We start from the raw sequence: 88842 nt of genomic DNA, 5'->3' as shown, positions 1-88842 counted from the left end.
AGGCCTCAGCCGAAAGCCAATGTATCGAGAAGTGTCACTTCGATTCTTGAGCGCCCTAGCGTGAAAGGATTGTATCGAGAAGCCCGGGTAGCGGAAAATATCCTAATTAAAAAGACTTCTCAATAATTGGATCTATAATACTGAAGATCAAAGATTAGTGCTGTCAATTTGATGCGATGAGCAGATCAATACGTATTATTGGTGCATCACATCAAAATGCATTAGTATGATTAGATATTTTTAATAGACCCAATAGGGTATAAATTATTATTTTAATGCAAAAATACACCCGAAAAGGTATAACCTTTAAAAATATTATTAAATTGCACCCGAAAAGGTATAATGATGAAAGATTGGAATAGACATGCCCCTATAGCAAATTTTGTTCGTAATAGACGTAAAAAATCAGATCTTACACAAATAGAATTGGCAGATATGACAGGTGTAGGAGTTCGTTTTGTACGCGAGTTAGAACAAGGAAAACCCAACTTAATGACAGATAAAATCAACCAAATACTATTGTTTTTTGGGCATACCTTAACGCCAACACCTATAAGTGATGAGACAAGGAGAAATTTGGGTAGCTAATCAATTAGCAGGAGTCTTAACTGAAGATGAAAATGGGTATCACTTTAAGTACCAGCAAGAGTATTTAGAGAAGGAAAATGTTTTACCAGTGTCCTTAACCATACCATTACAAAAAGATCCATTTTATTCAGAAAATTTATTTCCCTTTTTTGATGGTTTAATTCCGGAAGGTTGGTTGTTAGACATAACACATAAAAATTGGAAAATAAATCCTAGAGATCGTATGGGGTTGTTACTTGCAACCTGTCGCGATTGTATAGGTAATATAAGTGTAAGAAGCAAATGAAGTACTGTTTGGCCTGTAATAAAGAGTTAGAGGGTAATTTAAAGTACCATGAAAGTTGCTTAAAGGCATTTTGGCAAGAAGATACAGCTGTTCTGCAGCTGGACTACGAGCTTTCTAAAATAGAAGAATTGGCCAAAGAAAATCTGGCACAAAGGGTTATAGTGACTGGAGTTCAACCAAAATTATCATTAGGATTTACTGAAGGGGATGAGCAAAATAGATTAACCATTGTGGGAGCATTAAATGGTAGATATATTTTAAAACCACCATTTGATTTATACCCTCAAATGCCAGAGATAGAAGCCATCTCAATGTTGCTAACACAGGCATGTGGTATTGATACAGTACCCTTTTTATTGATTCAAATGAAAAGTGGAGAGTTGGCCTATTTAACAAGACGCATAGACCGTACCGCTAAAGGCGGAAAACACCCAATGGAAGATGCCTGTCAATTTACGGAGCGCTTAACAGAGTATAAATACCGAGGCTCATATGAGCAGATAGCAAAGGGAATACTAACCTATGCGCAAAATCCGCTGTTAGAAGTAGTAAAGTTTTACCAACAGGTAATTGTTTCCTTTTTAATAGGGAATAATGATATGCATTTAAAAAACTTTTCATTAATAGCATTTAAGGATAACCAGTATCAATTGGCTTCAGCCTATGATATGGTAGCGTTAAAACTATTAATACCTGAAGACCAGGAAGAATTGGCCTTACATCTGAATGGTAAAAAAAGAAAGCTAAAACAAAAAGATTTTAATGAAGCGATGGCCAAAGCACAGATCCCCGAAAAAGCCATAGAAAACCTTTGGAACAGAATAGAAAAGGGTATGCAAAATTGGCCTCAATTAATAAACAATAGCTTCTTAATTGATGAGTTAAAAGTAAAGATGTTAGAGTTTATCAATACAAGAGCAAAACAACTAAATTTAAATTTTCAGAAACAATAATAAGTAGGTAGAATTACAATTGATTTTAGCAATTCACTACCTATCAATGAGAAATTTAGAGTTTATCAAACCTAAGATTCCAAAGTTAACTAAACACCGCTGCACTGAAAATGCTTAGGTGTATTAATACTTGGGGCTGAAAGTCCCCCCTTCACTATTCCAATATAAAATTGAAATTATCACTCGAATCTCGACGGTAATGTTCCAAATATTCATTGATACCCAGTTCCCGCGCGATTGCATCGCGTACCGCTTCTTCTAAGCCCAAATACTAAATAAATAAATAAGCAAACAAATCCTCAACATCCAACCCACAATAGGCAACAAACTCATACACCGTTACAAACGGATACGGCTCTTTTCTGAGAAACACCTTGATATCCGCCAGCAGCTTTTAAAAATTACGCAAACCGGAAAACAGCGTGTCTACAAAAAAACGAATATTCTTCTTTCCGGCTCTCCTGCCCCGGCTAGTCTGAGACTAGATCCCTACCAAATCAAACGCATCAAAGCTTAAAAAGTAAGTCCACCCATTGACGAATCAAACGTTTTTTAGAATACAAAAAAACTGCCTACTCACCCCTGCCACTGCATACGGGTTCTGTTGTGTTATGCCGTTTAGGGGCACCGCCAAAAAATTTAATACCCCGTTCCGATAGCTCTAGGGATGCCTCGAAATAGAAAAATTGTTTTTAACGAATGCCTCAGGATCCTTGTTTTTTATAGCCAAACGAGCTTGCTCCGAGGTAATTTAATCCGGATTGCACGCTTAAAATTGTGTAAGAAGGAGGAACAGTCGGCAAAATCGGCAAAATCGGCACCGATGTACCGAGCTGCTGGTTTTCAAGGCTTAAGCCCGCTTTCTTTGTGGCTTAATCAAAAACTTTTTTAGTATGGCTAAACAAGCTGGAATTATCAAGTTGAAAGGCACTATCGGAGATATTGCCTTTTACAAAAGTGGAGACGGACATATTGCCCGTTTCAAAGGTGGGGTCAATCGAAAGCGTATCGCTACCAATCCTGCGTTTAAGCGCACCCGGGAAAACGGCGCCGAATTCGGGCGTGCTGCAAAAGGGGGTAAATTACTGCGCAACGCGATGCAGGTCATGCTGCAGCAGGCTAAAGATCCTAAAATCGTGAGCCGCTTGACGACCGTTTTGCTGGCGATCATCAAAACCGATACGGTCTCGCCTCGCGGAAGTCGTACCCTGACCCTGGGCAACCTGGGCTTTCTAAACGGCTTTGATTTTAACGGCAACTCGCCGTTTAAAACCACCTTTCCCGTCCCGTTTGTAGGGAGTTACGACCGCGCTGCAGGAACTGTAGGTCTCGCATTAGAAGCTTTTAACCCGGAAGTACAGATCGCGGCGCCTGCAGGTGCCACGCACTATAAACTCAGTGCCGGGGTTAGTGAGCTGGACTTTGATCAGGAAGCCTCGCTGTTCAAAGCTGTCGATTCGGGTATTCTGCCCTATGAAAATGCCCCGGTAGCGGCTATGAATCTCGACCTTGAGATTACCGCTAACAGCACCCTCGCTGTGGTGCAGGTCTTGAGTATCGAATTTTTTCAGGAGGTAAACGGGACCATGTATGCGTTGCAAAACGGCACCTATAACGCGATGACTGTGGTGCAAACCGATCAACCGGCGTAATATGGAGTGGGTCCTGCAACGCAGTTATTTCAAAACCGGAACGCATGGGGCACTCCTTATAAATGGGAAATTCAGTTGCTTTACAATCGAGCTGCCCTGGCGTGAGAATCGCAGGAAGGTATCCTGCATTCCCGAAGGGCGTTATGAAGTAAAGCCGCGTATTTCTAAGAAGTTTGGAAACCACCTCATCTTGGTTGATGTGCCCCAACGCAGTTTGATCTTACTGCATCCTGCTAATGATGCCTTAGGGGAATTGCAGGGGTGTATTGCGCCGGTCTCTGAGCTTAGTGGTATTGCACGCGGTTTACATTCCCGCAGGGCTTTAGAACGATTACTGGTCGTACACCGCGATGCGGTGGAACGCCAGGAGGCTGTTTATTTAACTGTAACCTATAATGCTCATGAATATCTTAGAACGTTATCAAAAACCCACCCCGCGGTTTTTCCGCATACTGCGGGCGGTGGGGATTAGCCTGGCCAGCGGTGGGGCAGCTGTACTCGCTGCGCCCGTGGCGCTTCCTGCGGTGCTGCTGAGTCTTGCCGGCTATGCGGTGGTTGCCGGGAGTGTGGTTACTGCGGTGAGTCAGGCGGTGGTTGCCGATGCAGCTTCGGAACCGGAGCAGCAGAAAGCTGATGAGCAATAGCGCTACATCTTTAAAACTGGGCACACTGGGGGGAACGCTTGCCGCAGCTTTTCCCAGCCTACAACGCGATACGCTGCTTGAAGCGGTAGTATTGGCAGGAATTGGTGCCTGTGTGAGTTTTGTGGTTTCTTTGTTTTTAAAAGTACTGTTTAAGTGTTTTAAAAAGTGGTTTTTGAAACGAAGTGATCCTAATTAGGAATTGCGTTACTGTGATTTCTTGATGTATTAAACCCTTCTTTCGGATTTAGGTCTGGAAGAAGGGTTTTTTATGATTTCAAAGTTCAAGGTTTAAAATTCAAGGTTCGGTTTCAGAGTGCGGTAATCAAAAATTATTAAGCAGTTTTAGAGTTCAGGTTGACATCCACCCCCAGCCCTTCCTTAGAAGGAAGGGAGTCTGTTTTTCTCAAATGAAAGCCTCCCTCCCGAATTATAGGGAGAAGGGATGTTGTGAATGGATTCAAAAACCAAGAATTGTGTAAACGCCTGTCACTTCGAGTGGATGAAGACCAGCCTTAGCAAAGTGGTTTTTGAAACGAAGTGATCCTAACTAGAAATTGCATTAGTGTGATTTCTTGATGTATTAAACCCTTCTTTCGGATTTAGGTCTGGAAGAAGGGTTTTTTATGATTTCAAAGTTCAAGGTTTAAAATTCAAGGTTCGGTTTCAGAGTGCGGTAATCAAAAATTATTAAGCAGTTTTAGAGTTCAGGTTGACATCCACCCCCAGCCCTTCCTTAGAAGGAAGGGAGTCTGTTTTTCTCAAATGAAAGCCTCCCTCCCGAATTATAGGGAGAAGGGAGGTTTGGAGGGATGTTGTGAATGGATTCAAAAACCAAGAATTGTGTAAACGCCTGTCACTTCGAGTGGATGAAGACCAGCCTTAGCTGGGGTTCATGTGTATCGAGAAGTCTTTTAAGTTAGGAAGTTTATTGTTAACCAGGCTTCTCGATACTATTTTATCGAACTCCTGCTCTCAAAAATCGAAGTGACGTGTTCGCTTTAAATGATCATTTAAACTGTTAAATTTTATCGGTACTCCGAAAGGCATACCGAAAGATTGTGAATTATTCTTAGGAGGTTTGGGGTTCGATTACAGTTTGAACCCATTATGAAAAACCAACGCTTGTGTATTTTTCCCAAAGACGTGCAGTGCATCACCGGGCGAAGTGAGCGTTACGGAAGAAAGCTTTTGGCTGATATTAAATCTTATTTAGGCAAACAACCGCATCAGTTTATAACAGTACGTGAATTTGCTTCCTATTGCGGGTTGGATGTTGAAGAGCTTGCCGCGTATCTCGAAGATTAGCCTATGGGCTTCCTTTTAGTTTTACGCCTAAACTGAAAGGTGGTAAATTATAATAGGTATGCAATGTTGAAGTTCCTAATTTCTTAGGATGTGATAGCATGCTAACGCAAATAAAAAGCTAATTCCATTAGTCTCATTTTTTTACTTAACTATTCACCGCTGTAGGTACCTCTTGAGAACGGGCTATGGAGAAGGACATAATCAATTACTGGAGCTATAAACCAAAAAAAGGATGCTCGTAAAGCATCCTTTTTTTGTCTAGTATCTAAAATCTTTTGTCTCTAGTCTAGTTACGTCTAAAAACTACTTTTAAACCGTTTCCATAAATTAGGTTGATCCTGTCCATACGCATACCCATATTTATTGCCATACCCAAAATTAGCAGTTTTCACATCATTGATTACAAAACTGATGTCATGCAACTTCCCATCGTTTTGAGCATCTACTGCAAAGTTGATCAGCTTTTTCTCGGTATACCCGGCACGGGTAACATACAGGATCAGATCAGCATATTTACTGATCAGGAAGGTATCGGCCACCAGCATCGCCGGTGCCGTATCCACAATCACATAATCGTATTGTTCCCGCAATTCTGCTATCATGCGACCGAACTTCGACTGTCGCAACAATTCAGACGGATTGGGAGGAATACTTCCCGATAAAAACAACTTCAATTTAGGGTGAAATTTGGAATCATGAATCAAGGACTCCAGTTTATGATCATCATTCACCAAATAATCACTCACCCCCAGCATACTTTTAGAATCGCTATCGTAACGCTGCAATTGGGGGTTCCGCAAATCCGCCCCGATCAGCACCACCTTTTTTCCGGTATTCGCCAAAGTCATCGCCAGGTTAATACTGGTAAAGGTTTTCCCCTCCCCTTTAACGGTAGAGGTCGTATACAAGCAATAGCCTTTATCCTCATGCTTCGCATTAACGAGTAGATACTGCAGATTGGTCGTTAAGATTCTAAAAGACTCTGCGAGTACCGAACGATCGTTCTCCTCAACCAGATCAGAATCACCTTTAGCAACCCGTGGTAGCTCTCCTACAATCGGGATCTCTTTGGTTATTTTCTCCAGATCTTCCCGGCGTTCGATTTTATTATTCAGTAAACGACGGATATAAATGATTAAGAATGGAATTCCTAATCCTAAAAGTAAGGCTGCTGCCAATACAATTTTAGGCTTAGGATATAAAGGTATTGACAAACTATATGCTGAATCCACAATTTTGGCCTTGGGGGAAGTAGCAGCCAGTGATAAGGAGTTCTCTTCCCGCTTTTGCAATAAGAAGATATACAAGGCCTCTTTAATTTCTTGCTGCCTGGAAATGTCTCTAAACTGTCTTTCTTTGGTAGGCACTTGTGCGATTTGCGATCCAATTACACGACTTTGCTGCTTCAAGTCACGTAATCCTATTTTTAAACTCGAAACAGTGCGTTCCAGACCTCCTAAAATGGTCTGGCGCAACTGCCCAATCTGAGCATTCAAACGGGTCACCGTTGGGTTTTTCTCTGTTGCTCCGCTTAAAATCCGATTCCGTTGTAATACAAGCCCATTATAACTGGCGATCTGGACATTTACGGATTCGCCTTCCAGACCAATATCTGCAGGTAATAAACTTGTCTTTCCATCCTCCTGTAAATAACCAATAACAGACTGGGCTATTGTAAGTTGGGTTTGAAGTTCCTGTTCGCGTTTGCGATAATCACTGGCACTTTGAATAAAAAGACTTGACTCTGCTTCAATATTGGTCAGGCTATTAGTCTCCTTAAATTCTTCTAGACCAACTTCTACCGTATCTAATTCCCCACTGATAATATCCAAACGCTCGTTGATAAAACGAGCGGTATTTACTGCAACTTCGTTCTTATCTTCAATAGCCTCTTTATTGTATTCAAAGATCAGCTGATCCAAAATATCTTGGGCTTTTTGTTTTACCGGGCTACCTAAACGCAATTCCAAAAGGGTAGCATTATCTTCTAAAACATTAATTTCTACCTTTTCTCGATATTTATCAGCTACATTTTCGATAGGGTTTATTGTAACCAGTACCGGGTATTTAGAATTTGAATCAAGATTCTTTTTTATAAGTATGGTTGCAAAAGGTAATTCAATCAATTCATCTGTATTCACCTCTAAAGTTTCTCCTGTCCCTATAAAGCTTAGTCGAAGTGATTCATTGCCATTCGGTTTTAACGTAAATTGATTTGTTTCGGCTTCATATGCCTCTACCCAGCTTTGTGTATTCAATTGGATAACTTCCACAAAATAGGGAGTCTGCAAATAGATTTCATCAGTTTTTAGTCCATCCAAATCATAATAACTCACATTCAAATTTAGTGCTCTTACAGTATTGATCATCATTCGACGCGATTTTAACAAGCCGATCTCATTTTCAATAGAGTTGGTACTCATACCGCCTAATAGCCCAAGATCAGCAAAATCCGCTGCTCCGGCTCCCAGTCCGCCTCCTTTAGCTTCCTGATTCTTAATAATAATACTGGCAACCGTATCATACACAGGTACGCTAATACGCAAGTAAAGAAATGCTATAATTATAAAACTAAAAATCCCTATCAAGAACCAAGGCCAATACCGGAGGTATTTATCCAGTTCTTCTCTAAGGTTGATTTCGTCATTCAAATCGGTCATAAGCTTATTATAAATACAAAATTGTTAACTACCGTACAAAAAGCACTATTAAGGAGATCATCAAAGACGCTGCAGAAATAAATAAGCCACTATTCGGATTTAAACTCCCCGCCTGACGTTGGGAATCGTTCAGTTCTACATATAAGACATCATTTTGCTTTAAATAATAGTACTTCGAATCAATTACACTATTATCAGTCAAATCGAGATAAGCCTTGGTTACTTTATCATTTTCCTCTCGCATCACCAATACATTATCCCGGCGCCCGTAGATCTGCATATCCCCGGCCAAACCTAAGGCTTTAGGAATGGTTAAATATTCATTGGAAATCGTATAGGTTCCCGGACTACGTACCGCACCCAACACCGAAACCTGAAAATTAGAGAGTTTAACATTGACGATGGGATTCTCTACATAATCGGTTATCATATTTTTTAGTTTTTCAGCTAAAGCCACTCGGGTGAGCCCCCTTACATAGATGGTACCCAATACCGGAAATTCAATATTTCCTTGACTATCTACTAAATAAGTCTGTAATTGTGATGTCCCACCTACACGTACATCTCCACCGGTAGCACTCCCAGATCCAACAATAGGCGGATTAAAAGGTATTGCCGCCTCTTGCTCAATCGCACTCACTGTGATTGTAAGTTCATCATTGGGTTGAATAGTAATGAACGACTTCGCCGGTTGTTCCATAGAAATTTGAGCCGGAATGTTCAATTCATCCGGTTCATAAAAATACGTAGTATCCTTTCGGGATACACAAGAACTACAAAATGATAAGATTGCAATAACGCAAAGCTTTAAAACTTGAGAATGTTTCATCGGTAAATTTTGCTCAAAAATAACATTATCTTTTAAAGCAGAATCATTTAATTCGGTTTAGTAGGCTTTTTCTTCGCCGTGGACGGCATTCAAGACCGTTTTGATAATAATCTTGATATCCAACCACAAACTCCATTTTTCTACATAGAAAATATCCAGTCGGGTCCGGTTTACGATATCGGCCTGCTGCACGATCTCTCCTCGGTACCCTCTAACTTGTGCTAAACCGGTAATTCCGGGTTTGACAAAATGGCGTACCAAATACTTATCTACCGAGGTCTGATACTTTTCGGTATGCACTTCCATATGCGGCCGTGGGCCTACCACACTCATATCCCCCAGCAAGACGTTGTAAAACTGCGGCAGTTCATCAATACTGGTACGCCGTAAAATACGTCCCAGCTTCGTGACCCGTTTATCATTTTTGGTCATCATTTTGGTATCCGCATCAGCGGTAGTAGTCATAGAGCGAAACTTATAACACCAAAACACCTTCCGATTCACCCCATGCCGTCTTTGTTTAAAAAATAAGGGCTCATTCGAATCGAAACGCTGCAATAGATATACCAACAGACTCAACCATGACAACACCCCTACGATCACCAACAGTGCAAACACCACATCAAAAGCACGCTTCACCACCTTAGCATACGGGGTTTCCAGCGGCAGTTCGCGTAGATTGATTACGGGTACATTGTCGTACAATTCTATCCTCATTGCCCGGGTAAAGATATCTTTATTATCGGGAACGATCTTCAGCTTGATCAAATTATTATCGGCAAAGGCCATCAAATTGAAGAGCTGCGCCTGAGACAAGCGGGAGGCGATACAAAAGATCTGCTGCACATCACGTTCCTTGATATAGCTGAAACATTCTTCTATCTTTCCCAGATAGGTAGGACTCTTAGAATGGCTGTTATCAAAATACCCCAGATACCGATACCCTAAATCAGGTTCGTCAAACACCTTCCGTATTTTCTTCAGATTCCGGTCCCGCCCGATCACCACCACATGCACCGCATTTCCGCCGGTTTCCCGATAGCGGGCGCGAGCATAATAAAACAAAACCCGGTAGCTGATTAAACACCCGAATAAACCCAGTAATACATGAGTATGATAGGCAATAGACCCCATTTGAGTTTTACTCAGACTAAACCACGCAAAATAAGCCAGCGTAAATAAAATATACAATTGCAACGGCTTATGCAAATTGGTAAAAAAACGTTCCTTCCGGGAGGTAGGATAATAATCGATCGCATAGGCACTCAACAACCACGAGGCATTATAAAACAGAATAGAGTAAACATTGAGATACAAGCCCGGTATAAACCACGCTAAAAACCCATTTACCAGTATTAAATGGATCAGGATACTTACGGGTACGATTAGTGCAGAACGTTTCATCAGCTGATTGAGTTAGTTTACTATACTGAGGTTATGATAATAATGCGCGTGCAACTTTTTTTTAAAAGAGATGGAATCAAATCCTTTTGAGTAATTTCAAACCAGTTGTTGTTCAAAATAACTAATAGTTTGCTCCAAGCCCTGTTGCAATGAGGTATCTGAATTCCAATTAGGAACGAGTTGCTTTGCAAGGTGTATATCAGGCTTGCGTTGTTTGGGGTCATCCTGAGGCAAAGGCTGAAATACCAGTTTCGAGGAAGATCCGGTCAGTTCTATAATAGTCTGAGCCAACTCAAGCATCGTAAACTCAATAGGATTACCCAGATTAACAGGCCCCGTGACCGAAGAATCGGTTTGCATCAAAGCCAGCAGCCCGGCTACCAAGTCATCTACATACTGAAAGGAACGGGTCTGACTCCCATCTCCAAAAATAGTGAGGGGTTGCCCTTTTAGTGCTTGTACGATAAAATTAGACACGACCCGTCCGTCGTTGATGTTCATATGCGGACCGTAGGTATTGAAAATCCGGGCGATTTTGATTTCCACTCCGTTTTGAGTGTGATAATCCATAAACAAAGTCTCCGCACACCGCTTGCCTTCATCATAACAGGACCGCGGACCAATAGGATTAACATTCCCCCAATAGCTTTCGGGTTGCGGATGCACCTCTGGATCCCCATACACCTCAGAAGTACTCGCCTGTAAGATCTTCGCTTTAACCCGTTTTGCAAGGCCCAGCATGTTGATCGCGCCCATTACCGAGGTCTTGATGGTTTTAATGGGGTTATACTGATAATGCACCGGAGATGCCGGACAAGCTAAATTGTAGATCTCATCCACCTCCGCATAATACGGCTCGGTCACATCATGACGTACCAGTTCAAAATAGGGATTATCTAACAATTCAATGATATTGGATTTATTACCTGTAAAATAATTATCCAGACAAATCACTTCGTTACCTTCGGCTAACAAGCGCCTACACAAATGCGAACCGATAAATCCGGCGCCACCGGTAACCAAAATACGTTTACGTATATCCAAGTTTTAATTCAAGTTTAAATCTGTTCTTAAAGAGGAAATCAAAGTGTTCTCTGCAAAAGGCTGCAGTTTACAAAGAGGTTGAATGGCTTCTTGAGTCAGTAGTTTATTTAAAAGAAGGCTGAGTTCTTCAATGGTAAATGCAACGCGTACATAATTTAATTCGTTCATCTTTCTGGCTGTAGCCAGCTGATGCTCATTGCGGTGCTCTCCTTTGGCAACTAAACGAGGAACAACGATCAATACCTTTGAAGCGACCAAAGAAGAAATTATCGTCCCCATTCCGGCATGACCGATAATAAAACGCGCAATGCTAAAATAGGTGTTGAAATCTTCAGGTTCTATAAAAGGGGTCAGTTTGATATATTTAGGTTGATACTCTTTGACTGTCGCCTGTACTATAAGTTCTTCATCAATAGTTTGACTCCATTGATCTATAAAGGCAACAAGACGATCAAAAGGTTCTTGAGTCCCGGTAGTTACAAATATCATTGTTTTTGTTCTTTGGCCAAAACACTTCCGGCATATTTAATAGTACCCTGAGCCAAATCGGGCCATTGCGTATATACGTGAGTCGCAAATTTACTGGCTAATATTCCACTCATAGATAGTTTTTCAACATTCGCAACACTATCTACCCAGATGGTTTTTTTTCCCAGTATTTTGCCACATAGAAGCGCAAGTAAACCGGGAGCCGCTCCTGTAGAAAGTATAGCTTCAGGCTTTTCCTGTCGCAATATTTTAAACAAAACCTTGAAGCTTAATAATAAATTAATTGGGTTTTTTCGACTTCCATCTGGAATAGTATAGAATTTGCAATTGGATACCATTGAAGCAAAAGAGGCTTTTGTTGAAACGAAAACCACATCCTGTCCCTCAAATACAGGTCTAAGGCGTAAGAGTTGAATCCAATGTCCACCTATCGAAGCTACAGCCATTATTTTCATTATTGAAATCCCATTTTTTTAGCCAAATAATTTGAGAAATATCGTCTTATTTCAGCATCTTCAATTCTGCTCTTTTTACTAAAAAAAGCACTAAAATAACCTTTAAAATAACCACTGAAATTTTTTGGTTTCAAAATAAACAGATAATTCAACGACTTCAAAAAAGCAAAAAGCGGTGTGATACCTCTAAAGTAAGCGGAGTACCCATAATATTCATAATTTACCTTTTCTCCCACCTCTCTACAATTATATGCTAATTCTTTCAGTGGTTCACAGCGCCATCCTTTTATTTCAGCCTTGCATACCGATAAAGCATCTGCGGAAGGTCCTACGATATAACCTGCTTCATCAAAACAAGCCTTTTTCCATAATCTACAATTTCCACGAACCCAATCTCTGCTTTTACCGTCATATTTTCCGTTTAAATTATAAGCCAATCCACTAGAAATACCAATAGTTTTATCCTTGGTCATAAAATCCGTAAGCTTCTCATAATAAGAAGCACCAGGAAAACAATCAGCATCTAGAATTCCTATAAAATCTAAAGTCTCGAAATAAGAAGCATTTCTCAAATATTCAAATCCTTGATTTACTACTGTGGCATATTTTACCCCTAACTCGTACTTATCATTAGGAAGGGAGTAATTCAATACAATAAAATGCTCTACATTATCTAAATTTTGAATCTTCGCAAGTATTTCTGCAGAACCATCCTTACTTCCATTTTCAACGACTACCCAAGCATAGATTTTCTGATTCTGCTGCTGTATTGAACGTATCAGTAATTCTATATTGCTTTTTTCATCTTTAAGCGGGGTTACTATAGCTATTCTATTCTCCATGATTGATCGATTTATGTGATTTGTTAAAATAAGATATCAAAAAAATAAAAGTAAATACATAAGGAAAGCTTACGATTACGTTACCGAAAAACATAGGAACAAATAAAATGAGTAAGAATAAATATTTCTGACGGGCTACCAGACAAAGTTTTATTAAAAAACAAACATATACTATGGCTCCCACAATTCCTCTTTCCACAAGCAAACGTAAATAATCATTATGTGGGTCATTTACCATAAAACTGTATATATAATTTCCATGAGACAGCGTTTTTAAACCTTCCCCAAAAAAAAGCTGCATAGTGCCACTATTCTCAGAAAACTCTCTAAATATGGCTAACCAATAGGTCATACGCCACACTAAACTACCATCACTCCCAAAGGAGTAGCGATCTGCTTTTTTTGAAATTTTCTCAAAATCAACTACAGTCACTTTATCTATAAAGGCATCTAAAGCCCCTGAAAGATGGGCAACAAGAAGAAGCAACGCCACTGAACTACCAAGTTGCAAAATTAATTTTAAACTAATTTTTTTATCGATTATATAAAATAGCAAGATGGTCATCATAAAAGTGGCCAAGCCTCCGGAGCTCTTGGTTACTACTACGATTATTAATAAAAAAGCAACCCATAAACGTCTGGTTAAACCAGTTGTCGTTAATAGGAAATAGACCAAGGGCAACAAACAATAATAGGCCAAATGATTAGCATGAGGAAAATAGGCCTGAAACCTTATCGGAAGTAGAACTACTAAGGGCAAACATAAAACAATGGAAACCAAAAAGATTTTAAAAAACAAGGTATTTTCCCTACCACTCATTTTAAGGGATATTATAGCTAGAACAATCCAGGATAATTGTTTCAATATCTCGCTTACATATTCAAATGGATCAGTAAAAAATGTAGAAAAAAAAGAAAAAAAAGCTGTTACCAAAAATAGATATAAGGTAATTCTAACCACTTCATCCCTCCAGATATATTTTTTAAGGTATTTAACAAATGGGGTAAGCGCCAAAATCATCAACGTTCCCGCTCCAGCAGATAAGGATCCCACAACAAAAAAAGAGAACAATAACATTACTCGTTCGATCCTGCTCTTTAAACTCATTCTCCCCTGCATTACATGTACGGTTTGCATACTTTACAACTGGAAAAAATAAAAACTAGGATTGTTTCCGTATAGATTAATAGAATTGATTTCCATTTCGCCCATATTGTTACTGTATTTTCCTTTAAAAAATTTCACAAGATTCTTATTGAACGTATTAGTATCTTGAAAGCCATCCAAATCAGGCAAACGCTCAAGAGTTTTATACAAGCGTCTTCCTAGCGGGGTGTTCAAATTAAACCAGCTTTCCTTACCATATCGAACAGCAAGTGTACTGAGATTACTTATCACTCTGAGATTAAATAGAATATAATTTATAGGAGTCCCCCGTTTTTCTTCAAGTGGCATTTTACCACTTTCAGTAAGTTGCGAATTCACTAATTTGGACTGTACTGCGTCTAATATTTTGGTAATCTCGCTATCCGGCCTATCAAGATAGGAAGCTAATGCAATACGCTGTAAATAATAATAATTAAAGAGATTATTGGAGGAATTCATCAATTTTATTCCTGAATCACTTTGTTCTAACCAAATCAGATACCTACTCAACCATTCTTTTAGATCCTTTTCTATTTTTTGATTCCAATTTGGGCTTGGTTTTAGCAATTGAATTATATCTGGCAATACAGCTATTTTACGAAACTCAATCACTCCTGATGGGTTCCCTTGACAGGTACCAGGCTTCATTTGAGCATATTCCAGATGAGGAAGCATCCCTGATTCAGCATCTAAAAACCAGCACTTTAATTGATCAATTGCTTTAAGTGCATAAATTTCATCTTCATAAAAAAAATAAGCCAAAGAAAGTATTTTCAGATCAATCATAAGACGATTAAAATTCTCTTTATCTTCAAATTCTTTTACTTTTCTATTTACCAAACCATCGACCTTATGTAAACCTCTCCCCTTTTTGGATTTATAGTAATATGGTGAAAAACTTTGATAACTATTTTTTTCTAGATTACAAACAGTCATATCATTTATAACGGAATATGGTCCTTTGCTCAGGGCTTCCCCTGCTTCTTCACGAACCTCTTCGGAGAATTGCTTTAAACTTTTTTCCTTAAGATCTTTTTTAAATTGAAAAAGATTTTCTTTATCCATTAATAAGAAATCGTCAATATCTTTTAAAGCCTGTGAATTAGAATATTCACACGATCCAACCACCACTAGAAAAAATACTATATACTTCAATACTTTGATTTTAGTAATCTTGCTGGGTTCCCTACAATTATTGAGCCTGCATCAAAACTTTTCGTAACTACACTACCTGCACCTATTACCGAATCATCTCCTATAACGACACTTCCTATAATACAAACATTAGCCCCAATATCAACATTAGATCCAATATTTGCACCCGCAGATTTTATTCCATTAATATCTTTTTTATTACCAAAAGTCGTGTTCTGTCTTAAGGTGCAATTTGAACCAATTTTTGTGCTATGATGTACAACACTCCCCTGACCATGCCACAATTTCAATCCAGGACCAGCCTCAACTTGAAACTGAAGTTCTATCCCTAAAAACCATTCAATCGTAATTCTGTACCAAATCAAATATGGGATCAATATAAATTTCCATAGCTTACTCTTAGTAGCTATATGTGCAATTCTAAAAGCCAGCATTACTAACCGGCCCTTTAAATTACCTTTGTTAGCTGACCAATCCTGAAATATACCGTACATTTATAAGCTAAGATTTAGTATGTAAATACTCGTTTTATTTTTAAATAACTCTGATAAATAAAGTTATATACAGGTATTCCCATTGGAGAAATAGACACTAGAAACTTCACATTATTATACTGTTTCCTATTTAGTTCAGTGTATGAAAATACTTTTAAAATACTTTTAGCCTCCTTAGTGTGAAGGCTTAGTGCATATCTTTTAGCGACAACTAATGCCTTTTTAGCAAGATATTCATTTAAATAATACTGGCCATTTTCGTAAAGATCTACCCAACTTTCTTGACAGGTATCGAGTTTTCGCTTTCTAAAACTGAAGCCACTATGTCCTAGCTTATATACCGCAAGTACAGTAGGAGTAAATGCAACAGCAAATTTCTTGGCTACCTTCGCCCACATATACACATCCTGACCTGAAAACATGCCTTTAGGAAATCCTCCCACGACTTTGTATGAATTCTTGGTAATTATAGTTGCGGACGTCCAACTAACAGGATGCTTGATTGCTTCTCTAAAATAATCTTTTAGTATTCCTCTCTCAATATTATTACAAATTGCTACATTTTTTTTAGGTAATTCAATCTTATAGGCAGAAGAATACATTCCACAATGGGGATAATCTTGTATTAAATGATTCATTTCGGAAAGATAAGCTTCATCCCATGAATCATCTGCGTCCAAAAATGCTATATAATCATAGTTTGCTTGTTCGATACCAAAATTGCGAGCCACCGAAACCCCTTCATTAACTTTAGAAAAAATTCTGATTCTCGGGTCCATAAAAGCCTGTGCTTTTGTAAGACTATTATCCGTTGAACCATCATCTACTAGGATGATTTCAAATTCAGAAAACAATTGATTTAAAACTGTATTAAGGGTCTGCTCAATATAATCTTCTTTATTGTATAAGGGGATAATAATACTAAACATAAAATACTTTATTAATTATTAAAAATATTTGAACTGATCGTCTTTTTTGAATTTTATGTTGTAGTTCTTGGATATAAAACACCAAAGCTAGTTCTTAAATTATCATATGGAATTCTCATCAAGTCTAAGGCTCCTCAAAAAATATGATGGAGATAATCTATTTTTAGTATATTTTATCTGGTACCGAAATAAAAACAGGAATTTATTAAGATCATAAAACGTGAGAACCTTCTTATTTATATGTTAATCTAAAACAATCAATACAACCAGAGTACTCATCAAAGTTCAAACATACAAGTATACTCAGAGCAAACTATTCGTTCAGGCTGTGATATGCCTTAAACCAGTCTATAAAATATCCAACTCCTTGATCAATTGCGATACTGCTTTTATATCCAAAAGCTTCTAAACTGCTCGTATCTGCCCAAGTTTGTGGTACATCTCCCGGTTGCATATCGAGAAACTCTTTCTGTGAGGTTTTATTCATATGACGCTCAATAGACTCTATAAAATGCATTAAGGACTGCGGACTACCATTTCCAATATTGAAAAGTTGCCAAGGCGCAATACCTTTAGAGCCGGTAGGTGCATTTTTGTGGGCCAGATAAATGCCATTAACAATATCATCTATATATGTAAAATCTCGGCTCATTTCTCCCTGATTAAAAATCTTAATCGATTTATCTTCGGAGATGGCTTTAGCAAAAAGATATATCGCCATATCCGGTCTGCCCCAAGGGCCGTAAACAGTAAAGAAACGTAAACCCGTCATTGGTATGTTATATAAGTGGCTGTACGTATAGGCCATCAATTCATTACTTTTTTTTGTAGCTGCATATAGGCTTATAGGCTTGTCTACAATATCTTGCTCAGAAAATGGAACTTTTTTATTTTCCCCATAGACACTAGAACTACTGGCATAAACCAAATGCTTAATCTTATAATGTCTACAACATTCTAGAATATTTAAAAAACCCACGACATTACTAGACACATAAACTGAGGGGTTCTCAATGCTATAACGCACTCCAGCCTGAGCAGCCAGATTGCAAACCTGATCAAATTGTTCTGACTTAAAAACTCTATTAAGGGTTTCTGCATCTTCTAGATTAGCCCTTATGAACGAAAAGTTTGAATCAAGGTCTGAGGGTACCGGAATGTTAAACACCTCTGCTTGAAATCTGGGGATACCCAATTCTTTTAGACGATCATACTTCAGATCAACATTATAGTAATCATTTACATTGTCTAAACCTACAACCTTATGCCCCTGATCCAGTAAAAATTTACAAAAATGAAACCCTATAAAGCCTGCGGCACCCGTAACTAATACTTTCATTAAAAAAAATTGATATTTAATATTCCTTTAAAAACTAATCTAAATACAATAGATTTTATAGCCTAAACACTACATTCATTTTGTGAATCTTAGCGCTAGTGTAGACAGTAATGTTTTCTGATTTTAACCCCACATACCTTTACAGGTTTGCATATAAATCCAAGAAAGCTTCTGAAATCAATTTTGGATCGTTAAAATCTTTCATCTCTTGTTGCATAGCCACACCCCATTCCTCAAAAACTTGAGGTGACTTTTGCTTCAAATTTATAGCACGTTTTATAGCCAGGATCAGTTGTTCTTTATGTTCGTGTTCATCACCATAGCTATAGCCCAGTATTTGCTTTTTATTTTTCACATCCCTCACCGTACCTATTTCTGGGCAAATGACACTTCTTGCATAAGAAAAGGCTAAAATAACCGTACCTGAATTTAAACTACTTCGTAAGTCATAGGGAAGAATAACTAATTCATGGTCTTCCAAAGCCTCTTTTAACGCACCATCCTCTAAAAACTGAAAATTTGTTCTTATATTATTTTTGGAAATCTTTTGATTTAGAAACTCCTCATATTCCATTGTATAGCACTTACCTGCTATAGTTAGTTCGACCTCTTCCTTACTAAAAGTCTGTACAGCTTCAATAAGCAATTCAATATTTTTATAAGGTTTTACGGCGCCTAGAAATAATAATTGAAGGGGTTCATTGCTAAAGTCTTTCTGTTGGGTGGCAGAGCCATATACACCAATATAATTAGGATGCGGGATATACACTGTTTTCTCAGCAAACCTTGGTGATTCTTTATACAGAAGTTCTTTTGTTGCAGTACTATGTATAATGATTACATCAGCTTTCTCTTTAAGTATGCGCAACAGTATTTTTTGAAGCAAAAAAACCTTTTTTATATGAGGGGTTTTGTTATGCATGGTCCATACGATTTTCTTCCCTCCCAGAATTAAACAAATTAATTTTACGAATTTCTTTAAAAATGCGAAGCTACTTTTTACACTTTCAAACCAGTTGAGATGAACAACGCTAACTGACTTAAACTTATTCAAATCAGAAAGCATTTCATTAAGAGAATACACTTCAAGCCCCTGTTTCTGAAACCCAGAAACTAACATCTGAGGGTATTGATTACTCTCACTTTCGATAGGATCAAAAACGATTTTCATAATGTCTTTTAAGAGTTGATATGTTTCTCTAAAAAGTTAAAAGAATCAACACGCCATTTAGCTAAGAAGTCATTTACCGTATCCCAATTTATTTCTTTTCTAAGTATATGCTCTGCCTTCTGATGATCAAATTTAGTCATAATATGCTCCTCCAAGCCTAAAGCATTCAACATGCTTTCAACACGACCATTCATTCCCTTGGCTCTTCCCGTATTGGGTAAAACAATAAAGTTAGTATTGTTTAAAATGCAAAAAATCATTCCGTGAAAAGAGGTGGTGATTACGAGTTCTGAAGTACTTATATTATAAATCCACTCGGGTATGGTTGGATAAGCATTGCCCGTAAAGTCACTGTTGGCTGTAGCATGAATAACCGATTTATGCGGTAGGGCTTTGGCAAAAGCTATAAATTTGTCTTTATCTACGATTTCACTATTACCAAGCATATACATAAAAACCTGCTCTTTTTTCACCCCGGGCTGCTTCCCCACATCATTTAATTGCAACAAACTTATCCAATCTTCCTTGGTAAACAACATGGTAGGATCTAATACCCATTGGGCCTTAAACCCTAAATTTTCGGTGAGTCGCACCCCACTTTTTTCTCTGACACTGATGCCGTCGAAAGTGTTCAAAAGGGATTTAAACATCTTATGAGTAGCCTCATCTTGCTCAGTTACTCCATAACTTGCAGCGTAAGAAATACGCTTAACATCGGCTCCACCAAAACCTAACAAAAAAGCTTCCGCAGATACTTTAAAGGTATGATTCCAAACCTGATCGCTACCTGTAAGATATACATCTGCTTTTGGAGGATTCATCTTTAGAGCATCAAGAGATTTAAAGCTTTCTTTACCAAATACAATGTGCTTCTCTTTAAATTCTTGAAACCTTCGTTTTGCATCCATCTGCTGGGATTTTCTACGAAAAGGTGCATCCAAACGATGCTTTAAAGAACGTACCGGATTAAAGTTGGTTAACCTTTCAACAAAGCTTTGTTCCTTTTTAGGAGCAATACGATGGTATTTTATCAAAAATGGCTCATGACCCAATTTTTTAAGTGCTGCTTGCATTGCAAATAGTTGCAAGATCTGCCCATAATTATTGTTAGATTCCCAAAAAGTAATAATACCTATTTTCATTATTATTTGTTCTTTGAATTTTAATTAATGTAAATAATTTGATTGCTTAAGCACCTTTAAAATTAATTCACAAACACTTTCAAAATGTTAAATACTAATTTAATATAGTCGCAAAATCTCTTGTTTTTCCTTTCTATTAGAATTTGCAACCCTAAAAGAATCCTTAAGATTACCTACTGCTATATACATTATAGGAACAGTATCTGCATCAAAATCCATCAATCCATCAAATATTTTATTTCTTTCTGCTGTATAACTTAAATTTAAGCAACATGTACCTAAACCCTTGCTATGCAAAGCAAGTACAATTGACATTGCAAACATCCCACCATCAATAAATACTTGATTACGCTCGTAAGCAAAGAAATGAGATAACTTACCCGTAACCACAATTAAAGAACTTATCCTTTCTCCAAACCCCTTATTTCCATTTTGATTGGAAAGGAGTTTCTCTTTTAAAGCGGTGTTCTCAGGCTTAACAATATAGGCCTTCCAAGCTTGACGATTACAAACAGAAGGAGTAAATTTAGCTAAGTCAACAGCGGCTTCAACCTCTGCTATATCGACGGGTACCTCGCTAAAATCACGTATACTATGGCGAGATTTGAAAAAAAATTCAAAATCAAAATCAACAGCCTTTTCAATTTCAGACTTATTAATCACTTTAGTTCCTCCCCCACCAGCAAGATTAGATGTTGCCAAATCATTAAATTTAGTGACAATTGAATTGACCTCCTTGATGATAGGATTTTCATTAGGATTATTCTCAGTATCGAATGTTTTATACTCTTCAAGAACAGCTATTGTATCTGTTGCCACTTCGTCAATACCATATTGATCTATATAGAAATTAAGGTTGACTATTAATTTTCTAATTCGTGCAACTCCAAAACCGATCCTTGGCGCAGGAAGCGCTAGCCCCTTTTCAACAGCATGATATTCCTTTATAAGGTAACTTTGAAGCTTTTCCTTAGAATCCAAATCAAAGGATGCAGAATAACTTTTGAACTTCTCCGAATCTAAAGCATAGCCGTCATTTATAATTTTTGCATTACGCATATCAATTCTAAATTTTGAATATTTACTCAAAGTAGTTTTAGGAATAAGCTTCTTTAATACCTTTTTTATCATAACCCTTTTATTTTACCTTTTATTTTATCAAAACTATTTTTGATTAAACTTCTTTCATGAGGCTCCAGTCCAAATAAATAAATCAAACCTATATATATAAACCCCGATACAATTGCTGTTAGTACAAAGCGATATGAAAAGTCAAAAACATTAATCATAACTATATTAAGTAGCACGCATCCTAAAATTGGGAGCATCTCTTTTAAATAAACCTTTTGAATATATATGCTAAAGGATAAGCCCAACTTGTATTTCACAAAAACCATCCTTAAAAAACAAGCTAGAAGCTCTATAATTACATAAGAGACCAAAACTATATAAGCATCAACCTTAAAAAATTTTAGCAATACATAAGCCAAAGGCAAATTAAAAATAATCACACTTCCAACAATAGTTTGATACCATTTAATATTTCCGTAAGCCTGCATGGCCGATTGTAATCCTATAGTTAATTGATTAGCTAAAGCGCCTAATAAAATGAGCTGACAGAAAATCACAGTGTTCGGAGGCACCTCTTTTAACCAAAACCTTAGGATAGCCTCCATCTCAAAGATGATGGGTATGGCAAAAAAAGAAAGTAAAAAAAAACCAAACTTACTCGCCATCATCGACAGCCGCAGCATCCGTTCCCGGTCATCGGCTCCTTCGCTTTTCATGATTTGCGGATTCAGGGCACGCAACATAGTCCTTGAAAAAAACTGCAATTGAGACCCTACCTGATTGGCGATCCCATAAGCTGCATTGACCACCGTACCAAAAAAAAGATTTAAAATCAAGGCCAAACCCTGATTGCGCCCCATACCACATAAGGCACCAAACAAATTCCACCCCGCAAAACCTGCCAGTTCTTTTACAAAACCCGGCTCAGGTTTCATAACGCCTTTAAACGTACATTCCGGATACTTTCTAAAACAGAACACGCTATACAATACAAAACTCACCACCACGATGCTCGCGGTTAAAATTCCATAGACCACCAAGCGGTCTGAACTCAACGTATATAAAAACAACGCAATACCCAGCTTAAGTAAAGTTTCTATAATGTTTACAAACGCGACCCACAACATATTCTCATGAGCAGTAAGCAATCCGTTAAAAGGTACTGTGATCACTGTAAAAAACACCGTGACCGCCATATAATGATAGATAACTTGGGCACTATCAATACGATCTGCAGGAATATTTAAAAAGCCGTCAAATAAAAACAAGCCGGCTACTTCCAATGCTACGACGATTATTGCCCCAATAACAATATGCAAGAAAAAACTATTGGTAAAAACTTCCCTTTGCTTTTGCAGATCCTTGCGCCCCTGATGAAAGGATAAATACCGCTGGGAGGAAGTGGCCATCGCTGTATTGAGAAACGAAAGCATTACAATGATACCGGCCACCAGATTATAGATCCCATAATCAGTACTTCCTAAGGCATTCAGGACCAAACGTGTGGAGTACAGGGTGATCCCCATAGTCAACAGCATGCGTCCGTATAAAATAAGGGTATTGGCGGCTACACGATTGGCTGCGTTCACTTAATGATTCTTTTAATTAAAGAGTTTAAATAAAACCGTACCGTATTATCAATACCGGTCTCAAAGGTTTCCTGAGCCTTCCAGCCCAGTTGGTTTTCTATTTTGGAGGCATCTATAGCATACCTCCGATCGTGCCCGGCACGATCGGCCACATAACGGATCTGTTCTGCATAACTGCCTGCTTTTTGGGGCTGCAATTCGTCTAACACCTCACAGATACGTTGGGCAATAGTAATATTGGTATATTCGTTATTTCCTCCAACATTATAGACTTCCCCAGGTATACCTTTATGAAACACCAAATCGATTCCTTTACAATGGTCCAAAACATACAACCAATCCCGGATGTTTTGTCCATCGCCATAGATCGGGATGGCTTCTCCAGCCAGCGCTTTTCTAATGATGGTGGGGATCAATTTTTCTTCATGCTGCTTAGGCCCGTAATTGTTTGAACAGTTGGTAATCACCGTATCCATCCCGTAGGTGTGCTGATAACTGCGCACGAGCATATCTGATGCTGCCTTACTGGCACTGTAGGGAGAATTGGGTGCATACGGCGTAGTCTCTGTAAACAAGCCTGTTTCTCCTAAACTCCCATACACCTCATCGGTTGATATGTGATGAAAGCGACTGTGTTCATATTCCTTTTTATAGACAAAGGGTTCTTGCATCCAATGTTTATAGGCTACATCCAGTAGCGTAAAGGTTCCGGTAACATTGGTTTCTATAAATACTCCGGGGTTTTTGATGCTGTTATCTACATGAGACTCTGCAGCAAAATGGATCACCCCGGTAAAGCGGTGTTCTTCAAAAAGCTGCTCCAGCAAGCTGCGGTTACAAATATCTCCTTGTACAAAACGATATCGGGGATGATCTGCTACTTCTGCTAAATTATTCAAATTCCCGGCATAGGTCAACAAATCCAGATTCACCACTTGAACTTCAGGATGTGCTTCTAAGAAATAAGGTATAAAATTGGAACCGATAAACCCTGCACCCCCTGTAATTAGAATTTTTGTTCTCATGCTGCGTTTTGAAGCTTTGAAATACATAGGGCTAAACTCGCTCTCCAATAGGGAATACGCACCTGAAAGTCTTGCTTCAACCGGCTGGTATCTAAAACCGAATAATACGGTCGTGCTGCAGATGTAGGAAACTGCGTAACCGGAATGGGGTCAACCACACAGATTGAATCGTTTAAACGCATAATCTCTTGAGCGAAATCATACCACGAACACACCCCTTCATTGCGGTAGTGATACACTTGGGTTGCGTCAGACTTAAAATCTAATACGTTATTCACTATAAAATCAGCTAAATCCCCGGCATAAGTCGGGCTTCCTATCTGATCAGCCACTACATTCAAATGCTGTTTTTCAGCCCCCAGTCGCAACATCGTCTTTACAAAATTGGCTCCGTAAACCGAATACACCCATGAGGTTCTGATGATGATACTATTGGGTAGGCTAAGTTCTTGTAATGCTTGTTCTCCCAATTGTTTTGACCTTCCATAAAAATTAACCGGTTTACATGGACTAGTTTCCGTGTAAGGCTGGTTGGAGGTGCCGTCAAACACATAATCTGTAGAGATGTGTATCAAACGGATGTAATACTTTTTACACAGCGCTCCAAGTTTTTTAACCGCTTCTAAATTAATCTGCAATGCAGCTTCCTGCTGTATTTCTGCAGTATCTACAGCGGTATAGGCCGCACAATTGATCAAAGTGGTTATTTGTTCTTTCACTATAAATGCTTCAACAGCTTCTGTATCGGTAATATCCAATTGCCCTCTGGTTGTAAAGAAAAACTGTGCTGAAGTATCAAAACTTCTATCCTGCAACTCAGACCCCAACTGCCCGTTACTTCCGGTTACCAACACATGCATCATTTGTACAAGGTATTGGATTCTTCAAATGCGCTAGCGGCTTCAAAAGGCGGTAAGCTCAAATCTTTAGCAGATAAAAGCAAGTCTGCTTCATCTAATTCCCAATCGATATTCAATTGAGGATCGTTATACCGTATGCCTGCTTCAAAATCGGGAGCGTAGTAATTGTCACTTTTATAATTGAGAATAGCATGCTCGGATAGCACGACAAAACCATGCGCAAATCCACGCGGTACCAGCAATTGGCATTTATTCGTATCGGAAAGTTCCACCGCTATGTGTTTACCAAAAGTAGCTGAACCTTTACGCAGATCAACAGCCACATCTAAAATACGTCCTGCAATAACGCGCACCAGCTTGGTTTGTGAAAACGGTGTTTTTTGATAGTGCAATCCCCGTAACACTCCAAACTGCGATTGGGATTCATTGTCCTGACAAAAATCGATTTTGAAACCTACAAAATCATCAAGTTGATCTTGTCTAAAGCTTTCCATAAAATAACCCCGTTGGTCTCTAAAAACATGGGGCTTACAGAGAACCACATCCGGAATGCTGCAACGTTCAAAAAGCATATTACGAGCGATTGGCGCGTTTAAGGAGGTAGTGTCCGTAATCATTTTTCTGTAAGGGTGCTGCCAATGCAATCAATTCTTCTCGGGTTATATACCCCATATCATAAGCAATTTCTTCTATGCAAGCCACTTTTAAACCCTGACGCTTTTCGATGGTATGAATAAAATTAGAGGCCTCTAGCATAGAATCATGCGTGCCGGTATCCAACCAGGCATACCCGCGCCCTAAAAGTTCCACACTCAAATTCTCTTCTTTTAGATACATTTCATTAAGGCTGGTGATTTCCAATTCTCCGCGTTTACTGGGTTTTACTGCTTTGGCTTTCTGCACCACATCATTGGGGTAAAAATACAGTCCCGTAACCGCATAACTACTCTTGGGCTTTTCGGGCTTTTCTTCAATACTTAAAACCACGCCTTCGGCATCAAAATCCACCACCCCATAACGCTGTGGGTCGTTAACATAGTATCCAAAAACACGGGCTTTGTGTGATGTTTCGACGTCTTTAAGACTTGTTCGCAGGATCTCGGTAAACCCGTGACCGTAAAAAATATTATCACCCAAAACCATACACACAGAATCAGCACCAATAAAAGATTCCCCTAATATAAAAGCTTGGGCAAGCCCTTCCGGCTTGGGCTGCGTTACATAAGAAAACTGAAGTCCTAAAGTAGAACCATCTCCTAATAGTTTTTTGAAGTGCGGTAAATCTTCAGGCGTAGAAATAATGAGAATCTCCCGAATACCTGCTAGCATCAAGACCGAAAGCGGATAATAGATCATCGGCTTATCGTATATATTCAAAAGCTGTTTAGAAACAGCTTGGGTTATGGGATACAAACGGGTACCGGACCCGCCTGCCAGAATGATGCCTTTCATTAAAAGGTTAGCGTATTTATCATTTAAAAACTGTTGTCAGTTCGAGTGATGGTGGAGCGCCCTAGCGCGAGAACATTATATCGAGAACACCTATCCAATACAAATCCCGTTTAAACTAAAATTGCCGATCTGAAACCCCTTCTCGATACAAATCAAGCTCCGTTACCACTCCGCTTAATTCACTCGAAGTGACAATCCGCTGTCAGTTCGAGTGATGTTGGAGCGCCCTAGCGCGAGAACATTATATCGAGAACACCTATCCAATACAAATCCCGTTTAAACTAAAATTGCCGATCTGAAACCCCTTCTCGATACAAATCAAGCTCCGTTACCACTCCGCTTCATGCACTCGAAATGACCATTCGAAGTCAGTTCGAGTGATGTTGGAGCGCCTAAGCGCGAGAATATAGTATCGAGAACAGAATCCGATCGAAAACATGTACTCCCGAAGACTTCTCGATACAAATAAAGCTCCGTCACCACTCCGCTTCATTCACTCGAAGTGACACGCTATCGACTGAAAGCTATTTGCTCAATCGTACTAACTCCCTATCGCATAAAAATCAAACCCAATTTCCTCCAAAACCTTACGATCGAGCAGCCTGCGCCCGTCAAACAAAAAGGCCGGTTTCAGCATATCAGAATAGATAGCATTCCAATCCAAATCCTTAAAGGCATCCCATTCGGTCATAATCGCGATGGCGTGTGCCTGATCACAAGCTGCTTCAGCGGAGTTCACCACCCTGATAAGCGCGCGATTCTCGGCTTCGGAACGCGTTCCCAAATAATCCAGATCTGCTAAGATTTGTTCTTCAGTTACCTTAGGATCATACACCACTACAGAAGCCTGCTCGTTAAGCAGGTAATCCGCTACATAAATAGAAGCCGATTCCCGGGTATCGTTGGTGTCCTTTTTAAAGGCCCAGCCCAACATAGCGATTTGCTTTCCGGAAACGGTATTGTATAATGTTTTTACCAGTTTAGCAGCAAAACGTCGCTTCTGATGGTCGTTCATAATGATCACCTGTTCCCAATAATCTGCCACTTCTTCCAAACCAAAAGACTTCGCGATATAGACCAGATTTAAAATATCTTTCTGAAAGCAAGAACCTCCAAAACCAACAGATGCCTGTAAAAATTTTGGACCAATACGACTATCCATTCCAATGGCTTTAGAAACCTCTTTGATGTCTGCCCCGGTTACCTCACACAATTCTGACAAAGCATTGATACTGGAAACCCGTTGGGCCAAGAACGCGTTGGCAGTCAGTTTAGACAATTCCGAAGACCAGACATTGGTGGTTAAAATATTATCTTCGGTTACCCAATGTGCATAAACATCCACTAAGGCCTGAATGGCTTCACGCCCTGCTTCGGTATCCAGATCCCCACCGATTAAGACCCGATCAGGCTTGTGTAAATCAGTTACCGCAGTTCCTTCTGCTAAAAACTCCGGATTGGAAAGGATTTGAAAATTCACCCCATTCCCCGTATTATCCAGTATGTTTTTTAATGCTTCTGCGGTACGTACCGGCAGCGTAGATTTCTCCACGACGATTTTATCCGTGGTAGCAATCCGGGCAATTTGCCGTGCACAGAGTTCGATGTATTTCAAATCCGCAGCCATCCCCTTACCCATTCCATAGGTTTTGGTAGGCGTATTTACCGAAATAAAAATCATATCCGCCGCATCAATGGCCGCATCTACATCAGTAGAAAAAAACAAATTGCGTCCTCGCGCTTCTGCCACCACTTCAGCCAGTCCCGGCTCATAAATCGGTATGTTATTCACATCCGGATCATTCCAGGCCGCGATACGTTTGGCATTGATATCTACTACCGTTACGGTAATTTCCGGAGATTTTTGGGCGATAATCGCCATCGTAGGACCGCCCACATATCCGGCCCCAATACAACAGATGTTTTTAACTTTCATGATAAATAAACTCTATTTTATCATTTCCGCGAAGGCGGAAATCTCATTGATTATACTTCATTCCCATAATGACAGGAAAAACATTACTTTATCATTTCCGTGAAGACGGAAACCTCTTACTTTTTAAACTGATACTTATACCCCAGCCCAATCCCTAAGGTATTTTGCGTACGATCACTCCAATCCAATCCGGCATAACCGGTAAACGTCCCAAAGGAAGTTGCATACCCCAGTTCTCCATAGCTATACAACGCATGCTCTCGGGATTCATAAGGAAAATTGTACGTTCCTAAATTAGTCACATAACTCAGTTTTCCTTGGTATAGCAACTTCCCGAAGCTTCCGGTTGCACCTAAATGCATGACATAACTTCGATCATTAAGGTTCTCCTTATCAAAGCTTCCCGGCAGTATAAACGGCAAGCCGATCACCCGTTCGTCATAAGTCCATCCCGACCTATACGTAAAGTTATAAAAATACCGATCCCCTTCTTTCCCAAAAACACCCGGTACAGGACGTCCACTTTGAGAAACGGTCTGTACATACTCCAGTACAACAGCATCTAACCAAGATAGGTTTTTAGGCTCCAGATAGGCGCCCCAAACCCCGTCAGGGAAATTATTCAGTTCGATACCGGAAGCGTCTTCAAATAAATTCTGATGATACAAGCGTAAATTATAAGCATCGCGGTTCATATCATAAGCCAGTTCGTAAGACCCCAATCCATTCCCCAGGCTGTTGATCTGATCCCCTTCAATAGCTCCACTTCCACCCGAACTCCCAAAAAACACCTTGATATAATCTGAAAAAGAATCAGGTTGCTCCCCATATCGAGGCGAAGTACCTCCATACTGCACATAGTGTTTCATACTCCCGCTCAGCCGGTCGTTCTCGCTAAACACCAACGCCAGTTCCAGACTTTTATGATGCACCTGTGCGTTAGTCACATAACGGTCTTCCTCTAAAAAGTAATGCCCAAACGTGGCTTTAGCCTCCAGCCACTTCAAAACCTTAATAGGTTTAAGCATTTGAATGTAAATTCCCGGTAACGCCCGAGCATTGTTACTCCAAATGATATCGCCACCCACACTCGAAATCCCGCGTAGTTTTTCTTTCCGATGCTTCATGCCCGCACTGGCCTCTACGATTCCCCAGGTATAGGTCGCATACAGCTCATCGATCTTAACCCCGTCATACAGCCCGTCATTCGCCAATAACCCACCGCCTATTTGGAGTCGGTTCTTTTCATTAAACGAGTTGGCATACGAGGCCTGCACCAAACCCAAAGCATGAGTCTCGGCATCCAAACGCCCATATTGATTAGAGTACATCCAAAACGGATTCTCAGATCCGGTCGCCGCAAATCCTTTTCCTTCCACAGCAAACACAAACCCAGCTGCTTCCTGATTCTGCTCTTGCGCACCTGCAGTACTCCACACGAGTATCAGGCTTATGACTAGTTTATATAGGTTATTTTTATACACGTATTTGAATATCTATTTTTTTATAGTTCTCGACTGCGCTCAGTGTGACACAATCAAAAAGACAGCCCATTGGACTCCTAAAAGATCTCAATACAAATTAAGCTCGTTAACACGATGCTAAATATTCGAAGTGAAACCCCTCTCGTCAGTTCGAGTCATCCCGATAGCTATCGGGAGGAGAGCGCCTTAGTGCGATAAATAATATCGAGAACCAAGGATTGAATAAGGACTTTTAAAACTTAGCTTTAAAAAGGTATCAAGATACCCCGAAGCAACTTCCTATCGACTACAAGCTATAAGCTATAATCCCCCCATGGCTCCGCCGTATGAGTCCCACAAAAGGCCTCACATAAATCATAAAAAACAAGACAAAGCCTTATTGCTTTGCTGCTATAAACACCTCTTTAAAAGAAGTTTATCTTAAACTTTACTTACATCCCGAATAGAAGCCACAACCACTACCCCAAGATCCTTAAGCACTAAACGCATGGTTTTGGCTCCTATTTCATGAATCACCGCTTTTTTATCTTTCAAAGGTCCGCTTGCTATCGTCACATCATCTCCGGGGCGGTATTGCTTTACTTCAAAATCTTCAAGCTTTTCATCGGCCAACCAACTTTTAATGGTTTCTATCTCCGCGTCCTGTACAATTGCCGGCTTGCCTAACCAAAACAGATAACGCACCACGCCATGCACTTCAAATACGCGGCTACGCTGACTCTCAGAAAGATTGACAAATACATAGGATTTAAACAGAGGAACCTCTAGTTTCTTTTTGCGATCACTCCAAATTCTCACCTCGGTGATTGTTGGACAGAACACTGTTACCCCTATTCGCTTCAATGCAGAAGCTACTTTCTTTTCTGATTGCGGTTTAACGTATAGCACGTACCAATTCATGAAATCAACTTCTTTTTAGAGTTCGAAAAATTTAGGGGATTTCTTACTTCTACTTTGGCGAAAATAAGTAAAAAGGGAAATTAAACAAGGCTAATTTTCCATTTAATTTTAAAGAATAATTAAGAATCACACAGGCACACCCCTCGAAAACGATTGAACATTCACACCAAGCACACTAAACATTCTATTAAAATGATTTACAGCCTACTGCTTTTTAAATTAATCCGTGCATTAAAAACGTTTTTAAAGAAAAGCCATGGCGCTGAGCGTCATATACGAATAATCATTTGTCCGGTGTCAGTTTGATTATACGTATTTTTGATTTTCTCAATTTCACATTCAAAACCTAAACGAGAATACCAAAAAAAAGGAGCCGATTGGGCTCCTTTTACTATTTTCTAAAATTTGAAAGTTAATCTTCAGCCTCAGCAACATCTCCATCCCACTCCATAAATCCTCCCAGTAAGTTATAGGTCGTCTCAAACCCCAACTGATCCATCAATTGCGCAGCCTGACCGCTTCGATTACCAGAGCGACAATAGATATAATAATTCTTAGATTTATCCAATTCGTTCACCTTATCAATAAAACCCTGACCTTCGTAAATATCAATATGATGCGAATTGGGGATGATGCCTTCGTCTACTTCGTTTTGAGTACGCACATCTAAAATATAGGCATTAGCATCAGAAGCTAACAAATCTTCCCACTCCTCTTGTGTTATATTTTTCATGTTCTTTGATTTTAGTTTTTAGATTTTCAAAGATACAGCCTAACAACTTTATGCCCAAGATTTACTCGATAATCGAGACTTAAATGCTCTTTGGCTTGCCTTGAAGTCAAAAGCTGTTTTCTGCTAATGCTTTAGAGGAGTACCCTAAGATGATCACTAGGTTAAGCTTTTACAGAACAACCTATAGCTTTGGTAATCGCAGGCTTCACGTGTTCGTCGTTTAATAAGGCCTCTACAGCATTTTCTACAAAGCGCTTGGTAACCGTTGAAGCATCACGCACACTATCATCAATCGCTCCGATATACTTAACAAGTAACGCATCGTTTTCTCTATTTAAAATATAAACATGCGGTGTTTTGGTTGCTCCAAATTCTGAGTATACCGTATGATTCTTGTCATATAAGTAGGGAAAGCTATAGTCTTGCGAGGTGGCGCGCTTTTGCATCGCTTCAAAATCCTCACCTGCTTTCAATTCGGGATTATTAGGATTGATTGCAATTACCGGATAGCCTTTCGACTTATATTTTTGATCTAAAGCTAAAATACGCGCTTCGTTAGCCAGAGCAAACGGACACGTATTACACGTAAAAACCACGATAAAACCTTTTGCATCAGGGAAATCAGATAAAGAAACATAAGCTCCCGAGGTATTTTTCAATTTAAAGTCTGAAACTGCATCGTCTAAATCATATCCGTTAGCAAAATCACCAAAGCCGGCAAAAGCAAAAGCTGACACCACTAAGAGTAAAGTCAATCCGATTAATAGTTTAAGTGTTTTCATCTGGAGAAGTTTAAAAATTATTTATTGTTTAAAACTGCAGCTTCTAAAGAATCAAAATCAAAAGACTGCTCATAAAACTCAAACGAATCGGGAGTTATGATTGCAGTTGCAGGTAGTGCACCGCTCCATTCTGGAGACACCTTCGGAATCCATTCATTGGTGTGCGGATCATCTAAAAAAATCACAGGCATTTTCAAGTCCTTATCCTTTATAAAAGGAATCAATCGGGTTTCAACCTGATCCGGAAAATCAAGACTCACTAAGATTACTTCAACTTTCTGGTCTTTATATGTTGCATACAGCTGTTTAAAAGCAGGCAACTCTTTCAAACAAGGCTTACACCAGGTCGCCCAGAAGTTCACAACCCGGACAACTCCTTCTTCTTCAACGCTAAGCAAGGCTTTAAAATGATCATAATCGTAAACGGGAAGCTTATAATTAGCAGCAGCAATGATTCGTAAAGGTTGTGCTAAACGCGTTGAAGAAGGTTCCTTTTTACAGCCTAAACAAAGTATTCCAATACTGATAGTAAGTAATAGTTTATTCAAATACGGTAATTTATTATAATCTCGTGAAATTAACCAATTAAACGAAGGTCCGCTAAAATTTAAGATTTGTATAACAACTACAAGGCTATAGTTTTCTTTCAATCGCTAAAACACTTTAAAAATCAGTTAAAATTTTTACCACTCTGGCATGATACACTTCTTATTTATATATTTGTATCTACAAATGTTGTACAGACAGAAACAATGGAAATTGAAGATACTTTAAAAATTAGCCGCGAGTTGGATTTACCTTCCAAGACCTTGATCAACATCCAATACACATCAAGACTCCTGGAAGAGAAATTTGCCGCTTTACTTAAAGAATTTGATTTAAGTACTCCCCAATTCAATGTATTACGCATTCTTAGAGGGCAGAAAGGGAAACCGGCTAGTTTAGCGTGCATTCAGGAACGCATGGTAGACCGAAGCAGCAACACAACACGACTGGTAGACAAACTCATAAGCAAAGGACTAGTCGAAAGACGCATTTGCCCTGCAAACCGAAGAAAGGTTGAAATTGAAATCACAAAACCGGGACTCATTTTACTCAAAGAGTTAGACCCACTTACAACAAAAACGAATGCGGAAAGCGCAGCTAACTTAACCCAAGACGAACTTTTAACATTAAATAATCTATTAGATAAACTAAGAAACGATGAGTAATTATATTGAAGATTTAAATTGGCGGTATGCCACCAAACAATTTGACGCTGCTAAAAAAGTAGCAGATAACGATTTACAAACCTTAAAAGACGCCGTGCAGTTGTCTGCTTCTTCTTACGGACTACAACCCTATAAAATTATCGTTGTAGAGGACGAGACCGTTAAAGAACAATTGAGAGAAGCCGGATATAACCAATCTCAATTTACTGATGCTTCTGCGATTTTCGTATTTGCACATCAAACTGATTTTGACAGCGAACTGATAGATTCTTACATCAACTACGCCGAACGCATTCAGGAACTAGAATCAGGAGCCTTAGATCAATACGCTAATGTGATGAAAAATGCGTTACTCAACCTACCACAGGAAGCAAAAGCCGGTTGGACCTCCAGACAGGCATATATTGCCCTTGGAAACCTTTTGAGCGCTGCTGCTACTCAAAAAATTGACACCTGCCCGATGGAAGGTTTTGATGCAGATGCATTTGATACCATCTTAGGTCTTAAAGATCAAAACTTACACGCTGTAGTTGTGGCCGCTGTCGGATACCGCAGTGCTGATGACACCATGCAACATGCTAAAAAAGTAAGAAGACCACAAGACGAACTATTTATTACGATATAATTTTTTAAAGCAACACGTGTACATACAATTTTAATCACAACAACTATGAAAATTCAAAATCCCTTCAACAACCTTGATCAAGGTTTAGAAAAACTAAACTCGGCTTCAAAAAAAGCCTTCAACTTGTTAAACCGCGATAATCGCGTTAAATCTGTATTAATCTTAGCAGTAGGCGTTGCCGCTGCATCATTTACAACAAAAACAATTATGGAAAAAGTAAGCGTAAAAAGCAGCTCTATTACTTGGATCGGTAAAAAAGTTACCGGTAAACACATGGGAACTATTGACCTAAAAGAGGGACATTTTGAAATGGATGGCGAAAACATCACAGGCGGTGAATTTGTTATCGACATGACCAGCATCACATGTACAGATCTTGAAGGAGATAGCAAAGGACAATTAGAAGGTCACTTGAAAAGCGATGATTTCTTTGGAGTAGAGAACTTCCCTACAGCAAAACTAGTAATCACAAAAGCAGTAAAAGATGGGAATTCATACACAGTAACCGGTGATCTAACAATTAAAGAAACGACAGAACCTGTTACTTTTGAATTAGAAAAAGCCGGTGACAACTTCACTACAACTTTAACTATAGATCGCAGCAAGTACAATGTGCGTTACGGTTCAGGAAGTTTCTTTGATAACTTAGGTGATAAAACCATTTATGATGATTTCACATTAGATATCAATTTATCTATTTAATATTTTTTGCTTGTCCTGCCGTACAGGTAGTGTTCAAGCTTAAAACTTGCAACTGCTGATTAGGGGTCATGCCTTTCACCCATAAAAGTTAACACCTAATTATCCAGCAGTTCCCCCTTCAAAAGGTTTGTCTTTAGACAAGCCTTTTGAATTTAAATAAACTTCTGTTTTTTTTACCCAAACACTGTTGGTGCGAGATTCCTATCGCGTTTCCTTAAAATAAACGTACTCACACCCAAAAGGTTTACTAAAACATCTTCTACAATCTAAATGTCACTTCGAGCGCCGTCGAGAAGCGAGTATTGGATTGAGACCTGAGCCGAAATGTATCGAGAAGCCTGGCACGCTAAAAACAACCGGACTTAAAACAATTCTCACTACAACCCGAGGACACGAGGTTCACGAGCTCCCGAGAAAATAAGAATCACGCGAGCTAAAGAAAAGTAAGAAATACGAATAGAACCTATAATTTCTATTCGTGTTCCTGTTCTTTTGCCTTGATACGGCAAAGCATGTCTTTGAGCGAGTTGATGCGGCTGGAAACCAAAAAATCAAGGCTCACAAGACAGTAGCTAAATTTATCGTTCACTCCACTGCATGCGCTTAACTCAGCCGCTATCGCGCCCTCAAACAGAACCGCCTGCGACGTTTCGCTCACTTCAAATTTCACGATACCTTCTTGTAGGCCGTTTTAAAATGTATTGCATAAGAAATTTTAGAAAAAAGAAAGTATTCAAACCCGAAGGGTTCAGTTTCCTTTTGGTAAGTATAGTAAGGGTATCCCGTTAAAAATATCCTCATCCCCAACCCTTCTCCCAAGGAAAAGGGAGTTTGATTTTAACTCAAATGGAAGTTCTGCTATATTCATACCCAAAGGGTAAAACGATTTCCCTTCCCTCGCTTCAGAATAGGCGTAGGCAGCTCCGAAGGACAGGAGCGATAGCGACGCGGAGCTGACAAGGCGGTTTTCGGCCGTAAAACGGCTTTTGAAGAGAGTACCCTACGCGCTAAAGAACTCAATTAGGGTTCAAGACCAACTCTTCAAAATTTAACCTCGATTATCGAGCGAAAAATTTCGAAGCGAGGGTGTCTTTTCTTTTCTGCATCCGACGACCGCAGGGAGAGGAATGCACTGTTCCAAGAGAACCTTTAGTCTTAAAACGACGTAGGAGTCTCTTGAGTAAATCGACGTTAGGAGATTCACGAGCTCCCGTAAAAATAGAAATCACGCGAGCTAAACCGAGGGCACGAGGTTCACGAGCACCCGTAAAATAGAGATCACGCGAGTAAAGAAAAGTAAGAAATACGAATAAAACCTATAACTTCTATTCACCTTCCTGTTCTTTTGCCTTGATACAGCAAAGCATGTCTTTGAGCGAGTTGATGCGGCTGGAAACCAAAAAATCAAGGCTCACAAGACAGTATCTAAATTTATCGTTAACTCCACTGCATGCGCTTAACTCAGCCGCTATCGCGCCCTCAAACAGAACCGCCTGCGACGCTACGCTCACCGCAAATTTTACGAGAACCTCTTGATAGGCCGTTTCTAAGATTAGAACTAAGAATATAATTCTTTAGCCTTCTTTTTCTTCAGTATAGCAAGAAGTTCCCGTTAAAAATTTTCGAAGCCTTGGAGAAAATTTAGGGAACTTCTTGCGGTTTTGCCCCTTAGGGCAAAAATACCTAAGAAAAAGTGTCTTTTCTTTTGTTACTTTTCTTTGGACGAGCAAAGAAAAGTAAGAAATACGAATAAAACCTATAACTTCTATTCGTGTTCCTGTTCTTTTGCCTTGATGCCAAAGAACCAAAAAATCAAGGCTCACAAGACAGTATCTAAATTTATCGTTCACTCCACTGCATGCGCATAACTCAGCCGCTATCACGCCCTCAAACAGAACCGCCTGCGACGTTCCGCTCACTTCAAATTTGACGATACCTTCTTGTAGGCCATTCTTCAAGTATTAATAAGCATTTAGACTCTTTTTGAAATATCCTTCTTTACAAAAATATCCTATAGCAGGTTTCCTTTTGGTCAGTATAGCGGCGGTGCTCCGTTAAAAATTTTTGAAGCCTTGGAGAAAATTTAGGAGCACTGCTGCGGTTTTCGCCCCTAAGGCGAAAAATACCTATCCAAAAGGTGTCTTTTCTTTTGTTACTTTTCTTTGGTCGAGCAAAGAAAAGTAAGAAATACGAATAGAACCTATAACTTCTATTCGTGTTCCTGTTCTTTTCTGCATCCGACGACCGCAGGGAGAGGAATGCACTGTTCCAAGAGAACCTTTAGTCTTAAAACGACGTAGGAGTCTCTTGAGCAAACCGACGGAGGTTCACGAGCTCCCGAGAAAATAAGAATGACGCGAGCAAAGAAAATGAACAGAACATGCTATAAAACCTATAACTTCTATTCATGTTCCTGTTCTTTTGCCTTGATGCCAAAGAACCAAAAAATCAAGGCTTATTTTTACATCCTTGAAAACTACGCAAATCCCTTATCCTGCGGATGGCAAACCGCTGCGCTAAGCCATCCTCCACTAGCCCAACTGCGGTATTTGCTTGTTTTACTACAGATCTAAAAAGTAGGCCGTTTCCAAAATCAAAACTAAGAATAGTATTCTTTAGCCCTCTTTTTCTTCAGTATAGCAAGAAGGCCCCGTTAAAAATTTTCGAAGCCTTGGAGAAAATTTAGGGGACTTGTTGCGGTTTTGCCTGATAAGGCAAAAATACCTAAGAAAAAGTGTCTTTTCTTTTGTTACTTTTCTTTGGACGAGCAAAGAAAAGTAAGGAACACGAATAGAATCTATAACTTTTATTCGTGTTCCTGTTCTTTTGCCTTAATGCCAAAGAACCAAAAAATCAAGGCTCATAAGACGGAATCTAAATTTATCGTTCACTCCACTGCATGCGCTTAACTCAGCCGCTATCGCGCCCTCAAACAGAACCGCCTGCGACGTTTCGCTCACTTCAAATTTCACGATACCTTCTTGTAGGCCGTTTTTAAAATGTATTGCATAAGAAATTTTAGAAAAAAGAAAGTATTCAAACCCGAAGGGTTAAACGAATTATCAATTCCCTCGGTTCAGAATAGATGCAGGCAGCTCCGAAGGACAGGAGCGGTAGCGACGCGGAGCTGACAAGGCGGTTTTCGCCCCTAAGGCGAAAAATTCCTAGGCGAGAGGCTCTTTTCTTTTCTGCATCCGACGACCGCAGGGAGAGGAATGCACTGTTCCAAGAGAACCTTTAGTCTTAAAACGACGTAAGAGTCTCTTGAGCAAACCGAGGATGCGAGGTTCACGAGTTCCCGTAAAATAGAAATCACGCGAGCTAAGAAAAGTAAAGAACATAAAATATAAGAACATTTCTCTACAAATTGTTTGTCGCTTCAGCATCAATTTTTATCTTTGATGCTCAGTATGAAAAATAAAAAAAACAGCCTTGGCATGAAAACCAAGTTTACACATAATCCAATGATTGGAATTTCGGGGAAAGCCTCGAAAAACCCAAGCCTCGATTATCGAGTAAATACGTGGTGGTGGATCTCGCAACAATAACGTCGTGAAGCAACCTTGTATTTAAATTTCAAATAAAAAAAGGCCTGTCTCACGACAGGCTTTTTTTGTTTTACCAGCATATCAATCCAAAATGAAGTACATTTTAAAAACACACAGCAAAAAGATCTTAGCCGATACGATAACTCCCGTATCAGTCTATTTGCGTCTAAGAGATAAATTCCCAAACAGTTTATTGCTAGAAAGTAGTGACTACCGGGCTAACGACAATACCTTCAGTTATATTTGTTGCAACCCCATCGCCTCTATTTCGATTAAAAACGAGGAAATAAAAGAAGAATTCCCTGACGGAACTATTCAGCTTACTTCAATAGAATCAGATACCGATGTTGTTGGGATCATTGAAGGGTTTGCCAAGAAATTTGAAACGGATACCAACGAGAAAAAGTTCATACAAAACGGACTTTTCGGCTATATGAGCTACGATGGCGTTCGGTATTTTGAAAATATTGAGATCACTAAAAAAGAAGACGCGCTCGATATTCCTGATATGTATTACGCAGTGTATCAAAACATCATTGCAATAAATCATTTCAATAACGAAGCGCATATTTTTTCGCATACCTATAATGCTGAAAATAATCTCGAACAGATAGCACAATTGCTAACGGTAAAAAGTTTTGCTGAATACACTTTCAAACTGGAAGGCGAGCAAAAATCGGTTACCACAGACGAACAATTTATAGACCTGGTTGACACATGTAAAAAACATTGTCAACGTGGCGATGTGTTTCAGATCGTACCTTCTAAACGCTTTTCGCAAGGATTTAGCGGTGACGAATTCAATGTATACCGAAGCCTGCGCAGTGTAAACCCTTCTCCGTATCTTTTCTATTTTGACTACGGAAACTTTAAAATCTTTGGTAGTTCACCAGAAGCACAACTGATTGTTCAAGATGGTAAAGCCGAAATTCACCCCATTGCAGGTACCTTTAAACGTACCGGAAATGATGAGAAAGATGCTGCTTTGGCTAAGAAATTATCTGAAGATGCAAAAGAAAACAGCGAGCATGTGATGCTGGTTGATCTGGCCCGCAACGACCTCAGCCGCAACGGAAGCAACGTAAAAGTAGAAACCTACCGCGAGGTACAATTCTTCTCACATGTGATTCATTTGGTTAGTAAAGTAACCGCAACCAAACATCCCCAAACTTCTACCATGCGTGTGGTTGCAGATACTTTTCCGGCAGGAACACTAAGCGGTGCGCCTAAGCACAATGCGATGAAATTGCTGGAAAAATACGAACCCATAAACCGGGATTTTTACGGAGGAGCACTCGGTTTTATGGATTTTAATGGAAACTTCAATCACGCCATAATCATTCGTTCTTTTTTAAGTAAAAACCATCAATTGCATTATCAGGCAGGTGCCGGTATCGTAAGCGACAGTGTTCCTTCAAAAGAACTCGAAGAAGTATATAACAAATTAGGAGCACTTACTAAAGCACTTAAACTGGCTGAAGAAATATAGCCCCTAACTTATCCCTTTTTGCTTTGCGAAAAGACCATAAATCAAAAATCAATTAAAGCATTTGAACCGCTTTATACTAGGATATGAAGACGAATAAAATTAAAAATAACGATGCATCCGCACCCCTTTCGGGGGCTGGGGGGATTAAAGTTTTAGTAATCGACAATTACGACAGTTTTGTGTACAATCTGGTGCACTACCTGGAAGACCTGGACTGCGAAGTTACCGTAAGGCGTAACGACCAACTCCAGCTGGAAGAGGTTGCTGCTTATGATAAAATCTTATTATCACCGGGACCGGGAATACCGGATGAAGCCGGGCTTTTAAAAGAAATCATCAAAACCTATGCTGCTACTAAAAGTATGCTTGGAGTTTGCTTAGGTCAACAAGCTATCGGCGAAGTTTTTGGCGGATCGCTCATCAATCTCGATCAGGTTTTTCATGGCGTGGCAACCTCAGCAAAACAACTGGTTACAGACGAACCCATATTTAAAGATATTCCTGAGGAATTTGAAATTGGCCGGTATCACTCGTGGGTGGTTGCTCCTGAAAATTTCCCAAAAGATCTCGAGATCACTTCGATTGATGTTAACGGACAAATCATGTCTTTACGCCACCGCGAATATGATGTACGCGGTGTACAGTTTCATCCCGAGTCGGTTTTAACTCCGGAAGGCAAGAAAATGATCCAAAATTGGGTAAATAGCTAATCGTTTTTCCATTTCCGTGAAAACGGAAATCTCTTAAAACAGAACTACAAACATTAAATAAAAATCCTCCCCCTTTGGGGGAGTTAGAGGGGGATAATGAAAACACTATTAAACAGACTCATCAACCACGAGCAACTCAATAAATCAGAGGCACGTGACGTGCTGGTCAACATATCAGAAGGAAAGTACAACACCAGCCAGATTGCTGCATTCATCACGGTTTATATGATGCGCAGCATTACCGTTGAAGAGTTGGCTGGTTTTAGAGATGCCTTACAGGATCTGTGTATCGCCGTACCCTTTGAAGGATACAACGCGATTGATCTGTGTGGCACCGGTGGGGATGGAAAAGACACGTTCAACATTTCTACTTTATCTTCTTTTGTCGCTGCAGGTGCGGGAATCAATGTCACTAAACACGGTAATTATGGGGTTTCTTCCGTGAGTGGAAGCAGTAATGTGATGGAGCATCTCGGAATCAAATTCAGTAATGATAAAGACTTTTTAAAACGCTGTTTAGATGAAGCGGGTATTTGTGTATTGCACGCTCCCCTATTCCACCCGGCGATGAAAAACGTGGGACCCATCCGTCGTGAACTCGGTGTAAAAACCTTTTTCAATATGCTGGGACCTATGGTGAATCCAGCATTTCCCGAGAATCAACTCGTAGGTGTCTTTAATTTGGAATTAGCGAGGTTGTACGGGTATCTATATCAGAAAACTGATAAAAACTTTACCATTTTGCACAGCCTTGACGGTTATGATGAAATTTCATTGACCGGAAACACAAAGGCTATCCGAAACACCAGCGAGCGCATGTTGAGTGCCGAAGACTTTGGCGTTTCGACCATTAAACAAGAAGATATCTATGGTGGAAACAGCATCGAATCTTCAGCGGAAATCTTTAAAAAAGTAATTAGTGGTAAAGGTACCGAAGCACAAAACAATGTGGTTGCTGCAAATGCAGGGATGGCTATCGCAACGGTAAAAAATCTGGAACCTAAAGCAGGTTTTAATTTGGCTAAAGCGTCTTTGCTTAGTGGTAAAGGATTGGAAAAACTGAATAAATTAATAGAACTCAGCAGCAAGTAAAATGAACATTTTAGATAAAATAGTTGCAGATAAATATAAAGAAGTTGCCTTACGCAAGCAGCTCATTCCGGTTAGTCAACTGAAGCAATCGGTTCTTTTTGACCGAAAATCTCCTTCATTGGCTGCCGCTTTAAGCACAAGTAATTCCGGAATTATTGCAGAGCACAAACGCCGTTCTCCCAGCAAACAGGTAATCAATCACAACCTCAATGTTCAGGATGTGGCAACCGGTTATGAAAATGCCGGCGCATGTGGAATGAGCGTACTTACAGATGGTAAATATTTTGGCGGTTCGCTGGATGATTTGCTTTTAGCCCGCGCAGCAAGTACGTTTCCGCTTTTGCGTAAAGAATTCATGGTTGATGCGTATCAGATCTTAGAAGCTAAAGCCTATGGTGCTGATGTGATTCTACTGATCGCTGCGGTTCTTACGCGTGACGAAATCAAGAGTTTATCGGAGTTTGCCAAATCTTTAGGCTTAGATGTGCTTTTAGAAGTCCATAATCTGGAAGAATTAGAAAAGTCAATTATGCCTTCATTAGATATGCTGGGCGTCAACAACCGTAATCTTAAAACTTTTGAAGTGAGTTTAGAGACGAGCAAAACCTTATCAACTAAAATTCCGGATGATTTTGTGAAGGTTTCTGAAAGCGGCATCAGCTCGATCGATGCTATTCAAGAATTGCAACCTTATGGATACAAAGGGTTTTTGATAGGCGAAAACTTTATGAAAACAGACAACCCGGGCGCAAGCGCCACTGAGTTTATCCATAAACTCAAATAAAAGGCTCCCCTCCTTTCAAAGGAGGGGAAATTTCAGCTTGCTGAAAAAAGGGGTGGTTATACTTCCCCTGATAAGAATTATAAATTGATGCGATTCAAGAATTGCAACCTTATGGATATAAAGGATTTTTGATAGGCGAAAACTTTATGAAAACAGACAACCCGGGCGCAAGCGCCACTGAGTTTATCCATAAACTCAAATAAAAGACTCCCTCCTTTCAAAGGAGGGGAAATTTCAGCTTGCTGAAAAAGGGGTGGTTATACTTCCCCTGATAAGAATTATAAATTGATGCGATTCAAGAATTGCAACCTTATGGATATAAAGGATTTTTGATAGGCGAAAACTTTATGAAAACAGACGATCCCGGCGCTAGCGCAACCGAGTTTATCAAAAATCTCAGATAAAAAGCTCCCCTCCTTTCAAAGGAGGGGAACGTTTCAGCTTGCTGAAACAGGGGTGGTAATACTGCCCCACTAAAAAAATAAAAATGTGAAAAACAACGACACACATAAGCATAACACTGCAACATTTTCGTCGCCTGCCGCGCTGCGGCTTAAGATCTGCGGAATGAAACACAACACCGCTGAAGTCGCAACACTTCAACCGGATTACTTGGGTTTTATTTTTTACGAGAAGAGTCCGCGTAATTATGATTTACCTGACATTCCAGAACTGCGCGCTGGAATTAAAAAAGTGGGGGTTTTTGTAAATGCTGAACCAGATTGCATTCTAGAAAAAGTAAAGCAGTTTAATTTTGATGTCATTCAGCTCCACGGCAACGAATCTCCGCAGTATTGTGCAGAACTCAGAAACCGCTGTCAGATCGAGCGCAGTCGAGATCCGCTGGTAGAAACTGCACTGAGCCCTTCGGTGAAGCTCACGACCGACGCAGTCGAAACGCCGGTGCCGAGCGAAGTCGAGGTATGGAAAGTTTTCAGTATTAAAGACCAATTTGATTTTTCAATCTTAGAAGACTACGAAGCTGTGGTTGACAAATTTTTATTTGATACCAAAGGCAAAGAAAAAGGCGGCAATGGATATACCTTTGACTGGAGCGTTTTAAAGGATTACAATTCTAAAAAACCGTTCATTTTAAGTGGCGGAATTGGTTTAGAGGAATTAGCTGCAGTAAACGAATTACAAGCAACCGATTTACCACTTATTGCCATAGATGTAAACAGCAAATTTGAGGATAAACCCGGACTTAAAAATATAAAAGATTTAAGAAAATTATTCAGCTCTTTTAGCATCGCAAGAGAAGCTAAATAATGGTAAATTAATAAAATGATGTTATGAACTACAACGTAAACGAAAAAGGATATTACGGTGATTTTGGAGGCGCTTACATCCCCGAGATGCTGTATCCTAATGTAGAAGAATTACGCCAGAATTACATCAGCGTGATGCAAGAACCTGAATTTCAAGAAGAGTTCAAAGAGCTCTTAAAAGAATATGTAGGTCGTCCTACTCCGCTCTATTATGCGAAGCGCTTTTCTGAAAAATACGGGACTAAAGTCTACTTAAAACGGGAAGACTTGTGTCACACGGGTGCGCATAAAGTAAACAACACCATCGGGCAGATTCTAATGGCGAAGCGCTTGGGTAAGAATCGAATCATCGCTGAGACCGGTGCCGGTCAACATGGGGTTGCAACAGCCACTGTTTGTGCATTGATGGGATTAGAGTGTATTGTGTATATGGGCGCTATTGACATCAAACGTCAGGCTCCTAATGTTGCCCGTATGAAAATGCTGGGTGCAACAGTCATTTCTGCAGAATCAGGCAGTAAAACGCTTAAAGACGCTACCAATGAAGCCATTCGTGACTGGATCAACAATCCTACCAATACGCATTATATTATTGGTAGTGTTGTTGGTCCGCACCCGTATCCGGATATGGTTGCGCGTTTTCAGAGTGTGATTTCCGAAGAAGTTAAAAAACAATTGCTGGAAAAAGAAGGTCGTGAAAACCCGGATTATGTTGTGGCTTGTGTTGGTGGTGGAAGTAACGCTGCCGGACTTTTTTATCATTATCTAGACAAACCTGAAGTAGGTATTATAGCTGTTGAGGCTGCCGGGAAAGGAATACATTCCGGGGAAAGTGCTGCGACTTCAGCTTTAGGCAAAGAAGGGATCATTCATGGTAGTAAAACCCTATTGATGCAAACCGATGACGGTCAGATCACTGAGCCGTATTCCATTTCAGCAGGACTAGATTACCCGGGAGTTGGGCCGATGCATGCGCATTTGTTTAGAAGTGGTCGCGGGGAATTCATCAGCGTTACCGATGCTGACGCGATGCAAGCCGGTTTAGACTTATGTAAGCTAGAAGGTATCATCCCGGCAATTGAATCCTCTCACGCACTTGCCATTTTTGAAGACCGAAAGTTTAAGAAAGATGATGTAATTGTGGTTAATTTAAGTGGTAGAGGGGACAAAGACCTCAACACCTACATAGAATATTTTGATTTAGCGTAAGGGCGTTCCCCTACTCTATTGAGCAGGGGCGGGCTTTCGGCAGTCGCTTTTTTCAACGTTTGCCTCGATACAATTTTCTGAGGAAAATCACTCGGCAACATTAAAAAAGAGCTCCAACAAAGCCTCAATCCCTAACGCAAGTCCATAAATAAAAAAGATTTCCGTTGAAGTTTATCCTGAGTGAAATCGAAGGGTGGAAATAACTAAAAGAATATTATAATGAACAGAATAAATAAAAAATTACAGGAAGATAAGAAGTTACTTTCTATCTATTTTACGGCAGGGTATCCCAAATTGGAAGACACAGTACCGGTATTAGAAGAATTGGTTAAAGCCGGGGTTGATATGATCGAAATTGGGCTTCCGTTTAGTGACCCGTTAGCAGACGGACCTACCATTCAGGAGAGTTCTACCGCTGCGCTTAAAAACGGGATGACCACGGCTAAACTTTTTGATCAGATCAAAGACATTAGAAAAACAGTAACTATTCCGCTTATCGTGATGGGGTATTTTAATCCGATGCTGCAATATGGCGTGGAGAAATTCTGCAAAGAGTGTTCAGAAATCGGTATTGACGGACTCATTATGCCTGATCTTCCGCTCGCTGAATATGAAGCGCATTATAAAGCTACTTTTGAAAAGTATGATCTTAAAATGGTCTTTTTAATTACACCACAAACCTCAGATGAGCGTATCAAACAAATAGATGCAGCCAGTGACGGGTTTATTTATATGGTGAGTAGTGCGAGTACAACCGGAAAAACTTCAGGCTTCAGCACTGTGCAAACTGATTATTTTGAGCGCATTGCTGCTTTAAATCTTAAAAATCCGCAAATCGTAGGTTTTGGGATAAAAGACAGAGAGACCTTTAAAGCAGCTACAAAAACAGCAAAAGGCGCTATTATTGGTTCAGCATTTATAAAAACGCTTACAGAAAATGGAATTGAAGGAATTTCAAGCTTTGTCAAATCAATAAACTACCTCGGGGCAAGCCCAGAAGACATTCGTTAGATACAAATCTTCTAATTTCGAGGCATCCCGATAGCTATCGGGACGGATTATTAAACCCTTTGGCGGCGTCAATAAAACCCTGATGCATAACAAGTCTTAACCTCGTTTTAGCAAGTTCTTATCATTATTTAACAGCTCTGCTTTGTACATTTAGGATAACAAAAAAGAAAAATAGTATGGCTAAGAAATTTGAAAGAACTGTAGAACAAAAGAATCCAACAAATCCTACAGGTAACAGAAACGAGAAAACAAATAAGGTTGATATAGATGAGAAAACCATCAAAAATCAACAAAACAAAAAGTAAGCAAATCTTACTTGATTTAAAATAGAAAAGCCGATTTGAAAATTTCAAATCGGCTTTTCTATTCATCTTCTCCTCTTTTTTAATATTCTATTCGATTTTCAACGATTTTATACGTGGGATCTTCCATAATATTTACGTCAATGATAGCTTCTGCATTCTTTAATAATCGGATACAATCTTTGCTCAAGTATCGTAAATGTACCTTTTTACCTATTTTGTGATAGCGCTGGGTAATCACGTTTAGCGCTTCAATGGCAGACATATCAGAAACCCGGCTTTCTTTAAAATCTATGATCACTTCTTCAGGATCATTTAAGACATCAAACTTCTCTATAAAATTGGTTGTTGAAGCAAAAAACAACGGACCAAAAATCTCGTAATGTTTAATTCCATCATCATCTACATATTTACGAGCCCGAATACGCTTAGCGCTTTCCCATGCAAAAAAGAGTGCAGAAAGGATAACTCCGACTAACACTGCTAAAGCCAAGTTGTGTAAAATAACAGTGATTACCGCAACAATAATCACAAGGAAAACATCTTTTTTAGGCACTCTGTTTACAATCTTTAAACTCACCCATTCAAAGGTTCCTATCGCCACCATAATCATGACACCCACTAAAGCAGCCATCGGTACTTTCTCAATAACCGGAGCTCCAAACAAAACAATGGTCAAGATCGTAAGTGCCGCAATAATTCCCGAAAGTCTTGCACGAGAACCCGCAGAAAGATTTACCAGTGTTTGGGCGATCATCGGGCAGCCCCCCATCCCAAAGAAAAAACCATTTAATATATTAGCTCCTCCCTGAGCTACACACTCGCGGTTCCCATTTCCTTTGGTCTCGGTGATCTCATCAACCAAGTTTAAGGTTAACAGACCTTCGGTAAGGCCTACTGCTGCCATCACCATAGAATAGGGCGCAATAATTTTTAAGGTTTCAAAAGAAATCGGAATTTCAGGGATATGAAATGGAGGAAAACCACCGCTTACAGAAGCGATATCCTTTACCGTTTTGGTGTCTATTCCTAAAAAATAAACTAATAGAAACACCACTATAATTGCAACCAACGACGAAGGAACTGCTTTGGTTAATTTTGGTAAAAAAATCACAATACCAATGGTCAAAGCTACCAGCCCCACCATTATCAATAAAGGCGTTCCGGTTAACCAGGAAATTTCTCCATTTACGATGGTTTTAAATTGTTTGATTTGTGACATAAAAATCACGATCGCCAGACCATTTACAAACCCAAACATTACCGGATGCGGCACCAATCTGATGAATTTCCCCAGTTTAAAAAGTCCTATAAAAATCTGAATAACTCCTGCTAAAGCAACAGCAGCCAAAACATATTCTAGTCCGTTAGAATTCATCAAAGCAATAAGCGTAATAACCGTAGCTCCTGCTCCACCAGAAATCATTCCCGGCCTGCCGCCAAAAATTGCAGTAACCAATCCGGCTATAAATGAGGCATACAAGCCCATTAATGGTGGAAAACCCGCTAGAATAGCAAAGGATAACGACTCCGGTATCATCGTCATCGCAACCGTCAACCCGGCTAATACTTCTGTTTTATAATTGACTTTTTGAGTGAGATCAAATAAGTTAAATACTTTTTTCATTAAAATAAGATTAAGGTCAGCAATTTGAAATTGCTAAAATGATTATAAAAGATGGAAAGTGTAATTGTCGTTGTGGAAAAGGTATACAACAGGCTCATTGAATACCTCAAATTATTACAGCTCCGTAAAACTTAATAATTACCCGAAGGTAATATGAGGAGCCAATTGCTTCAGGGCGGAGTTGCCACTGGCAAAACAAAATTATATGTAGCGTAGTTATTGCTCATTTTGAAGTCGCAAATTTATATTTTTTCAAATAACACCAAAAGGTATTCTCCCTTTTTTTAAGATAAATCGTTCTGTTATGAGCTAAAGCCTTAGTCACTTACTCAATTTCAAATCAATGAATATGGAAGCCTAAAAACGCTATTTAAATAAGTGCGAACTGAGAATTAATAAAAGCAGTTAAACTTATATTAATGCAGTTTGCTAAAGGCGTATGCGCCAAACAAAGTCTTATTTTCGTATAAAATGTTTAACTATGAAAGCACACATATACCTATTGGCCAGCTTACTTGCATTGGCCAGTTGTAAAAACAATACTAAAGTATCTGAGGATGAAAAAGAAGAGCTTGCTGACAATGGATCAGTTACTGTAACAACTACTGTTGGTCCTTTAGAACTTCCTGCTCCGTTTAGCTCAGAGTCGGTTACCAAAGAAAGCAACGTGGTAGACTGGCCTGCCGGAAAAACACCAATTGCTGCCGAAGGTTTTAAAGTAGAGCGTTTTGCCGATTCTTTAAAGCATCCACGCTGGACGTATGTAGCACCTAATAACGATATTTTTGTATCAGAATCTAACACCAAAGATAGCGCCAACCGAATCACGCTCTTACGCGATACTGACGAGGATGGTAAAATAGACGAGCGCTTTATTTTTAAAGATAAATTGAATCAAAACTTCGGAATGCTGGTTCTTGGCGATTATTTCTACATCGCTAATACTGATGGGCTTTACCGCTTCCCATATACCAAAGGGCAAACCAAATTAGATGGTGAAGGCGAGAAAATTGTCGAACTCTCTGCAAGTGGTTATAACAATCACTGGACGCGAAATATCATCACCAACGAAGCCGGTGATAAAATTTACATCTCTGTAGGTTCTGCCAGTAATGTAGGGGAGCAAGGAATGGAAAAAGAAGAACGCCGTGCTAATATACTAGAAGTGAATCCTGACGGAAGCGGAGAAATCGTTTATGCTTCAGGTTTGAGAAACCCTGTGGGTATGGACTGGAATCCGGTTACCGGAGATCTTTGGACTGCTGTTAACGAGCGTGATGAGTTGGGCAACAATCTGGTTCCTGATTATGCAACGAGCGTAAAAAAAGGCGGCTGGTACGGGTGGCCTTACAGCTACTACGGTCAGATCAATGACCCAAGATGGAATGAAGATCCACATCAGGATTTGGTAGATAAAGCAATTATTCCGGATGTGCCTCTAGGGCCTCACACGGCTTCACTAGGGTTTACGTTTTATACCGAAGATCAATTTCCTCAGATGTATCAAAATGGCGCATTTGTGGGGCAACACGGATCTTGGAATCGCGAACCATTCTCTGGCTACAAAGTGGTCTTTATTCCTTTTGAAAATGGAATTCCAAAAGAACCCATTGACTTCTTAACCGGTTTTGTTCCTGATGAAAATGGAAATGAAGTTTATGGTCGCCCTGTTGCAACTACGGTAGCCCCGGATGGCTCTCTTTTAGTTAACGATGATGACGGCGGAGTGATCTGGCGGGTATCTGTAAAATAATTTATGAGTAAATATAATTTAAGCTTTCTGCTGTTACTTTCTTGTTTTGCATATGCTCAAGAACCGGTAACAGCAGATTCTGTTTCAGTACGCAATACTTTAGGGGAAGTAATCCTAACCTCTACTCCTATTCAAGATAAATTGCAACGCATTCCAGCGGCAGTGAATGTTATTAATGCCGAAGATTTGCAGCGCGGTACACCGCTTTCTATAGCTAATGAAATCAATAAAAATCCGGGAATTCAAATGCAGCAAGGCGCGCTAAACACCAGCCGCATCAGCATACGTGGATTGGGCGCGCGCAGTCAATATGCTACAAACCGCGTCAAAGCCTATATTGAAGGTATACCGCTTACTACCGGCGAAGGTGAGACTACCTTAGAAGATCTGGATCTTAACTTAATCGAACGTCTTGAAATCATCAAAGGGCCGGCTTCCAGCAGTTATGGTGCAGGTTTAGGCGGCGCAATAAATATTTCAGTAATCAAACCTAAAACAACTTCGGTAAGCGTTAACGGACTCACAGGTTCTTACGGTTTGCTCAAAAGTGGAGCCACTGCAGCATTAGCTTCCACCAAAACAAAGGGTTTTATCAGCTATAATCATTTAGAGAAAGACGGGTATCGAGCAAACAGCAACTACAATAGAAATACGTATACAGCCTATGCAAAAACAGCTTTAAACGCCGTTAGTTCGCTTAGCTTCTTCGGGAATTACACGCGCTTAAAAGCTTTCATTCCCAGCTCTATTAATGAAGAAACTTTAATCAACGATCCTCAAAATGCCGCATTTACCTGGGAGCAAGCTCAGGGCTACGAATCCTATGACAAAGCCTTAGCCGGTATCTCTTATGCTTGGAATATAAACGAAAACAACTCGTGGCAGACCAGTGTTTTTGCAAATTACCGCGATGGCTATGAGCCACGCCCCTTTGATATTTTAGACGAAGAATCGTTTGCATTTGGAATTAGAAGCAATCTAAAATCGCAGTTCTCGATTTTTAATATTCCTGCGAAAAGTAGCATAGGTGTTGAATATTTCGATGAAAGCTACAAAGCACAACTCTTTGAAAATTTATACGAAGAGAATTCCGGTAACGGAAGCTTACAAGGGGCTCGATTCAGCAATCAGGAGCAAGATCGAAAATACCTCAACCTCTTTGCGCAAGTAAGTCTGCAGCTTACGCAGCGACTCAAAGCTGACATGGGGCTGAATTACAATCACAGCAGGTACGTTCTAGACGATTACCTCAACGAATCTGACACAGATAACAGCGGAGTTTACACCTACCCCAGAATCTTTTTGCCACAAGCCGGATTATCTTATGAAGTAGCAGCTGACAAGTTTTTGTATGCTACAGTTAGCAGAGGTTTCTCCATACCTACTGTTGCAGAAACGTTGACTCCCGAAGGTGCTATAAATCCTGAAATCAAACCCGAAACCGGCGTAAACTATGAGCTCGGCTTAAAAGCCCTATGGCTTGATAAAAAGCTATACACAGAGCTGGCTTTCTATACGGTGCAAGTAAATGATTTATTGGTGGCAACACGCGTGGGCAATGACCAATATGTGGGACGGAATGCCGGAGCAACAGATCACAACGGAATGGAATTATTAGTGAATTACAGAACAAATCTAAGCGCAAATTGGATGCTTCAGCCGTATGGATCTCTAGCTTTAAATGATTATTCTTTTGATGAATATACAGACAATGACATAAGTTATAACGGAAACGATCTAACAGGAGTAGCCGACAAAGTAATAAACCTAGGATTAGACCTGAAGTATAAAAATCGATATTCATTCAATATCAATTACAGACATAACGGGAGTATTCCGCTGGATGATGCCAACACTATTTACGGTGATTCTTATAATCTTATGAACCTAAGAACAGATTACAATTTCAATCTTTTGAATAGATTAGAAACTGCCGTTTACGCTGGAATAAACAATGTATTTGACACCAATTACGCTGCACAGGTTTTACCTAATGCAACCGGTTTTGGCGACACAGCTTCGCGTTATTATTACCCGGGAGAGCCTATCAATTTTTATATAGGAATGAACTTTAATCTGAATTGATTCAGAGGAACTGAAAAACAGTTAATGGTCTTCCGGAAGTAAATCGCCTTCTTCGTTAAATTTTTTAAGTTCCGCTCTAAAATCAGTACTCAACTCCATCAAAGCATCTAGAAGATCCAGTTGACGCTCGGGTAACAACAAGTCTCCTTGCAATTGCATCGCATCACAGTATTCAAAAAACAGATTTTGATAATACGGTTCTATTTGCAATTGACGATTTAAGAATTTTTGATCAAAATAAGCATCTGTGGCAAATAGGATTTGATACTGCTCATAGGTTATAGGCGCGTATTCTTTTTTTTGCTTAGAAGGGTCTTTTTTAAACAGCCCCATAAAACGCTTAGCCAGCATCATAAAGTCTATACCATTACTGGTATATTTAGGTCTGTACTCCTGCGGACTTTGTTTGATATCATTTTGCACCAGCTGATTTACTTGGGCATCATATTCAGCCTGATCAAATTTTTTCTCTTTAGGCTCCTCGGTAAGCCTTACCTCAGCGAGTTCGTTAAGGCTTTCTTTCAGCTCCACAACCCAGACTTTCTCCAATTGATATTTTTCAATCGTAAAAAACTGTGTTTCCATAAAAGGCGCGCTAAACACTAAAGAATCATTAAGGCGTGCTGCAATACTAAAATCACCAGCATCTGTAGTAACCGTGCTCTTATTTTGAGTTCTATTTTCAACCAAAACACCCGGAACGCGTTTGTCGCCGGCATAGACCTTACCCGTTGTATTTTGAGCAAATACCGAAGCTGAAATAGCTAAAAAGCAAATTGTAAAAAAGATTTTAATACTCATAACTGTGTTTAGGTTGCACAAAGTACTTTTAATTTAAAGTTTCTTGCGACAACTGATGAAATTCTTCACTTCGTTTTAACAGATAATCTAAAAATCGCATCTGGTTTTTCTCCTGAAGCAAACGGGAATCTATTTGTTGACTCTCACAGTAATCAAAAAACATACCTTCTTCTTTGGCATTAATTTCCAATTGATTTCTCAACAGGTTTTCATCAAAAAAGGCATCGGTTTTAAAAAAAGCTATCAGCTCTTCCAGCTCGAGAATTCTAAAACGATTGGGATTGGTTTGTTCTTTTTTATTCTTCTTAATATTTTTCAAAAGCATCTTGCCAATAGCTATAAAGTCAATTCCTGAAGACGATGGGCCAGGGCTATACATCCCCGGATTCTCTTGAATATCCTTCTGAAGCCAGTTGTTAAAATTCTTATCGTACTCTGCTACACTGAATTCTTTGATTTTAGAAGTTGTGCTTGTAAGTCGTACTTCATCTAATTGATTCAAGACTTCTTTGAGTTCTACCACCCACTTCTCTTCAAGCTGATACGGTTCCACTCTAAATTTTTGAGTCCCAAAAAACGATGCACTAAAAATGAGGGAATCCCCTACTGCTGCTGCGATTTCAAAATTCCCCCACTTATCTGTAGAAACCATTTTGTCTTGAGTGGTATTGATGATGAGCACGCCTTCTTTAGTCTTATCTTCTGCGTATACTTTACCGGCAGTAGTCTGAGAATGCATTTTCATTCCGAAGAAAATAATAAAGAAGCAACTAAAAATTCTTGGCATAAACTAGATCTGTGTTTAAAAGACCCGAGTTTTATACCTGCGTTGCATCTATTTACACCCGCACTGCATCGGGTACCAGGCCGGTGTAATCACCTCCATTACGGATCACATCTCGCACGATAGATGAAGATATATAACTCTTACCTGAAGAAGTAAGCAAGAAAACAGTTTCAATCTGAGACAATTTCCTATTGGTATGCGCGATAGCCTTCTCAAACTCAAAATCTCCCGGATTACGCAAACCTCTCAAAATAAAACCAGAGTCTGTAGCATTACAAAAATCAACCGTCAGCCCTTTATAAGTCATCACTTTAATCTTGGGCTCATCTTTAAAAGACTCTTTTAAAAAATGCTCGCGTTGCTCCAAACTAAACATATATTTCTTGTCTGCATTCACACCTATAGCCAGAATGATCTCATCAAAAAGTTTGAGTCCGCGCTCTATGATATCATAATGACCTAAAGTAAGTGGATCAAAAGACCCGGGAAATACAGCACGTTTCATAGTTAGTTTTTCAAGGTTGAAAATTGAATATAAAAATACAAATTATAGCTGGCTTCTGTATTGAAGTTACCAATTCGTATTTCCTCTTTCGTTCTTCTTATTATGCATTTCTCACTTTAACAGTGCTTGCTCAATTACATTGTCAAACAAATCAGGTAAACTGATACCGGCTACTTTTGCTTGCTGCGGGATAATACTCGCCGGACTCAAACCCGGAGTGGTATTTACCTCTAAAAAGTACGGTTCTCCGTTATGAAAAATAAACTCTGCACGGGTAAGTCCTTTTAACTTCAGTATTTTAAAAACCTTTTCTGCTTCGCGTTGCACCTTTTCAGTTTGTTCTGGTGAGATTTGAGCCGGTGTAATTTCCTGACTCTTGCCTTCGTATTTGGCCTGATAATCAAAGAAATCATTCTCGCTCACAATTTCGGTAACCGGTAATGCCATTACCTTACCTTGATAATTGATTACACCAACGGAAACTTCTGTTCCTTCCAGAAAAGATTCAATAATAATCTCATCATCTTCCTTAAAAGAAACCGCTATAGCTGCTTCAAGTTCTTCTTCGACATAAACCTTAGAAACCCCAAAACTACTACCCGCTTTATTCGCTTTTACAAAACACGGCAACCCCACCTTCTCAACAATTTCAGAAGTATGGATCACATCGCCTTTGTTCAACAAGTAGTTTGTAGCCGTTTGAATTCCGTAAGCTTTAAGAACGCTGATGCAATCCCGTTTATTAAACGTAAGCGCTGCTTCATAATAATTACAAGCCGTCTGCGGAATACCCAGCAGATTGAAATAAGCCTGCAGAATACCATCTTCTCCCGGTGTACCGTGAATGGAATTGAACACACAGTCAAAGGTAATTTTAGTACCTTCTACATTTATCGAAAAATCATGTTTATCTACTGGAATGGGTTTGTGATCTGCGTGCTTGCAAAACCAGCCCTCTTTTAATATATGGATGGGATAAACTGTATATTTTGAAACATCAAGATGTTTACAAACCGTATTTCCGCTCAATATAGAGATATCCACTTCACTGGAATATCCCCCCATTACGACTGCAATATTTTTTTTTAACATAGTAAAACAGAAAGCTTAGCGTTATGTATTTAGAAAGCTTGGTAAAATTACTCAAATCTTTCAGTGAATTACCTTGCGGTAAGTCCACAAGGTATTAAAAGGAAACAAATTTTAAATGAGATAATTTTCAACTCATTCAATCCTCGATAATCAAATAAACAAGGCTTCAAAGAACGTTATTTTTAGAATAAATGGGCAAAAAAAATGATTGCAATTGAGCGTCAGCCAATTTTAAACTAAGTTTGTAGCCGTAAAATCGCGTACCTATGGGATTCTTTAAATTTTTATTTAGCAAGACCTTTTTAATGCAACTGGTGCTTGCAGTACTGGCTCTTGTTATTCTAACCTTTGTGCTGCTGTATTGGCTGCGTGCCTCTACCAACCACGACGAACGTATTGCTGTGCCAGACCTTAGCAAAATGTCTCTGGGACTGGTACAGCAAGAACTTGACAACGCAGATTTAAATTATGTGGTTATAGACTCTTCAAACTACAACCCGGACTATCCTACATTTTCAGTAATCGAGCAGAATCCTGCCGCCGGCAAGTTTGTAAAAGAAGGAAGAAAAATATATCTGGTTCTCAACCCCAGCGGATTTCGGGAAATTGAAATTCCACAATTGGTAGGAAGAACACAACGCCAGGTAGAACCTACTCTTTTGGCTCTGGGTTTTAAAATAGGCAAGATAGATTACCGCGACCATATTTCTCCAGACGAAGTATTAGAACTTAGACACGACGGCAAAACCATACAAGCAGGTGAAGCCCTGCGCAAAACTTCTGTAATTGATTTGGTTGTGGGTAACGGTAAAGGCAGTTATCGCACTTCTGGAGACGCAGCAGAAGATTCTATTAACGAGGCAGATGATTTAGAAAATGCAGGATTTTAATACCGAAGGACCAGACGAGCAGGATGATGAATTGTATGAGCACTACAGCTTCACCGCAGGTAAAGGTCAGGAGCCGCTACGTGTAGATAAGTTTTTGATGAATTTTATCGAAAAAGCAACGCGTAATAAAATTCAGCAAGCCGCAAAAAACGGAAACATTCAGGTTAACGGCGCTGTCGTTAAACAGAACTATAAAGTAAAAGCTGATGACGTGGTGCGTGTATTGTTTGAACACCCGCCGTATGAGTTTCTATTAACGCCTGAAGATATTCCTCTGAATATTGTTTATGAAGACGACACCCTTCTGGTAGTTAACAAACCCGCCGGAATGGTGGTTCATCCCGGTCACGGTAATTATAGTGGTACGCTTATCAATGCGCTGATCTATCATTTTGAAAACTTACCGGAAAACAGCAGCGGCAGACCCGGTCTTGTACATCGTATAGATAAAGATACCAGCGGTCTTCTTGTAGTTGCTAAAACCGAAGCTGCAATGACGCATCTTGCCAAACAATTCTTTGACAAGACGAGCGAGCGGGAATATATCGCTATTGTTTGGGGTAATGTTGAAGCAGAGAGCGGCACCGTTGAAGGTCATATAGGCCGTCATCCTAAAAACCGTATGCAAAACACTGTTTATGAAGATGGCGACCAGGGTAAAGAAGCCATAACACATTATGCAGTATTGGAACGTTTAGGTTATGTGACTAAAATATCTTGCAAACTTGAAACAGGACGAACGCACCAGATTAGAGTGCATATGAAGTACATTGGCCACACACTTTTTAACGACGAGCGTTATGGTGGTGATGCTATCTTAAAAGGAACAACCTTTACCAAGTATAAACAGTTTGTAGATAACTGTTTTAAAATTTTACCCAGACAAGCATTACACGCGAAAACTTTAGGCTTTGAACACCCTAAGACCGGAGATTGGATGCGTTTTGACAGCGAACTACCGGAAGATATGGTTGCTTGTATTGAAAAATGGCGCACGTATGCCAAACATGCTATGGAATAGCCTTGCGCTTTAAATGCTATACCTTTGTATTATGCTAGATTTTATACCCGAAAACTTACAATCCATTTTAATTGTAGTCATACTGGCGGTGCTTTTTCTGGCGGTAATGGCAAACAATAAGCGTAATCAAAGCAAATTACGCAAGCATAGAAAACGCAGTTTTAAAGCCGATTATATCGAACGTAAAAAAGCTTTAGAGCACGAAGAGCAAGAAAATGCTAAATAGCTGTTCTACTATTAATTTCCGCTTTGCGGAATAAAACGATTCCTGTGAAAATTTATACTAAAACCGGTGATAATGGTACTACTGCCCTTTTTGGTGGTACTCGTGTTGCTAAGCACAATATCCGTATAGAAAGCTACGGCACTTTAGATGAACTCAATTCGTATTTAGGTCTTCTGAGAGATCAGGATATTGATACGCACAGCAAAGAGGTGTTGATTAAAATTCAGGAAAAGCTCTTTGTTATTGGATCCATTCTCGCCACCGACCCTGAAAAAGCAACTTTAAAAAACGGCAAAGAACGCCTGAATATCGAAAAGGTTAGTCTTGACGATATTTCTTTCTTAGAAAGTGAAATGGACGACATGGATGAGCAGTTACCACCTATGACCCATTTTATACTTCCGGGAGGACATCAAACCGTGTCATTCTGTCACATAAGCCGTTCAGTATGTCGCAGAGCAGAACGCCTTGCAACAGCTCTTTATCAGGAAGTTCCGTTTGAAGAAAATGCTTTAAAATATTTAAACCGTCTTTCTGACTATCTCTTTGTGCTGGCACGAATGTTGTCAAAACAGCTACAAGCAGAAGAAATGAAGTGGATACCTGAAAAGAAATAATTTTTAGGTTTTATTAAAAAAACGAAGCCTCAACCCTCGTAATCACAACAAGTTACGTACGTTCTTAAAAATAATATTGAATTAATCTTCAATTTTCTTGCATTTCACGGTAATAAATTTATTTTTGCAAAAAAATAAATACGTTAACCTATGTACTGGACATTAGAACTGGCTTCTCATTTGAGCGACGCACCTTGGCCTGCAACTAAAGATGAATTGATTGATTATGCGATTAGAACGGGAGCACCACTAGAGGTCGTAGAGAACTTACAATCTATGGAAGACGAAGGTGATTCTTACGATTCTATCGATGAAATATGGCCAGACTACCCGTCTGAAGACGACTACCTCTGGAATGAGGATGAATACTAGATTTTACATCACGTAAACACTTAAAAAGTCTCGCTATGAGGCTTTTTTTTTGCTTAAATTTGAAACGCTTTAAAAAAGCTTTGATCACAGCACTATTGATCAAATAAGCTTTTAGAATAAACAACCGATTAACACCGGTTATCACTTCCGCAAAGCGGAGAAACAGGAAATTAATTTCCCGTTAGAAGAGCCACCGGGGTACACAGATCCTTTGGCGGGAATAAATTTAGATACCAATTATGGGATTATTAGACAAAGTATTAAAGGTATTTGTAGGAGACAAATCTAAACAGGATGTCGCTGCAATTCAACCTATTGTAGATCAGATAAAGAGTTTTGAAGCTGCGCTAGAGCAACTGTCTCACGATGAGCTTAGGCAAAAGACCATTGAATTCAAGGCTAAAATAGCTGACGCTCTTGCTGATACAAATGCTACACTACTCACTCTTGAAAAAGAGGCTAACGAGACTGATGATATTGACCGTAAAGAAGAAATTTACGCAGAAATTGACAAGCTTAAAGATGATGCCTACGCGATTAGCGAAGGTGTTCTTACTGAAATACTACCTGAAGCTTTTGCTGTTGTAAAAGAAACCGCAAAACGCTTTTTCCACAATCCACAACTTAAAGTTACAGCAAGTGCTTTTGATCGCGAGTTAAGCGCAGAGCAAGCTTACGTGCAGCTTGAGGGTGATCATGCGATCTGGTCTAATAGCTGGGATGCTGCAGGGAAACCTATAACTTGGGATATGATTCACTATGATGTGCAGCTTATAGGTGGTGTTGCGATGCATCAAGGTAAAATTGCAGAGATGCAAACGGGTGAAGGTAAAACATTGGTTGCAACGCTTCCGGTTTATCTAAATGCCTTAACTGGAAACGGAGTTCACTTGGTTACTGTTAACGATTATCTTGCAAAACGAGATAGCGCTTGGATGGCACCTTTATTCAACTTTCACGGTTTAACCGTAGACTGCATAGACTACCACAGACCTAATTCAGCAGCACGCCGTAAAGCTTATGCTGCAGATATCACTTATGGTACAAATAACGAATTTGGTTTTGACTACCTGCGTGATAATATGGCGCACGCTCCTAATGATTTGGTACAACGTGCTCCAAACTACGCAATCGTAGATGAGGTTGACTCGGTATTAGTTGATGATGCGCGTACACCCTTGATTATTTCAGGTCCTGTACCTAAAGGAGATCAGCACGAGTTTGATGCATTGAAGCCTAAAATTGATAGCGTTGTAAACCTTCAACGTCAACAACTAACTAGTGTTTTGGCAGAAGCTAAAAAGCTTATTGCTGCCGGAGATTCTAAAGAAGGAGCTATAAAATTACTGCGTGTTTATAGAGGTCTTCCTAAAAACAAAGCCCTTATAAAATATTTAAGTGAAGATGGTATTCGTCAGCTTTTACAGAAGACTGAAAACCATTATATGCAAGACAACAATCGCGAAATGCACGTGATTGATGAAGAACTGTATTTCACTATAGATGAAAAGAACAATCAAATAGAACTGACTGATAAAGGTATCGATCATCTTTCTGGTAAAGATGATCCTAACTTCTTCATCATGCCAGAAATGGGTGTTGAGATCAGCAAAATCGAAAGCGCTAACCTATCAACCGAAGAAGAAGCTGAGAAGAAAGAAGAACTCTTTAGAGAATTCAGTGTTAAGAGTGAGCGTATTCACACGATGAATCAATTGCTTAAAGCATACACCTTATTTGAAAAAGACACCGAATATGTGGTGATGGATAACAAAGTGAAGATCGTTGACGAGCAAACCGGGCGTATTATGGACGGGCGTCGTTATAGTGATGGTCTACACCAGGCGATTGAAGCAAAGGAAAATGTAAAGATTGAAGATGCTACGCAGACTTTTGCTACGGTAACGTTGCAAAATTACTTTAGAATGTACCGCAAATTGAGTGGTATGACGGGTACAGCGGTCACTGAGGCTGGTGAATTATGGGAGATCTATAAACTTGATGTTGTAGAAATCCCGACTAACCGTCCTATTGCTCGTGATGATAAGGATGACAAGGTTTATAAAACTAAGCGTGAAAAATACAACGCAGTTATTGATGAAGTTCAGCATCTTGTTGAACAAAACAGACCGGTACTTATTGGTACAACTTCTGTAGAAATTTCAGAATTGTTAGGGCGTATGCTTTCATTGAGAAAGATTCCTCACAATGTACTGAATGCGAAACTGCATAAAAAAGAGGCTGATATTGTTGCTGACGCAGGTAACTCCGGTCAGGTGACAATCGCTACAAACATGGCGGGTCGTGGTACCGATATTAAACTGAGTAAAGAAGTTAAAGAAGCAGGTGGTCTGGCCATTATAGGTACAGAACGTCACGATTCACGTCGTGTTGACCGTCAGTTACGAGGTCGTTCTGGTCGCCAGGGAGATCCGGGTAGCTCACAGTTTTACGTGTCTCTTGAAGACAACCTGATGCGCTTATTTGGTTCTGAACGTATCGCTAAAATGATGGACCGTATGGGGCTTCAGGAAGGCGAAGTTATTCAACACGGAATGATCTCAAAATCTATTGAACGCGCTCAGAAAAAAGTAGAAGAAAACAACTTTGGAGTGCGTAAGCGTTTGCTGGAATATGATGACGTGATGAATGCGCAACGTGAAGTGATTTACAAGCGTCGTTACCACGCTTTATTTGGAGAGCGTCTTAGAGTAGATATCGCAAATATGATTTACGATACTTCTGAAGCTATTGCTGAAACCAATAAAATGGCTCAGGACTTTAAGAATTTTGAATTTGAATTGATTCGTTTCTTCTCGATGAGTAGTCCGGTTGATGAAGCAGAATTTGGTAGTTCTTCATCAAAACAACTTGCAGTAAAAGTTTATGATGCTGCGTTGAAACATTACAGAGAAAAAATGGAGCGTAATGCAGCAATTGCATTTCCTATTATTAGTAATGTTTATGAAAATCCAGAGAGCAACTACGAGCGTATTGTAGTTCCTTTCTCTGACGGTAACAAAGAACTTAAAGTTGTTACAAACTTAAAAGAGGCATACGAATCTGAAGGTAAACAGCTTATCACAGACTTTGAGAAAAACATCACGCTGGCCATTATAGATGACGCATGGAAAACACACTTACGCAAGATGGATGAATTGAAACAAAGTGTGCAGCTAGCCGTTCACGAGCAAAAAGATCCGTTATTGATTTATAAGTTTGAAGCTTTTGAGCTCTTCAAGCAAATGATGGATCAAGTAAACAAAGATGTAATCTCATTCTTGTTTAAAGGAGAGCTTCCGGTTCAACAGCAGAATCAAATTCGCGAAGCGCGCCAAGTTCAGCAAAAAGAACAGACCCAAACATCAAAAGAGGAAATTCCTAATCTTGATGAGCGTGCTGCTCAAAGCAGAGCTGCCAGTGGAAACACACAAGCGCAACGCCAGCAAATTACAGAAACCATCACGCGTGAACGACCTAAAATAGGCCGTAACGATAAAGTGACGATTAAACACGTAATGAATGGCGAAAACAAAACAATGAAGTTCAAACAAGCTATCCCACTTCTTGATAAAGGAGATTGGGTTCTTGTTGATGAGTAAAAAATAACTCATAATAATTACATTAAAGAGGTTTGCGTTATCGCAAGCCTTTTTTTTGATCCTTAGTCCAACAAACTTTTACTTATATCAGTTCAAAAGCTATAAATATTTATTAAAGCTCGTGCCAATCTTTGTTAAGACATATTTTCTTTACAATAATACTATATAGTTTTAGATAATAATTATTGGGGTGAATCTCACTACTCCATTTTAATAACACTAATATCTATGACAGCTTCCGAGGTAAGAGGAAATACTATAAGCTCTACTACTAATTTTAGTACCACATCTAATTATTACCAGGAGTTTGAAGATTTTATTTTAAAAAATGATCACCCGTGTGTTATGGCGCAAACCACATTCAAACAAAAATCAGTCAATTTTTAAGTATTTAAAGAGTGCTTAAATTCAACTTCTGTAACTTCAAGATTACTAGAAGCTGTCAAAAATTACATTCAATTGTATCAATTCGAAAACAATGATTTTGAAACACTAATTGCTATATTTCCAAATCATCCATCAGAAGATGAGCGTAGTTTTGAAAAAGCGCTTTGGAAACAGCTACAATTATTGCACGATCTGGATTCTGAAGATTGGGATGCTTCGGTCAGTAGTAATCCTGATGATACTGAGTTTAGTTTTAGTCTTAACGGCGTTTCATTTTATATCGTAGGAATGCATCCTAATAGTTCAAGAAATGCTCGAAAAGCTCCATTTACGACTTTGGTTTTCAATCTACATTGGCAGTTTGAAAAGTTGAGAACAATGAACGTTTACGACAATGTAAGAGACCGTATTCGTCAACGCGATGCAGAGATAAATGGCAGCATCAATCCGATGCTTAAAGACTTCGGAAAGCAAAGTGAAGCTAATCAATACAGCGGGCGTGCAGTTGCTAATTCTTGGAAATGCCCCTTTTTAAATAAAAATCTAGCAATCCTATAAATTATGAGTGAATTAATTACCATTAAAAAACAAACAGGAAGTGCTTTTAAACTATAGAAAGGGCAACTGCTTAAAGTAATAGATCCAAAAGGTGGTCAATTAAGCGACCTTGTCCTCTTTAATGAAACTGATATTCGTGAAAAAATTTCCGCAGGTAAAACGATGGATTTTGAAGAGTCCATCTTGATTTCTGAAAATAATTTTCTATGGAGTAACCGCAGTAGAAAAATGATGAAAATCATTAAAGATACAAATCGTCGCAATGACATCTTACTCGCTCCTTGCAGCCCGGAAACCTTCCAGATAATGTATAATTACGACGGGTATCACCCCAGTTGTTTTGAAAATTTGTACACCAATCTGGAACGCTTTGGGATTAAACCGGACGATATTCCCACTGCATTTAATATTTTTATGAATGTTCAATTTGAGAAAGATGGCAAACTTTCGGTTTTACCTCCTACGAGTACAGCTGGTGATTATGTGCTTTTTGAAGCTCAAATGAATCTAATAATCGGTATGACAGCTTGCAGTGCAGAAGACAGCAACGGAGGAACGTTTAAACCCATTCAGTATCAAGTTTTAGGATCTGATAACGAGCCTGAAAATTAATCGAAAATCCTATTGCATATTCTTTACATAAACTTAATATTGCAGCCTTTTTGAGCTTTGCGAATACCGCTAGCTTTGCCACCTAAAATTATAGTATATTGTTTTCTAAAGAACGTCTACACAACGAGTTATTACAGTCTACAAATATGACTGCGGTAGAACTACGCGCCTGGTTACGAACCGATATCGCGCCTATTACCGTGGCCAATTATAAAGACGCTCCATCTTTGGATCAATCTAATAGATTGTTGATGATTTTAATGAAATCTACAGACGAACTAACCAAAACTGATTGCTTTTTTATTCAAAGCATTTTGCAACGCATTAAATACCTTAAGAATAATCGCAGTACTGATCACTACGCAAGATTAGACTGGGAAAACAGTCTGCGTAATTTAGGATACGATATCAAAAAGCAAGTCAAAAGCTCTAAAAAGGCTAAGGCCTTTTATTAAGTTTTATCACCTGCGAGCCCTTTACTTTTTACAGGATTTACAGTACCTTCATCTTTTGTATTGAAGGATATCTATGAATAATTACCGACTTGAATTAAAATGGGCTGTTATCTACACCATCTTTCTATTGGTGTGGATGATCTTTGAACGGCTGATGGGCTGGCACGATGAGCATATAGCTATGCATCACATCTATACCCTTTTATTCTATATTCCAGCGGTGGTGTTCTACTATTTCGCCTTGAGCGATAAACGTAATAATTTCTACGGCGGAATCATCAGTTTCCAACAAGCCTTTATATCAGGGCTTATTTTTACTGCATTTATAGCTGTATTAGCAGCTCCCGCTCAATATATAATTAGCACTTTTATTACTCCGTATTACTTCAAAAACGTCATTGCTTATGCCATTGAAACCGGTAAAACTTCTCCCGAAGAAGCCGAAACATTTTTCAACTTACAGAGCTATATCATACAATCTGTAGTTAGCAGTCTCACTTTTGGTTTAGTATTGAGTGCATTAGTAGCGCTGGCAGTAAAAAGAAAGTAGCCTTACCTCAACATTAAATTCTCAAGAATCAAGCAAACAAGAGCCTTCAGAATTTTCTTTAGGAAATTTGCTTCATTTATCTTTGCAAGATGAAAGATCAAATTAAACTGCTATGCTCTGACATAGACGGCACCCTTCTCAACGCAAAACGCGATATAGCTCCCGAAACAGCTTCAGCAATAAATAAGTTACCAGCAGACTTTCCGGTGATTCTGGCTTCATCAAGAATGCCTTCTGCAATGTACTATTTGCAAGAAAAATTAAACCGATTAGGCAGCCCTATAATCAGCTATAATGGCGGATTGGTCTTAGACGCTAACGGTACAAAACTGAGAAGCCATACTGTTTCCCTTGATTTTCTAGCAACAGTTATCGAACATCAAAAAGAGTATGATTACAACATCAGCACCTATTGTACCGATACGTGGCGTACCGCAAAAGTAGATTATTGGACGTTACGTGAAATACGAAGCACCCGAGTAGAACCTGTCCTAACCCCCATTAACGAGCATATAGCAGTTCTGGAAGCGATTGATGAGCAGCCGCATAAAATTATGTGTATGGGTTCTCCACAAGCTTTAGATAGTCTTATAGAGGTTTTACAAGAAAAGCACGGTAACGAAGCGCATTTTTACAGATCTAAGGATGTTTATGTTGAGATAACACCTAAAAACATCGATAAAAGCAGTGCACTAGACGAATTGATTGAAAAAAAGTACCAACTTTCTCTCAACCAAGTTATTGCCTTTGGGGATAACTTTAACGATACGACGATGATAAAAAAGGTTGGTTTTGGAGTAGCTGTTGCGAATGCTACCCAAGAAGTTAAAGATGTTGCAGATCACGTAAGTGCGTTTACTAATAAAGAACACGCCGTAGCAAAAACTTTAGAAGAATTTATACTCAATTAAGCACACTGCTAAAAATAAGAGAGGCGCACTCCAACCAAAAAGTACGCCTCTCCAAACAACCTAACCAATAGTCTTACTAACTATTTATCTAAATAATTCTTATAGTTATTTACCTTTATTTTTGCCCCTAAATCGTGCATCAGGTTATACAAACCAAAGAACGTACGGTTGATGTATAAAAAGTGTTTGCTACCTCTATTCCCATTCATTTTACGAAGTTGCGTGTCTTTTGAATACTTATCACTCAGATCTGCGATTTGAGCAAAAAAGCTTTCATCACTAAAATCAAAGTCTTCTAGATGAAAAGGTTTTGTAAACAAACTCAACATCTCGTGAAACAATTCTGAAAAGAATTTAATTTCTTCAGGGGAATCGTCCTTCCTTAGGATTTCTAACTCAAACATTTTTGTCATAAAAACATCTGAATTGTTGATGTTTTCCGGCTCTGCCAATTCAAAATACGGTGTGTAAAATTCTTCAGGTACTTTCTTTATACAACCAAAATCTATAGCAATAAGATTATGGGCTTTATCCACCAAGAAATTACCGGGATGTGGATCTGCATGAACTTGCTTCAAGTGATGCATTTGATACATATAAAAATCCCACAAAGCCTGGCCTATTTTATCAGCGGCTTTTTGATCTGTATTATGAGCTGTAAATTCACTCAGATGCTCGCCTACCATCCAGTCCATCGTAATGATACGCTCGCTAGACAATTCCGGATAATACTTAGGAAATTTAAGATTAGGAATCACACTACATTTTTCAGTAATTTCCTGACTCTGCTTAACTTCGAGAATATAATCTGTTTCTTCAAGAAGTTTATCTTCTACTTCCTTAAAATACTTCTCCTTATCCTTTCCTTTTAGATTAAACATCCGGCTGGCAATTGGCTTCACTAGAGCCAAATCACTACTGATACTGTCTGCAACCCCGGGATATTGAATTTTCACAGCAAGTTTTTTCCCATCTTTTGTCGCCTGATGCACCTGACCGATGCTTGCGGCGTTTATACTTTGGGTTGTAAACGTATCGTATACCGCTTCCGGATATTTATCTAAATATTTTTTAAAAGTTTTTCTAACTAAGGCTGCAGAAAGCGGCGGTACCGAAAACTGCGAGAGCGAAAATTTCTCAACATAAGCTTTAGGAAGAATATTCTTCTCCATACTCAACATTTGAGCTACTTTAAGCGCACTTCCCTTTAAACTTTTAAGTCCGTCGTAAATATCTTCTGCATTATCATCGTCTAGTTCTTCACGGGTAAGTTTATTATTAAACGCTTTCTTCCCATAGTATTTAGCATAATTACCTCCCACTTTTACACCGGTTTTCACCAGCTTAGAAGCACGTTGTAACTTATTAGTCGGGATATAGTCAATCGTTTTCATGAGCGCTTATTTAGATCTTGAAAAATTCTCTTTAAATAAAAACTTCCCAAAATCGAGAACACTTTCTAGGGGTGTTGTATTAAATACGTCAAAAATGGCATTTACGGATTTTTCAATCGCAACATCTGTTTTTTCAAAACGTGCTGAATTATCATCCATCCAATATTTTAAGAGGAATAAAGTTTGTAACCAAGCTCCCTCACTGAAGACTGATACAGGATTTTTTGTAAGTCTTGATGATTTCTCATCATTTGCTTGCTCAATAAGATCTTTTGCATAATCTCTAATCCTTAATCGTAAATCTCTAAGCTGACCTAAACTCTTAAGGCTATCTTTTTGCTCTAACAAAGCGAAAAGAACATAACTTCTATTTGCTGTTAAAACTTCAAAAAAGGTGTAAAAGAATGAAAGCATCTTTTCCCGGTTAGGGTATATAGCATACTCTTTATTTTTGTGCAGTACAGCAATAGTATTGTCAAAAAATGCGACCCAAATTGTTTCGCGAATCCCTTGAAAAGAACCAAAAAAATTATAGAAAGCTCCTTCTTCAATACCGTGATCTTTACAAAACTTAAATACTGAAGCTGGTCGCTTGCCCTGTTCTAAAACATACTCCATATACATCGTCATCACGCTTTCCTGAGTCAATTCTTGTTTCTTTTTGGTTGGAGTTGTCTTTTTGGTAGTTGCCATAATTTAAGTAGTTTATATATGTAAATTTAAACTTGTTTAAGTTTATGTCAAAATCCCTAAACAAAACCTTACGTTAAAGTTCTTTCAGTAAAAATGAAAGTTGTGTCAGTTTGTCACACACCTGCCTTTGGTACTTTTTTTGACTCTTAGCTTGCAGATTTGCTGCAATGCAAACCATATCATTAAAATCATACAATCCGATTTATTTAATCGGTAATTAAAAAATTACATAACACTATGTCTACAGGTAAAATCAATGTTGCTGTTGAGAACATTTTCCCGCTGATAAAGAAGTTCTTATACAGTGATCACGAGATCTTTTTAAGGGAAATAATTTCTAATGCAACCGATGCCACTTTAAAACTAAAACACTTAACAAACATTGGCGAAGCCAGCGTTGAATACGGAAATCCTGTAATCGAAGTTAAGATTGATAAAGATGCAAAAACCTTAAGCATTATTGATCAAGGTATCGGGATGACTGAAGAGGAAGTTCAGAAATACATCAACGAAGTTGCATTTTCTGGAGCCGAAGAGTTTTTGGATAAGTATAAAGATTCTGCAAAAGATAGCGGAATCATTGGCCATTTTGGTCTTGGGTTTTACTCTGCCTTTATGGTAGCTCGTAAAGTTGATATCATCACAAAGTCTTTTAAAGAGGAGCCTGCTGTAAAGTGGGAATGTGACGGTTCTCCTGAGTTCACCATTTCTCCAGCTGATAAAACAGAGCGAGGTACCGAAATCATCTTGCATATCGCAGAAGATTCTGAAGAATTTTTAGAAGAAAATCGCATCAGCGAGTTGCTTACTAAATACAACAAGTTTATGCCGGTGCCGATTAAATTTGGCACTAAAGAAGAGACGCTTCCGTTACCGGAAGATGCTGCTGAAGATGCAGTAGCAGAAACTAAAACAGTTGATAATATCATCAACAATCCTAACCCAGCATGGACGAAGCAGCCTGCAGATCTTGAAGAGAAAGACTACAATGAGTTTTATCGTGAGCTCTACCCGATGCAGTTTGAAGAGCCGCTTTTTCACATTCACTTGAATGTTGATTATCCATTTAATCTGACCGGTATTTTATATTTCCCACGTTTAGGTCAGGATATGAATATTCAAAAAGACAAAATTCAGCTGTATCAAAATCAGGTTTTTGTAACAGATAATGTAGAAGGAATCGTTCCTGAATTTTTAACAATGCTTCGTGGTGTGATTGACTCACCAGACATTCCGCTTAATGTTTCTCGCTCTTACCTTCAGGCTGATGGAGCTGTTAAGAAAATTTCGAGTTACATCACCCGTAAAGTTGCAGATAAACTGAAGTCTCTTTTCAACGAAGACCGCGAGGATTTTGAAAAGAAATGGAACGACATCAAAGTAGTTATTGAATATGGTATGCTTAGCGAAGATAAATTCTTTGACAAAGCAGATGCATTTGCATTGTATCCTACTGTTGATGGCACACATTACACATTTGAAGAACTTCAGGAAAAGATCAAAGAAAATCAGACCGATAAAGACGGAAAACTTGTAATTCTTTATACTTCTAATCAAGATGCGCAACATTCGTACATTCAGGCAGCAAAAGATAAAGGGTATGAAGTGCTTTTATTAGACTCTCCTATCGTTTCACACTTGCTACAAAAACTAGAAACTTCTAAAGAGAATGTAAGTTTTGTACGTGTAGATGGTGATGACGTAAACAATCTCATCAAAAAGGACGAAGAGCAGATTTCTAAACTTTCTGACGAAGAAAAAGAAAGTCTAAAAACACTACTTGAAGAAACCATTGCAGATAAATCTTATACTGTAAAATTAGAGGCGATGGATAGCAACGCTGCACCTTTTATGATCACACAGCCTGAGTTTATGCGTCGTATGAAAGAGATGCAGGCAACCGGTGGTGGCGGTGGAATGTTTGGAATGGGTAACATGCCAGATATGTATAACGTTGTGATCAACACTAATAGTGAGCTGGTTAACGAAATACTAAGTACAAAAACTAAGAAAAAACAAGAACGTTTAATTTCTCAGTCTATGGATTTAGCTCGTTTATCTCAGGGCTTGCTAAAAGGGGAAGCTTTAACTAACTTTGTTAAACGCTCCTATGAGATGATTAAATAGGTAGTTAGATCTTAGATTTGAGACACTAGATCTAAAATCCTGACTTCATAATCAAAACCGTTCTTTTTAAAGAGCGGTTTTTTATTGCCTAATAACTTTTAAAAAAAAGTCCCATTCCCACATCTGCTCAACTTCTAACGTTTCTTTAACCCCTAATTGATATGGATTCATACATAAATTGGTAAATTCACTTAACCAAAGTATTACAATGTTTCAATTTACTGCTACCTATACAGACCTTTATCAGCTAAGTATGGCTCAGGTCTATTTCAATAAAAACCAAAATCAGCAGGCGGTTTTTGATTACTTTTTCAGAAAACTTCCGTTTAAAGGAGGTTATGCAATCTTTGCCGGATTAGAAGAAATTCTTTCCATCATAGAAGATTTGCGTTTCTCAAATGAGGATATTGAGTATCTCAAACAACATCATTTTGAAACGGAATTCTTAAATTATTTAAGGAATTTTCGCTTCCGCGGAACTATCAATTCTGTGGCTGAAGGCGAAATCGTTTTTCCTACCGCTCCTATTTTGCAAGTTGAGGCCAATCTGATCGAAGCACAAATTATTGAAACCATACTCCTCAACACCTTAAACTTCCAAACCCTAATTGCTACTAAAGCAAGCCGTATTCGTAACGTATCCGGCAATAAAACGCTACTTGATTTTGGATTACGCAGAGCTCAGGGACCGGGCGGGTATTACGCAACACGTGCAGCTATGGTAGGCGGTTTTAATGGCAGCAGCAATGTGATTACCGGTCGGGATTATGGTTTTCCCATTAGCGGAACTATGGCGCACGCATTTGTACAGAGTTATGATGACGAGTTGGTTGCTTTTAGAGATTTTGCTGAAAACAGACCTAAGAATTGCGTATTGCTTGTAGACACGTACGACACCTTAAAAAGCGGAATGCCTAATGCAATTACCATTGCAAAAGAAATGGAATCAAGAGGTCAGAAACTGCTTGCGATTCGTTTAGACAGCGGTGACCTTGCTTATCTTTCTAAACAATGCCGCAGAATGCTAGATGCAGCAGGTCTGGACTATGTAAAGATCGCTGCCTCCAACCAGCTGGATGAATATGTTATTCAAAGTTTACAGAATCAAAATGCTCCAATAGATATTTATGGTGTAGGAACCAACCTGGTTATTGGCAAGCCTGACGGAGCATTAGACGGTGTTTACAAACTCTCTTTTGCTAATGGAGAACCACGTATTAAAATTTCAGAAAGTATTTCTAAAGTGACGTTACCCCATAAAAAGCAGGTTTATCGAATTTTTAATGAAGAAGGTCAGCAAATTGGTGCAGATGTAATTGGTCTGGCTGATGAATCTCATATTGACCGTATGCATCACCCGGTAGAACCTTTTAAAAAACTAAACATCGCAACGCTAAAGCAGAAAATTTTACTTAAACCGGTTATGCAAAACGGAAAGCGCAATCATCCCAAAAAATCTGTTGAAGAAATTGCTAACTTCAGCAAAAAGCAATTGGCTTTATTACCTGATGAATACAAGCGTTTCGACAATCCGCATATTTATAAAGTAGGTATAAGCGACCGCCTAAAAGAAGAACGCGACCGCCTTATTGCCGAGCATAAAAAATAAACATATGACCGTTAAATTGTTTTCTTTTCTTTTTCTACTCTCTTCACTGTCGTCTTTTTCGCAAAGCGAAAAAACAGACCATTATTTAACCCAAGAAGAGAATGAAACCTGGTTGGCCAATTTTCAAAAATTAGACAATAAAAACGCTCAGCTAGAAGCAGTCAAAGAGAAAATAATTTTTGATGCTAAGTTTAACTATTCATTTATAACTGGTATTTGTGCCGGGGTTGGAGAGCATACACGGATTAAAACAGAAGTAAAGAACACTAAGTCCCGTATAAAAAAGAATACAGCAGATTGTAAAATATTTTTTGTTTTGAATACTGATCAATCTTATTTTCTGAACTTAAAAAAGCAAGAAAATCATAAAGAAATATTAGACCTACTTAATGCATCAAATATTGATACAATTACCCCTCTAAATAGAGGTGCAATGGCAATTTATGGGGCTCGGGCTAGTTGTGGCGCTGTTATGATTAGTTCTAAAAATGCTCATCTAATCGAATCTTTAAAAAAATTAAGCAAGCAGAAAACAACCAAATTTTAACTTATGAAAGCTCTTATTATAATAGATATGCAAAATGATTTTATGCCCGGTGGTGCACTTGCTGTTCCCGGCGGCGATCAAATCATTCCACTAGTGAATAAATTACAGGAGAAATTTGATCTGGTCATCGCCACACAAGATTGGCATCCTGAAAATCACTCTAGTTTTGCAGATAATCATCACGATAAAGAAGACTTTGAGACTACTCTAATTGATGGGGTTGAGCAAACTCTTTGGCCGGTGCATTGTATCCAAACAACTGATGGTGCCGATTTTCACCCACATATGAATGCTGCTAAAATAGAAGCCATATTTAGAAAAGGAACAGACCCTAAAATTGACAGCTACAGTGGTTTTTATGACAATACGCATAAAAAGTCAACCGGTCTTGCCGGTTACTTAAAAGGAAAGGGAATTACCTCGTTACACTTTTGCGGTCTTGCAGCAGAGTTTTGCGTGAGCTATTCGGTTTTAGATGCTTTAGAAGAAGGTTTTAAAGTAACCTTATATGAAGATGCAACCCGCGCACTAGATCCTGATGCTTTTGATCTGATGAAAGACAAAATCTTCGAAAAAGGCGGGAGAATTAAACTCGCTGAAGAGTTTGTCTAAACATTATAAACCTAAGGATTTTCACTTTTAGCACTACTTTATAGATTTTTAGTGCAGGCTGAATTATTATGAATTTTCAATTGAAATAGTAATTACATTAGATGGCTTTTAGTCAAGCCTAATAATGATATTTATTAATTGAAAACATACATATATGATTCACCCACATACAGAAATTCGATTTATAAGTGAGACCGTAGGTCACGGTGTTGTTGCTACACAATTTATCCCTGCCGGAACTATAACATGGGCTTTGGATAAATTAGACCGTGATTTCACACCTGCTGATTTTGATAAATTAGATCCGCTTTATCAAACTATTTTAGAAACCTATACCTATAGAAACAAAGCAGGAAACCTTGTACTTTGCTGGGATAATGGCCGTTTTGTAAATCACAGCTTTAAATCTAATTGTATAAGCACTGCTTATGATTTTGAAGTTGCCGTGAGAGACATCTATCCGGGCGAAGAACTTACTGATGATTATGGGTATTTGAATGTGACCAGCCCTTTTACAGCTATTGATGAAGGTACCGAAAGAAAGACCGTTTATCCAGACGACTTGCTTCACTTTTCAAAAGAATGGGATGCAAAGGTAAACGCTGTTTTTTCAAAAATCACACAAATAAAACAACCTCTTAAAAATTTGATTTCTGAAGAAGTTTGGCTTGAAATAAATGACATAATAGCCGGTCGACTACAAATGCGCTCTATTGCCGAGAATTATTTTGACTCGCAAAAAGTTGAAACTTCAAGTACTAGATAGCTCAACTTATATATTGTATTATCTATATTTTGCAGAAAAGATTTTTTATGATTTTAGGAGGAATAGATGGCTGTAAATATGGATGGATTGTAATCACTCAATCTGAATCAAAGTTTGAGTATTATCTTATTAGAAAAATTGAAGAACTTCCAGAGCTATTCAAAAATCAAAAAGCTCGGTTTTTTATTGATATTCCTATTGGTTTATCATCTAAAAACTTTACCAGAACAATTGATGCAAAGCTACGTTCTGAGCTCAGTTCTAGAAGATCAACTGTTTTTAATGCTCCGTGTAGACCTGCAGTATATGAATCAGATAGAGCAAAAGCTAAAGAATTGAATATTCAAATCGAAGGTAAAAGCCTCTCTGAGCAAACCTTAAATATTAAAGACAAAATTCAAGAAGTTGATACCTATATTATTACCAATAAACATTCTATTGATTTATTAGAAAGTCACCCTGAGATTTGTTTTAAATACCTCAACGAAGCCCAACTAGTTCTCTCTAAAAAATCTGATCAAAAAGGTATAGCTCAACGCCTCTCTATTTTAAAACAGTATAAACCTAATATTGATAAATTCTACAACAAGGCCCTTAAGGAAACTAAACGTAAAGGTGTAAAAAGAGATGACATCTTAGACGCTCTTTGTCTAAGCATTTCTAACACTCTTGCTTTTTTAAATAAAATAAGCTTCATTGAAGATTTTAATAAATTAGACGAGAAACAAGTCCCTATAAGTGTTGCTTTTTTTAAATGATCCATTTATAATTTCATCAAAAACCTTGGCTAGTAAGGAATTCCGTAATAATTTCATTCGAAATTGATTTAAATTGCTCTTGAAAAGGGATCTTATCTTTTTTCAACATCCCAACTTGTTGAAAATTAATCTTATTGTTCAACTATTTTCTTAAAATTAGAAAACTAACATCTTGGTTTAACAATATACCAATCTTAATTTAATGCAATTATTATTTAAAAAACGAAGGGTTTATATGAATCTTATCATAGGTATAACTTGGGTTATTCTTGTACTATCTAAATTTTTCATCAAAGAACCTATCAATTGGTTTGATTATGCAATGCTGGTCTTGGCCTTATATTATTTTACTCAATATTATTTCAATCACAAATATCAGTATCTTACTGTAACTGATGGCGAAATAGTTAAACAACGAATTTTTTTCAAAAAAGCTATTCCCATTAATACTGTTAAGCGTTTTTACCGAAATAAAGCAGGAGATTATGTTATTGAAGGAAGTGAGAAGAAAATAAAAATCGATCCTTTAGCTGTACAACCCGAATCACTAAAGGCATTTAAACTCTTTACTGCTCAGCTTAAAGTACCTAAAGAAATTCATTAGGATATGACCACTTGAGTTATTGCCAGTACCACCTGTAAGTTTAATTTAGTTTAGCTACTAAATCATAAAACTAATCAGGTATTATGCAAAAACTATTTTCACTACTCGTATTGGGTTTGCTCCTAATTCAATGCAAAAAAGCTAACCCAGAAAATACAGATACTGAGCAAAGTCAAATTCCGATAGAACAAAACCAAGGAATAGGCGGTGGCGCTCCATCTCTTGAGGATGCAGTTTCTCAAACTATAGCAACAGCTCACCAAAATGACGCGTTTTTATCTAAAGAAACTATACGTTTTAATATCAATCTCGATTTTGGAGGTGTTAATCGTTTAGACGCAAAGGTTACACTTCTAACAAATAGCAGTAAAATACGTATTGATAAAACAGACGGAAGTAGTCTTATTTATGATGGCGAAAGCGTTTATCTAACTCCAAAGGAGGCAAATTCAGCTAATGCTCGTTTCGACATATTTACCTGGGCTTATTTCTTTGCATTCCCTTATAAATTAGCTGATCCCGGTACACACTTAACTCCCCTTGAAACTCCAGAATTGGACGGAAGTCAATATGAAAGTTTCAAACTCACCTTTGAATCGGGTACCGGAGACTCTCCCGATGATTGGTATGTAGGTTATTTAAATAATGATCACACCATCCACGCTGCCGGGTATATAGTTACTTTTGGCAATAAACCAATTGAAAAGGCAGAAAGCTCCCCACACGCAATTGTATATTCTAATTACAAGGAGATAAACGGAATACCAATTGCTACAACTTGGGATTTTTACAATTGGTCTCAATCAGCAGGCTTATTTGGCGAGCCTATAGGACACGCAATATTGAGTAATTTAAAATTCACAAAAGCCTCAGATTCAAGTTTTACAAAGCCAGCTTCTTTTCTAGAAATAGAATAAGCAAATTAGATAACAGATAATTCAAGCGTAATGAATTGGTTGTTTTTTTGTCTACATTTAAAAGAAATTTGATCTATGATTTACTCTTGGCATCTTTACCTGATGGCGGCAATGTATATAATTGCCGGTATAATGCATTTTATAAAACCTAGAGCTTATATGCGTATTATGCCAAGATATTTACCGGCTCATAAGAGCTTAGTTTATCTCAGCGGTTTTGCCGAAATACTTCTTGGAGTTGGATTATGCTTTTCAGAAACAAAGAATTTAGCGATCTGGCTAATTATTATAATGCTTACCGTTTTTTTGCTAGTTCATTTTTATATGTTGTCTTCTAAAAAAGCAGGTCTTAATTTACCTTCTTGGGTACTATGGGGAAGAGTCTTTCTACAATTTGGTTTGATGTATTGGGCCTATTTTTATTTAACCGCATAAAAAAAGCCCTTGCTGTTAAGCAAAGGCTTTTTAAAATTGTCGTATTTCCTACTTGATCTCAATTTGTTTTGAGAAATAATCTTTACCTACAGATACTCCTATTCTATAGTTACCAGCAGGTAATTCTTGAAAGTTAAGAGCTTGTTTAACTACCAGGTTATGATCTGAAAGAGATTCTATGATAGAACCACTCTCATCATATACACGGGTTGTCGTTTTTACTTCTTTAGGATTTGTAAAAGAAATCATTACGATATTATCCTGAACTCTGTAGTTTGGTTTAAAAACTGTTTTACTCTCGTCTTTTACGATATCTAAGCCTTTAAACTCTTTTTTTATTGTAGTGTAAGATTTAGCATAATCGTCTTCATAGATAAGATAGTACTTTCCTACAGGAAGCTCTTCTAAACTTAACGTTTTTGTATCGTTAGCTACAGTACCAGCATACTCAGTATATAAACGTTCTCCGTCAACATCCTCAAGGTAAATCTGAGCTCCTTCAATTGCATTTGTGTATTCAACTTGAACCATAAAATTCTCGTTAACAGTCACTGCTATTCCGTCTGCTGCACTAGCATTTAAACTAAAAGTAAATGTCAATGCTAATACCAAAGTTTTTATACTTGTTTTCATAGGTTTGTTTTTTTGTGAGTGATTTAATTTATTCACACTACAAATATATGGCGGTAATTCACCTTAGAATAGAACCCAATGTGCAAAATTATGTTCTATTTTAACTTCGCATATATCTTTTTGTTTACTTTTGCGAAAACTATACATATTTAGGTTAATATAGCATAAGTCATAAGTTAAATGCTTGTCTAACTTTATACTAAACTAACACGCAAGCCCATGATTAAATCTCCAAAACCAGCATTTGAAAAGATTGAACCCGGTTTTGGTAGTTCATTTTCATATCGCACCTATGATGAAAATCACGAAAATAACAACCACAATTTCTGGCATTATCATCCTGAACTTGAATTAGTTTACGTAAAAGGCGGTACGGGTAAGCGACAAGTAGGTAGTCACATATCTTACTATAGAAATGGTGAACTCATATTAATTGGTTCTAATTTACCTCATTGCGGCTTTACAGACTCACTAAATAATTATGAGCGAGAAACCGTTATACAAATGCGCCCAGATTTCTTAGGAGAATCTTTTTTTAATATTCCTGAAATGCGAAGTATAAAAGCGTTATTTGAACGTGCTAAAATGGGTATTGTTTTTCACGGTGAATTAAAAAGGGATGTAGGGTCAAAAATTGAAGCCCTGAAGACTGTATCTAATTATGAGCGCTTATTGGGATTACTTGAAATCTTAAAACTCTTGGAAGTGGCAGATAAGTATACCGTACTCAATGCTCAAGGGTTCATTTTAGAAACTGAATTACAAGACAATAATCGAATCAATATTATCTTTAACTTTGTAAAAGAAGAGTTTAAAAGACAAATCACTCTCGAAGAAATTTCTGAATTGGTGAGTATGACCGTACCAGCTTTTTGCAGGTATTTCAAAAAAATTACTGGAAAAACCTTCACACAGTTTGTAAACGAATATCGCCTAGTACACGCCGCAAAATTACTCCATGAAAAACCTATAAGTATTACAGATGTTTGTTTTGAAAGTGGTTTTAATAATTTTAGCCACTTCAATAAACAATTTAAAAAATTTACTGGCAAAACTCCTTCTACTTATCGTAATGAACTGAAGTTCATTGTCTCCTAGAATATTTTAAGTAGTTTCTTATAAATCTCAAAATTTTAGTTGACTATAAATCCCAGTTGTTTAACACAAAATTTTGTTAAATAACTGATTTTTAAAAAATTAACCTATCATAAGTGTATTTCTAACTATATTAGTTAATACGAGTTAAATTGATCGTTTAGCATTCTTTTAGATTTCTTATTTGTATAATACATAAGTTTTATATTGCTTAATTTTTTGTTAAATAAGTTCTATCTGTAATAATTCACTTATAATACTGTAACTTTTAATTCCCCCTTAAGACATATAGTTTCCCCTGATGCTACAACAAAATCTAAACTTACAATGCCATGACGCAGTTAAACTGGCAAGACATTTTTATAATAAATCGATTTTCTACTTCAAGATGGGATTCTGGGTTCAATAATGAATTATATTTTCAGATAATTTTTATTGAAGACGGAAGCGGGAGAATTAATCTTGACGGAAAAGTTACAGCTTTTAAAAGTCGTGATATTTTCATTTTTAATAAAAATGAAGTGCCTCAAATTAAAATTCATGAAACAACAACTTTCATAATTTTTAAATTCACAGATCTTCTATTTTCAAGTAAAGTTAGCCTCCCAGACAAACAATACTGGCTGAGGCGTAGTGAATTTATATTAAATCATCCTAAAAGAAGATTTCAAGAAGCGCTTAAGTCTATTGAAGAACGAGATCTCATCTGGAGGATTCTTTTCTTTATACGTAAAGAGAATACAAATAAAGAGCAATATCATCTTCAGATAATAGCTAATATGGTTAGTACTATATTAAGTGTTTTAGCAAGAAATATAACAGAAACAAATCCAGAAAGTTCCGGCTATAGTCAGTCAAAAAAGAAAGAGCGTATAGATGAGATTTATGCTTATATACGTTACAATATTTATGATTCGAGTATGCTCAAAATTTCTGTGATTGCAAAACACTTTCACATAACAAGTAGTACGCTGAGTAATTACTTCAAGAAAGAAACTGGCAACTCACTTCACAATTATATTTTACTTTATAAACTTGAAATTGCTAAAGACAGACTTTTAAATTCAGACTTTACAGTATCTCAAATAGCATTACAATTAGGTTTCACTGATGAAAGCCACCTAACCCGTATTTTTAAAAAGTATTGTGAATCTACCCCAAAGCAATATAAAGATGCACACGTGTCTGCTGATAAGTAAAAAGTTTTTGGTAAGCTCTAATTAATTGATGCGATTATTTCTTATAACCTAGTAAGTATTAAAAATAATATGGCTTAGAGAACTTAAATTCGTTCTTAACCAAATATCTCATTTAAAACAGAAGCAAGACGCACTCCACCTTTTTGGAGTTGGTTTTGTACAATTCCTATATGGTCTGCTTGATATCTGTAACTTAACTTTGCTCCTATTTCAGCAGAATTGTATACCATTTCTGCAAGATCTTGACCCTCAGCTACCCAATCAAGGATATTTCCTTTAGTTAGTTCTCTATATTGGGCTTTAGACACTGAACCATAATTCTCAGCAAGTTCGCTATAAGACATTCCATAACTTTCTATCATTTTAGAATCCCACAGTGAATGTAAATTAGTACCGTCATTAAACCAACGCACTTGAAAGTCATTTCCTCCTTTGTCATCTGCGTGCCCTAAATGTAAAGGCTGGTGCAAATCACCTATAAAATGAACCAAGAGTTTAAGGTAAAAAACCTTATCCTCTTTAGAAGCAGTTTCTGAAGTCAATACATCTTTACATTTCTCTATTCCCATAACGATATCCCCGTATTTATTATGCTCTGCTTCAGCATAAGAAAGTCCCGGAGCTATATTTACATAATGCCAGCTACCATACTTTCTATACTCATCATAACTTTTTACTTCGTCAGCGTATGTAGAAATAACCACTAAAGTTTCTTCACCCAGTAATTTTTTAATCTCTCTCTGGGTTTTATTGTTTAAATATTGTGTCGCGATTGCTGCTGTGGCACGGTGTCCCTTACTCCCCCAGTCATCTGCTTTAAGAATTGCAGTGTTTAAAACCAATAGTAAAAGACTTAAAAGTATAGTTCTCATCAGAATATTTTTAGCAAATTTAAACCTTTATAAGACTTTAAAAACCTTATCAGCAATCAATGCTAAATGTATATTAATACATCCCTGATAGTAAAACATTTAATATTTAAAGATTTTTTAGTAAAACTCAGACTTTACATCTAAAACATTTAAGTTTAACTTACGTTTTTAAGGGCATATTGGGTTGATTATCTTTATACCTTTGCGTTAGTTTTTATCTTATAAAATTAAGAAGCAATTCTATTATGAAATCTTTTAATGAAGTACAACGTTTTGATCAATGGTGGCTAAGACTTTTGCTGATTGTAATCTTAGCTATTGCAGTAAGTCCATTAATTATGGACTGGGATACGTTAAAATTATCGCGCTTTGAGATTGCTTCTGTAATACTAAGCATATTCGTGATTTTAAGTTTGTTCTTAGGATTCTGGTACATCTTTAAGCTAGAAACTACCATCAATGAAAAAGGAATTACCTATAGATTTGTTCCTTTCCATATCAAATCGAGATTTAAGTCCTGGAAAGAAATAAAAAGTGCAACGATAAGAAAGTATAATCCTATTCGCGAATATGGAGGTTGGGGTTACCGAATTTCTTTTACTAAAAGGAAAGCACTAACCACAAAAGGAAACAGAGGTATTCAACTCATATTTAATGACGGTAATGAGTTACTTCTGGGAACTCAGCAGCCTGAAAAAATTGCGGAACTCTTCAAGCAGTACAACATTCCTCATAATAATTAAATACACTATGCGTTTAGCAGTTTTCTTGTGCTTTATTCTTTTCTTAAACACTTTACACTCTCAAAGTCTTATTGAGTCTAACATAAGAGTGAATCATCTAATTTCGGGTACTTTATTAGAGCAAAATATCAAATCAGATACATTAGCAATTATTATTCCAGATTCTGGTGCTACTGATCGAGATGGAAATCAGAGAAACATGCAAAGCAACAGCTTGAAGTTTTTAGCTGAAGGAATCTCCAATGAAGGTATTTCTACATTCAGATATGATAAACGTTTAATACCTCTTATTCTTCAAAATACGCTTCGGGAAGAGAGTTTGCGATTTGATGACTTTGTTAACGACGCAGTAGATATTGTAAAATTCTTCAAAGAAAAATATACTTCAATTATACTTATAGGTCATGCTCAAGGATCATTAGTCGCAATGCTGGCTGCTGAAGAAATTGAAGTTGCTAAAATTGTTTCAATTGCCGGAATGGGGCAACCTATAGATAAGCTCATAATAAGTCAACTTGAATTACAAGCCCCCGGACTTGTAGAGAATGCAAAACAAGCATTTAAAGACCTTAAAGAAACCGGAAAATCAAAAAATTACAGTCAGGGTTTAATATCTATTTTCAAACCTTCTGTTCAACCTTTTATGAAAAGTTGGGTAAGTTATGACCCTTCAGAAATTATAACTAAACTTAATCTACCTATACTACTCATACAGGGAACTAAGAACTTACAAATCCCTCAAGAACAATCAGAATTACTCAAGACAGTAAGACCTGAAGCTAAACTAGTTCTTATAAAAAACATGAATCACGTTCTAAAAGAAATTGAAGGAGATGATCTTGAGAATTCAAAATCCTACAACGAACCATACAGAGCAATTTCTTCTGAATTGATAAAAAATATAGTTTCATTTATTAAAGAATAAATCCTTTAAAAAATTATCGAAATCTTAGCAAGATCTAAAAACCACAAACTCTTTAGCTCATCAGGCTTATCTTAAACTGTTTTAATAAAAGTCTTGCTAAAGGATAGATGCATTAGCTTTTAAAAAAGATTTTAGGCATATTTGCAGCAAACAAAACATTTAAAATGCGAACAAAATTAGCGCTTCTAAGCCTCATTGGATTATTCTTAGTAACGAGCTGTAGTAAAGAAGGAGACTTTAAGTTGACCGGTAAAATAAACGGTTTAAAGAAAGGAACCATATATCTTCAAAAGATTGAAGATACAACACTCGTGACTTTAGACAGTCTGGTAGTAGACGGTAACTCTGAATTTGAATTTATAGCTGATTTGAAAGAACCTCAAATCGTGTATTTAACTTTAGAAAAAGTGGATGCCTATGAGTACGATGATCGCATTATTATTTTTGCTGAACCTGGCGAAATGACCTTAAATACTTCTCTGAAAAACTTTGAAAGTCAGGCAGCAATTACCGGATCTGAAAATCAACTAAAACTAGATGAGTATACTAAAATTATCCACCGCTTTAATGATCAAAATTTAGACTTGATCAAGAAAAGCTTTGAAGTTCGAAAAGATGCCGTAGAAGATTCTATTTTATACTATGATAATCAACTGCAGAATCTAACTAAACGCAAATACTTATATACAGTCAATTTTGCAATTAGTAATAAAGATTATGAGGTTGCTCCATATTTAGCTGTTTCTGAAATTTTTGATGCGAACGTAAAATATCTAGATACTATTTACAATTCTCTTAAACCGAAAATCAAAAAATCTAAATATGGTAGTGCTCTAAAAGATTATATCAAAGAGCGCAAAACTGCAGAAAAAGAAATGGTTACTACTGTAACCGACACTACCTACACAGAAGAGTAGAACAAGTAAGTTATCACCTAAAAAAGCCTCGTGTAGAAATACACGAGGCTTTTTTAAGTGATAGTTTTAATAAAAACTACAAAGCGTTTACACGATCTATTAAAGCTTTACCACGCTCTTCTAACTCAGCACTAACTGCTTTAAGATGCTTGCTGCGATTTTCTACTTTATTATCATTAACTTTTGCGATCAAGTCATCAAAGGTTACGATAGCATCATCAATAATTGCTTCAGACTTGCTGTGATCTTCTTTTGGATTAATTGCCTCCCAGATGTACACTGCATCAATTATATCTCCTAAAACAAAGTTTATGCCTTTTTTAAGGTCTCTAATATTTGCCATAATATAAATTTTGCGCAAAAGTACGCTTAATTATCTCAGCTGTTATAGATAAACTTCTAGAATCTTACAATTATCAGCCTCTAACTGAACCGCTTTAGTATCAGCAGGAATTAATAAGGTCTCTCCAGAAGATAGCGTTCCGTTTATAGCTCCATCAGAAAACTTAACTGTACCTGAAACAACAATGATGATTGTAAAAGAATCTGTTCTTTCAACAGAATAAACCTGCTCTTGAATATTTACCCAATCAGTTTTAAAATACGTATGATGTTTAACAACCTGTGCCTCATTTTTAGCACTACGATCGTAATCTAATTTAAAGTCCTGAGTCGTTTCAAAATCTAAAACCTCTCTTGATTCTTTAACGTGTAAGTCACGTAAATTACCATTGTCATCTTTACGATTATAATCGTAAACACGATAAGTCACATCTGATGTCTGCTGAATTTCAGCTAATAAAACACCGCCACCAATTGCGTGAATGCGCCCAGCATTGATAAAGAAAGAATCTCCTTCTTCTACAACGTGCTCATCCATCACCTCTTCGATTGTAAGATTATCTATACGCTCATCGTACTCCTCTTTTGTTATTTTAGTATTAAAACCTACTGTTAACTTTGCACCTTCATCAGCTTGCATAATATACCACATTTCAGTTTTACCTACTCCTGTAGGTGAAGTCTCATCTGTAGGATGCACCTGAATTGAAAGGTCGCTAGCAGCATCAATAAACTTTATGAGTAATGGAAAATGGGATCCAAAAACATCATGGACCTTTTTACCTAAAAATCCTTCAGGATTAGAAACTATCACTTCATTTAAAGTCTTTCCTTCTAAAGCTCCTTCCTTTACAATACTCTGACCTTCTTCAAGATCTGCAATCTCCCAGCTCTCGCCTACTTTTGCAGTAGCGCTATCGCCTTTTCCGAAGATTTCATTTAGTTTTTGACCTCCCCAAATCTTCTCTTTAAGAACAGGCTTGAATGTTAATGGATAAACAGAATTGCTCATATTTTTTCTAATAACCACGAGGGCGTTTTTTAATTAATAATTTTTTATTAGTCAAATTCATTTTAAATGGCATCGAGCGTTGAAGCTTTATTTGCCATTATAGCTTACAAAATTACGCGGAGTTTCATAAAGAGTCACTTCAATCTCAAACTCAGCTTCAAGTTTTTTTCTCATTTTATTGTAGATCACCACACAGATGTTTTCAGCAGTAGGATTTAGCTCTGCAAATTCCGAAACGTCTAAATTAAGATTCTTATGATCAAATGGATCTTCTACTTCAGACTTGATGATATCTTTTAAGATCTTAAGATCAATTACAAAACCAGTCTCAGGATCTATCTCTCCGGTTACAGCAACAATAAGTTCATAATTATGCCCGTGATAATTAGGATAACTGCATTTCCCAAAAACTTCTAAGTTTTTAGCATCATCCCATTCTGACCTGTAAAGTCTATGGGCAGCGTTAAAATGGGCTTTACGACTTACCGTTACTTTCATTGTTCTATGTGATTATAAAATTTTTCAAAAATGATTTTAAACCACTCTGTATAAATTTCAGGATGAACATTCATATCTTCTTGTATGGCTTCAAGGGACATCCACTTCCAGGCAGCTACTTCATCTGGATTCAAATCTGGTTCTCCTTCAAAATCACCTAATAGAATGTGGTCATATTCATGTTCGGTAAGTCCGTTATCAAAAGGAGCTTTGTATATAAAAGAAATACTTTCTTCTAAATCTACAGTAAAGCCCATTTCTTCCATCAAACGTCTTCTACCGGCATCTATATTAGATTCTCCTTCACGCTGATGACTACAGCAGGTATTCGTCCATAAACCCGGTGAATGATATTTGTGAAACGCTCGCTGCTGAATCATCAATTCCTTTTTGCTGTTGAAAACAAATACAGAAAAAGCTCTGTGCAATAAGGCTTTTTCATGAGCCTCAATTTTTGGCATCAAACCTACTTGCTGATCGTTTTCATCAACGAGAATCACTAATTCTTCTTTCATAAATTATTTTTGATTGTAAATGTACAAATACCTTAAAGCCTTAACAATAGAAAAAGCCTTCTAAATTAGAAGGCTTTTTTGGGGTTTTGTTATGTAGATGCTTAATTAATAATCTTGAACGATAAACTCACTGCGTCTGTTGAGCTGATGTTGTTCTTCACTACATTTAACACCGTTGCTACATTTATTAAGCAATTGTGTCTCGCCATAGCCACGACCCGTTAAACGTTCTGAAGCTATACCGCCTTCATTAATAATATAATCTATAGTAGACTGGTTACGTCTTTCTGAAAGAGCTAAGTTGTATGCATCGTTACCGCGGCTATCTGTATGTGATCTAACATCAATATGTAGCTCAGGATATTCTTTTAAAATCTCGATAATCTTTGCAAGTTCTACAGCTGCATCAGGCCTGATATAAGACTTATCAAAATCAAAATAAATTGGATTGATCAACTTACCTAGATCAAAATTAGGAGGAATACTGGTAGTCGCTTTTTCAAGCTCTATGATCACGTTTACATCACTAGATTCTTCAGGTATTGCTACCAGCTTTTCTGCCGTAGTATAACCTTTCATTTCTGCACGTGCAAAATACTCTTCACCACAATCTGGATCTTCGTAAATAAAAGTAGCATCAGGCGCTACAGCTTCTCCTGAAATTAAAAGCTCATTTTCTAAATCACGAACTCCAACTAAAGCTCCATTTAAAGGTTCTTTTGTTTCTTTATCAATAACATTTACTGTTAAAATACTCTCACAAGCTTTACGTATAAAGCTATAAATATCATCGTCTAATGGATCATTAGCTCTGTTAGAGGCAAAAAATCCTTTACCTGAATCGGTGTCATAAACAAACGTAAAGTCATCTTTAGTACTGTTTATAGGTGCTCCAATATTAGAAAGCATATTCTTCTCAAAATCATAAATATAGACATCAAGACCTCCCAGTCCTCCTCTACCATCTGTAGAGAAGTAAAGCTTACCGGTTTTATCTATAAATGGAAACGTCTCTCGACCTGGTGTATTTATAGTAGCTCCTAGATTTTCTACTTCGCCATAGCTACCATCTTCATTGATTGCTACTTTCCATAAATCAGACTCTCCGAAAGTCCCCGGGCGATCTGAAGCAAAATATAAAATCTTACCATCTGGAGATACCGCAGGGTGCGCTGTAGAAAAATCATTATCATTGAAGGGAAGTTCAACTACATTCTCAAAACTATCTCCTGCTCCTTTTACTGCTTTGTAAAGTTTCAGTTTATTAGTCTTGTTACTATCTGAACGATATTGGTCTGCTGTAAAATTATTTCGGGTGAAATATAGCGATGCTCCATCAGGTGATAGCGTGGCCGTACTTTCATGAAATTCTGTATTAATGCTTCCTTTTAATTTTTCTACGGAATTAACCTGTGCACTCTCATCTATAGAACCAACATATAAATCTAAAAACGGTTGATTATTCCATTTATGAATGCGACTAATAAAAGTGCCGGTATCACGCGTTGAAGCAAACAATAATTTTTCTCCATAAAAAGCAGGAGCAAAATCTGAATACCCTTTAGCATTTACATTTAATTTATTAACCTCGTAATTTTGTCTCTCAGAGCGTATTTTGGTAATCGTATTAGGGTCATAATATGCTTCACCAGCAGCATCCATAAGCTCTTGATAGCGCGCTATCATTTCATCAGATTCATCATACTGTTCTACAGCTCTTAGAGCCTGTGCATATCTAAAATACTGATCTGGTGTTACAGATTCCGCATACTTTTTTACGAGCTTATCATACCAGGTTACTGCTTCGCTATAATCTGCGTTATAATAAAAACTATCACCAAGCTTAGAAAACAAATCTGCCGACTCATAGCCACCTTCTGCAACTTTTAAATAAATTTTCTGAGAGTCAACAAAAGCATATTGATTAAACTTCTTGTTTCCTTTAGCGACTTCACGCTCTTGAGCTACTATCTGAGAAGCATTAAGCACAAATACTAAAAGAACAATGCCATAATATTTTAGATTCATAGGGGTGTGTTTTATTAAAAGAAACGAGGGGTTAGCATACGATTGTATTCTTTGAAAAGTTCAAAGCGTAAAAACAGTTCATAAGTTCCGTTATTATAAGTCGCATTTCCAAGATCTGTAGTCTCACGATCGTAAGCAAAACCTATAAGCAATCCGTCATTTACTTGAAATCCTACTAAACCACTCAATGCTGCACTCCAGCGATAAGAAGCTCCCAATGTAAGCTTATCATAAAACATAAAGTTTGCGTTCACATCTACTGAAAGAGGCGCTCCCGCTACCATTTTAACTAAGGTTGAAGGCTTAAACTTTACATTTCTGTTTAAATCAAAAACATAGCCTGCTAAACCGTAATAGTGAATGTTTTCCTCAGCAACAAAAGTCTCTGCTCCCTGAGACCCACTTCGGTCAAAATGATCGGTCTGTAACAACTGAGGGGCAGATAAACCGGCATAAAATTTAGAATCATGATAGAATACGCCTACCCCCACATTTGGCGAAAGCTTGTTATCTATATTGATTAAAAACGGGTCGTTTGTATTAAACGGGTTCGTTCTACTGAAATCTACATCTAAAAGATGTAAAGACCCCTTTAGACCAAAACTAAATTTACCCTCAGCTCCAGTTTCTATAGTATAACTAAAATCTGTATTAAAATAAGTTTCCCTTGCAGGACCTAACACGTCATTTACTAAGCTAAAGCCCATACCTACTTTACCTAGCCCTATAGGACTATGTACCGATAGGTTCTGAGTTCTAGGAGCCCCATCAAGACCTACCCATTGACTGCGGTGCAGTAACACAATACTCGTAACCCCACGGTTACCTGCATAAGCTGGGTTTATAACCAAAGGATTATACATATACTGCGTATACTGAGGATCTTGCTGACTATAGCCTGAAGCTGCGATTAATAATAGAACCAGCAGCAGCAACTTACTCAAATTTCTTTTCATCATTATAAGTCTTTTATTATAAGTACTCATTGAGTAATCTTTATTAATTAATGTAAAGGAATGAAGCTTTATTTCGCACTGCACCCGTTGTTGGATCTGCATACTCAATTACATAGTAATACGTTCCTGTAGGCAAGCGCTCACCTCTTCTTACCGTTGCACGGCCATCAGAGAAACCACTAAATACATTTCCGTTATCTATACTATAACCTTCAGTACTGTAAACTTCAACTCCCCATCTGTTAAAGATCTGAACTTTATTGTCAGGATATCTATCAATATTTTCAATCATAAAAATATCATTAAGACCATCACCATTAGGAGTCATCACATTGTAAATAATGATATCTCCATCTGCTAACACATTAGGGATAATTGTAATAGTAACATCATCAGGATTACCATTTTCATTTACATCCACATTGTCATCATTATTTGGATCATCAGACAAGTCTTCAATAATTTCTCCATCAGGTAGCACACCACTAATAAATGCCTGATTCTCTACAAATAATTGTTCAATATCTGCTTGATTTATAGAATATACTGCTGTAAAAGTTGTAGCATCAATTTCTCCTGGCTCTAAATCAATTGGACCTCCACTAACTTCAACTAATGGATCCTCAATCACTAGATCTGAGATGGCAACTTCACCTGTATTATAAACCGTGAATGTATATGTGATAGTTTCTCCCACTTGTGGTCTTTGATCTCCATTTTCATCATTAAACACTCCTACCTTTTCAAGAGCTAATCCTGAGACAAGCGGTGGTGGCGGAATCAAATTAGCATCCCTAACAGAAATGTAAACCGTTGCTATATCTGTTGCTACAGGAGCTCCTGAATCTACAACTTGATATGTAAATTGATCAGTACCTACAAAACCTGCATTAGGTGTATAAGTAAATGTACCATCTGAATTGATTGTAAGCGTTCCGTTTGTCGGACCATTTACAGGTGTAACACTAGTATCTACAGTCTGTACTTGACCTTCAGGATCAAAATCATTATCCAATACATTTTCATTTATAACTTCATCTAGCAATGTAAAGTAAGCATCATCATTAGCTACAGTACTATTTCCTAAATCAAGAGTTACTTCTATTGTGACAGTTCCTGTTGCACATAAGGATGGATCACCATTATCACATACCGTGTATTCGAATCTATCTTCTCCTACAAAACCAGATTCTGGAGTATAAGTATAAGTCCCATCAGGATTTACTATTACACTACCATTATTGGGCTGTGTATTGCCAGTTACTGTCAACTCATCTCCATCAGGATCAAAGTCGTTAACCAGTACATTGCCCGTAGCCGGAACACCACTTTCTGTAATATTCGTGTCGTCATTAGCTATTGGAGCTTCATTCTCGAGTGAATCCTCTACAGGAATTACCTGAATAGTTACATCTGCACTGTCACAAGCTACAGGGCTACCGCCGTCACATACTTCATAACTGAAACTATCTGTTCCGATAAA

General features: G+C 38.1%; 88 protein-coding genes and 2 pseudogenes. 47 read left to right on the top strand and 43 right to left on the bottom strand.

Features of this window, described 5'->3' with window-relative positions; genetic code table 11:
- The first annotated feature begins 342 nt into the window (after nt 1-342).
- From BUB91_RS16605 to BUB91_RS16565, 7 genes are all read left to right on the top strand, one after another.
- Nucleotides 343-588, top strand: a complete 246-nt coding sequence (locus BUB91_RS16605) for a helix-turn-helix transcriptional regulator (RefSeq protein WP_317041356.1) — start codon at nt 343-345, stop codon at nt 586-588.
- Nucleotides 560-874, top strand: a complete 315-nt coding sequence (locus BUB91_RS16600; RefSeq protein WP_073100400.1) for a HipA N-terminal domain-containing protein — start codon at nt 560-562, stop codon at nt 872-874. Before BUB91_RS16605 ends, BUB91_RS16600 begins: the two co-directional genes overlap by 29 nt.
- A gap of 8 nt (nt 875-882) precedes the next feature.
- Complete coding sequence (locus tag BUB91_RS16595; protein ID WP_241652691.1) at nt 883-1827, top strand: HipA domain-containing protein; 945 nt, start codon at nt 883-885, stop codon at nt 1825-1827.
- Nucleotides 1828-2720: 893 nt separating this feature from the next.
- Nucleotides 2721-3479 carry a hypothetical protein gene (locus BUB91_RS16585; RefSeq protein WP_073100397.1) on the top strand — a complete coding sequence of 253 codons (759 nt, stop codon included), beginning with the start codon at nt 2721-2723 and terminating at the stop codon, nt 3477-3479.
- Between the two features lies 1 nt (nt 3480).
- A complete protein-coding gene (locus BUB91_RS16580) occupies nt 3481-3951 on the top strand; it encodes a DUF5675 family protein (protein WP_073100396.1) in 471 nt (156 codons plus the stop codon).
- A gap of 161 nt (nt 3952-4112) precedes the next feature.
- The gene (locus BUB91_RS16570; protein WP_073100394.1) at nt 4113-4319 is read left to right on the top strand and encodes a hypothetical protein; all 207 of its coding nucleotides are present in this window, start codon (nt 4113-4115) and stop codon (nt 4317-4319) included.
- A 911-nt stretch (nt 4320-5230) separates the two neighbouring features.
- Nucleotides 5231-5428: a hypothetical protein gene (locus BUB91_RS16565; RefSeq protein ID WP_073100393.1), complete on the top strand. Its 198-nt coding sequence runs from the start codon at nt 5231-5233 to the stop codon at nt 5426-5428.
- A gap of 296 nt (nt 5429-5724) precedes the next feature.
- On the opposite strand, the gene BUB91_RS16560 is transcribed toward BUB91_RS16565, so the two are convergent.
- From BUB91_RS16560 to BUB91_RS16435, 26 genes are all read right to left on the bottom strand, one after another.
- Nucleotides 5725-8088: a GumC family protein gene (locus tag BUB91_RS16560; protein ID WP_073100392.1), complete on the bottom strand. Its 2364-nt coding sequence runs from the start codon at nt 8086-8088 to the stop codon at nt 5725-5727.
- Nucleotides 8089-8116: 28 nt separating this feature from the next.
- A complete protein-coding gene (locus BUB91_RS16555; RefSeq protein ID WP_073100391.1) occupies nt 8117-8917 on the bottom strand; it encodes a polysaccharide biosynthesis/export family protein in 801 nt (266 codons plus the stop codon).
- A gap of 57 nt (nt 8918-8974) precedes the next feature.
- Complete coding sequence (locus BUB91_RS16550; protein WP_073100390.1) at nt 8975-10321, bottom strand: exopolysaccharide biosynthesis polyprenyl glycosylphosphotransferase; 1347 nt, start codon at nt 10319-10321, stop codon at nt 8975-8977.
- 96 nt (nt 10322-10417) lie between these two features.
- Nucleotides 10418-11359, bottom strand: coding sequence for a UDP-glucuronic acid decarboxylase family protein (locus tag BUB91_RS16545; RefSeq protein WP_073100421.1), 942 nt, complete (start codon nt 11357-11359; stop codon nt 10418-10420).
- A gap of 9 nt (nt 11360-11368) precedes the next feature.
- Nucleotides 11369-11854, bottom strand: coding sequence for a glycosyltransferase (locus BUB91_RS16540; protein WP_073100389.1), 486 nt, complete (start codon nt 11852-11854; stop codon nt 11369-11371).
- Entirely contained in the window at nt 11851-12309 is a 459-nt protein-coding gene (locus BUB91_RS16535; RefSeq protein WP_175551012.1) for a glycosyltransferase family 28 protein, read from the bottom strand. The genes BUB91_RS16540 and BUB91_RS16535 overlap by 4 nt, the downstream gene beginning before the upstream one ends.
- Nucleotides 12309-13151 (bottom strand): glycosyltransferase family 2 protein, encoded by an 843-nt coding sequence (locus BUB91_RS16530; protein ID WP_073100387.1) that lies wholly within the window; start codon nt 13149-13151, stop codon nt 12309-12311. Before BUB91_RS16530 ends, BUB91_RS16535 begins: the two co-directional genes overlap by 1 nt.
- Nucleotides 13141-14289 (bottom strand): O-antigen ligase family protein, encoded by a 1149-nt coding sequence (locus BUB91_RS16525; RefSeq protein WP_083558002.1) that lies wholly within the window; start codon nt 14287-14289, stop codon nt 13141-13143. Before BUB91_RS16525 ends, BUB91_RS16530 begins: the two co-directional genes overlap by 11 nt.
- Nucleotides 14290-14292: 3 nt before the next feature.
- Nucleotides 14293-15363 carry an alginate lyase family protein gene (locus tag BUB91_RS16520; RefSeq protein WP_139250540.1) on the bottom strand — a complete coding sequence of 357 codons (1071 nt, stop codon included), beginning with the start codon at nt 15361-15363 and terminating at the stop codon, nt 14293-14295.
- Nucleotides 15364-15449: 86 nt separating this feature from the next.
- The gene (locus BUB91_RS16515; RefSeq protein WP_073100384.1) at nt 15450-15947 is read right to left on the bottom strand and encodes a serine acetyltransferase; all 498 of its coding nucleotides are present in this window, start codon (nt 15945-15947) and stop codon (nt 15450-15452) included.
- Nucleotides 15948-15961: 14 nt separating this feature from the next.
- The gene (locus BUB91_RS16510; RefSeq protein WP_073100383.1) at nt 15962-16876 is read right to left on the bottom strand and encodes a glycosyltransferase family 2 protein; all 915 of its coding nucleotides are present in this window, start codon (nt 16874-16876) and stop codon (nt 15962-15964) included.
- A 313-nt stretch (nt 16877-17189) separates the two neighbouring features.
- Nucleotides 17190-18215: an NAD-dependent epimerase gene (locus BUB91_RS16505; protein WP_073100382.1), complete on the bottom strand. Its 1026-nt coding sequence runs from the start codon at nt 18213-18215 to the stop codon at nt 17190-17192.
- Between the two features lie 139 nt (nt 18216-18354).
- Nucleotides 18355-19386, bottom strand: a complete 1032-nt coding sequence (locus BUB91_RS16500; RefSeq protein ID WP_073100381.1) for a glycosyltransferase — start codon at nt 19384-19386, stop codon at nt 18355-18357.
- 8 nt (nt 19387-19394) lie between these two features.
- Nucleotides 19395-20528: a polysaccharide pyruvyl transferase family protein gene (locus tag BUB91_RS16495; protein WP_073100380.1), complete on the bottom strand. Its 1134-nt coding sequence runs from the start codon at nt 20526-20528 to the stop codon at nt 19395-19397.
- 99 nt (nt 20529-20627) lie between these two features.
- On the bottom strand, nt 20628-21659 hold the full coding sequence (locus tag BUB91_RS16490) for a nitroreductase family protein (protein ID WP_083558001.1): 1032 nt from the start codon (nt 21657-21659) through the stop codon (nt 20628-20630).
- Nucleotides 21656-23188 (bottom strand): MATE family efflux transporter, encoded by a 1533-nt coding sequence (locus tag BUB91_RS16485; RefSeq protein WP_073100379.1) that lies wholly within the window; start codon nt 23186-23188, stop codon nt 21656-21658. The genes BUB91_RS16490 and BUB91_RS16485 overlap by 4 nt, the downstream gene beginning before the upstream one ends.
- Nucleotides 23185-24213 (bottom strand): dTDP-glucose 4,6-dehydratase, encoded by a 1029-nt coding sequence (gene rfbB, locus BUB91_RS16480; RefSeq protein ID WP_073100378.1) that lies wholly within the window; start codon nt 24211-24213, stop codon nt 23185-23187. The genes BUB91_RS16485 and rfbB overlap by 4 nt, the downstream gene beginning before the upstream one ends.
- Nucleotides 24210-25076: a dTDP-4-dehydrorhamnose reductase gene (gene rfbD, locus BUB91_RS16475; protein ID WP_073100377.1), complete on the bottom strand. Its 867-nt coding sequence runs from the start codon at nt 25074-25076 to the stop codon at nt 24210-24212. The genes rfbB and rfbD overlap by 4 nt, the downstream gene beginning before the upstream one ends.
- A complete protein-coding gene (gene rfbC, locus BUB91_RS16470) occupies nt 25073-25690 on the bottom strand; it encodes a dTDP-4-dehydrorhamnose 3,5-epimerase (RefSeq protein WP_317041355.1) in 618 nt (205 codons plus the stop codon). The genes rfbD and rfbC overlap by 4 nt, the downstream gene beginning before the upstream one ends.
- A complete protein-coding gene (gene rfbA / locus BUB91_RS16465; RefSeq protein WP_073100375.1) occupies nt 25647-26525 on the bottom strand; it encodes a glucose-1-phosphate thymidylyltransferase RfbA in 879 nt (292 codons plus the stop codon). The genes rfbC and rfbA overlap by 44 nt, the downstream gene beginning before the upstream one ends.
- Before the next feature lie 541 nt (nt 26526-27066).
- Entirely contained in the window at nt 27067-28461 is a 1395-nt protein-coding gene (locus BUB91_RS16460; protein ID WP_073100374.1) for a nucleotide sugar dehydrogenase, read from the bottom strand.
- Nucleotides 28462-28577: 116 nt separating this feature from the next.
- Nucleotides 28578-29945, bottom strand: coding sequence for a capsule assembly Wzi family protein (locus BUB91_RS16455; RefSeq protein WP_073100373.1), 1368 nt, complete (start codon nt 29943-29945; stop codon nt 28578-28580).
- A 420-nt stretch (nt 29946-30365) separates the two neighbouring features.
- The gene (locus BUB91_RS16450; protein ID WP_073100372.1) at nt 30366-30845 is read right to left on the bottom strand and encodes a UpxY family transcription antiterminator; all 480 of its coding nucleotides are present in this window, start codon (nt 30843-30845) and stop codon (nt 30366-30368) included.
- Between the two features lie 412 nt (nt 30846-31257).
- Nucleotides 31258-31578, bottom strand: coding sequence for a rhodanese-like domain-containing protein (locus BUB91_RS16445; RefSeq protein WP_073100371.1), 321 nt, complete (start codon nt 31576-31578; stop codon nt 31258-31260).
- Nucleotides 31579-31739: 161 nt separating this feature from the next.
- Nucleotides 31740-32360, bottom strand: coding sequence for a thioredoxin family protein (locus tag BUB91_RS16440; RefSeq protein WP_073100370.1), 621 nt, complete (start codon nt 32358-32360; stop codon nt 31740-31742).
- A gap of 17 nt (nt 32361-32377) precedes the next feature.
- Nucleotides 32378-32908 carry a TlpA disulfide reductase family protein gene (locus tag BUB91_RS16435; protein WP_073100419.1) on the bottom strand — a complete coding sequence of 177 codons (531 nt, stop codon included), beginning with the start codon at nt 32906-32908 and terminating at the stop codon, nt 32378-32380.
- Between the two features lie 66 nt (nt 32909-32974).
- On the opposite strand from BUB91_RS16435, the gene BUB91_RS16430 reads away from it, so the two are divergent.
- Genes BUB91_RS16430 through BUB91_RS16420 form a run of 3 tightly spaced genes read left to right on the top strand, consistent with a single transcriptional unit; the run spans nt 32975 to nt 34898 of the window.
- Entirely contained in the window at nt 32975-33571 is a 597-nt protein-coding gene (locus BUB91_RS16430) for a MarR family winged helix-turn-helix transcriptional regulator (RefSeq protein WP_317041354.1), read from the top strand.
- Nucleotides 33564-34196 (top strand): NAD(P)H-dependent oxidoreductase, encoded by a 633-nt coding sequence (locus BUB91_RS16425; RefSeq protein ID WP_073100369.1) that lies wholly within the window; start codon nt 33564-33566, stop codon nt 34194-34196. The genes BUB91_RS16430 and BUB91_RS16425 overlap by 8 nt, the downstream gene beginning before the upstream one ends.
- Nucleotides 34197-34241: 45 nt before the next feature.
- Nucleotides 34242-34898: a YceI family protein gene (locus BUB91_RS16420; protein ID WP_083557997.1), complete on the top strand. Its 657-nt coding sequence runs from the start codon at nt 34242-34244 to the stop codon at nt 34896-34898.
- Nucleotides 34899-36472: 1574 nt separating this feature from the next.
- Here BUB91_RS16420 and BUB91_RS16410 read toward each other — a convergent pair.
- Nucleotides 36473-36856 (bottom strand): hypothetical protein, encoded by a 384-nt coding sequence (locus tag BUB91_RS16410; RefSeq protein WP_073100367.1) that lies wholly within the window; start codon nt 36854-36856, stop codon nt 36473-36475.
- A 1681-nt stretch (nt 36857-38537) separates the two neighbouring features.
- Here BUB91_RS16410 and BUB91_RS16405 point away from each other — a divergent pair.
- The 9 genes and pseudogenes from BUB91_RS16405 (at nt 38538) to BUB91_RS21505 (ending at nt 46314) form a co-directional block, all read left to right on the top strand.
- Nucleotides 38538-39935 (top strand): anthranilate synthase component I family protein, encoded by a 1398-nt coding sequence (locus BUB91_RS16405; protein ID WP_073100366.1) that lies wholly within the window; start codon nt 38538-38540, stop codon nt 39933-39935.
- Between the two features lie 83 nt (nt 39936-40018).
- On the top strand, nt 40019-40645 hold the full coding sequence (locus BUB91_RS16400; protein ID WP_241652666.1) for an anthranilate synthase component II: 627 nt from the start codon (nt 40019-40021) through the stop codon (nt 40643-40645).
- A gap of 96 nt (nt 40646-40741) precedes the next feature.
- On the top strand, nt 40742-41737 hold the full coding sequence (gene trpD / locus BUB91_RS16395) for an anthranilate phosphoribosyltransferase (RefSeq protein WP_073100365.1): 996 nt from the start codon (nt 40742-40744) through the stop codon (nt 41735-41737).
- Nucleotide 41738: 1 nt separating this feature from the next.
- Nucleotides 41739-42521: an indole-3-glycerol phosphate synthase TrpC gene (gene trpC, locus BUB91_RS16390; protein ID WP_073100364.1), complete on the top strand. Its 783-nt coding sequence runs from the start codon at nt 41739-41741 to the stop codon at nt 42519-42521.
- A 284-nt stretch (nt 42522-42805) separates the two neighbouring features.
- A pseudogene (locus tag BUB91_RS21385) lies at nt 42806-42925 on the top strand (indole-3-glycerol-phosphate synthase TrpC); the annotation flags it as partial.
- Nucleotides 42926-43088: 163 nt separating this feature from the next.
- Complete coding sequence (locus BUB91_RS16385) at nt 43089-43790, top strand: phosphoribosylanthranilate isomerase (protein WP_073100363.1); 702 nt, start codon at nt 43089-43091, stop codon at nt 43788-43790.
- A gap of 23 nt (nt 43791-43813) precedes the next feature.
- Complete coding sequence (gene trpB / locus BUB91_RS16380; protein ID WP_073100362.1) at nt 43814-44998, top strand: tryptophan synthase subunit beta; 1185 nt, start codon at nt 43814-43816, stop codon at nt 44996-44998.
- 219 nt (nt 44999-45217) lie between these two features.
- The gene (trpA, locus tag BUB91_RS16375; protein ID WP_073100361.1) at nt 45218-46009 is read left to right on the top strand and encodes a tryptophan synthase subunit alpha; all 792 of its coding nucleotides are present in this window, start codon (nt 45218-45220) and stop codon (nt 46007-46009) included.
- Between the two features lie 176 nt (nt 46010-46185).
- The gene (locus tag BUB91_RS21505; protein ID WP_262490551.1) at nt 46186-46314 is read left to right on the top strand and encodes a hypothetical protein; all 129 of its coding nucleotides are present in this window, start codon (nt 46186-46188) and stop codon (nt 46312-46314) included.
- A gap of 79 nt (nt 46315-46393) precedes the next feature.
- Here the strand turns inward: BUB91_RS21505 and BUB91_RS16370 are convergent, their stop codons facing one another.
- Nucleotides 46394-47938 (bottom strand): SulP family inorganic anion transporter, encoded by a 1545-nt coding sequence (locus tag BUB91_RS16370; RefSeq protein WP_073100360.1) that lies wholly within the window; start codon nt 47936-47938, stop codon nt 46394-46396.
- Between the two features lie 481 nt (nt 47939-48419).
- Between BUB91_RS16370 and BUB91_RS16365 the strand changes: the two genes are divergently transcribed.
- Both BUB91_RS16365 and BUB91_RS16360 read left to right on the top strand, forming a co-directional pair.
- On the top strand, nt 48420-49691 hold the full coding sequence (locus BUB91_RS16365; protein WP_073100359.1) for a PQQ-dependent sugar dehydrogenase: 1272 nt from the start codon (nt 48420-48422) through the stop codon (nt 49689-49691).
- Between the two features lie 3 nt (nt 49692-49694).
- Complete coding sequence (locus BUB91_RS16360; RefSeq protein WP_073100358.1) at nt 49695-51776, top strand: TonB-dependent receptor family protein; 2082 nt, start codon at nt 49695-49697, stop codon at nt 51774-51776.
- A 21-nt stretch (nt 51777-51797) separates the two neighbouring features.
- Here BUB91_RS16360 and BUB91_RS16355 read toward each other — a convergent pair whose 3' ends face one another.
- The 4 genes from BUB91_RS16355 to BUB91_RS16340 all read right to left on the bottom strand — a co-directional run bounded on the left by BUB91_RS16355 (nt 51798) and on the right by BUB91_RS16340 (nt 54961).
- Nucleotides 51798-52577 carry a hypothetical protein gene (locus BUB91_RS16355; protein WP_073100357.1) on the bottom strand — a complete coding sequence of 260 codons (780 nt, stop codon included), beginning with the start codon at nt 52575-52577 and terminating at the stop codon, nt 51798-51800.
- Between the two features lie 28 nt (nt 52578-52605).
- Nucleotides 52606-53364 carry a hypothetical protein gene (locus tag BUB91_RS16350; protein ID WP_073100356.1) on the bottom strand — a complete coding sequence of 253 codons (759 nt, stop codon included), beginning with the start codon at nt 53362-53364 and terminating at the stop codon, nt 52606-52608.
- Between the two features lie 52 nt (nt 53365-53416).
- Nucleotides 53417-53869, bottom strand: coding sequence for a pantetheine-phosphate adenylyltransferase (coaD, locus tag BUB91_RS16345; RefSeq protein ID WP_073100355.1), 453 nt, complete (start codon nt 53867-53869; stop codon nt 53417-53419).
- 111 nt (nt 53870-53980) lie between these two features.
- The gene (locus tag BUB91_RS16340) at nt 53981-54961 is read right to left on the bottom strand and encodes a D-alanine--D-alanine ligase (RefSeq protein ID WP_073100354.1); all 981 of its coding nucleotides are present in this window, start codon (nt 54959-54961) and stop codon (nt 53981-53983) included.
- Between the two features lie 266 nt (nt 54962-55227).
- On the opposite strand from BUB91_RS16340, the gene BUB91_RS16335 reads away from it, so the two are divergent.
- The 12 genes and pseudogenes from BUB91_RS16335 to BUB91_RS16285 all read left to right on the top strand — a co-directional run bounded on the left by BUB91_RS16335 (nt 55228) and on the right by BUB91_RS16285 (nt 65162).
- The gene (locus BUB91_RS16335; RefSeq protein WP_073100353.1) at nt 55228-55851 is read left to right on the top strand and encodes a PASTA domain-containing protein; all 624 of its coding nucleotides are present in this window, start codon (nt 55228-55230) and stop codon (nt 55849-55851) included.
- Nucleotides 55838-56872, top strand: coding sequence for an RluA family pseudouridine synthase (locus tag BUB91_RS16330; RefSeq protein WP_073100352.1), 1035 nt, complete (start codon nt 55838-55840; stop codon nt 56870-56872). Before BUB91_RS16335 ends, BUB91_RS16330 begins: the two co-directional genes overlap by 14 nt.
- Before the next feature lie 31 nt (nt 56873-56903).
- Nucleotides 56904-57098, top strand: a complete 195-nt coding sequence (locus BUB91_RS16325; RefSeq protein WP_073100351.1) for a hypothetical protein — start codon at nt 56904-56906, stop codon at nt 57096-57098.
- Nucleotides 57099-57142: 44 nt separating this feature from the next.
- Nucleotides 57143-57715, top strand: a complete 573-nt coding sequence (locus BUB91_RS16320; RefSeq protein ID WP_073100350.1) for a cob(I)yrinic acid a,c-diamide adenosyltransferase — start codon at nt 57143-57145, stop codon at nt 57713-57715.
- 150 nt (nt 57716-57865) lie between these two features.
- Entirely contained in the window at nt 57866-58087 is a 222-nt protein-coding gene (locus BUB91_RS16315) for a DUF2795 domain-containing protein (protein WP_073100349.1), read from the top strand.
- 239 nt (nt 58088-58326) lie between these two features.
- Nucleotides 58327-61689: a preprotein translocase subunit SecA gene (secA, locus tag BUB91_RS16310; RefSeq protein WP_073100348.1), complete on the top strand. Its 3363-nt coding sequence runs from the start codon at nt 58327-58329 to the stop codon at nt 61687-61689.
- Between the two features lie 228 nt (nt 61690-61917).
- Nucleotides 61918-62076 carry a hypothetical protein gene (locus BUB91_RS21380; protein ID WP_241652665.1) on the top strand — a complete coding sequence of 53 codons (159 nt, stop codon included), beginning with the start codon at nt 61918-61920 and terminating at the stop codon, nt 62074-62076.
- Between the two features lie 27 nt (nt 62077-62103).
- Nucleotides 62104-62634 (top strand): annotated as a pseudogene (gene gntA, locus BUB91_RS16305) (guanitoxin biosynthesis heme-dependent pre-guanitoxin N-hydroxylase GntA); the annotation flags it as partial.
- Nucleotides 62635-62700: 66 nt separating this feature from the next.
- Nucleotides 62701-63246, top strand: a complete 546-nt coding sequence (locus tag BUB91_RS16300; RefSeq protein WP_241652668.1) for a DUF1989 domain-containing protein — start codon at nt 62701-62703, stop codon at nt 63244-63246.
- Between the two features lie 98 nt (nt 63247-63344).
- A complete protein-coding gene (locus BUB91_RS16295; protein ID WP_073100347.1) occupies nt 63345-63701 on the top strand; it encodes a DUF3140 domain-containing protein in 357 nt (118 codons plus the stop codon).
- Nucleotides 63702-63774: 73 nt separating this feature from the next.
- The gene (locus BUB91_RS16290; RefSeq protein WP_073100346.1) at nt 63775-64251 is read left to right on the top strand and encodes a DUF4199 domain-containing protein; all 477 of its coding nucleotides are present in this window, start codon (nt 63775-63777) and stop codon (nt 64249-64251) included.
- A gap of 89 nt (nt 64252-64340) precedes the next feature.
- Nucleotides 64341-65162: a Cof-type HAD-IIB family hydrolase gene (locus BUB91_RS16285; RefSeq protein WP_073100345.1), complete on the top strand. Its 822-nt coding sequence runs from the start codon at nt 64341-64343 to the stop codon at nt 65160-65162.
- 80 nt (nt 65163-65242) lie between these two features.
- On the opposite strand, the gene BUB91_RS16280 is transcribed toward BUB91_RS16285, so the two are convergent.
- Together BUB91_RS16280 and BUB91_RS16275 are read right to left on the bottom strand one after the other, a co-directional pair.
- Nucleotides 65243-66556, bottom strand: coding sequence for an ABC1 kinase family protein (locus BUB91_RS16280; RefSeq protein WP_073100344.1), 1314 nt, complete (start codon nt 66554-66556; stop codon nt 65243-65245).
- Nucleotides 66557-66562: 6 nt separating this feature from the next.
- Nucleotides 66563-67249: a TetR/AcrR family transcriptional regulator gene (locus tag BUB91_RS16275; RefSeq protein ID WP_073100343.1), complete on the bottom strand. Its 687-nt coding sequence runs from the start codon at nt 67247-67249 to the stop codon at nt 66563-66565.
- Nucleotides 67250-67486: 237 nt separating this feature from the next.
- On the opposite strand from BUB91_RS16275, the gene htpG reads away from it, so the two are divergent.
- The 9 genes from htpG (at nt 67487) to BUB91_RS16230 (ending at nt 75624) form a co-directional block, all read left to right on the top strand.
- Nucleotides 67487-69376, top strand: a complete 1890-nt coding sequence (gene htpG, locus BUB91_RS16270) for a molecular chaperone HtpG (protein WP_073100342.1) — start codon at nt 67487-67489, stop codon at nt 69374-69376.
- 208 nt (nt 69377-69584) lie between these two features.
- On the top strand, nt 69585-70985 hold the full coding sequence (locus BUB91_RS16265) for a nicotinate phosphoribosyltransferase (RefSeq protein WP_073100341.1): 1401 nt from the start codon (nt 69585-69587) through the stop codon (nt 70983-70985).
- A 4-nt stretch (nt 70986-70989) separates the two neighbouring features.
- Nucleotides 70990-71532, top strand: a complete 543-nt coding sequence (locus BUB91_RS16260; RefSeq protein WP_073100340.1) for a hypothetical protein — start codon at nt 70990-70992, stop codon at nt 71530-71532.
- A gap of 3 nt (nt 71533-71535) precedes the next feature.
- On the top strand, nt 71536-72144 hold the full coding sequence (gene pncA, locus BUB91_RS16255) for a bifunctional nicotinamidase/pyrazinamidase (RefSeq protein ID WP_073100339.1): 609 nt from the start codon (nt 71536-71538) through the stop codon (nt 72142-72144).
- Nucleotides 72145-72298: 154 nt separating this feature from the next.
- A complete protein-coding gene (locus tag BUB91_RS16250; RefSeq protein ID WP_073100338.1) occupies nt 72299-72910 on the top strand; it encodes an SET domain-containing protein in 612 nt (203 codons plus the stop codon).
- 47 nt (nt 72911-72957) lie between these two features.
- The gene (locus BUB91_RS16245) at nt 72958-73668 is read left to right on the top strand and encodes a DUF429 domain-containing protein (RefSeq protein WP_073100337.1); all 711 of its coding nucleotides are present in this window, start codon (nt 72958-72960) and stop codon (nt 73666-73668) included.
- 235 nt (nt 73669-73903) lie between these two features.
- Complete coding sequence (locus BUB91_RS16240; RefSeq protein ID WP_073100336.1) at nt 73904-74272, top strand: YdbT family protein; 369 nt, start codon at nt 73904-73906, stop codon at nt 74270-74272.
- An 83-nt stretch (nt 74273-74355) separates the two neighbouring features.
- Nucleotides 74356-75189, top strand: a complete 834-nt coding sequence (locus tag BUB91_RS16235) for a hypothetical protein (protein WP_073100335.1) — start codon at nt 74356-74358, stop codon at nt 75187-75189.
- A 75-nt stretch (nt 75190-75264) separates the two neighbouring features.
- On the top strand, nt 75265-75624 hold the full coding sequence (locus tag BUB91_RS16230) for a DoxX family protein (protein ID WP_073100334.1): 360 nt from the start codon (nt 75265-75267) through the stop codon (nt 75622-75624).
- 48 nt (nt 75625-75672) lie between these two features.
- On the opposite strand, the gene BUB91_RS16225 is transcribed toward BUB91_RS16230, so the two are convergent.
- Nucleotides 75673-76257, bottom strand: a complete 585-nt coding sequence (locus BUB91_RS16225; RefSeq protein ID WP_073100333.1) for a T9SS type A sorting domain-containing protein — start codon at nt 76255-76257, stop codon at nt 75673-75675.
- A gap of 219 nt (nt 76258-76476) precedes the next feature.
- Here BUB91_RS16225 and BUB91_RS16220 point away from each other — a divergent pair, with 219 nt between their 5' ends.
- Nucleotides 76477-77355, top strand: a complete 879-nt coding sequence (locus tag BUB91_RS16220) for an AraC family transcriptional regulator (RefSeq protein WP_073100332.1) — start codon at nt 76477-76479, stop codon at nt 77353-77355.
- A gap of 329 nt (nt 77356-77684) precedes the next feature.
- Nucleotides 77685-78551, top strand: a complete 867-nt coding sequence (locus tag BUB91_RS16215) for a helix-turn-helix domain-containing protein (protein ID WP_073100331.1) — start codon at nt 77685-77687, stop codon at nt 78549-78551.
- 95 nt (nt 78552-78646) lie between these two features.
- Here BUB91_RS16215 and BUB91_RS16210 read toward each other — a convergent pair whose 3' ends face one another.
- Nucleotides 78647-79423 carry a S1/P1 nuclease gene (locus tag BUB91_RS16210; protein WP_073100330.1) on the bottom strand — a complete coding sequence of 259 codons (777 nt, stop codon included), beginning with the start codon at nt 79421-79423 and terminating at the stop codon, nt 78647-78649.
- Nucleotides 79424-79668: 245 nt separating this feature from the next.
- On the opposite strand from BUB91_RS16210, the gene BUB91_RS16205 reads away from it, so the two are divergent.
- From BUB91_RS16205 to BUB91_RS16195, 3 genes are all read left to right on the top strand, one after another.
- Nucleotides 79669-80166, top strand: coding sequence for a hypothetical protein (locus BUB91_RS16205; protein ID WP_073100329.1), 498 nt, complete (start codon nt 79669-79671; stop codon nt 80164-80166).
- 7 nt (nt 80167-80173) lie between these two features.
- The gene (locus tag BUB91_RS16200) at nt 80174-81091 is read left to right on the top strand and encodes an alpha/beta hydrolase (RefSeq protein WP_073100328.1); all 918 of its coding nucleotides are present in this window, start codon (nt 80174-80176) and stop codon (nt 81089-81091) included.
- Between the two features lie 164 nt (nt 81092-81255).
- Nucleotides 81256-82008 carry a DUF4369 domain-containing protein gene (locus BUB91_RS16195; protein WP_073100327.1) on the top strand — a complete coding sequence of 251 codons (753 nt, stop codon included), beginning with the start codon at nt 81256-81258 and terminating at the stop codon, nt 82006-82008.
- A 76-nt stretch (nt 82009-82084) separates the two neighbouring features.
- Here the strand turns inward: BUB91_RS16195 and BUB91_RS16190 are convergent, their stop codons facing one another.
- The 7 genes from BUB91_RS16190 to BUB91_RS16160 all read right to left on the bottom strand — a co-directional run.
- Nucleotides 82085-82351 carry a hypothetical protein gene (locus tag BUB91_RS16190; RefSeq protein ID WP_073100326.1) on the bottom strand — a complete coding sequence of 89 codons (267 nt, stop codon included), beginning with the start codon at nt 82349-82351 and terminating at the stop codon, nt 82085-82087.
- Nucleotides 82352-82393: 42 nt separating this feature from the next.
- A complete protein-coding gene (locus BUB91_RS16185) occupies nt 82394-83362 on the bottom strand; it encodes a type I phosphomannose isomerase catalytic subunit (protein ID WP_073100325.1) in 969 nt (322 codons plus the stop codon).
- 87 nt (nt 83363-83449) lie between these two features.
- Nucleotides 83450-83860 carry a 6-pyruvoyl trahydropterin synthase family protein gene (locus BUB91_RS16180; protein ID WP_073100324.1) on the bottom strand — a complete coding sequence of 137 codons (411 nt, stop codon included), beginning with the start codon at nt 83858-83860 and terminating at the stop codon, nt 83450-83452.
- Nucleotides 83857-84375, bottom strand: a complete 519-nt coding sequence (gene idi, locus BUB91_RS16175; RefSeq protein WP_073100323.1) for an isopentenyl-diphosphate Delta-isomerase — start codon at nt 84373-84375, stop codon at nt 83857-83859. The genes BUB91_RS16180 and idi overlap by 4 nt, the downstream gene beginning before the upstream one ends.
- A gap of 105 nt (nt 84376-84480) precedes the next feature.
- Nucleotides 84481-86403, bottom strand: coding sequence for an OmpA family protein (locus tag BUB91_RS16170; protein WP_073100322.1), 1923 nt, complete (start codon nt 86401-86403; stop codon nt 84481-84483).
- Between the two features lie 14 nt (nt 86404-86417).
- Nucleotides 86418-87362, bottom strand: a complete 945-nt coding sequence (locus BUB91_RS16165) for a PorP/SprF family type IX secretion system membrane protein (RefSeq protein ID WP_128759389.1) — start codon at nt 87360-87362, stop codon at nt 86418-86420.
- Between the two features lie 40 nt (nt 87363-87402).
- On the bottom strand, nt 87403-88842 hold a 1440-nt coding region (locus BUB91_RS16160), incomplete at its 5' end, for an Ig-like domain-containing protein (protein ID WP_139250539.1).

The organism is Leeuwenhoekiella marinoflava DSM 3653, assembly GCF_900129005.1.
GTDB lineage: Bacteria > Bacteroidota > Bacteroidia > Flavobacteriales > Flavobacteriaceae > Leeuwenhoekiella > Leeuwenhoekiella marinoflava.
The sequence above is the reverse complement of the archived record's forward strand: the minus strand, read 5'-3'. Positions and strand labels throughout refer to the sequence as shown.

Bases quoted from the DNA above. Each gene is read 5' to 3' on its own strand.
- BUB91_RS16500 (WP_073100381.1), bottom strand. From the start codon at position 19,386: ATGAAAATCGTTTTTGATCCTATCGAAAGTGAGAGTAATCAATACCCT.
- trpD (WP_073100365.1), top strand. From the start codon at position 40,742: ATGAAAACACTATTAAACAGACTCATCAACCACGAGCAACTCAATAAA.
- pncA (WP_073100339.1), top strand. From the start codon at position 71,536: ATGAAAGCTCTTATTATAATAGATATGCAAAATGATTTTATGCCCGGT.
- BUB91_RS16340 (WP_073100354.1), bottom strand. From the start codon at position 54,961: ATGTTAAAAAAAAATATTGCAGTCGTAATGGGGGGATATTCCAGTGAA.
- BUB91_RS16370 (WP_073100360.1), bottom strand. From the start codon at position 47,938: ATGAAAAAAGTATTTAACTTATTTGATCTCACTCAAAAAGTCAATTAT.
- BUB91_RS21380 (WP_241652665.1), top strand. From the start codon at position 61,918: ATGACAGCTTCCGAGGTAAGAGGAAATACTATAAGCTCTACTACTAAT.
- coaD (WP_073100355.1), bottom strand. From the start codon at position 53,869: ATGAAACGTGCTGTATTTCCCGGGTCTTTTGATCCACTTACTTTAGGT.
- BUB91_RS16585 (WP_073100397.1), top strand. From the start codon at position 2,721: ATGGCTAAACAAGCTGGAATTATCAAGTTGAAAGGCACTATCGGAGAT.
- BUB91_RS16215 (WP_073100331.1), top strand. From the start codon at position 77,685: ATGACGCAGTTAAACTGGCAAGACATTTTTATAATAAATCGATTTTCT.
- BUB91_RS16250 (WP_073100338.1), top strand. From the start codon at position 72,299: ATGATTCACCCACATACAGAAATTCGATTTATAAGTGAGACCGTAGGT.
- BUB91_RS16350 (WP_073100356.1), bottom strand. From the start codon at position 53,364: ATGCCAAGAATTTTTAGTTGCTTCTTTATTATTTTCTTCGGAATGAAA.
- BUB91_RS16505 (WP_073100382.1), bottom strand. From the start codon at position 18,215: ATGAAAGTATTAGTTACGGGTGCCGCAGGCTTTATAGGGTTTCATTTT.
- rfbA (WP_073100375.1), bottom strand. From the start codon at position 26,525: ATGAAAGGCATCATTCTGGCAGGCGGGTCCGGTACCCGTTTGTATCCC.
- BUB91_RS16445 (WP_073100371.1), bottom strand. From the start codon at position 31,578: ATGAAAAATATAACACAAGAGGAGTGGGAAGATTTGTTAGCTTCTGAT.
- rfbC (WP_317041355.1), bottom strand. From the start codon at position 25,690: ATGATTACGGACACTACCTCCTTAAACGCGCCAATCGCTCGTAATATG.
- BUB91_RS16405 (WP_073100366.1), top strand. From the start codon at position 38,538: ATGAAGTACATTTTAAAAACACACAGCAAAAAGATCTTAGCCGATACG.
- BUB91_RS21505 (WP_262490551.1), top strand. From the start codon at position 46,186: ATGGCTAAGAAATTTGAAAGAACTGTAGAACAAAAGAATCCAACAAAT.
- BUB91_RS16535 (WP_175551012.1), bottom strand. From the start codon at position 12,309: ATGAAAATAATGGCTGTAGCTTCGATAGGTGGACATTGGATTCAACTC.
- trpA (WP_073100361.1), top strand. From the start codon at position 45,218: ATGAACAGAATAAATAAAAAATTACAGGAAGATAAGAAGTTACTTTCT.
- BUB91_RS16265 (WP_073100341.1), top strand. From the start codon at position 69,585: ATGTTTCAATTTACTGCTACCTATACAGACCTTTATCAGCTAAGTATG.
- BUB91_RS16195 (WP_073100327.1), top strand. From the start codon at position 81,256: ATGCGAACAAAATTAGCGCTTCTAAGCCTCATTGGATTATTCTTAGTA.
- BUB91_RS16170 (WP_073100322.1), bottom strand. From the start codon at position 86,403: ATGAATCTAAAATATTATGGCATTGTTCTTTTAGTATTTGTGCTTAAT.
- BUB91_RS16290 (WP_073100346.1), top strand. From the start codon at position 63,775: ATGAATAATTACCGACTTGAATTAAAATGGGCTGTTATCTACACCATC.
- BUB91_RS16205 (WP_073100329.1), top strand. From the start codon at position 79,669: ATGAAATCTTTTAATGAAGTACAACGTTTTGATCAATGGTGGCTAAGA.
- BUB91_RS16515 (WP_073100384.1), bottom strand. From the start codon at position 15,947: ATGTACGGTATATTTCAGGATTGGTCAGCTAACAAAGGTAATTTAAAG.
- BUB91_RS16240 (WP_073100336.1), top strand. From the start codon at position 73,904: ATGAATCTTATCATAGGTATAACTTGGGTTATTCTTGTACTATCTAAA.
- BUB91_RS16355 (WP_073100357.1), bottom strand. From the start codon at position 52,577: ATGAGTATTAAAATCTTTTTTACAATTTGCTTTTTAGCTATTTCAGCT.
- BUB91_RS16510 (WP_073100383.1), bottom strand. From the start codon at position 16,876: ATGTTTAGTATTATTATCCCCTTATACAATAAAGAAGATTATATTGAG.
- BUB91_RS16450 (WP_073100372.1), bottom strand. From the start codon at position 30,845: ATGAATTGGTACGTGCTATACGTTAAACCGCAATCAGAAAAGAAAGTA.
- BUB91_RS16190 (WP_073100326.1), bottom strand. From the start codon at position 82,351: ATGGCAAATATTAGAGACCTTAAAAAAGGCATAAACTTTGTTTTAGGA.
- BUB91_RS16420 (WP_083557997.1), top strand. From the start codon at position 34,242: ATGAAAATTCAAAATCCCTTCAACAACCTTGATCAAGGTTTAGAAAAA.
- BUB91_RS16245 (WP_073100337.1), top strand. From the start codon at position 72,958: ATGATTTTAGGAGGAATAGATGGCTGTAAATATGGATGGATTGTAATC.
- BUB91_RS16460 (WP_073100374.1), bottom strand. From the start codon at position 28,461: ATGAAAGTTAAAAACATCTGTTGTATTGGGGCCGGATATGTGGGCGGT.
- BUB91_RS16580 (WP_073100396.1), top strand. From the start codon at position 3,481: ATGGAGTGGGTCCTGCAACGCAGTTATTTCAAAACCGGAACGCATGGG.
- BUB91_RS16260 (WP_073100340.1), top strand. From the start codon at position 70,990: ATGACCGTTAAATTGTTTTCTTTTCTTTTTCTACTCTCTTCACTGTCG.
- BUB91_RS16425 (WP_073100369.1), top strand. From the start codon at position 33,564: ATGAGTAATTATATTGAAGATTTAAATTGGCGGTATGCCACCAAACAA.
- BUB91_RS16210 (WP_073100330.1), bottom strand. From the start codon at position 79,423: ATGAGAACTATACTTTTAAGTCTTTTACTATTGGTTTTAAACACTGCA.
- BUB91_RS16180 (WP_073100324.1), bottom strand. From the start codon at position 83,860: ATGAAAGTAACGGTAAGTCGTAAAGCCCATTTTAACGCTGCCCATAGA.
- BUB91_RS16385 (WP_073100363.1), top strand. From the start codon at position 43,089: ATGAAACACAACACCGCTGAAGTCGCAACACTTCAACCGGATTACTTG.
- BUB91_RS16600 (WP_073100400.1), top strand. From the start codon at position 560: ATGAGACAAGGAGAAATTTGGGTAGCTAATCAATTAGCAGGAGTCTTA.
- BUB91_RS16315 (WP_073100349.1), top strand. From the start codon at position 57,866: ATGTACTGGACATTAGAACTGGCTTCTCATTTGAGCGACGCACCTTGG.
- BUB91_RS16530 (WP_073100387.1), bottom strand. From the start codon at position 13,151: ATGGAGAATAGAATAGCTATAGTAACCCCGCTTAAAGATGAAAAAAGC.
- BUB91_RS16325 (WP_073100351.1), top strand. From the start codon at position 56,904: ATGCTAGATTTTATACCCGAAAACTTACAATCCATTTTAATTGTAGTC.
- secA (WP_073100348.1), top strand. From the start codon at position 58,327: ATGGGATTATTAGACAAAGTATTAAAGGTATTTGTAGGAGACAAATCT.
- BUB91_RS16275 (WP_073100343.1), bottom strand. From the start codon at position 67,249: ATGGCAACTACCAAAAAGACAACTCCAACCAAAAAGAAACAAGAATTG.
- BUB91_RS16230 (WP_073100334.1), top strand. From the start codon at position 75,265: ATGATTTACTCTTGGCATCTTTACCTGATGGCGGCAATGTATATAATT.
- BUB91_RS16335 (WP_073100353.1), top strand. From the start codon at position 55,228: ATGGGATTCTTTAAATTTTTATTTAGCAAGACCTTTTTAATGCAACTG.
- BUB91_RS16565 (WP_073100393.1), top strand. From the start codon at position 5,231: ATGAAAAACCAACGCTTGTGTATTTTTCCCAAAGACGTGCAGTGCATC.
- BUB91_RS16400 (WP_241652666.1), top strand. From the start codon at position 40,019: ATGAAGACGAATAAAATTAAAAATAACGATGCATCCGCACCCCTTTCG.
- BUB91_RS16440 (WP_073100370.1), bottom strand. From the start codon at position 32,360: ATGAAAACACTTAAACTATTAATCGGATTGACTTTACTCTTAGTGGTG.
- BUB91_RS16185 (WP_073100325.1), bottom strand. From the start codon at position 83,362: ATGAGCAATTCTGTTTATCCATTAACATTCAAGCCTGTTCTTAAAGAG.
- BUB91_RS16365 (WP_073100359.1), top strand. From the start codon at position 48,420: ATGAAAGCACACATATACCTATTGGCCAGCTTACTTGCATTGGCCAGT.
- BUB91_RS16360 (WP_073100358.1), top strand. From the start codon at position 49,695: ATGAGTAAATATAATTTAAGCTTTCTGCTGTTACTTTCTTGTTTTGCA.
- BUB91_RS16550 (WP_073100390.1), bottom strand. From the start codon at position 10,321: ATGAAACGTTCTGCACTAATCGTACCCGTAAGTATCCTGATCCATTTA.
- BUB91_RS16570 (WP_073100394.1), top strand. From the start codon at position 4,113: ATGAGCAATAGCGCTACATCTTTAAAACTGGGCACACTGGGGGGAACG.
- BUB91_RS16285 (WP_073100345.1), top strand. From the start codon at position 64,341: ATGAAAGATCAAATTAAACTGCTATGCTCTGACATAGACGGCACCCTT.
- trpB (WP_073100362.1), top strand. From the start codon at position 43,814: ATGAACTACAACGTAAACGAAAAAGGATATTACGGTGATTTTGGAGGC.
- BUB91_RS16605 (WP_317041356.1), top strand. From the start codon at position 343: ATGATGAAAGATTGGAATAGACATGCCCCTATAGCAAATTTTGTTCGT.
- rfbB (WP_073100378.1), bottom strand. From the start codon at position 24,213: ATGAGAACAAAAATTCTAATTACAGGGGGTGCAGGGTTTATCGGTTCC.
- trpC (WP_073100364.1), top strand. From the start codon at position 41,739: ATGAACATTTTAGATAAAATAGTTGCAGATAAATATAAAGAAGTTGCC.
- BUB91_RS16330 (WP_073100352.1), top strand. From the start codon at position 55,838: ATGCAGGATTTTAATACCGAAGGACCAGACGAGCAGGATGATGAATTG.
- rfbD (WP_073100377.1), bottom strand. From the start codon at position 25,076: ATGATGCATGTGTTGGTAACCGGAAGTAACGGGCAGTTGGGGTCTGAG.
- BUB91_RS16490 (WP_083558001.1), bottom strand. From the start codon at position 21,659: ATGATAAAAAAGGTATTAAAGAAGCTTATTCCTAAAACTACTTTGAGT.
- idi (WP_073100323.1), bottom strand. From the start codon at position 84,375: ATGAAAGAAGAATTAGTGATTCTCGTTGATGAAAACGATCAGCAAGTA.
- BUB91_RS16165 (WP_128759389.1), bottom strand. From the start codon at position 87,362: ATGATGAAAAGAAATTTGAGTAAGTTGCTGCTGCTGGTTCTATTATTA.
- BUB91_RS16280 (WP_073100344.1), bottom strand. From the start codon at position 66,556: ATGAAAACGATTGACTATATCCCGACTAATAAGTTACAACGTGCTTCT.
- BUB91_RS16235 (WP_073100335.1), top strand. From the start codon at position 74,356: ATGCAAAAACTATTTTCACTACTCGTATTGGGTTTGCTCCTAATTCAA.
- BUB91_RS16540 (WP_073100389.1), bottom strand. From the start codon at position 11,854: ATGATATTTGTAACTACCGGGACTCAAGAACCTTTTGATCGTCTTGTT.
- BUB91_RS16220 (WP_073100332.1), top strand. From the start codon at position 76,477: ATGATTAAATCTCCAAAACCAGCATTTGAAAAGATTGAACCCGGTTTT.
- BUB91_RS16225 (WP_073100333.1), bottom strand. From the start codon at position 76,257: ATGAAAACAAGTATAAAAACTTTGGTATTAGCATTGACATTTACTTTT.
- BUB91_RS16560 (WP_073100392.1), bottom strand. From the start codon at position 8,088: ATGACCGATTTGAATGACGAAATCAACCTTAGAGAAGAACTGGATAAA.
- BUB91_RS16495 (WP_073100380.1), bottom strand. From the start codon at position 20,528: ATGAAAATAGGTATTATTACTTTTTGGGAATCTAACAATAATTATGGG.
- BUB91_RS16525 (WP_083558002.1), bottom strand. From the start codon at position 14,289: ATGCAAACCGTACATGTAATGCAGGGGAGAATGAGTTTAAAGAGCAGG.
- BUB91_RS16200 (WP_073100328.1), top strand. From the start codon at position 80,174: ATGCGTTTAGCAGTTTTCTTGTGCTTTATTCTTTTCTTAAACACTTTA.
- BUB91_RS16520 (WP_139250540.1), bottom strand. From the start codon at position 15,363: ATGGATAAAGAAAATCTTTTTCAATTTAAAAAAGATCTTAAGGAAAAA.
- htpG (WP_073100342.1), top strand. From the start codon at position 67,487: ATGTCTACAGGTAAAATCAATGTTGCTGTTGAGAACATTTTCCCGCTG.
- BUB91_RS16555 (WP_073100391.1), bottom strand. From the start codon at position 8,917: ATGAAACATTCTCAAGTTTTAAAGCTTTGCGTTATTGCAATCTTATCA.